At 64.3% G+C, this 103,721-nt stretch carries 101 protein-coding genes, 1 other RNA gene, 2 pseudogenes and 1 riboswitch; of the genes and pseudogenes, 34 read left to right on the top strand and 70 right to left on the bottom strand.

What is annotated here, in order from left to right; all coding sequences use genetic code 11:
• Positions 1-45: 45 nt before the first annotated feature.
• Positions 46-819: an amino acid ABC transporter substrate-binding protein gene (locus P9228_RS28195; protein ID WP_095778113.1), complete on the bottom strand. Its 774-nt coding sequence runs from the start codon at positions 817-819 to the stop codon at positions 46-48.
• Between the two features lie 306 nt (positions 820-1,125).
• Between P9228_RS28195 and P9228_RS28190 the strand changes: the two genes are divergently transcribed.
• Together P9228_RS28190 and P9228_RS28185 are read left to right on the top strand one after the other, a co-directional pair.
• Entirely contained in the window at positions 1,126-1,989 is an 864-nt protein-coding gene (locus P9228_RS28190) for an RNA polymerase factor sigma-32 (protein ID WP_067001865.1), read from the top strand.
• Between the two features lie 147 nt (positions 1,990-2,136).
• Positions 2,137-4,137 (top strand): caspase family protein, encoded by a 2,001-nt coding sequence (locus P9228_RS28185; RefSeq protein ID WP_278056721.1) that lies wholly within the window; start codon positions 2,137-2,139, stop codon positions 4,135-4,137.
• 83 nt (positions 4,138-4,220) lie between these two features.
• Here the strand turns inward: P9228_RS28185 and P9228_RS28180 are convergent, their stop codons facing one another.
• The 4 genes from P9228_RS28180 to thiB all read right to left on the bottom strand — a co-directional run bounded on the left by P9228_RS28180 (position 4,221) and on the right by thiB (position 9,476).
• Complete coding sequence (locus P9228_RS28180; RefSeq protein ID WP_095799779.1) at positions 4,221-5,663, bottom strand: M48 family metalloprotease; 1,443 nt, start codon at positions 5,661-5,663, stop codon at positions 4,221-4,223.
• Positions 5,664-5,871: 208 nt separating this feature from the next.
• Positions 5,872-6,633, bottom strand: coding sequence for a thiamine ABC transporter ATP-binding protein (gene thiQ, locus P9228_RS28175; protein ID WP_278056719.1), 762 nt, complete (start codon positions 6,631-6,633; stop codon positions 5,872-5,874).
• Entirely contained in the window at positions 6,630-8,252 is a 1,623-nt protein-coding gene (gene thiP / locus P9228_RS28170) for a thiamine/thiamine pyrophosphate ABC transporter permease (RefSeq protein WP_208720752.1), read from the bottom strand. Before thiP ends, thiQ begins: the two co-directional genes overlap by 4 nt.
• 216 nt (positions 8,253-8,468) lie before the next feature.
• Positions 8,469-9,476 carry a thiamine ABC transporter substrate binding subunit gene (gene thiB, locus P9228_RS28165; protein WP_067319427.1) on the bottom strand — a complete coding sequence of 336 codons (1,008 nt, stop codon included), beginning with the start codon at positions 9,474-9,476 and terminating at the stop codon, positions 8,469-8,471.
• Positions 9,477-9,518: 42 nt separating this feature from the next.
• A riboswitch (TPP riboswitch) is annotated at positions 9,519-9,632 on the bottom strand.
• A 141-nt stretch (positions 9,633-9,773) separates the two neighbouring features.
• Here thiB and P9228_RS28160 point away from each other — a divergent pair.
• Together P9228_RS28160 and P9228_RS28155 are read left to right on the top strand one after the other, a co-directional pair.
• Positions 9,774-10,418, top strand: a complete 645-nt coding sequence (locus tag P9228_RS28160) for a thiamine diphosphokinase (RefSeq protein ID WP_208720750.1) — start codon at positions 9,774-9,776, stop codon at positions 10,416-10,418.
• 1 nt (position 10,419) lies between these two features.
• A complete protein-coding gene (locus tag P9228_RS28155; RefSeq protein ID WP_278056715.1) occupies positions 10,420-12,234 on the top strand; it encodes an ABC-F family ATP-binding cassette domain-containing protein in 1,815 nt (604 codons plus the stop codon).
• Positions 12,235-12,250: 16 nt separating this feature from the next.
• On the opposite strand, the gene P9228_RS28150 is transcribed toward P9228_RS28155, so the two are convergent.
• Entirely contained in the window at positions 12,251-13,189 is a 939-nt protein-coding gene (locus tag P9228_RS28150) for a homocysteine S-methyltransferase family protein (protein ID WP_095824076.1), read from the bottom strand.
• 154 nt (positions 13,190-13,343) lie between these two features.
• On the opposite strand from P9228_RS28150, the gene P9228_RS28145 reads away from it, so the two are divergent.
• On the top strand, positions 13,344-13,586 hold the full coding sequence (locus tag P9228_RS28145; protein ID WP_278056712.1) for a type II toxin-antitoxin system CcdA family antitoxin: 243 nt from the start codon (positions 13,344-13,346) through the stop codon (positions 13,584-13,586).
• Entirely contained in the window at positions 13,586-13,888 is a 303-nt protein-coding gene (locus tag P9228_RS28140; RefSeq protein WP_278056711.1) for a CcdB family protein, read from the top strand. Before P9228_RS28145 ends, P9228_RS28140 begins: the two co-directional genes overlap by 1 nt.
• Before the next feature lie 11 nt (positions 13,889-13,899).
• Here the strand turns inward: P9228_RS28140 and P9228_RS28135 are convergent, their stop codons facing one another.
• Both P9228_RS28135 and P9228_RS28130 read right to left on the bottom strand, forming a co-directional pair.
• Entirely contained in the window at positions 13,900-15,744 is a 1,845-nt protein-coding gene (locus P9228_RS28135) for a hypothetical protein (RefSeq protein ID WP_095799773.1), read from the bottom strand.
• 71 nt (positions 15,745-15,815) lie between these two features.
• The gene (locus P9228_RS28130; protein ID WP_067001833.1) at positions 15,816-17,114 is read right to left on the bottom strand and encodes an adenylosuccinate synthase; all 1,299 of its coding nucleotides are present in this window, start codon (positions 17,112-17,114) and stop codon (positions 15,816-15,818) included.
• A 217-nt stretch (positions 17,115-17,331) separates the two neighbouring features.
• On the opposite strand from P9228_RS28130, the gene P9228_RS28125 reads away from it, so the two are divergent.
• Positions 17,332-18,222 carry a DMT family transporter gene (locus tag P9228_RS28125; RefSeq protein WP_067319440.1) on the top strand — a complete coding sequence of 297 codons (891 nt, stop codon included), beginning with the start codon at positions 17,332-17,334 and terminating at the stop codon, positions 18,220-18,222.
• A 41-nt stretch (positions 18,223-18,263) separates the two neighbouring features.
• Here the strand turns inward: P9228_RS28125 and serA are convergent, their stop codons facing one another.
• From serA to glmM, 5 genes are all read right to left on the bottom strand, one after another.
• A complete protein-coding gene (gene serA, locus P9228_RS28120) occupies positions 18,264-19,865 on the bottom strand; it encodes a phosphoglycerate dehydrogenase (RefSeq protein ID WP_067001828.1) in 1,602 nt (533 codons plus the stop codon).
• A 67-nt stretch (positions 19,866-19,932) separates the two neighbouring features.
• Positions 19,933-21,108: a phosphoserine transaminase gene (locus P9228_RS28115; protein ID WP_278056708.1), complete on the bottom strand. Its 1,176-nt coding sequence runs from the start codon at positions 21,106-21,108 to the stop codon at positions 19,933-19,935.
• 199 nt (positions 21,109-21,307) lie between these two features.
• Positions 21,308-22,168 carry an outer membrane protein gene (locus P9228_RS28110; RefSeq protein WP_278056706.1) on the bottom strand — a complete coding sequence of 287 codons (861 nt, stop codon included), beginning with the start codon at positions 22,166-22,168 and terminating at the stop codon, positions 21,308-21,310.
• 206 nt (positions 22,169-22,374) lie between these two features.
• Positions 22,375-23,190, bottom strand: coding sequence for an outer membrane protein (locus P9228_RS28105; RefSeq protein WP_278056705.1), 816 nt, complete (start codon positions 23,188-23,190; stop codon positions 22,375-22,377).
• 216 nt (positions 23,191-23,406) lie between these two features.
• On the bottom strand, positions 23,407-24,759 hold the full coding sequence (gene glmM, locus P9228_RS28100) for a phosphoglucosamine mutase (RefSeq protein WP_067001816.1): 1,353 nt from the start codon (positions 24,757-24,759) through the stop codon (positions 23,407-23,409).
• A gap of 365 nt (positions 24,760-25,124) precedes the next feature.
• On the opposite strand from glmM, the gene P9228_RS28095 reads away from it, so the two are divergent.
• A complete protein-coding gene (locus tag P9228_RS28095) occupies positions 25,125-25,988 on the top strand; it encodes a hypothetical protein (protein WP_127247211.1) in 864 nt (287 codons plus the stop codon).
• A 385-nt stretch (positions 25,989-26,373) separates the two neighbouring features.
• Here P9228_RS28095 and ftsH read toward each other — a convergent pair whose 3' ends face one another.
• From ftsH to P9228_RS28015, 16 genes are all read right to left on the bottom strand, one after another.
• Positions 26,374-28,308, bottom strand: a complete 1,935-nt coding sequence (gene ftsH / locus P9228_RS28090) for an ATP-dependent zinc metalloprotease FtsH (RefSeq protein WP_067001810.1) — start codon at positions 28,306-28,308, stop codon at positions 26,374-26,376.
• 106 nt (positions 28,309-28,414) lie between these two features.
• The gene (gene tilS, locus P9228_RS28085) at positions 28,415-29,806 is read right to left on the bottom strand and encodes a tRNA lysidine(34) synthetase TilS (protein WP_278056702.1); all 1,392 of its coding nucleotides are present in this window, start codon (positions 29,804-29,806) and stop codon (positions 28,415-28,417) included.
• A 51-nt stretch (positions 29,807-29,857) separates the two neighbouring features.
• Positions 29,858-31,003 (bottom strand): tol-pal system protein YbgF, encoded by a 1,146-nt coding sequence (ybgF, locus tag P9228_RS28080; RefSeq protein WP_278056700.1) that lies wholly within the window; start codon positions 31,001-31,003, stop codon positions 29,858-29,860.
• A gap of 269 nt (positions 31,004-31,272) precedes the next feature.
• The gene (gene pal / locus P9228_RS28075) at positions 31,273-31,779 is read right to left on the bottom strand and encodes a peptidoglycan-associated lipoprotein Pal (RefSeq protein WP_067001802.1); all 507 of its coding nucleotides are present in this window, start codon (positions 31,777-31,779) and stop codon (positions 31,273-31,275) included.
• Between the two features lie 317 nt (positions 31,780-32,096).
• Complete coding sequence (gene tolB / locus P9228_RS28070; RefSeq protein ID WP_245299761.1) at positions 32,097-33,377, bottom strand: Tol-Pal system beta propeller repeat protein TolB; 1,281 nt, start codon at positions 33,375-33,377, stop codon at positions 32,097-32,099.
• Between the two features lie 79 nt (positions 33,378-33,456).
• Positions 33,457-34,611, bottom strand: a complete 1,155-nt coding sequence (locus P9228_RS28065) for a TonB family protein (protein ID WP_278056698.1) — start codon at positions 34,609-34,611, stop codon at positions 33,457-33,459.
• Positions 34,612-34,618: 7 nt separating this feature from the next.
• A complete protein-coding gene (gene tolR / locus P9228_RS28060; protein ID WP_095782570.1) occupies positions 34,619-35,080 on the bottom strand; it encodes a protein TolR in 462 nt (153 codons plus the stop codon).
• A 9-nt stretch (positions 35,081-35,089) separates the two neighbouring features.
• Positions 35,090-35,800: a protein TolQ gene (tolQ, locus tag P9228_RS28055; protein ID WP_067001789.1), complete on the bottom strand. Its 711-nt coding sequence runs from the start codon at positions 35,798-35,800 to the stop codon at positions 35,090-35,092.
• Positions 35,801-36,193: 393 nt separating this feature from the next.
• Positions 36,194-36,667, bottom strand: a complete 474-nt coding sequence (ybgC, locus tag P9228_RS28050; RefSeq protein ID WP_278056695.1) for a tol-pal system-associated acyl-CoA thioesterase — start codon at positions 36,665-36,667, stop codon at positions 36,194-36,196.
• 137 nt (positions 36,668-36,804) lie between these two features.
• Positions 36,805-37,707 carry a metallophosphoesterase gene (locus tag P9228_RS28045; RefSeq protein WP_278056693.1) on the bottom strand — a complete coding sequence of 301 codons (903 nt, stop codon included), beginning with the start codon at positions 37,705-37,707 and terminating at the stop codon, positions 36,805-36,807.
• 128 nt (positions 37,708-37,835) lie between these two features.
• Positions 37,836-38,873: a Holliday junction branch migration DNA helicase RuvB gene (gene ruvB, locus P9228_RS28040; RefSeq protein WP_067002199.1), complete on the bottom strand. Its 1,038-nt coding sequence runs from the start codon at positions 38,871-38,873 to the stop codon at positions 37,836-37,838.
• A gap of 43 nt (positions 38,874-38,916) precedes the next feature.
• Positions 38,917-39,537 (bottom strand): Holliday junction branch migration protein RuvA, encoded by a 621-nt coding sequence (gene ruvA, locus P9228_RS28035; RefSeq protein WP_278056691.1) that lies wholly within the window; start codon positions 39,535-39,537, stop codon positions 38,917-38,919.
• Between the two features lie 10 nt (positions 39,538-39,547).
• On the bottom strand, positions 39,548-39,967 hold the full coding sequence (locus tag P9228_RS28030; RefSeq protein ID WP_082980671.1) for a type II toxin-antitoxin system VapC family toxin: 420 nt from the start codon (positions 39,965-39,967) through the stop codon (positions 39,548-39,550).
• Positions 39,945-40,214 carry an AbrB/MazE/SpoVT family DNA-binding domain-containing protein gene (locus P9228_RS28025; protein ID WP_067319466.1) on the bottom strand — a complete coding sequence of 90 codons (270 nt, stop codon included), beginning with the start codon at positions 40,212-40,214 and terminating at the stop codon, positions 39,945-39,947. The genes P9228_RS28030 and P9228_RS28025 overlap by 23 nt, the downstream gene beginning before the upstream one ends.
• 53 nt (positions 40,215-40,267) lie before the next feature.
• A complete protein-coding gene (ruvC, locus tag P9228_RS28020) occupies positions 40,268-40,780 on the bottom strand; it encodes a crossover junction endodeoxyribonuclease RuvC (RefSeq protein WP_067001770.1) in 513 nt (170 codons plus the stop codon).
• A gap of 213 nt (positions 40,781-40,993) precedes the next feature.
• Positions 40,994-41,524, bottom strand: a complete 531-nt coding sequence (locus P9228_RS28015; RefSeq protein ID WP_067001767.1) for a DUF1465 family protein — start codon at positions 41,522-41,524, stop codon at positions 40,994-40,996.
• Between the two features lie 524 nt (positions 41,525-42,048).
• On the opposite strand from P9228_RS28015, the gene P9228_RS28010 reads away from it, so the two are divergent.
• Positions 42,049-42,600, top strand: a complete 552-nt coding sequence (locus P9228_RS28010; RefSeq protein ID WP_095799969.1) for a DUF2269 family protein — start codon at positions 42,049-42,051, stop codon at positions 42,598-42,600.
• A gap of 38 nt (positions 42,601-42,638) precedes the next feature.
• Here P9228_RS28010 and P9228_RS28005 read toward each other — a convergent pair whose 3' ends face one another.
• The gene (locus P9228_RS28005; protein WP_278056684.1) at positions 42,639-43,409 is read right to left on the bottom strand and encodes a sulfite exporter TauE/SafE family protein; all 771 of its coding nucleotides are present in this window, start codon (positions 43,407-43,409) and stop codon (positions 42,639-42,641) included.
• 194 nt (positions 43,410-43,603) lie between these two features.
• Between P9228_RS28005 and P9228_RS28000 the strand changes: the two genes are divergently transcribed.
• Positions 43,604-44,062 carry a GNAT family N-acetyltransferase gene (locus P9228_RS28000; protein WP_278056682.1) on the top strand — a complete coding sequence of 153 codons (459 nt, stop codon included), beginning with the start codon at positions 43,604-43,606 and terminating at the stop codon, positions 44,060-44,062.
• 30 nt (positions 44,063-44,092) lie between these two features.
• On the opposite strand, the gene P9228_RS27995 is transcribed toward P9228_RS28000, so the two are convergent.
• Positions 44,093-44,821 (bottom strand): class I SAM-dependent methyltransferase, encoded by a 729-nt coding sequence (locus P9228_RS27995; RefSeq protein WP_278053503.1) that lies wholly within the window; start codon positions 44,819-44,821, stop codon positions 44,093-44,095.
• 226 nt (positions 44,822-45,047) lie between these two features.
• Here P9228_RS27995 and P9228_RS27990 point away from each other — a divergent pair, with 226 nt between their 5' ends.
• The 8 genes from P9228_RS27990 to P9228_RS27955 all read left to right on the top strand — a co-directional run bounded on the left by P9228_RS27990 (position 45,048) and on the right by P9228_RS27955 (position 52,096).
• A complete protein-coding gene (locus tag P9228_RS27990) occupies positions 45,048-45,695 on the top strand; it encodes a thiamine phosphate synthase (protein ID WP_067319470.1) in 648 nt (215 codons plus the stop codon).
• Between the two features lies 1 nt (position 45,696).
• Positions 45,697-46,857: a tetratricopeptide repeat protein gene (locus P9228_RS27985; protein WP_245307364.1), complete on the top strand. Its 1,161-nt coding sequence runs from the start codon at positions 45,697-45,699 to the stop codon at positions 46,855-46,857.
• Between the two features lie 132 nt (positions 46,858-46,989).
• Positions 46,990-47,556: an elongation factor P gene (gene efp, locus P9228_RS27980; RefSeq protein WP_067001754.1), complete on the top strand. Its 567-nt coding sequence runs from the start codon at positions 46,990-46,992 to the stop codon at positions 47,554-47,556.
• A 25-nt stretch (positions 47,557-47,581) separates the two neighbouring features.
• Positions 47,582-48,382, top strand: coding sequence for an inositol monophosphatase family protein (locus tag P9228_RS27975; protein ID WP_067319472.1), 801 nt, complete (start codon positions 47,582-47,584; stop codon positions 48,380-48,382).
• A gap of 192 nt (positions 48,383-48,574) precedes the next feature.
• Entirely contained in the window at positions 48,575-49,267 is a 693-nt protein-coding gene (locus tag P9228_RS27970; RefSeq protein WP_067319474.1) for a hemolysin III family protein, read from the top strand.
• A gap of 105 nt (positions 49,268-49,372) precedes the next feature.
• Positions 49,373-50,392: a MotA/TolQ/ExbB proton channel family protein gene (locus tag P9228_RS27965; RefSeq protein ID WP_067319476.1), complete on the top strand. Its 1,020-nt coding sequence runs from the start codon at positions 49,373-49,375 to the stop codon at positions 50,390-50,392.
• A gap of 1 nt (position 50,393) precedes the next feature.
• On the top strand, positions 50,394-51,422 hold the full coding sequence (locus P9228_RS27960) for a peptidoglycan -binding protein (RefSeq protein WP_067319478.1): 1,029 nt from the start codon (positions 50,394-50,396) through the stop codon (positions 51,420-51,422).
• Positions 51,423-51,670: 248 nt separating this feature from the next.
• On the top strand, positions 51,671-52,096 hold the full coding sequence (locus tag P9228_RS27955) for a hypothetical protein (RefSeq protein ID WP_067001742.1): 426 nt from the start codon (positions 51,671-51,673) through the stop codon (positions 52,094-52,096).
• Between the two features lie 88 nt (positions 52,097-52,184).
• Here P9228_RS27955 and P9228_RS27950 read toward each other — a convergent pair whose 3' ends face one another.
• Positions 52,185-52,538 (bottom strand): DUF1304 domain-containing protein, encoded by a 354-nt coding sequence (locus P9228_RS27950; RefSeq protein WP_278056677.1) that lies wholly within the window; start codon positions 52,536-52,538, stop codon positions 52,185-52,187.
• Positions 52,539-52,686: 148 nt separating this feature from the next.
• On the opposite strand from P9228_RS27950, the gene P9228_RS27945 reads away from it, so the two are divergent.
• Entirely contained in the window at positions 52,687-54,171 is a 1,485-nt protein-coding gene (locus P9228_RS27945) for a carboxypeptidase M32 (RefSeq protein ID WP_127240160.1), read from the top strand.
• 19 nt (positions 54,172-54,190) lie between these two features.
• On the opposite strand, the gene P9228_RS27940 is transcribed toward P9228_RS27945, so the two are convergent.
• Positions 54,191-55,993, bottom strand: a complete 1,803-nt coding sequence (locus tag P9228_RS27940; protein ID WP_278056674.1) for an ABC transporter transmembrane domain-containing protein — start codon at positions 55,991-55,993, stop codon at positions 54,191-54,193.
• 205 nt (positions 55,994-56,198) lie between these two features.
• Here P9228_RS27940 and rpmE point away from each other — a divergent pair, with 205 nt between their 5' ends.
• Positions 56,199-56,420 carry a 50S ribosomal protein L31 gene (gene rpmE / locus P9228_RS27935; protein WP_040974396.1) on the top strand — a complete coding sequence of 74 codons (222 nt, stop codon included), beginning with the start codon at positions 56,199-56,201 and terminating at the stop codon, positions 56,418-56,420.
• Between the two features lie 92 nt (positions 56,421-56,512).
• On the opposite strand, the gene P9228_RS27930 is transcribed toward rpmE, so the two are convergent.
• Positions 56,513-57,151: a TetR/AcrR family transcriptional regulator gene (locus tag P9228_RS27930; protein WP_067319486.1), complete on the bottom strand. Its 639-nt coding sequence runs from the start codon at positions 57,149-57,151 to the stop codon at positions 56,513-56,515.
• Between the two features lie 111 nt (positions 57,152-57,262).
• On the opposite strand from P9228_RS27930, the pseudogene P9228_RS27925 reads away from it, so the two are divergent.
• Both P9228_RS27925 and P9228_RS27920 read left to right on the top strand, forming a co-directional pair.
• A pseudogene (locus P9228_RS27925) lies at positions 57,263-58,095 on the top strand (NAD(P)H-binding protein).
• A 1-nt stretch (position 58,096) separates the two neighbouring features.
• On the top strand, positions 58,097-58,573 hold the full coding sequence (locus tag P9228_RS27920) for a DUF1772 domain-containing protein (protein WP_067319488.1): 477 nt from the start codon (positions 58,097-58,099) through the stop codon (positions 58,571-58,573).
• A 29-nt stretch (positions 58,574-58,602) separates the two neighbouring features.
• Here the strand turns inward: P9228_RS27920 and P9228_RS27915 are convergent, their stop codons facing one another.
• The 3 genes from P9228_RS27915 to P9228_RS27905 all read right to left on the bottom strand — a co-directional run bounded on the left by P9228_RS27915 (position 58,603) and on the right by P9228_RS27905 (position 60,243).
• Positions 58,603-58,914 (bottom strand): SelT/SelW/SelH family protein, encoded by a 312-nt coding sequence (locus tag P9228_RS27915; RefSeq protein WP_095799760.1) that lies wholly within the window; start codon positions 58,912-58,914, stop codon positions 58,603-58,605.
• A 32-nt stretch (positions 58,915-58,946) separates the two neighbouring features.
• Positions 58,947-59,696: a YebC/PmpR family DNA-binding transcriptional regulator gene (locus P9228_RS27910; RefSeq protein WP_278056673.1), complete on the bottom strand. Its 750-nt coding sequence runs from the start codon at positions 59,694-59,696 to the stop codon at positions 58,947-58,949.
• A 223-nt stretch (positions 59,697-59,919) separates the two neighbouring features.
• On the bottom strand, positions 59,920-60,243 hold the full coding sequence (locus P9228_RS27905) for a helix-turn-helix domain-containing protein (RefSeq protein WP_278056672.1): 324 nt from the start codon (positions 60,241-60,243) through the stop codon (positions 59,920-59,922).
• Positions 60,244-60,294: 51 nt separating this feature from the next.
• Here P9228_RS27905 and P9228_RS27900 point away from each other — a divergent pair, with 51 nt between their 5' ends.
• Both P9228_RS27900 and P9228_RS27895 read left to right on the top strand, forming a co-directional pair.
• Positions 60,295-60,777 (top strand): SRPBCC domain-containing protein, encoded by a 483-nt coding sequence (locus P9228_RS27900; RefSeq protein ID WP_278056671.1) that lies wholly within the window; start codon positions 60,295-60,297, stop codon positions 60,775-60,777.
• A gap of 26 nt (positions 60,778-60,803) precedes the next feature.
• Positions 60,804-61,196: a VOC family protein gene (locus tag P9228_RS27895; RefSeq protein ID WP_278056670.1), complete on the top strand. Its 393-nt coding sequence runs from the start codon at positions 60,804-60,806 to the stop codon at positions 61,194-61,196.
• Here the strand turns inward: P9228_RS27895 and P9228_RS27890 are convergent.
• The 5 genes from P9228_RS27890 to ssrS form a co-directional block, all read right to left on the bottom strand.
• A complete protein-coding gene (locus P9228_RS27890; RefSeq protein WP_067001713.1) occupies positions 61,193-61,960 on the bottom strand; it encodes a TerC family protein in 768 nt (255 codons plus the stop codon). The genes P9228_RS27895 and P9228_RS27890 overlap by 4 nt on opposite strands.
• Before the next feature lie 80 nt (positions 61,961-62,040).
• On the bottom strand, positions 62,041-62,865 hold the full coding sequence (locus tag P9228_RS27885) for a YmdB family metallophosphoesterase (protein ID WP_067319494.1): 825 nt from the start codon (positions 62,863-62,865) through the stop codon (positions 62,041-62,043).
• A gap of 189 nt (positions 62,866-63,054) precedes the next feature.
• Positions 63,055-63,480 (bottom strand): DUF3592 domain-containing protein, encoded by a 426-nt coding sequence (locus P9228_RS27880; protein ID WP_278056669.1) that lies wholly within the window; start codon positions 63,478-63,480, stop codon positions 63,055-63,057.
• Positions 63,481-63,573: 93 nt separating this feature from the next.
• The gene (locus P9228_RS27875) at positions 63,574-64,158 is read right to left on the bottom strand and encodes a 5-formyltetrahydrofolate cyclo-ligase (RefSeq protein ID WP_278056667.1); all 585 of its coding nucleotides are present in this window, start codon (positions 64,156-64,158) and stop codon (positions 63,574-63,576) included.
• Positions 64,159-64,240: 82 nt separating this feature from the next.
• A non-coding RNA gene (gene ssrS, locus P9228_RS27870) (6S RNA) lies at positions 64,241-64,396 on the bottom strand.
• A 150-nt stretch (positions 64,397-64,546) separates the two neighbouring features.
• Between ssrS and P9228_RS27865 the strand changes: the two genes are divergently transcribed.
• From P9228_RS27865 to msrB, 5 genes are all read left to right on the top strand, one after another.
• Positions 64,547-65,386 (top strand): MoxR family ATPase, encoded by an 840-nt coding sequence (locus P9228_RS27865; protein WP_127247229.1) that lies wholly within the window; start codon positions 64,547-64,549, stop codon positions 65,384-65,386.
• Between the two features lie 90 nt (positions 65,387-65,476).
• Entirely contained in the window at positions 65,477-65,923 is a 447-nt protein-coding gene (locus P9228_RS27860; RefSeq protein WP_067319706.1) for a GNAT family N-acetyltransferase, read from the top strand.
• Between the two features lie 52 nt (positions 65,924-65,975).
• A complete protein-coding gene (locus P9228_RS27855) occupies positions 65,976-66,581 on the top strand; it encodes a type II toxin-antitoxin system HicB family antitoxin (RefSeq protein ID WP_278056664.1) in 606 nt (201 codons plus the stop codon).
• A gap of 10 nt (positions 66,582-66,591) precedes the next feature.
• Positions 66,592-67,782, top strand: a complete 1,191-nt coding sequence (locus P9228_RS27850; protein WP_278056749.1) for a VWA domain-containing protein — start codon at positions 66,592-66,594, stop codon at positions 67,780-67,782.
• A 136-nt stretch (positions 67,783-67,918) separates the two neighbouring features.
• Entirely contained in the window at positions 67,919-68,323 is a 405-nt protein-coding gene (gene msrB, locus P9228_RS27845; protein ID WP_095809928.1) for a peptide-methionine (R)-S-oxide reductase MsrB, read from the top strand.
• 52 nt (positions 68,324-68,375) lie between these two features.
• On the opposite strand, the gene P9228_RS27840 is transcribed toward msrB, so the two are convergent.
• From P9228_RS27840 to P9228_RS27780, 13 genes and pseudogenes are all read right to left on the bottom strand, one after another.
• Positions 68,376-68,675 (bottom strand): hypothetical protein, encoded by a 300-nt coding sequence (locus tag P9228_RS27840; RefSeq protein WP_278056663.1) that lies wholly within the window; start codon positions 68,673-68,675, stop codon positions 68,376-68,378.
• Positions 68,676-68,682: 7 nt separating this feature from the next.
• On the bottom strand, positions 68,683-69,123 hold the full coding sequence (locus P9228_RS27835; protein ID WP_067001692.1) for a hypothetical protein: 441 nt from the start codon (positions 69,121-69,123) through the stop codon (positions 68,683-68,685).
• A 120-nt stretch (positions 69,124-69,243) separates the two neighbouring features.
• Complete coding sequence (locus tag P9228_RS27830) at positions 69,244-69,504, bottom strand: DUF2312 domain-containing protein (protein WP_067001689.1); 261 nt, start codon at positions 69,502-69,504, stop codon at positions 69,244-69,246.
• 355 nt (positions 69,505-69,859) lie between these two features.
• Entirely contained in the window at positions 69,860-73,318 is a 3,459-nt protein-coding gene (pyc, locus tag P9228_RS27825; RefSeq protein WP_278056661.1) for a pyruvate carboxylase, read from the bottom strand.
• A 264-nt stretch (positions 73,319-73,582) separates the two neighbouring features.
• Positions 73,583-74,701, bottom strand: a complete 1,119-nt coding sequence (locus P9228_RS27820) for a branched-chain amino acid ABC transporter substrate-binding protein (protein WP_067001684.1) — start codon at positions 74,699-74,701, stop codon at positions 73,583-73,585.
• 139 nt (positions 74,702-74,840) lie between these two features.
• Positions 74,841-75,188, bottom strand: a complete 348-nt coding sequence (locus P9228_RS27815) for a DUF6867 family protein (RefSeq protein ID WP_067001681.1) — start codon at positions 75,186-75,188, stop codon at positions 74,841-74,843.
• Between the two features lie 17 nt (positions 75,189-75,205).
• Positions 75,206-75,934, bottom strand: coding sequence for an ABC transporter ATP-binding protein (locus P9228_RS27810; RefSeq protein WP_278053530.1), 729 nt, complete (start codon positions 75,932-75,934; stop codon positions 75,206-75,208).
• A gap of 23 nt (positions 75,935-75,957) precedes the next feature.
• A pseudogene (locus P9228_RS27805) lies at positions 75,958-77,040 on the bottom strand (ABC transporter ATP-binding protein); the annotation flags it as partial.
• Positions 77,040-78,431: a high-affinity branched-chain amino acid ABC transporter permease LivM gene (livM, locus tag P9228_RS27800; protein ID WP_067001672.1), complete on the bottom strand. Its 1,392-nt coding sequence runs from the start codon at positions 78,429-78,431 to the stop codon at positions 77,040-77,042. The pseudogene P9228_RS27805 and the gene livM, both read right to left, overlap by 1 nt.
• Positions 78,432-78,436: 5 nt before the next feature.
• Positions 78,437-79,339, bottom strand: a complete 903-nt coding sequence (locus tag P9228_RS27795; protein WP_067001669.1) for a branched-chain amino acid ABC transporter permease LivH — start codon at positions 79,337-79,339, stop codon at positions 78,437-78,439.
• 451 nt (positions 79,340-79,790) lie between these two features.
• On the bottom strand, positions 79,791-80,792 hold the full coding sequence (locus P9228_RS27790; RefSeq protein ID WP_067319515.1) for a 4-hydroxyproline epimerase: 1,002 nt from the start codon (positions 80,790-80,792) through the stop codon (positions 79,791-79,793).
• A gap of 36 nt (positions 80,793-80,828) precedes the next feature.
• Positions 80,829-82,145, bottom strand: a complete 1,317-nt coding sequence (locus tag P9228_RS27785; protein ID WP_067319517.1) for an FAD-dependent oxidoreductase — start codon at positions 82,143-82,145, stop codon at positions 80,829-80,831.
• Between the two features lie 62 nt (positions 82,146-82,207).
• Positions 82,208-83,101: a dihydrodipicolinate synthase family protein gene (locus P9228_RS27780; RefSeq protein ID WP_127403732.1), complete on the bottom strand. Its 894-nt coding sequence runs from the start codon at positions 83,099-83,101 to the stop codon at positions 82,208-82,210.
• Between the two features lie 115 nt (positions 83,102-83,216).
• Between P9228_RS27780 and P9228_RS27775 the strand changes: the two genes are divergently transcribed.
• Positions 83,217-83,876, top strand: a complete 660-nt coding sequence (locus P9228_RS27775) for a GntR family transcriptional regulator (protein WP_127216854.1) — start codon at positions 83,217-83,219, stop codon at positions 83,874-83,876.
• A gap of 42 nt (positions 83,877-83,918) precedes the next feature.
• Here P9228_RS27775 and P9228_RS27770 read toward each other — a convergent pair whose 3' ends face one another.
• The 3 genes from P9228_RS27770 to P9228_RS27760 form a co-directional block, all read right to left on the bottom strand.
• Positions 83,919-84,236, bottom strand: a complete 318-nt coding sequence (locus P9228_RS27770) for a hypothetical protein (RefSeq protein ID WP_067319522.1) — start codon at positions 84,234-84,236, stop codon at positions 83,919-83,921.
• A 241-nt stretch (positions 84,237-84,477) separates the two neighbouring features.
• The gene (locus P9228_RS27765) at positions 84,478-84,777 is read right to left on the bottom strand and encodes a hypothetical protein (protein ID WP_067001648.1); all 300 of its coding nucleotides are present in this window, start codon (positions 84,775-84,777) and stop codon (positions 84,478-84,480) included.
• Between the two features lie 315 nt (positions 84,778-85,092).
• Positions 85,093-86,589, bottom strand: a complete 1,497-nt coding sequence (locus tag P9228_RS27760; RefSeq protein ID WP_067319526.1) for a CoA-acylating methylmalonate-semialdehyde dehydrogenase — start codon at positions 86,587-86,589, stop codon at positions 85,093-85,095.
• 374 nt (positions 86,590-86,963) lie between these two features.
• On the opposite strand from P9228_RS27760, the gene P9228_RS27755 reads away from it, so the two are divergent.
• From P9228_RS27755 to P9228_RS27745, 3 genes are all read left to right on the top strand, one after another.
• A complete protein-coding gene (locus P9228_RS27755) occupies positions 86,964-87,845 on the top strand; it encodes a LysR family transcriptional regulator (RefSeq protein ID WP_127239276.1) in 882 nt (293 codons plus the stop codon).
• Between the two features lie 415 nt (positions 87,846-88,260).
• Positions 88,261-88,701, top strand: coding sequence for a hypothetical protein (locus P9228_RS27750; RefSeq protein ID WP_278056655.1), 441 nt, complete (start codon positions 88,261-88,263; stop codon positions 88,699-88,701).
• A 68-nt stretch (positions 88,702-88,769) separates the two neighbouring features.
• Positions 88,770-90,860, top strand: a complete 2,091-nt coding sequence (locus P9228_RS27745) for a phosphatidylserine/phosphatidylglycerophosphate/cardiolipin synthase family protein (protein ID WP_278056747.1) — start codon at positions 88,770-88,772, stop codon at positions 90,858-90,860.
• A 1-nt stretch (position 90,861) separates the two neighbouring features.
• Here P9228_RS27745 and P9228_RS27740 read toward each other — a convergent pair whose 3' ends face one another.
• The 10 genes from P9228_RS27740 to rsfS all read right to left on the bottom strand — a co-directional run bounded on the left by P9228_RS27740 (position 90,862) and on the right by rsfS (position 100,418).
• On the bottom strand, positions 90,862-92,121 hold the full coding sequence (locus P9228_RS27740; RefSeq protein WP_127216283.1) for a D-amino acid dehydrogenase: 1,260 nt from the start codon (positions 92,119-92,121) through the stop codon (positions 90,862-90,864).
• A 20-nt stretch (positions 92,122-92,141) separates the two neighbouring features.
• Entirely contained in the window at positions 92,142-92,672 is a 531-nt protein-coding gene (locus P9228_RS27735) for a nucleoside-diphosphate kinase (protein WP_278056653.1), read from the bottom strand.
• A complete protein-coding gene (gene rnk / locus P9228_RS27730) occupies positions 92,669-93,088 on the bottom strand; it encodes a nucleoside diphosphate kinase regulator (protein ID WP_278056652.1) in 420 nt (139 codons plus the stop codon). The genes P9228_RS27735 and rnk overlap by 4 nt, the downstream gene beginning before the upstream one ends.
• A 271-nt stretch (positions 93,089-93,359) precedes the next feature.
• Positions 93,360-94,502 carry an alanine racemase gene (alr, locus tag P9228_RS27725; RefSeq protein ID WP_278056651.1) on the bottom strand — a complete coding sequence of 381 codons (1,143 nt, stop codon included), beginning with the start codon at positions 94,500-94,502 and terminating at the stop codon, positions 93,360-93,362.
• Between the two features lie 200 nt (positions 94,503-94,702).
• Positions 94,703-95,218 (bottom strand): RNA pyrophosphohydrolase, encoded by a 516-nt coding sequence (locus P9228_RS27720; protein WP_278056649.1) that lies wholly within the window; start codon positions 95,216-95,218, stop codon positions 94,703-94,705.
• A gap of 51 nt (positions 95,219-95,269) precedes the next feature.
• Complete coding sequence (locus P9228_RS27715; protein WP_278056647.1) at positions 95,270-96,469, bottom strand: divergent polysaccharide deacetylase family protein; 1,200 nt, start codon at positions 96,467-96,469, stop codon at positions 95,270-95,272.
• Positions 96,470-96,681: 212 nt separating this feature from the next.
• Positions 96,682-98,013, bottom strand: a complete 1,332-nt coding sequence (locus P9228_RS27710) for a S41 family peptidase (protein ID WP_067001610.1) — start codon at positions 98,011-98,013, stop codon at positions 96,682-96,684.
• Between the two features lies 1 nt (position 98,014).
• Positions 98,015-99,349 (bottom strand): murein hydrolase activator EnvC, encoded by a 1,335-nt coding sequence (locus P9228_RS27705; RefSeq protein WP_278056645.1) that lies wholly within the window; start codon positions 99,347-99,349, stop codon positions 98,015-98,017.
• 147 nt (positions 99,350-99,496) lie between these two features.
• The gene (gene rlmH, locus P9228_RS27700) at positions 99,497-99,979 is read right to left on the bottom strand and encodes a 23S rRNA (pseudouridine(1915)-N(3))-methyltransferase RlmH (protein WP_278056643.1); all 483 of its coding nucleotides are present in this window, start codon (positions 99,977-99,979) and stop codon (positions 99,497-99,499) included.
• A gap of 61 nt (positions 99,980-100,040) precedes the next feature.
• Positions 100,041-100,418: a ribosome silencing factor gene (gene rsfS / locus P9228_RS27695; protein ID WP_059189846.1), complete on the bottom strand. Its 378-nt coding sequence runs from the start codon at positions 100,416-100,418 to the stop codon at positions 100,041-100,043.
• Between the two features lie 241 nt (positions 100,419-100,659).
• Between rsfS and P9228_RS27690 the strand changes: the two genes are divergently transcribed.
• Positions 100,660-101,511, top strand: a complete 852-nt coding sequence (locus tag P9228_RS27690) for a mechanosensitive ion channel domain-containing protein (protein ID WP_278056642.1) — start codon at positions 100,660-100,662, stop codon at positions 101,509-101,511.
• A 5-nt stretch (positions 101,512-101,516) separates the two neighbouring features.
• On the opposite strand, the gene P9228_RS27685 is transcribed toward P9228_RS27690, so the two are convergent.
• Together P9228_RS27685 and P9228_RS27680 are read right to left on the bottom strand one after the other, a co-directional pair.
• Positions 101,517-102,794 carry an MFS transporter gene (locus P9228_RS27685; RefSeq protein WP_278056641.1) on the bottom strand — a complete coding sequence of 426 codons (1,278 nt, stop codon included), beginning with the start codon at positions 102,792-102,794 and terminating at the stop codon, positions 101,517-101,519.
• Positions 102,795-102,876: 82 nt separating this feature from the next.
• Complete coding sequence (locus P9228_RS27680) at positions 102,877-103,464, bottom strand: nicotinate-nucleotide adenylyltransferase (protein ID WP_095799734.1); 588 nt, start codon at positions 103,462-103,464, stop codon at positions 102,877-102,879.
• Positions 103,465-103,721 lie beyond the last annotated feature (257 nt).

Raw genomic sequence — 103,721 nt, 5'->3', positions numbered from 1 at the left:
CCCCCCCCCCCCCCCCCCCGAACTCAAGCAAAGGGATGATTGGGCTTACTGCGAGACGTCCTGGCCGAAATATGTGTCGGCAATCTTCTTGTAGGTGCCGTCGGCCTTGATGTCGGCCAGCGCCTTGTTGATCGCCGCCACCAGTTCCGGATCGCCCTTGCGCACGATGACACCGGAATAGTCGGCATTCTCTTCCTGCGCGGCGATCTTCACATTGGCGTCGGGCTTGTGCTTCTTGAAATCGAGGAAGGACAGGCTGTCGTTGATGGTGGCGTCGGCGCGACCGGTGAGCAGCAGCTGGATCGACTGGTCGAAGCCGTCGGTGCCGACCAATTCGGCGCCGTTCTTCTCGGCGAGCTTGCCGAAATTCGAGGTCAGCGACTGCGCCGCCTTCTTGCCCTTGAGATCCGCGAATGTCTTGATGTCGCTGTTGTCGCCGCGCACGATCAGCACCGCCTTGGAGGCGATGTAGGGATCTGAGAAATCATACTTGGCCTTGCGCGCGTCGGTGATGCCGACCTCGTTGATGACGGCGTCGTAGCGGTTGGCGTCGAGCCCCGCGATCAGGCCGTCCCACTTGCCCTCGAGAAACTGCACCTTGACGCCGAGCTTCTCGGCGATCGCCTTGGCGATCTCCACGTCGAAGCCGACCAGGGCGCCGGATTCGTCATGATAGGTGAAGGGCGCGTAGGTGCCCTCCGTGCCGACCTTGATCACGCCCGCCTGCTTGATCTGGTCGAGATTGGCGCCGGCATGACCGGCTGTGACTGCCAGAACCTGCAGCGTTCCGGCGACGAGAAGCGATTTGAGCCATTTCATTTTTCTGTGATCCCGTTTTGACCGGTGCCCCGGCGCATGGTGAGAGCCGCAAACTGGCAGATGGAACCTCAAGAAATAAGGAACCAGATTTCAAAAATCGACCGTTCCAGAAATCCAGTTCTCAAAACCAGCGAAAAATCCGCCAAGCCAAGCCTCACGGATCGATAACAGAAACGTTTTCGGCAGGCATATGCATCCGCCGGCACTACGGAACCATTCGCGCTTCTGGCACGTTGCTGGCTGTTGTAGGGCGCTGCGACGTCATTTCAACCGTCATCCAGTGCAACGACCCCCAAAGGAGCCGGCATGATCGAGGATGTGGCAGGACGGACACTGGTCCGGGCGGCAATGAAGGCTCCCTATCTCGAGCGCGACGAGGAGCATCTCCTGGCCATACGCTGGAGGGAAAAAAAGGATCAGGACGCGCTGCATCTGATCACCGTCGCCCATATGCGGCTGGTGATTTCGATGGCTTCCAAATTCCGCCACTACGGTTTGCCGCTCGGCGACCTCATTCAGGAAGGCCATGTCGGCCTGCTGGAAGCGGCTGCCCGCTTCGAGCCCGCCCGCGAAGTCCGTTTCTCGACCTATGCCACCTGGTGGATCCGCGCCTCGATGCAGGACTATATCCTGCGCAACTGGTCGATCGTGCGCGGCGGCACCAGCTCCGCGCAGAAGGCGCTGTTCTTCAATCTGAGGCGGCTGCGCGCGCGGCTTGCCAACGGCGCCGAGCCGCTCTCCAATGCCTCGCTGTACCGCGAGGTTTCGGCCGCGCTCGGCGTGCCGGAAGCCGACGTGGCAATGATGGATTCGCGTCTTTCGGCCCCCGACAGCTCCCTCAATACCCCGCTTGCCGACGAGAACGGCGCCGCCGAGCGGATGGATTTCCTGGTCTCGGAGGATCCGCTTCCCGACGAGGTCGTCGGCGAAACGATCGACGTCGAGCGCCGCGCGGTCTGGCTGAAAAGCGCGCTCGGCGCGCTCAATGCGCGCGAGCTGCGCATCATCGAGGAGCGCCGCCTTAGCGACGACGGCGCCACCCTGGAATCGCTCGGCGAGGCGCTCGGCATCTCCAAGGAACGCGTCCGCCAGATCGAAGCCCGCGCCATGGAAAAGCTGCGGGCGGCGCTAGTGAAGCAGAACCCCGAATTCCTGGCGGAAGCCGCCTGAAAGCCGAGGCAGCGGCTCGAAGACGTCAGGAGGCCATCTCTTGGCGGCTTTCTGCATCCGTAGCCATGGATTGTGAATTCTTTAACAGACCCTCGCGGCGTAAACTGTCTTCCTGACTGCACCAACTTTAGCGGATGGGGGTTTGCCATGCTGCGATGCTGCGCGTTCCTTGCAGCCCTGGTTCTCGTGTGCTTCACCGCGTTCGAGGCTCACGCCGATCGAAGGGTTGCCTTGGTCATCGGCAATGCCGAATACCGAAATATTCCGGCTCTCAAAAACCCGGACAAAGATGCTCAGGACGTCGCGAACACGTTCCGGCTGGCCGGCTTCGACGTCTTCGTCGCAAAGGACTTGACCAAGCTTCAGTTCGAGGAGCGGTTCCGCAACTATCTCGCCGCGGCGGACGGTGCGGATCTGGCCGTCGTCTACTATTCCGGCCATGGTTTTCAGATCGGGGGCGAGAATTTCCTGATCCCCGTCGATGCGTCGCTGAAGGATGCCGCCGACATCGAGGTCCAGGCGATCAAGCTCGACGACGTGCTGGAGCAATTGCGCTCGAAAGCGAAGATCCAGGTGATCATCCTCGACGCCTGCCGGAACAATCCTTTCCCCCGCCAGGATTACTGGCTGAGGGACCAGCTGATCGTCGCGGGCGACGCCGGCCTTGCGCAGGTGAAGAGCTCACTGAACACGCTGATTGCCTTCGCCACCGAGCCAGGCGCGGTCGCCTATGACGGGCGCGGTGCCCTCAGCCCGTTCTCATCTGCCTTTTCGCGCCACGCGTTGGCGCCCAACCAGGAAATCCGCACGGTGATGGCGGCGGTTCGCCGCGACGTGGTCAAAGCCACCAACGGCAAGCAGGTTCCGTGGGAGAATTCCTCGCTGGTCGACGAGGTGGTGCTGATGCGCCACGATGACGCCGAGGGTCAGGAGGTCACGGCCAAGCAGAAGCAGCCGGATCCGGAGAGCGGCAGCCAGATCACCGGCGCCGCCGAGGCGATCGAAAATCGCGATATCAGCATCCCGGTTGGCGTCGGTCCGGTTCCGCTGAAGCTCGATTTCCCCAGCAACGACCCCGCACTCAGCCTGAAGCTTGCAAGCTATCCGGCAACGGGAACTCTGTCGCTGCCGGACCGGACCCTGTCTCCGGATTCCAGCCTGATGGCCGGTGAAGTCGATAATTTGCGTTACGAGCCGCAGATCGGCTCGGCTGCTCCGGTCCAGATTGGCTTCCAAATCCGCGGCGGCAACGCGTCCAAGGCAGCGATGATGAAGCTGTCGCCAAGCGTCGACCCCTGCGACCAAGCGGCGGGCGCACCGCTCGACCTGCAGGGCGTCGCGCCCGGCCGTTTGCAGAACGAGATCGCCGGCGAGGCCGCTGAGGCCTGCCAGGCGGCGGTGAAGGCCTACCCCGACGTCGCTCGGTTTCGCTACGAGCTTGGGCGGGCGCTGCTGGCGTCCGGCAAGGTCGACGAGGCCAGGAAAGCTATCCAGGAAGCTGCCGACAGGGGGCACGTCCGCGCCATGTTCGAGCTCGGCCATATCGCTTCGTCCGGAATAGGACTGGCCGCGGACTCCGCGAAAGCGATCAGCTTCTATTCAGAAGCATCCGACAAGGGAGACCCCTATGCGATGGCCGCTTGGGGGCGAGCCTTGTTCAATGGTGTCGATGTCGAGCGGAATACCGGCAAGGGATTGGACCTGCTGCTCAAGGCGGCGGCCATGGGGCACGTCAACGCGATGAACGATCTCGCCGTGATCTTCAAGGATGGCCGCAACGGCGTGCCCGCCGACGAGGCCCGCGCCTTGGCTTTCCTCAAAGCCGGCATCGCGCGGCAAGAGGCATATTCCATGAGCATTCTCGGCCTTCCCGCGCGCAGCACCTTAACGGTCGCAGTGTGCAAGCCGAAGGTCGTGACGAAAATAGTCACCAAGGTAAAGGTTGTCCGCACACCCGCGCCGAAGACGCCGACGGTGACAGTCCCGACAGTGGTCAAACCACCTCAGACCGATACCGGACCGGCGCCCTGGCGCGGCAGTAGCGGCGATCATTCAGGGTCCGGCGGCGGCGGCCAAAGTGGTGAGGGCAGCGGAGGCAGCACCGGCGGCCAGACCAGCCCTGAAGGCGGCAGCAGTGGCGGGCTCTGATTGCTGCGGCAGCCGCGCGCCCGGCTTGACCGAATAGAAGCGCGCGGCTGATTCGTTGCGAAGCACTTGCGCGGATGCCGACCCTACTTGTCGGTGACGATCTTGACCTTGTCGCCGGCCGACACGCTCGCGCCCGGCGACATTGCGTTGAGCACCCGGAACAGGTCGAGCTTTCGGTCGACGCCGACCATTTGAGCGGCAAGCGTGCCCATGTTCTGGCCGGGCTGCACAGTGACCACCCGGATATGCAGCGGCTTCAGCGCCGCCTTCTCGGCCGCGCTCAACGTGCGGAAGGAGCTGCTGACGGAGCGCGCGACCGGCTCCAGCGCGGTGCTGGCCGAGGGTGCCGCAGTCAGCAGCCGGTAGACCTGTCCGCCGGCCCGGATGACCGCGATATCGAACTGCCACCCTTGCGCGCTGGCATGCGCCATCGCCGCCTCGTTGCCGTTGACCGTTTCCTGGCGCACGCTGGCATCGTCCAGTCCGGCGACCCAGCCGCTGCGGATATAGTCGGTGAGCGACACAGACTTGTCGATCGCCACGCCATCGAAGCGGATGGCGATGTCGCCCGGACCGGTCGCGGTCACCGCGGCCGCCGAATTGTCGATGACGAAACCCTCGGGCACCGAGAACGACACGCCAAGGCCGGGATGCAGGAAGGTCTGGCCGCGCACATAGCCCTCTTCCGGCGTGTCGCCGTAGAGCAGCCCGTCTATGCCGGCGAGGAAGGCATCGCGGTCGCGCGTGCCGACGCCGGGCGGTCCGAAGTTGCGGGCGAGCCGCTGCGCCAGCTCAATGCGCTGCGGCGTGTTGGGATGCGTGGCCAGGAAGTCGAGGCTGGCATCCGTGGCGCCGCTGACCGAACGGAAATCGGTATAGGCCGACATCGACTGCAGGAAGCGGCCGGCCGCATAGGGGTCATAGCCCGCCTCGCCGATCGACTTGATGCCGATCGCGTCGGCCTGCAGTTCCTGGTTGCGCGAAAACTGCGCAAGCCTCAGCTTGCCGCGGATGAGCGCGGCCTTGGCCGTCGGGCTGTCGCCGAGCACGTCGGAGACGACCTTGGTCGCCAAGCCTTCCTCGGCCTCGAGCTGCTGTCGCTGCAGGCCGTGATTGGCGGTGACGTGGCCCATCTCATGCGCGATGACGGCCGCAAGCTCGGAGGAATCATTTGCCAACGCCAGCAGACCGCGCGTGACATAGAGATAGCCGCCCGGCAGCGCGAAGGCGTTGACGTTGGGCGAGTTGAGGATGGTGATGCGATAGGTCTGGGTCGGATTGGCCGAGACCACCGTCAGATTGCCGACGACCTTGGCCACCATGCGCTCGAGCTTCGGATCGGAATATTCGCCGCCATAGGTGGCGAGAATCCGCGGATGCTGCGCTTTGGCCATTTCGGCCAGCCTGGCGTTGGCGACGACATTGTCGACGGTGATCGGCTTATCGGAGGGCTGGAAGCCGGACTCCTGCACGTCCGGCGGCGTGAACATCTGGCAGCTCGCCAGCGCCACGGCAAAGCCGGCCATCGCGAAAAATCGCGCCAGCGGCTTAGTCCATACTCTCTCGATGCTGGCCGTCAGATCGGCTTCCTTTCATAATCTTTTCGGCAAATCACGGCCCACCCGGACCAGCATGGCCGGACCTAGCCACACTCCCCCCGACAAGGCAAGCAAACGCCTGATCACCCGCGACCGGTTTGGCCGTAAATTATGTCCGCTTCCGGGCAATGTGTTGTCATCCGGCAACGCTGCCGCCTCGATCGCCGATATAGCGCCGGAAGGCCTCCGGTCCAGCACCGTCGAAGAAATCGGCGGCCGACCCTGTGGCCGCGACCCTGCCCTCGTCGACGAACGCGATCTGCTGGCCGATGCGGCGCGCGTCCTGCGGCTGGTGCGTGACGAAAAGCACGGTCATCTGTCGCTCGGCGTGGATGCCGGCCACGAGATCGAGCATGTCTTCGCGCAGCGCCGGGCCGAGCGAGGCGAAAGGCTCGTCGAGCAGAAGCACCGGACGGCCCCGTATGAGCACCCGCGCCAGCGCGACGCGCTGCCGCTCGCCGCCGGAAAGCTCGCGCGGCAGCCGCTTTTCCTTGCCGGCAAGGCCGACACGCCCCAGCGCTTCCGCGACCGCGCGGTGGTCGTCGGCCGTGAGCTTGAGCGATGGCGAGCGGCCAAGCCCGACGTTGCCCTCGACCGAAAGATGGGCGAACAGGTTGTTTTCCTGCAACACCATCGACACCGGCCGCGCCGAGGGCGGCGCATTGTCGACATCGATCCCGCCGATCAGCACCTTGCCAGCATTGGGTGATTCGAAGCCGGCCACCAGATTGAGCAGCGTCGACTTGCCTGAACCGCTCGGCCCCATGATGGCGGTGATCCTGCCGGCGGCGAATTCGACATCGAACCGGAAGGATGCCTCGCCATAGCTGAAGGATACGCCGTCCAACGTGACGGCCAGGCCCTTCGTGGCTGCGATGCCATTATTATCCCTCGTCATGCCTTTGCCTCCCGCCCCAGCCAGTCGGCGGCGACAACCAGCATCAGGCAGACGAGGCCGAGCAGCAAGGCCAGCCCCGCGGCGTCGGCGGTCCGGTAGCTGCCCATGCGCGCGAGTAGAAGATAGGGCAAGGTCTGGACGGAATCGCTGCCGAACAGCGCGATCACGCCGAGATCGCCGAGCGACAGCGCCATGGCGAACGCAAAGCCGGTGGCCAAGGGCCGCCGGAGCGACGGCCAGTCGACCAGCCGCAGCCGGTTCCAGCCGGAAATGCCGAGCGCCAGGCAGAGTCGCTCGTGGCGCTCGCTCGCCGCGTCATAGGCAGGGCGGACGGCGCGAATGGCAAATGGCATCGCCATCACCGCATTGACCGCGACGACCATGACAGGTGCGATGGCGAACACATCGGTGATGTTGCGCAGAGCCAGGAACCAGCCGGCGCCGATCACGATGGGCGGCACGACCAGCACGAAACCGGCGCCGGTGTCGGCGGCGTGTTCGAGCAGCGACATGGCGCCGCCCGCGCGGCGCCGCAGGGCCAGTGCGCGTCGGGCGGCAACCAGCGACAGCGACAGCATCACGCAAAGCAGCGCCGAGAGAAAGGAGAGCCCGGCGCTGGTGAGCGTCGCGCGGCGCACGGCGTCCTCGCCGGCCAGCCGGCCGAGATCCGCCTCCAGCCCGGCGAGCACGGTCGCCGCCATCGGTGCGGCGACGAACAGCAGCGCAAGCACGATGAGGCCGGCATTCAACACGGCCTCGGTGGTGCTGGTCGCAAGATAGCGGCGTGGCGCTACCGGCAGATTCGCATCGCCGACCGTGTTGGCGCCGAGTCGCGTCAGCATGGCGACCACGACGAAGGTCAGCACGATCTGCAGAAACGTTAGTGTCACGGCCCGCGCGGGATCGAAATCGAAGCGCAGCGCCTGGTAGATCGCGACCTCTAGCGTCGTCGCCGCCGGCCCGCCACCCAGCGTCAGTACGATTGTGAAGGAGGTGATGCACAGCATGAAGACCAGCCCGGCGACCCCCGGCAGCACCGTGCGCAGCGCCGGCCATTCGATCAGCCGGAAGGCCGACCGAGCGTCCATACCGAGCTGGCTCGCCAGCCGCCACTGGTCGGCCGGCACGGTGCCGAGCGCCTCGAGGAACAGCCGCGTGGCCAATGGCAGGTTGAAGAAGACATGCGCGACCAGGATGCCGGAAAGGCCGTAAATGCCCGGCCATTCCCCACCGCCGAACGTGCCGAGGATGCCGGCAAAATAACCGGCACGGCCGTAGAGCGCCAACACGCCGAGCGCGGCGACGATGGCCGGCAGCGCCAGCGGCACCGTGAACAACTGCAGGATCAGGCGACGTCCGGGAAAGTTCGTTTGCCTGGACAGGGCGCGGCCGACGAACACTGCCGGCAAGACCGAAAGCAATGTCGACAGCAGCGCCTGCCAAAGCGTGAAGCGGGCGACGCGGAGCAGATAGCTGTCGAAGGCCGCGGCAGCGCTGGACGGACCGCTCGCGCCTTCGAGGATCAGGCCGGCGAAGGCGCCGCCGATGAGCAAAGTGATGGCGACAAGGGCGATGATGCCGGCGGTGATGCGAGGGTCAGGGCGCGGCGTGGATTGCACGCTGCACCACGTTGGCTCGAGCTAGCGAACGCCACGTTCCGTCGCACCCCCCTCTGTCCTGCCGGACATCTCCCACTCTAGGAGGGAGATTGGCAGCTTTGCCGCTCTTCCTACACCGTCGGCGGCTAGCGAAATCACCGATGACCGCGAATTTCCCCCTTTGCGGGGGAGATGGCCGGCCGGACAGAGGGGGGTGCTCAAGCGCCATCCTGCGTCCTACTTGCTCATCGCCGCCAGCCATTCATCCACCCAGGCCTTGCGGTTGGCCGCCACCTCGTCCGGGCTGAACAGCAGGGTTTTGGTCGGCTTCACCAGCTTTTCGAAGGCCGGGTTGAGCGGCTTGTCGGTCTTGCCGGCCGGGAACATCCAGTTGGTCTCCGGGATGATGTCCTGGAACTTGGGCCCGGTCATGAAGGCTATGAATTTTTCCGCCAGCGGGTTCTTCGCGCCGGTTTTGGTGATGCCGGCGACCTCGATCTGCAGATATTCGCCCTCCTCGAAGGACGCCGCCTGATAGCGCTCGGTGTTCTCGGCCACCATGTGGTAGGCCGGCGAGGTGGTATAGGAGAGAACCATCGGCGCCTCGCCCTTGGTGAACAGACCATAGGCCTCGCTCCAGCCCGGCGTCACGGTCAGCACCTTCGGCTTCAGCTTGGCCCAGGCTTCCGGCGCCTTGTCGCCATAGACCGACTTGACCCACAGCAGCAGCCCGAGGCCCGGCGTCGAAGTGCGCGGATCCTGGATGATGATCTTGTCGGGGCCGGCGCCCTCGACCAGTTCCTTCAAGCTCTTCGGCGGCGTCTTCAGCTTTTCGGTGTCGTAGACGACGGCGAAATAGCCGTAGTCGAAAGGCACGAAAGTGTCGTCTTTCCAGCCGCCGGGCACATTCAAATCGGCCACCGCGCCATGCCGCGCGAATAGGCCGCTCGCCTTGGCATCCGCGGTCAGGTTGGTATCAAGGCCGAGCACGACATCAGCCTTGGTGCCGGCGCCCTCCAGCTTGACGCGGTTGAGCAGTGCCACGCCGTCGGCAACCGAGACGAATTCAAGATCGCAGCCGCATTCGGCCTCGAATTCCTTCCTCACCGCGGGCCCGGGACCCCAGTCGGCGGTGAAGCTTTCGTAGGTGTAGACGGTAAGCTTGTCTTTAGCCTCGGCAGGTCCGCCTGCCAAAAGCGAAACAAGGCCGACTGCAAGAACAAGGTTGGACAATAGCGAGCGCATCGGCGCCTCCTTCGTTCGCGTTAAAGGAATTGAGGCGTCGGATGGTCCGAAACGTCTAATCCCTCCGCCGGTACAAACCGGATCAGGTTCAGCGGGTTGGCTTTGTGCCTCTCAGCCGGTTCGCAAAATCAGCGTCCGGCACCCCGTTAGAGCATTTCGAGACATAGGCCCGGCCGATGCGGCGCGCAAGCGGAAGTTTCCTGGGCATCCATCAGGGTTCACCGCGGTAGCGAAGTGCGATTCCGTTTGGACGCGCCCGCTTCCGTTTCGTTGGCCGGGCTGGTAAGGGCGACGGCCATGGGCACATTCACCATCCTGCTTGGCGGCGATCTCGTCCGCACGCCTCGGCTCGATCGCCAGATCGAAGGCTCCCGCATCATCGCCGCCGATGCCGGTATCGGCCATGCCGATATGCTTGGCCTGCTGCCGGAGCTCTGGGTCGGAGATTTCGACTCGGTGCCGGCGAGCCTGCCGGAGAATCTGGCCGCCGTGCCGCGCAAGATTTTCCCGACCGAGAAGGATATGACCGACGGCGAGCTCGCCATTGCCGCGGCGCTGGCGCGCGGCGCCACCAGCCTGGTGCTGGCCGGCGCCTTCGGCGGCAAGCGCGCCGATCATGCCTTTCTGCATTTGGCTCTAAGCGTGCGGCTGGCCGAGGCGGGCACGACCGTGCTGCTGACCAGCGGCGCCCAGGAGGGCGTGCCCATCCTGCCGGGCAAAGCCGGCTTCGACTACGCCGAGGGCACGCTGTTCTCGGTGCTCGGCTTCTCCGACCTCGCCGGCCTGACGGTCTCAGGCGCCAAATGGCCGCTGGACGGTGTCGAGGTGGCGTTCGGCTCATCGCTTACCATATCAAATGAGATCAAGGATCGGCTCGAGATCGCGCTCGAGCGTGGCCGGGCGCTGCTGCTCGCCCACCCCTATCCTCTTCCCGAAAGCTGACATGGCCCCGCCTCTTCTCAATCTGGATGGCATAAAACTGACTTTTGGCGGCACGCCGCTGCTCGACGGCGCGGCACTGAGCGCCTCCGCCGGCGAGAAGATCGCGCTTGTAGGCCGCAACGGTTCGGGCAAGTCGACGCTGCTCAAGATCGTCGCGGGGCTGATCGAACCGCAGGACGGCGAAGTATTCCGCCAGCCCTCGGCAACGGTGCGCTACCTGCCGCAAATGCCCGATATGGATGGCTTCGCCAGCGTGCGCGCCTATGTCGAAGCCGGCCTCGGGCCGGCCGACGACCCGCATCGCGCCACTTATCTGATGGAGCATCTCGGCCTGACCGGCGAGGAGCGGCCGAACGACCTTTCCGGCGGCGAGGCGCGCCGCGCAGCACTCGCCCGCGTCATGGCGCCGGAGCCCGATATCCTGCTCCTCGACGAGCCGACCAATCATCTCGACCTGTCGGTCATCGAATGGCTGGAAGAAGAGCTTGCCCGCACCTCGTCGGCCGTGATCCTGATCTCGCACGACCGCCGCTTTCTCGAGCGCGTCTCGCGCGCCACCGTCTGGCTCGACCGCGGCCAGACGCGCCGGCTGGACAAGGGGTTCGCGCACTTTGAGGAATGGCGCGACCAGGTGCTTGAAGAGGAAGAGCGCGAACAGCACAAGCTCGGCCGCCAGATCGTGCGCGAGGAGCATTGGCTGCGCTATGGCGTGACCGCCAGGCGCAAGCGCAACATGCGCCGGCTCGGCGAGCTGCAGGCCATGCGCCAGCGTTTTCGCAGCCATCGCGGCGCCGAGGGTTCGGCGACGATGGTGGCAAGCGACGCCGCTGAATCCGGCAAGCTGGTGATCGAAGCCAAGGGCATCGAGAAGAGTTTTGGCGACCTCACCGTGGTCAAGGGCTTTTCGACCCGTATTCAGCGCGGCGACCGCGTCGGCCTTGTCGGGCCGAACGGCGTCGGCAAGACGACGCTTCTCAAGATGCTGACCGGCGAGCTGCCGCCGGATGCCGGCACCGTGCGGCTCGGCGTCAATCTGGAAATCGCAACACTCGACCAGAAGCGCGAGGCCGTCGACCCGCAGGAGACGCTGGCGAATTACCTGACCGACGGGCGCGGCGAGAACCTTGTGGTCAATGGCGAGCAGCGCCACGTCGTCTCCTATATGAAGGATTTTCTTTTCAAGCCGGAGCAGGCGCGCACGCCGGTGCGCGAGCTTTCGGGCGGCGAGCGGGCGCGACTGCTGCTGGCCCGGGTGCTGGCGCGGCCGGCGAACCTTTTGGTGCTCGACGAGCCGACCAACGACCTCGACATGGAGACGCTGGAGCTGCTGCAGGAACTGGTCGCCGGCTTTGCCGGAACGGTCGTCCTGGTCAGCCATGATCGCGATTTCCTTGACCGCACAGTCACCAGCGTGATCGCGCCCAACGGCGCCGGACGCTGGATCGAATATGCCGGCGGCTATTCCGACATGCTGGCGCAACGCGGCGGCTCGAAGCTGGAGGAGCGCAAGGCAAGGCCGAAGGCTGAAGCGAACGAAGCGACGGCCAGGGCCGAACAGACCAGCGCTAAAAGCCCGGCCAAGAAGCTCTCCTTCAAGCAGAAGTTCGCGCTGGAATCCCTGCCGAAGAAGATCGAGGCGGTGAGCGCGTCCATCTCAAGGCTGGAGAACAATATCGCCGACCCGTCCTTCTACGAGCGCGATCCCGCATCGTTCCAGAAGACCATCGCCGCGCTCGACAAGGAGCGCACCACGCTGGCCTCACTTGAGGAAGAGTGGCTGGAGTTGGAGATGCTGCGCGAGGAGATGGAAGGCTAGCCGCTATCGGCAAGGCTCAGAGGCAGGCCTCGCAGATCGCAGCGATATGGCGTCTGTCGGTGCCGCAGCAGCCGCCAAGCACGGCTATCTGGCCGAAGCGGTCGCGCATGGCGCGGTAGCGCCGGCCGAGGTCGACAGGATCGCCTGGATCGAGTTCGGTCGCCGCATCCAGCTCGGCATGGCTTTTGGCGGAGGCGTTGGCCCGCACGCCGCGAATGCGCCTGATCCAGCGTCCGTCGCCGGCAAGGACGGCGTCGAAATGGCTCGGATGCGCGCAGTTGATCATGAAATATGCGGGGGCGCCGTCCGTTTCGTCGTCAACGGTCTCGATGGCGTCTCTCAGGCTCTCCCCCGAAGGCAGGCGTCCGTCCGTCTCGACGGTAAACGAAATCACCGACGGGAGCCCCACCGCCATCGCGGCACAGGCTATTCCGGCAGCCTCCTGCGCATAGGTCATCGTGATGGCGCTGACCATATCGGCGCTGGCATCGCGGAACGCCTTGACCTGATCGCCGTGATAGGTCTCGGCCTCGGCGGGCGTCATGACTGTGTCAATGCGGTAGCCGTCGCCACGGGGCCCGACCACCCCATTGACCAGCACGGTCATGCCACGCGCAACATAGGGCGCAGCCAGCGCCCGCGCCCATGACACTGCCTGCATGTCTATGCCCGACAATGCGACTTTCGAATAGCCGAGCTTTTCGCCCCAGTCCGGATTGGCGCGCCACGTCGGAGTATCGAGCACGAAGCCGACCCCGTGTTTGTCGGCGATGTCGAGATACTGGCGGAAATAGCGGGCCAACGTCGTCCGCCCCTCCTCCTCGCCAAGAAGCGGAAAGGCGGCGAAGGAGGGCAGATCGAGGCCTTCCAGAAAAACAAGCGAGGTCTCGAGGCCGCCATCGGTCAGGAAAACGGCTTCACCCAGCTCACGAACGTCGATCTTCGCACTGGTCATCGCCGTCTCCGGTCAGACCTGCCGCTTGCGCGACTATAGCATTTGAGGGCGAATTTGCCATGCCGGTCCGGTCGCGAAGGTCGCGCTGGTCCAAGCTATCCATTGCAGCACTCGCGTGATGCGCATATTCTATACGCATGTTGCGGAGGCTATCATGCGCAAGATTGCCGCAAATGCGGTCCGCCAGCCGGCAAATCTATCGATCGATTCACAGCTCATGAAGGAAGCCAAGGGGCTCAACGTGAATGTATCTCGTGCCGCCGAAGCCGGGATCGCAGAAGCCGTGGCAGCCGAGAAAACGCGGCTGTGGAAGCTCGAAAACCGCGCCACCATGGATGCCTGGAACGAGTATGTCGACACGTACGGCGTTCCGCTCGAGGAGCATAGGCAGTTCTGATGGCGCGCTATGACGCCTTTGCCGCCAGCGGCATCGAAGGCGGCTACCTCTTCGAGGTTCAATCCGACCTGCTCGACAATTTCAAGACGCGCGTCGTCGTTCCGCTTTTGCCCCTCGCGTCGGCGCCGCCGCCAATGCGGAAGCTGCATCCGGTCTTCGAAATCAATGGACGCAAGCTGGTCATGGCCACCCATCTGATCGCTACGGTGGCTGCGACGGAACTCGGGGAAAACCGTTTCAACCTCGCGAAGCATCACGACGAGATCGTTGCAGCGCTCGACATGCTGTTTCAGGGCTTCTGAGCCGCTCGGCCTCAACCGGACGTCTTCGTCGCCCAGGCCTTCAGCGCCTCATCAAACACCTTCTCGCCCGGAATGCCCTTTTCCATGGTGAGCAGGGCACGGCGTCCGGTCTTGTAGACCACCGGCACGTCGATCCAGGCCTGCCCCCTGAGCAGCGTCAGGTTGGCGTCCTCGTCGGCCTTGGTGTCGTTGAGGGCGACGAGGAAGAAGCCGTCGGCGATCTTGGCCGGGATGCCGATCAGCGGGCTGCCGGCGTCCTGTTCCGAGCTCTTCATGGCGATGCGCAGGATGTTGTCGACGCCGCCGCCGTCAAACCCTTCCGGCGTCAGGAAGATCATCTCGATGATGTGGCTGGCCGGCAGCGTCTGGTCGGTATTGCGCCGGATGGTCATGCGCAGCTGGATGTCCTTGCCGGGTATCGTCGCCTCGGCGCGGATCGCCGGCTCCGGCGGCAAGTCGCCGCCCGGCGATTCCTGCACCAGCGACCAGACGATGCTGCCGGGCTCGGCGGTGCCCTGCTGCGTGCTGGTGCGCTCCTCATAGAAGATCGCTTTCTGGCCGACCGGCACGGTCGCTTGGGCCGTCGCAGGCGCAGTCCCGGACGCGGGTGGCGGAGTCGTGCCAGCGGCAGGCGGAGTGGCCGCCGCGGCCGGAGGCGTGGTTCCGGCGGCCGGCGCGGGCGGATTGGCGGCGGCACCGGCGGGCGCCGACGGCGTGGTCCCGGCAGGCGGGCTCGCGGGCGGGGTTTGCGCAGCCTGCGGAGTGTCGGCGGCGGGCGGGGTCGCGGCCGGAGTTGGCGCGGCGGGCGGCGTGCCGGCGGCGGGCGCCGGCGTCATCCCAGGCGCGGCTGGCGGCGGCGTGGTCAGTGCGGCGACGGATTCGCCCTCGCCGATGGTGCTCTGGCCGCCAGCCGGACCAGGATCTACTTCCTTGCCCTCGGGCGTCAGCCGCTGGGTGAATTTCGCTGTTTCGGCCGGCTCATTGGCTGCAGCCGCGTTATTGCCCGCAGCCGGCGGCGCGGCCGCCGTCTCGGCGGTCGGCTTTGTCGGGGCGGCAGGCTTGACCAGAGGCTCGGTCGAGACGGTCTGGCTGCTGCCGCCCTTCAAGCCGAGTATGGAGCTGAACGCATCCTTGTTCAGCCAAACGCCGTACCCGCCGCCGGCCAGCACCAGCAATGCGACAACGGCAGCAATCAACCCGCCATAGCTGCGCTTGCGCGGCGCAGGCCGCAGCCGCTGGAAAGTATCGGCCGGCTGCTCGTCATTGGCAAAGACATCGCTGTCCTCGTCCGGTTCGGCGGCGTTCATCCCGGGCAGGCCGACATCGTCCTCGCGCGGCGAGGGCATGGGCGGCGGTGCCGCGGGCACCTTGTGCCAGCCGCCGGGCTCAGTCTTCGTTGCCCCTTGCCAGCTTGGTTCCGTCTTTGCTGCGCCTTGCCAGCTCGGTTCCGCCTTCACCGGCGCCGGTGCGGGCGCCGTCTTGAAGGGCTCCGGCTTGAAGGGCTCCGGCTTGGCAGGTTCGGGCTTCGCCACCGACGGCTGCCGGACGTGGCTCGGCTGGTTCTTGTTGCGGTCGATCGAGGAAAAAATATGTTCCAGCTCCGCCAGGGGATCTTCCGCTGGAGCCGGCTTGGGCGCCGGAGCAGGCTTGGCATACTCGCGCTCGACGCTGGCGACGGCATCTTCGAGCGAACGTTTCTGCTTGCTGATGACCTCGGCCGACAACGGCGGAGAATAGTTCGCGAGTTTCTTCGCCAGCATCTCACGAGCATTCTCGTAAATCCGCTTGCGCAACTCGGGCGAGGGCTCGCTGTGCTTCGCAAGCTGTTTTTTCAGAACACCAACGAAATCTGCCATGCGTCAGTCGACCTGCAATTCTTTCCCGGGCCGGCCGCAAATCAGCCGTAGCGCCTGGAAGCGCTGTGAAACTAGTCTTGAAACGGATCGGTCACAAGTATCGTGTCGTCCCGCTCCGGGCTGGTGGAAAGCAGTGCAACCGGGGCGCCGATCAGCTCCTCGATGTGGCGGACATATTTGACGGCTTGCGCCGGCAGATCGTTCCAGCTCCTGGCGCCGGCCGTCGTTCCCTTCCAGCCTTCGAGCGTCTCATAGACCGGCTCGACGCGCGACTGGGCGCCCTGGCTGGCCGGCAGATAGTCGATCAACTCGCCATCGAGGCGATAGCCGGTGCAGACCTTGATCTCGTCCAGCCCGTCGAGCACGTCGAGCTTGGTGAGCGCGATGCCCTTGATGCCGTTGACGGCCACCGCCTGGCGCACCAGCACGGCGTCGAACCAGCCGCAGCGGCGCTTGCGGCCGGTGACGACGCCGAATTCGTGGCCGCGCGTGCCGAGGAACTCGCCGACCTCATTCTTCTGCTCGGTCGGGAACGGCCCTTCGCCGACGCGCGTCGTATAGGCCTTGGTGATGCCGAGCACATAGCCGATCGCGCCGGGGCCGGTGCCGGAGCCGGCGGCCGCTTGCCCTGCCACGGTGTTGGATGAGGTGACGAAGGGATAGGTGCCGTGGTCGATATCGAGCAGCGTGCCTTGCGCGCCCTCGAACAGGATGCGCGCACCCGCGCGGCGCTTGTCGTCGAGCACCTTCCAGACGCGGTCCATGTAAGGCAGGATCTCGCCGGCCACCGAGGTCAGCTCCTGCATGATCGCCTCCTGGGTCGCTTCCGGATGGCCGAGCCCGCGGCGCAGCGCATTATGATGCGTGAGCAGCCTGTCGACCTTCAGGGGAAGCGTTTCCAAATCCGCCAGATCCATCACCCGCACCGCACGCCGGCCCACCTTGTCCTCATATGCGGGGCCGATGCCGCGGCGAGTCGTGCCAATCTTGGTTCCGGAATTCGAGGCGGCGTCTTCGCGGAACCCGTCCAGCTCCCGGTGCAGCGACAGGATAAGCGCGGTGTTTTCGGCGATTTTCAGGCGTTCGGGCGTCACCTCCACGCCCTGCTCCTTGAGCTTCTTTGTTTCCGCGACGAAGGCGTGCGGATCGAAGACCACCCCGTTGCCGATGATCGACAGCTTGCCCTCTCTGACCACGCCGGACGGCAAGAGCGAAAGCTTGTAGACCTTGCCGTCGACGACCAGGGTATGACCTGCATTGTGGCCGCCCTGGAAGCGCACGACCACGTCGGCGCGCTCCGACAGCCAGTCGACGATCTTGCCCTTGCCTTCGTCGCCCCACTGCGAGCCGACGACCACCACATTGGCCATGTTCTTTTCCCTTGAGATGCCGCCTTGGCGGCTTGAAACGACAGGCCTCTATAGCCTCATGTGCAGGCCGATGCGACCCCTTCTTTGTCCCCGAAACCACCCAGGGCACAACAAACCAGGCACAACAAATTCCGGCTTTCGCATCATTTACTTGGCCTCGCCATCGCAATAGGCCGGCATCCTTCTTCCACCGCGCCTGCCGGTCCAGGATTAAGCGATGCATCGAGCCGCCTATCTGTTCCTGCTCTCCACCATGCTGCTGTGGGGCGGCAATTCCGTGGCCGGCAAGCTTGCCGTCGGCCATGTGTCGCCGATGACGTTGGTTTTCCTGCGCTGGGTGCTGGCGGTGCTGATCATGCTGCCCGTCGGCTGGCGGACGTTTCGCGAGGACTGGCCTGAACTGCGCCGGCATTGGCTGCTGGTCGCCGGCCTCGGCGCCTGCGGCTTCACGGTGTTCAACGTCATCTTCTACACGGCGCTGAACTACACGACCGCCATCAATGTCTCGATCGAGCAGGCCGCCATACCGATCGTCATCATCCTCGCCAACTTCGTGCTGTTTAGGCTGCACGTGCAGCGCCTGCAGATCGTCGGCGTCGCGCTCACCATCCTCGGCGTCGCCCTGACCGCGAGCCATGGCGACCTCGGTCAGCTGCTGAAGCTCGAGCTCAATTTCGGCGACGCCATCATGCTGGTCGCGGTCCTCTGCTACAGCCTCTATTCGGTGGGGCTGCGCCTGAAGCCGGCCGTTCGCTGGCAAAGCTTCATGCTGGCTCTGTCGCTCGCCGCGCTTTTGACCTCGGTGCCGTTCTTTGTCTGGGAAGTGGCGGCGGGCCGCGTCATCGTCCCGGACGCGCGAGGATGGGCGGTCGCGTTCTACACCGCGCTCGGCGCGTCCGTCGTCTCGCAGATCTTCTACATCAAGGGCAACGAGCTGATCGGCGCCAATCGCGCCGGACTGTTCATCAATCTGGTGCCAATCTTCGGCACCCTGCTTTCGGTGCTGATCGTCGGCGAGCAGTTCCAATTCTATCAGGGTCTTGCGCTTGCGCTCGTGCTCGGAGGCATCGCGCTGGCCGAATACAGTGGCAGCAGGGCCGTTCTGTAGGGGAAATGCCCCGCATGCCGAAGCATGCGGGGCATGATCTTTCAGGCGGCGCCGACATCGAAGTGCAGCGGTTTGGCCGAATCGATCGATTGGTGCGCCCGCAGTTGATCGAGCACCCTTTCCGGGAAGGGTGCGTCGAGATAGAGCAGCGCGATCGCATCGCCGCCCGGCCGGTTGCGGCCGAGCTGGAAGTTGGCGATGTTGACGCCGTTCTCACCGCAGACGGTGCCGAGCAGGCCGATGATGCCGGGTGCGTCGGCATTGGTCGTGTAGAGCATGTGCTGGCCGACCTCGGCATCGAGGTTGATGCCCTTGATCTGGATGAAGCGCGGCTTGCCGTCCGAGAAGCAGGTCCCGGCGATCGAGCGCGTCATATGCTCGGTCTTGACGGTGAGCTTGATGTAGCCGTCGAAGACGCCAGATTTGTCGCGCTTGACCTCGGCGACGATAATGCCGCGCTCCTTCACCATGATCGGCGCCGACACCATGTTGACGTCGGAGACCTGCGGCCGGATCAGGCCGGCAAGAGTGGCGCTCACCAGCGCGCGCGTGTTCATCGTCGCGGTCGAGCCGTCGAACAGTATCTCCACCTCCTTGATCGGATCTTCGGTGACCTGGCCGACAAAGGCGCCGAGCACCTCGGCCAGCTTGACGAAGGGTTTCAGTCGGGGCGCTTCCTCGGCGGTGATCGACGGCATGTTGATGGCGTTGGAAACGGCGCCCTTGATCAGGTAATCGGCCATCTGCTCGGCCACTTGCAGCGCAACGTTCTCCTGCGCCTCGGTGGTCGAGGCGCCGAGATGCGGGGTTGCCACGACATTCTGCATGCCGAACAGCGGATTGTTCTCCGCCGGCTCGGCCTCGAAAACATCGACGCCAGCGCCGGCCACCTTGCCGCTCTTCAGTGCCGCGACCAGGTCGGCCTCGACGACCAGCCCGCCGCGCGCGCAATTGATGATGCGCACGCCGTCCTTCATCTTGGCGATCGCGGCCGCATCGATGATGTTGCGCGTCTTGTCGGTCAGCGGCGTGTGCAAGGTTATGAAGTCGGCGCGCGCGAAAAGCTCGTCGAGCTCGACCTTCTCGACGCCGAGCTCTTCAGCGCGGCTGTCCGACAGGAACGGATCGAAAGCCACGACATGCATCTTCAGGCCGACGCCGCGCGTCGCGACGATCGAGCCGATATTGCCGCAGCCGATCACGCCCAGCGTCTTGCCGGTGATCTCGACGCCCATGAAGCGGTTCTTCTCCCATTTTCCCGCATGGGTCGAGGCGTTGGCCTCCGGGATTTGGCGCGCCAGCGCGAAGATCATCGCAACGGCGTGCTCGGCGGTGGTGATCGAGTTGCCGAAGGGCGTGTTCATCACGATGATGCCCTTGCGGCTCGCCGCCGGAATGTCGACATTGTCGACGCCGATGCCGGCGCGGCCGACGACCTTGAGCCTGGTGGCGGCATTGATCAGCTTCTCGGTGACCTTGGTCGCCGAGCGGATGGCGAGGCCGTCATACTGGCCGATTACTTCGAGAAGCTTTTCCTTGTCCTTGCCGAGATCGGGCAGGTAGTCGACCTCGATGCCGCGGTCCTTGAAGATCTGCACGGCGGTGGTTGAAAGTTTATCCGAGACGAGAACGCGGGGCGCCATGGCGGCCTCCTTGAAGAATGGGATTGATCCGTTTGGGATCGGCGGCCCGAAGGCCGCCGCGAATGACTCAGGCGGCCGCTTTCAGCGACGCCTTCTGCATGGCGAAGGCCCAGTCGAGCCAGGGCAGCAGTGCTTCGAGATCGGAGGTCTCGACGGTCGCGCCGCACCAGATGCGAAGGCCGGGCGGCGCATCGCGGTAGGAGCCGATGTCGTAGGCGACATCTTCCTTGTCGAGCGTCGAGACGATACCTTTGGCGTAAGCCGCCTGACCGTCGGCATCGAGCGCCGCCACGTCCGGATCGGTGAAGGACAGGCACACGGAAGTGTTTGAGCGCGTCGCCGGATCGACGGCCAGATGGCCGAGCCACGACGACCTGGCCACGAACCGGTCCAGCACCGCAGCGTTGGCGTCGGCGCGGGCGATCAGCGCTTCCAGGCCGCCGATCGACTTCGCCCATTGAAGCGCATCGAGATAGTCCTCGACGCACAGCATCGACGGCGTGTTGATGGTCTCGCCCTTAAAGATGCCCTCGATCAGCTTGCCGCCGGAAGTCAGGCGGAAGATCTTCGGCAGCGGCCAGGCCGGCTTGTAGGTTTCCAGCCGCTCGACGGCGCGCGGGCTGAGGATCAGCATACCGTGCGCGCCCTCGCCGCCCAGCACCTTCTGCCAGGAGAAGGTGACGACGTCGAGTTTATCGAAGTCGAGCCGCTGCGCGAACGCCGCCGAGGTGGCGTCGCAGATGGTGAGACCCTTGCGGTCGGTCGGAATGAAATCGCCGTCCGGCACGCGCACGCCGGAGGTCGTGCCGTTCCAGGTGAAGACCACGTCGCGATCGAAATCGATCTGCGTCAGATCCGGCAACACGCCGTAGCCGGCCTCGAACTTGCGCACATCGGCGAGCTTGAGCTGCTTGACGACATCGGTCACCCAGCCGGAACCGAAACTTTCCCAGGCGACCATGTCGACGCCGCGCTCGCCAAGCAGCGACCACAGTGCCATCTCGACCGCGCCGGTATCGGATGCCGGCACGATGCCGATCCGGTAGCCGGCCGGGACCTTGAGGATTTCGCGCGTCAGCTCGATCGCCTGTTCGAGCTTGCCCTTGCCGATTTTGGCGCGGTGGGAGCGTCCGAGCGCAGCAGCTTCCAGCGCCTCGACCGACCAGCCGGGGCGTTTTGCACAGGGACCTGAGGAGAAATTGGGGTTTGCCGGACGGAGTCCGGGCTTGGTAAGCGTCGTCATCGTGGTCTATCCTTCCAGATAGTGGCCCCTCGTTGGGGAGGGGTGGCCCACGGACGGCGATATGCTTTCAGGCTTTCGGCGTCAAGAGCAAAGTTTTTGTCGCTGTCGGGATATTTGCATCTCACGGCACCAAGCGCCGGAAAGGAAAAAGAACGGCGGACCGCTCGATCCGCCGGCGGCAATTTCCGAATTCCCTCGCTCACCAAAGATCGTAGCGCAGCCCGAGCTTGACCGTCTGATAGTCAATGCCCTGGCGGATATTGAAAGCGCCACCATCATAGGCGACGTATTTCGCCGCTGGGACGGAAAAGTATTCGTAGCCGAGATCGACCGAAACGTTCTTCGTGACCTGGTAAGAGAGCCCTGCGCCGATGGAATAGGCCAGATTGAACTTTGCCGCAGTATCGGTCTGCCCTTCATAGCCGGCCGGATCGTCGCAGAAAAATCCGCCGGTGCCGGCGCTGTTCGTAGGAACCTCCACGCAGTCGCGCGCGCCGATGCTTCTGTAGTATTTGTTGTAGGCGAGCCCGATGCCGCCGCCGATATAGGGCGTAAGCCCGACATAGGTGCCCAGGTCTACATAGCCATTGGCCATGATGCTGTAGCCCTTGTTGGAAGCGTTGTCGGAAAGGTCGCAGGCCTGGCTGGTCGCAACGGAATTGATCGTTCCGAAACCGTCGTCCACAAGCGTGTGCCCGTCGCAGGTGGCTCCCAGTCTGTCATGGGCGGCGAATTTGTCGGTCGGCAGGATTCCACCGTTCAACTCGACCCGCAGGTAGTCGTTGACGTGATAGCCCATGCCGATGCTGCCGCTGAACAAGCTGGACTCGTCGCTGAAGCTGTTGAGCGGTCCCGACGAGGTTTCCTCATGCTTGAACGGGTGGCTGAAAGCGTAGCCGACGTCGCCGCGGAGGTACCAGCCGGAGCCTACCTCGACCGGCTGATAGTCCGGCGCCTGGTCGACATAGATCGGCGGATCGTAGTCGGCCGACACCGCCTGTGTCGCCGGCATCAGCACGATTGCGGCGAGCGCCAGTGCGATACGCGATTTTGATGTCATGGTCCCCGGCTCCTGAGATTGGCACCAGTCGCGAACGCGAGCACAGCTGCCGTTTCAGGAGCATTGTTAACCATAGTGGTTAAGTGCCGGTTAAGGATAACAGGGAGTTACCGAATTGATTTCGATGCTGTTTTACCGGCCACCCACAAAAGAAAATCGCCCGGCTGGCGCCGGGCGATCGGCAGAATTTCAGGATCTCGAAGCGGCTACTTGGTGTAGATCGGCTCCGGCTCAGGCTGGTAGGCCACCGGTGTAGCGCACCCATTGTTGCCGCCAAACTGGTAGCGCAGACCGCCGCGCACCTCATGCGTGTTGATGCCGTGGTCGAACCCCGGCCCGGAACTCGTCGAATCGAACTCGAACATGCGCCCGCCCTGGATGTGAGTGAAGCGGTAGCCAGCGTCGAGCATCACCCTGTCGGTCAGGCAGTAGGAAGCGCCGGCCATGAGCGCATAGGCGAAGCGCCAGTTGGACGAACCCGGGTTGGTTTCTGTGGTGTTCGGGTCGTGGACCGTGTCCCACTTGACGTGCGCGCCGCCGATGCCGGCGCCGACGTAAGGCGTGATGCCGTGATAGGTGCCGATATCGACATAGGCATTGGCCAACAGCAGCAGCGCGCTCATCCTTGACACCTCGGTTGATGTCGTGACGAGGTCCGAGGTCTGGCCGTTGAAGTCCGACTTGAACCAATAGTCGGCCGTTAGATCGGTCCGGAAGTAATCGTTGATCTTGTAGCCGACGCCGCCGCCGAGCGAGAAGCCGCCCTTCAGCTTGCCGAAATCGAAATCGTTGGTGCCGGGCGGTGGCCCGTATGTAATGTAGTCGATGCCGCGCAAGGTCGACTTGTGGTAGTCGATGTCGCCGCGAATATACCAGCCGCCGACGTCGATCGGCTGCGCCTCGACCACCGGCGGCGGAGCTTCCTCCACCGGCGGTGGTTCCCCGAGGTCGGCGGCGAGGGCCGGTCCGGCCACTCCCGCCAACAGCGCGGCAAACAGTGCCATTCTTGCGGTATCGAACATGCTGTCACCCCTAAGAAGCCTCGGGACGACATCGCCCGAAGATGAACCTCGGCGTGGATAATGAATTGCAAAGGTTAAAAGCCGTTTAACCGTACCGATTAACCACGAATGCCTACAATTTTAGAGGGTATTCCGTTGTCCGGGGTGTTGTGAGCGCGCGAAAAAGCCCGCCTGGCGGCGGGCTTGCAGATGCGATCGTCCGCTTTGCGGCGGCGATCAGGCGGCGCTGCGGGTATCCGAGATGATGCCGACGATCTCGTTGACGACGGCCTCGACCAGCTGCGGATCGTCGCCTTCGGCCATGACGCGGATGAGCGGCTCGGTGCCGGACGGTCGGATAACGAGGCGGCCGGCCTTGCCCAGGCGGTTGCGCCCTTCCTCGATGGCTGCCTTGACCGGCGCCTCCTCCAGCGGCTTGCCGCCGGAGATGCGGACGTTCTTCAGAAGCTGAGGCACCGGCTCGAACTTTTTCGACAGCTCGCTGACCGGCCGGTTCTGCCGCTTGATGCAGGCCAGCACCTGCAGCGCCGAAACCAGGCCGTCTCCGGTGGTCGAGAAATCGGACAGCACAATATGGCCGGACTGCTCCCCGCCGACATTGAGGCCGTGCGCGCGCATGTGCTCGACGACATAGCGGTCGCCGACCTTGGTGCGGTGCAGCTGCAGCTTCATGTCGCCAAGGAAACGCTCGAGACCGAGATTGGACATCACCGTCGAGACGACGCCGCCGCCGGCCAGCCGTCCGCTCTGGTGCCAGGACTCGGCGATCAGCGCCATGATCTGGTCGCCGTCGACGATGGCGCCGTTCTCGTCGACGATGACCACACGGTCGGCGTCGCCGTCGAGCGCGATGCCGATATCGGCGCGCACCTCGTGCACCTTCTTCTGCAGGCCGGCCGGATGGGTCGAGCCGCACTCCTTGTTGATGTTGAAGCCGTTCGGCTCGACATTGATGGCGACCACCTCGGCGCCGAGCTCCCACAGCGCCTCCGGCGCCACCTTGTAGGAGGCGCCGTTCGCGCAATCGACGACGATCCGAAGCCCGGAAAGCGACATCGAGCGCGGCAGCGTGCGCTTGGCGAATTCGATATAGCGGTCGTGGACGCCGTCGACGCGCTTGGCACGCCCCAGCCCGTCGGAATCGGCAAGCGACAACTCGATGTCCTTGTCGAGCATGCCTTCGATTCGCTCCTCGATCTCGTCGGAGAGCTTATAGCCGTCGGGGCCGAACAGCTTGATGCCGTTGTCGTAATAGGGGTTATGCGAGGCCGAGATCATCACCCCGATGTCGGCGCGCAGCGAGCGCACCAGCATGGCGACCGCCGGTGTCGGAATCGGCCCGAGCAGGAACACGTCCATGCCGGCGGCGCACAGGCCTGACACCATCGCGTTCTCGATCATGTAGCCGGAAAGCCGCGTGTCCTTGCCGAGCACGACGCGGTGCCGATGGTTGCCCCGCTGGAAAGAAAGGCCGGCGGCCATACCCACCCGCATGGCCACCTCGGCCGTCATGGGAAACTTGTTGGCGCGTCCGCGAATGCCGTCGGTGCCGAAATACTGCCCTGCCATACCTGCCAAAGTCCCCGTCGTTTTCAGCCGCCCGTATTGCCACAATTGGGCCGCATCCGATCATCACGTTTCGTGATTATATATTACCATTGCTTAGAAAATCATTGTCGCGGACGGGTCAAGTGATTCGGCGGCCTGCCACGACCTCTCGTTGTAACGGGAATATAGAAGCCCAGACAGCTTTTCCGCCCGACACGGTTGTAAAAACCTTATTTGCTCGAACCGAGCGCCAGCAATTTAGCACCTTGTCGGCAGGAACACACTTTGTGAGGGCATCCGCGCGGGAAGCATCTGGCGCAGCCCGAAGTTGAGAGCTATTGATTTGGTATAGGCACCATTTGGCGGCAGCAAGGGAGAAAAACGCCATGCTTATTCATAGACTTGCAGCATTGACGGGCATCGCCGTCGCAACCCTGTTCCTGGCGGCGCCGGCCAACGCGCTGACCATGGCCGAGTGCAGCACCAAGTACAACGCGGCCAAGGACGCCGGAACGCTCAATGGCCAGACCTGGAACCAGTTCCGCAAGGCCCAGTGCGGCAGCGACGCTTCCGCCACGACCGACACCAAGGCGGCGACCGACACCAAGGCGGCGACTGAGACCAAGGCTGCGACCGAGACCAAGGCTTCTGACACCAAGAAGGCAAAGACGGCAGCTGCCTCGGACGACACGGCCAAGGGCCTGACCGCAAAGGAATGCAGCACCAAGTATCAGGCCGCTAAGGCGGCCGGCACGCTGAACGGCATGAAGTGGAACGATTTCCGCAAGGCTGAATGCGGCCCCGGCGCCACTGCTGCGGCAACCGCCAAACCTGCCACCAGCAAGACTTCCACCGCCGCTGACGGTGGTTCGGCCAAGGGCCTGACCATGGCCGAATGCAGCAGCAAGTACCAGGCTGCCAAGACCGCCAACAAGCTCAACGGCATGAAGTGGAACGACTTCCGCAAGACCGAATGCGGCGCCGGCGACGACGACGACACCGTGCCGGCTCCGACCGAGGCGACTTTCACCAAGGAACCGGCAAAGCCCAGCGTGGCTGCGCCGAAGGGCGTGACCTTCCCGACCGCCATCTCGCCGAAATTCGCCAACGAGACGCCGGCCAAGGCCCGCATGCACACCTGCCTCGAGCAGTACTATGCCAACAAGGACGCCAACACGCTGAACGGCCTGCGGTGGATCCAGAAGGGCGGCGGCTTCTACAGCCTCTGCAACGCCAAGCTGAAGAGCTGATCGCTCAGCGCTTACCTCCAAGACCAAGGCCCGCGCATCGCGAGATGCGCGGGCTTTTTCGTTGGACGCGCTTAAAGAGGCATATCGGCGCCGCAAAAGAACCCCCGCCAGCGAAGCTACCAATCTCCCCCTATATGGACTGAGGACATCGCGAACAGGTGTGCGAAGACATCGCGAACAGTTTCGTGCGTTTTGCGCGGGAGGTTCGGGGTGCCATGCGAGGCCAGAAGCGTGATGAGCCAGAAGGAAGATTGGCGCTTGCGCCGGACGCCGATCTTGCAGGTGCGGTCCGCGAGCGACTCGCCAATCGTCTGTGACCTCGCAAACAACAACGCCGCGGTCTGAGCCGCGGCGTCGTTTTTTATGTTTCGTTTTCGATCGAGCCTTAGCCCTGCGGCTGCGGCTCCATGCCGCCTTCGGGCTCGGGGCCCTTCTTGCGACGGCCGCCGGTGCCGGCTTTCGGCACAGCCGAGCCGCGGCTGGGCGGCGTGTCGTCGCCAAGGTCGCGGGCGGGCTTGTGGCCAGCGATCAGCTGCTTGATCTCCTCGCCGGTCAGGGTCTCGTATTCGAGCAGCCCTTCGGCCAGCGCGATCCAGTCCTTCTTCTTCTTGGTCAGCACGGTCTTGGCGGTGGAATAGGCATCGTCGATCAGCCGGCGCACCTCGGCGTCGATGATCTGCGCGGTCTCTTCCGAGATGTTCTGCTGGCGCGCCACCGAATGGCCGAGGAAGACCTCTTCCTGGTTGTCGCCATAGGCGACATGGCCGAGCTTGTCGGAGAAGCCCCAGCGCGTGACCATGGCGCGCGCCAGCTTGGTCGCCTGCTCGATGTCGGAGGAGGCGCCGGAAGTGATGTTCTCCTTGCCGAACTTGAACTCCTCGGCGACGCGGCCGCCCATCATGATCGCCAGCCTCGAGATCATGTATTTGTAGCTCATCGAATAGCGGTCGCCTTCCGGCAGCTGCATGACCATGCCGAGCGCGCGGCCGCGCGGGATGATGGTCGCCTTGTGCAGCGGATCGGCCGTCGGCACGTTGAGCGCCAGGATGGCGTGGCCTGCCTCGTGATAGGCGGTCAGCTCCTTCTCGGCCTGCGTCATCGCCGACGAGCGGCGCTCGGCGCCCATCATGATCTTGTCCTTGGCGTCCTCGAACTCGGCCATGGTGACGAGCCGCTTGTTGCGACGCGCCGCCATCAGCGCGGATTCGTTGACCAGGTTCATCAGGTCGGCGCCGGAGAAGCCGGGCGTGCCGCGCGCGATGACCTTGAGGTCGACATTGGGCGCCAGCGGCACGTTGCGCACATGCACCTTGAGGATCTTCTCGCGGCCGACGATGTCGGGGTTGGGCACGACCACCTGGCGGTCGAAGCGGCCCGGCCTGAGCAGCGCCGGGTCGAGCACGTCGGGCCGGTTGGTGGCGGCGATCAGGATGATGCTTTCGTTGGACTCGAAGCCGTCCATCTCGACCAGCAGCTGGTTCAGCGTCTGCTCGCGCTCGTCATTGCCGCCGCCGAGGCCGGCGCCGCGATGGCGGCCGACGGCGTCGATTTCGTCGATGAAGATGATGCAGGGGGCGTTCTTCTTGGCCTGGTCGAACATGTCGCGCACCCGGCTTGCGCCGACGCCGACGAACATCTCGACGAAATCCGAGCCGGAGATGGTGAAGAACGGCACGTTGGCCTCGCCTGCGACGGAGCGGGCGAGCAGCGTCTTGCCGGTTCCGGGAGGGCCGACCAGCAGCACGCCGCGCGGGATCTTGCCGCCGAGCCGCTGGAACTTCTGCGGATCGCGCAGGAACTCGACGATCTCCTCCAGGTCCTCCTTGGCCTCGTCGACGCCGGCGACGTCCTGGAAGGTGACGCGGCCATGCGCCTCGGTGAGCAACTTCGCCTTCGACTTGCCGAAGCCCATGGCGCGGCCGGAGCCGGACTGCATCTGGCGCATGAAGAATATCCACACGCCGAGGATCAGGATCATCGGCAGCCACGAGATCAGATAGCCGAACAGCGAGTTCGAACCGTCGCTTTCAGGCCGCGCATTGATGGTGACGTTCTTGTCCTGCAGCCTGGAGACCAGCGACGGATCGCCCGGCGAATAGGTCTGGAAGCCGTTGGCGTTGTCCGTATAGTTGCCCGAGATACGGGCGCCGGCGATCGTCACGCTCTTGACCCGGCCGGAAGACACATCCTGCAGGAACTGCGAATAGGCAATCTCGCTCGAAGCGCCGCGCGTCTGCGGCGTCTGGAAAAGATTGAACAGGGCGATGAGCAGGACCGCTATGATCGCCCAGAGCGCGAGGTTGCGATAATTCGGATTCATCTATTGTCCTGTTGGCGTCCGCGCGCGGACCCACGATGGTGATTGGAGGCTTGGGCCTAACATAGGGAGAGCGTCTCCCCTTGCCAAGCAGAACAGCATGCCTCGGTTAAGCTTTCGCCCATGCTCCGCCGGGATCATGGCCGCGAAAAGGCGAGGGCGGCAGCGGCGGCGCGCCGATCAGCGCGGCGACGGCGGCAGCGGGCCGGAGATCGAAGGACGGCAGGAAGCGGGTGAAGGGCGACACCGCAGGAACGATCGCCGTCGCCGCCGGCGCGGCATCACCGCCAGCCAAATCAAGGCGTTCGCCGCCGCGCCACAGCGCGGGCTCGGCGGCCAGCGCCTTGCGCAGCAAGCTCGCCGGAACGTCGCCTTCCGGGGTAAATCGCTTGGCGGCGCCGGGACCTGCTGGCGCGATCACCAACCCGCTCGGCCTGTCGCTCAATGTGATCCTCCGCCGACCGTCCCATAGGGCCTGCTCAGCAGCCGGAACTGCGGGCAGATTGCGGGCCTCGCGGTGGAGGAAAATGCCGGTGCGGCGCGCGTCGACCACCGTCCGCGACAATGTGGCGCAAAGCGTCCCCGACCGCAGATGCTCGAACAGCGCCCGGCAACGCGCCTCGTCGACAAGGAACGTGACGCCGCCGACCGTGGCGAGCAGGATGCGAAATGCATAGACGGCGGCTTCGCTATCCTCACCACTTGCGAAATCGCGATCGAGGCGGATGAGCCCCGGAGCCGGCTGGCGAGCGAAGGCGCCGATCAGCGCCGCCGCACGCTGGCCGAGGTTCTCGCGCTCGGCGGCTGCCTGTCCGGCCTTGGCGATTGCTTCCATGAGGCGCGCCTCGCCGGCCCCGCCCGTGAGCGAGATGCGCAGGCGCGGCCGCTCGAAGCGCCGGTCGACATTGGTCGGATCCTCGGTCCAGCCGATGCCGCGACGCTTCAGCATCTCCCGCAATGCCGCGCGGCGCGTGGCGAGCAGCGGGCGGGCGATCCAGACCCGCCAATCGTAGAGCGTCGCGGGCGCCATGCCGGCGAGGCCGCGGCCGTCGCGTGGATCCTCGTTGCGTGCATCCCTTTCACGAGCTTGCCGCATCAGCACGGTCTCGGCCTGGTCGTCGGCGGTATGTCCGGTCACCACCGCGCCGATGCCTTCCGCTTCGGCTGCCTCGGCCAGCAGCCGGTAGCGCGCCTCGCGCGCGGCGGCCGGCAAGCCGGTCGATGGCTTGCGGCCGGACCAGACGAGCGTGCGATGCGCGATGCCGTGCTCGGCGCAAAGCCGGGCGACAGCTTGCGCTTCGGCCGCCGAGCTTGGTCTGAGGTCATGATCGATCGTCACCGCAAGCAGCCTTGCCGCGGGCAGGGTACGGTCGAGGTGGTGCTTGAGCAGATGGAGAAGGGCGGTCGAGTCGCTGCCGCCGGACACGGCCGCAACGGCGCCGTGGGAGAAGTCGAAGTCTTGGAAAAGGCGATCCGAAAGGTCAGTCTCGGTACCGAACATCACTGCGCGTCGTCCACAAGCGGTCCCGATTCTGGGACAACGACACGCAAGCTAGCACGAGGCCAGCGCCTTTTCCTGCTTGATGCGTTCCTTCAGCGTGCCGGAAACATCCGGGTAGCGCTTGCCGATCTCGTTGAAAGTGGCGCAGGCCACGTCGTTCTGCTTGAGGCCGACCAGCGATACGCCGAGCTTGAGCAGCATGTCGGGCGCCTTCTTGGCCTTCGGATAATCCTTGCTGGCGGCCAGGAAAACCTCCGCCGCGTCGCGGTATTTCTGCTGGCCAAGCAGGGATTCGCCCAGCCAGTAATGCGCGTCCGCCGCCTTGGCGTCCTTGGGGAAGCGCGAGATATGGTCGCGGAACCCCTGCTCGGCGGTGGGATAGTCGCCCGACAGGATGAACTGGTAGGAGTTGCGGTAGAGTTCGTCCGGATTGTTGGTCGAGGGCAGCGAGGCCATGACCGTGCCGCCGGACTTGCCTTTGCCAGCCTTGCTGCCGGTCTCCGCGGCAGGCGCGTTTGCCGTAGCCGCGGGAGCTTCCGTCTGCGAGCCCGCCTGCGGGGCGGGGTCGGCATTGACGACATTGCCGTTCTTGTCGACGGTGATGGTGCCGAAGGTCTTCGGCGGCGCGCCGGTGATCAACTTGCCCGGGTCGCCGGTCTGAGACTCGACGATGACGTCGCCGACGCTCTTGCCGCCGCCGTCCTGCGGAGCCGTGCCGGCCGGAGCTTGCGTCGCCGGAGCCGTTGCGACGTTGGTGTCGGTGCCGCTGTCGCCGGCGCCAGCATCGCCCATATTCGTGTTGCCGCTGCTGCCGTCCTGCGGCGCGGCCTCCGACTTCTTTTGGCCCGTTGGCTTCGCGCCCTGCGAGCCGCCTTCGAGCTGCTGGAAGCGGAACTCGTTGTCCTCCTGCTGCTTGCGCATCTGCTCCTGCATTTGCAGGATCTGGAAATTGAGCTCCTCAAGCTTGCCGTTCATCTGGCGGATCTGATCCTCCAGACCGGTCATGCCGGCGCCGTCCTGCTGGGCGACTTGCGCCTGCTCGGTCTTCTTCTTGTCGCCGAAAATGCCGAGCGTCGGCAGATGGAAAGTGAACCCGCTGCCCGAAGATTGCCCGCTGTCCGCCGGGGCTGCGACGCCTGCGATGCTTGATACGAGCAGCAGCGCAAGCGTGCCGCTCAGGACCGTTCTGAAATGCATTATGTCTCTCGCCGTGAAATCTGTTGGCCCGATGCGCCTTTCCAAATCGGAGGGGGATAAAGCGCCTTCGCGCTCTTAGCAGGACGCGAGACTTCGGCCAAATTTTGTTTCAAGCTGTCGCATATGAAAAAGGCGGCTCGGAGGCCGCCTTTCGTTCCGCGATGTTGTATTTTTGCCGCCCACAGCGCCGCGCGTCGTCAGACGCGCCAAGGACGCTGTGGCGCTCATGATCGTTTCCGAAAATCGATATCGATTTCCGGCGCGGCGCGTCAGGACCCGGCGCCCGAGAGCGTGGTGACGGCGCGGCGGTTCTGCGACCAGCACGAGATGTCGTCGCAGACGGCGACCGGGCGTTCCTTGCCGTAGGAGATCGTCTTCAGGCGGTTGGCCGCGACGCCCTTCGAAACCAGGAAGTCGCGGGTGGCAGCGGCGCGGCGGGCGCCCAGCGCCAGATTGTACTCGCGCGTGCCGCGCTCGTCGGCATGGCCTTCGATGACGATGGCATACTGCCTGTACTGGTTGAGCCACTGCGCCTGGCGCGACAGCGTCGTCTGCGCGTCGGCGCGGATCGACGAGGAGTCGGTGTCGAAGAAGATGCGGTCGCCGATGTTGACGGTGAAGTCCTGCGCCGAGCCGGGCGTGGCAGAGCCGGCGCCGTTGAGGCCGAGATCGGCGGCGCTGTTCGGCGTCTTCTTCGAGGCGCAGCCGGTGATGGCCAGAGCCGCCACCAGCGCGATCATTGCCGGATTTCTGGTAAGTGCTGCGATACGGCCCATGCCGCCTCTCCTTCGCATTCGAGTGATTTCGTTGATCACCCAGTAACCACGTTTGGGTTAACCGGCATTCAAGAAACACGGTTAATTTTTCGTTTCGAGCCGCCGTCCTCGGCCGATTTAGCTAGGCTCACAATGCGCGGCGACCGTAGGCGGAAATGCGGCCAAAACATGAAAAAAGGGGGAATTGAGGAACTGAAGAACTGAGGAATTGAAGGAAGAAATTAAGCCAGCTTCTCTCTGAGATTTACAAGCGCCCCCGGTCCTCCATTTTCCTCAGTTCGTCAGTTCGCCGTTCTTAAATTCTTCCGTTCCTCTGCCTACTCCAGCAGCGGCGACCAGGCCGGATCCGAGGCGAAGTTCGAGGTCGGGATCTGCTGCTCGTTGCGGCCGGTAAGATCGACCGTGACCAGCTTCGGCCCGCCGGCGGAGTCGCGGAAGAACATCAGCACGCGACCGTTCGGCGCCCAGGTCGGCCCCTCCTGCTGGAAGCCGGAGGACAGGATGCGCTCGCCCGAACCGTCGGTCTTCATGACGCCGATCTGGAACTCGCCGCCCGACTGCTTGGTGAAGGCGATGAGGTCGCCGCGCGGCGACCACACCGGCGTGGAATAGACGCCGTCGCCGAACGAGATGCGGTGCGGGTTGGAGCCGTCCGCGCCCATAACGTAGATCTGCGAGCGGCCGCTGCCGCCGCCGCGGTCGGAGGTGAAGACGATCTGCGAGCCGTCGGGCGAATAGGAGGGCGAGGTGTCGATGGCTGTCGAGTCGGTGAGCCGCGTGGTCGAACGGCTTCTCAGATCCATGGCGAAGATGTTGGAGTTGCCGTCATCGCGCAGCAGGCTCATGATCACCTTCTGGCCATCGGGCGAAAAGCGCGGCGCGAACGTCATGCCGGGGAAATTGCCGACCAGCTCGCGCTGTCCGGTCTCGATCTGCAGCAGATACACCTTCGGCTGTCCGCTCTCATAGGACATGTAGGTGATTTCCTGCCGGTTCGGCGAGAAGCGCGGCGTCAGCACGATCGAACGGCCGTCCGACAGGTAGCGGACGTTGGCGCCGTCTTGGTCCATGATGGCGAGACGCTTCTTGCGCGCGTTCTTGGCGCCGGATTCGTCGACGAAGACGACGCGCGTGTCGAAATAACCCTTCTCGCCGGTCAGCCGCTCGTAGATCGCATCGGCGATGATATGGGCGACGCGCCTGGTGTTGGCGTCATTGGCGAAGAACTGCTCCCCGGCCATCTGCTGGCCGGCAAAGGTGTCCCATAGCCGGTACTGGGCGCGGATGCGGCCGTCGGCTTCCTTGCCGACGCTGCCGGTGACCAGCGCCTGCGCATTGATCACCTTCCAGTCGTCGAACCGCGGCGTGGCGTCCGGGCCGGAGATCTTCTCGATGAAAGCGCTCTTGTCGATCGGCGCGAACAGGCCGGAGCGCTTGAGGTCGGCCGTGACGATCTCCGTGATCTGGGCGCCAAGCTCACCATTGGACTGGAAGTCAGTGATGGCGATCGGCAGCGGCTCGACATTGCCCTTGTTGACGTTGAGCTCGACGAGCGCCCAGGCCGGCAAGGTGGCGGCGGTCGTCATGCCCAGCGCCATGGCAGCAATCGTCAGGAGCGGCTTGAGGAAAGATCTCATGTCTTCTCGCTTCTCTTCTTTGGTGGTTCGGACGCAAGGCCTATAGGCCAAGCATCTCCCTTGGGTCGAAGGTGACCCGGATGTCGTTCCAAATATCCTGCTTGCCGGCTGGAACCTGCAGGCCGGCCACGTCGCATTTTTGAACCGCGCGCACTGCGCTTTCGTCGAACTGCCGGTTGCCGCTCGACTGCTCGATCGAAGGGCGGCCGTCGAGCTTGCCGTTGGTATCGAGATTGAACCGGACCACGACGACGAAGTTCTCCGAACCTTCCAGTCCAACGGGCAAGGTCCAGCAGCCGCCGAGCTGAGCTTCGAGCGCGCCTTGCTCGGATTTGGACAGCTTCTGGCCCTGATCCTTCTCGCCGCCGAGCGACGACTGCTGGGTGGAGCGCTTGGCGCCGCCACCGGACGGCTTCTGCTTGTCCAGAAGTGCTGAAATCTCGTCGGCGTTGAACTGCTTTTCATCCGACTTCGGCTTCGAGGAAGCTTCCTTCACCGGCTTTTCCGCGTCCTTGCGTTCCGGCGCCTTGGCGCTCTGGGCGGGAGCGGGCTGCGGCTTTGGCCGCGCTGCAGGGGCGGGTGCCGAGTCCGGAAGCTTAGCCTCCTCGGTCGGCTGCTCCTTGGCGATCGCCTCGGCGACGGCGTCCGGCTTGACCTCTTCTTTCTGGATGGCGGCGGTCGTGTCCTTCGGCGGCGCTGGCGTCGGCTCCTTGGCGGGTGTCGGCTTCGGCTCCGCCTGCTTGACCGGCTCGGGCTTGACCTCTTCCTTAGGTGTCGGCGTCGGCGCGACTTCGGTCGCCGGGGTCGGCTTCGGCTTTTCCTGCGGCTTCGGCACGTCCTCGACCGCCGGCTTCTCGGTCGGCGTCGGCGCCGGGGGCGGCGCGGATGTCTTCTCGACCGGCTTCGGCTTGGCCTCGTCGGTTACCGGCTTGTCGGTGTCGACGCTGTTCTCGCCGACCTTCTGCGCGTCGGGGACGATATCCGGGCGCCTGGTCGGCAACGGCGCCGGCTTGTCATGCATGACCGCTTTCTTGTCGCCCTGCAGCGTCTGCGCGATCGCTTCCATCGGCACGATGTCGACCGCGACGGACTCCACGTCGGAAGCCGGCATGGCGGGCGGCGAGGACAGCGTGAACAGCCCGAAGGCCAGCGCCACCGCATGCAAGATGACCGATGAGGTGAGGCCGGTCCGCATTTGGCGTTTACTGATCCTGTTCCTGCAGCGAAACCAGGCCGATGTTCTTGTAGCCGGCCGCCGAAATGCGGGCCATGACCTTCATGGCGGTGCCATAATCCGTCGACTTGTCGCCGCGAATGAAGATGCGCTCGTCATAGCCGGTCTTCGAGATTGCCTGCAGCTTCGCTACCAGCTCATCGATCGGGATCTCGGTTTCCTGCAGATAGATTTGGCCGGCCGCGTTGATCGACACCGTGATCGGCTGCGTGTCGACATTCATCGCCTTGGCTTTCGTGTCGGGCAGGTCGATCGGCACGCCGACGGTGAGCAACGGCGCCGCGACCATGAAGATGATCAGCAGCACCAGCATCACGTCGACCATCGGCGTGACGTTGATTTCCGACATCAGGCCATGATGACGACCGCGCCGCCGGTGGCCGCGTCCGCCTCGCCCTATGCCACCTGCGCTAGCAGCAGACATACCCATGATCGTACCTCAGGCCTTCTGCGCGACTTTTTCATCGATTTGGCGCGAGAGTATGGCGGAGAACTCATCCGCAAACCCTTCCATGCGCACGGCGAGCTTGTTCGCATCCGACGACAGCTTGTTGTAGGCGATGACGGCCGGAATGGCCGCGAGCAGGCCGATGGCCGTCGCCAGCAGCGCTTCTGCGATGCCGGGCGCCACGACCGAGAGGCTGGTGTTCTTCGAGGCGGCGATCGCCTGGAAGGAGGTCATGATACCGATGACGGTGCCGAACAAGCCGATGAATGGCGCGGCCGAACCCGTGGTGGCGAGGAAGCCGAGCCGACCCTCCAGCCTTTCCATCTCGCGGGTCAGCGCGAGATCCATCGCCTTGTCGATGCGGGTCTGCAATGCCAGCGCCGATTTGGCGCCCTTCTCGAAGCTCTTCTTCCATTCGCGCATGGCGGCGACGAAGATCGCGCCCATGCCGGTGGTCTTGCGGTCGGCGAGCGTGCGGTAGAGCTCCTCGAGCGACTGTCCCGACCAAAACACCTGCTCGAAGCGGTTGAGCGCCATCCGCATGCGGCTATAGGCGACAAGCTTGTCGATGATGATTGCCCAGGTCCAGATCGAGGCGCAGAGCAAGCCGATCATGACCAATTTGACCACCCAGCCGGCCTGCATGAACAAGGCCCATATCGACAAATGCGCGCCCGGGTCGGCGAGTGCGATGTTTTCCATGACTACGTCCTTAAGATTTTTCCGGGCATCGCTGGCGGCTGGCCCATGGCATCCCTTTGGTCCGATCGCGCGAAGCCTGAAGCTCGCGGGACAAGCCCCGAATGCACCGTTTCGCGGCGTTTTCGGGGCAAATCTTGGTGAAAGGAAGGCACACGAATTGCGCCAATCTTCACCAATTCCTTCATGAACCGTTATGGTTAAGGATGGGTTAGGATATGAAGCGTGGCGCATTGCCGCGCCCACCGGGCCGGCGCCATGCTGGACGCGGCCGATCAGTGCACATCGCGCTGAAGCAGGTCCAGGGACGCGCTTTAGGTGTTTTGGTGCATGTCGTTGTCCCAGAACGGGCAACTCCTGCGTGACAGGGATTCGGCCGAAGCCGGTTCGCGGTGATCAGTCGCTCGCCCTCGGCATAAAGGCCGCGATCCATTCCTTCGGAAATCTGCGCGGCCGGCCGTTCTCGCCGATGATCGCCGCCTCGACCTTCGCTTCGACCAGCACCTCGCCGCCACGCTTCAACTGCTGCGCCATGAAGATGCGGGCGCCCGAAATGTCCTCGGTGCGCGTGTCGATGGTGAGGATGTCGTCCATGCGGGCCGGCGAACGGAAGTCGATCTCCATGCGCCGCACCACCCAGACGATGCGCTCGCCATGCTTGCCATCGGCAAGCTCGGTGTGATGGACGCCGGCGAGCCTGAGATAGTCCGAGCGCCCGCGTTCGAAGAATTCGAGATAGCGCGCATGGTAGACGACGCCGGAGAAATCGGTGTCGGCATAGTAGACGCGGGCCATCAGGCGATGCCCGGATTGCGTCAGCGCCCCCGAAAGCCCGGCGCTGAGCGCTGCGGATTCACCACGATCGTCCATCGCGCTTTCCTTTTCAGGCCTGAACTTTGGCGCGAGAACCGGATGGCACCGATGGGCGCGATGATCAAGACCTTGATGGCGGGGCTGCTGGCGCTTGGCGCCTGCGCGGTTTTCCGTCCGCGTGAAAAATACTGGAGCTACCCGAGATCGATCTGCAGGATCTCCGGCGGCATGCCGAAACGGACCGGCATGATGCTGAAGCCGAGCCCACCGGAGACGATCAGGTTGCGATCGTTCTCGACGACATGGCCATAGGCGTAGCGGTTGCCGAAGTCGGATGGCACGACCGGCGAATAGCCGAACAGCCGCACCTGCCCGCCATGGGTGTGGCCCGAAAGCGTCAGCGAAACTCGCCAAGGCACTTTCGGAAAGATGTCCGGCTCATGCGCGAGCAGGATGATCGGCTCGTCGCCTTGCACCTTGGCAAGCGTCCCGCCGAGGTCGTCGAGACCCTTGAAGCCGTGGCGGCCCAGGGCTTTGCTCGGCCGGATTGCCAGCTGGTCCGCAAGTCCGGCGATCCAGAAGCCATGCCCGTCCTTCTCCAGCCGCACCACGTCGTTTTCCAGCACCGGGATGCCGACGCCCTCCAGTGCCCTGCGCGCGGCCGTCGGCCCGGCCTTGGCCAGTTGCGCCGCATGATCGTGCCACCAGTCGTGATTTCCGAGGATCGAGAGCACGCCGAGCGGCGCCTTCAGCCCTGACAAAGCGGCGGCCCACTCCGGTGCAGACACTTCGGCCGTGACCAGCCGCATTCCATCGACATAGTCGCCGAGCAGCACGATCAGGTCTGGCTGCAGGGCATTCGTCCGTTCGACGAGCGAAGCGATCCGCTCCGACGTCATCCAGGGATGGCAGGCATGAATGTCGGCCAGTGCTGCGACGCGCAGCTTGAGGCCCGCGGGCCAGTGCGGCGGCGTCAGCGAGTAGCGTTTCACATGGGCGAGCAGCATCGGCTCAATGCCGACCGCATAGGCGCTCAACGACACCATGGACAGGAACGATCCGCCGATGAGGCGCAGAAAGCCACGTCTGGTGATCATCGGTCAGCCCCGACCCCCGGAAATGCGTCAAGCTGCCTTAGAGGCTGCAATTGTGCCTTCAGCTTGGCGGAGCTGGGGAGATTGCGCGCAGGAAGCCCTTCAAGGCGCGTCCGACGAACAAATGTCCGTTACTCTTCCTGGAACAGGCTGATCTGCTGCTGCGCGAGGTCTTTCGGTGCTTCAAGGCCGAGATGCCGCCAGGCATTGGCGGTCAGCACGCGGCCGCGCGGCGTGCGCTGGATGAAGCCCTGCTGGATCAGATAGGGCTCGATGATGTCCTCGATGGCGTCGCGCGGTTCCGACAGCCCAGCCGCGATCGTCTCGATGCCGACCGGTCCGCCGCCGAAGTTGCGGGCGATCATCGAGAGATACCGGCGGTCGAGCGCGTCGAGGCCGAGCCCGTCGACTTCCAGCCTGGTCAGCGCCTCGTCGGCAATGCGTTTATCGACATGGCCGTTTCCGGCGACGGAGGCGAAGTCTCGCACCCGGCGCAACAGACGTCCGGCAATGCGCGGCGTGCCGCGAGCGCGGCGCGCGATCTCCAGCGCGCCGTCGTCACCGAGCGGCATCGAGAGGATGCGGGCGCCGCGGCGCACGATCTGCTCCAGTTCCTCGACCGTGTAGAAATTGAGCCTGACTGGGATGCCGAAACGGTCGCGCAGAGGATTCGTCAAAAGTCCGAGCCGGGTTGTCGCCGCAACCAGCGTGAAGCGGGCAAGATCGATCTTGACCGAGCGCGCCGCCGGCCCCTCGCCGATGATGAGGTCAAGCTGGAAATCCTCCATCGCCGGGTAGAGGATTTCTTCCACCGCCGGATTGAGCCGGTGGATCTCGTCGATGAAGAGCACGTCGCGCTCCTCGAGATTGGTGAGCAGCGCCGCAAGGTCGCCGGCCTTGGCGATGACCGGCCCCGACGTCGAGCGGAAATTGACGCCGAGCTCACGCGCCATGATCTGCGCCAGCGTCGTCTTGCCGAGCCCCGGCGGGCCGACGAACAGCACATGGTCGAGCGCCTCGCCGCGGCTCTTGGCGGCATCGACGAAGACCTTGAGATTGGCACGCGCCGCAGCCTGGCCGACGAACTCGTCAAGCGACTGCGGCCGCAAGCTCTGGTCGGCATCCTCGCCGCGCTTGTCGGGGGCAATGAGACGGGGCGAAAGGCTCATGCGGTCTTCCTTGCATACGGCAAGGACCGGGACAAGCGCCGCCTCACCGCGCCAGTTCCTTCAGGCCGAAGCGGATCAGCTTCGAGGCATCCGCCCCTTCGCCGGCCGACTTTAGGGCCGCGGCCACCGCATTGGCGGCGATGTCGCGCGAATAGCCGAGATTGACCAGCGCCGAGACTGCGTCGGTGATGGGTGCTGCCGCCACGCCTTCGCCAAGCTCCTGCTTGAGGCTGATCGTGCCGGTGGCGGCACCCGCATAGGCCGGCGCCTTGGTGCGCAATTCGGTGACGATGCGCTCGGCCACCTTCTTGCCGACGCCCGGTGCGCGCGACACCATGGCGATGTCGCGCAACGCGATCGCATTGGCGAGGTCGGCGGGCGCCAGCGTCGACAGCACGGCCAGCGCCACCTTGGCGCCGACGCCCTGCACATTGTTCATCAAAAGGCGGAACCACTCGCGCTCGAGCGGGGTCTGAAAGCCGTATAGCCGGATCATGTCCTCGCGCACATAGGTCTCGATGAACAGCACCACCGCCTCGCCGGGGGACGGCAGCGCGGCAAGCGTGCGAGCCGAGCAATGGACGACATAGCCGACGCCGTGCACGTCCACGACGCAGGAATCCTCGTCGATCTCATCCAGCGTGCCCTTCAGCTTGCCGATCATGTCCTGGCCTTCATGGATGCGTTTCCGGAGAGACGATTTCGAGGTCGGGAAAATAGCTGCGATAGCGAGGAGCGTCGCGCGTCAATAGGCGGTGACCAGCAACGGCCGCATGAGCACCAATGAAAAAATCCGGCAAGGTCCGCTCTCGAACACCGCCGGCCCGCCGATAACGGGAATGTGCCACCCCAGCCAAGAATGCGGCTTCCCAGGGCAAAAACTCGCGATCCATTTCAAGCCTCTCGGCTGCTTTCCTCAGCATTGCTTCGGAAGCAACAAGGGGAGCAAGCTCGGACCAGACGATGCTGTTGATGACCAACGCGCCATCGCGTCGGCAGGAGATAATCGCGGACGAAGACCATTCCGTCAGCGGCCCAGCCGGACCCCAGACGTCAATGAGCACGTTTGTGTCAATCAACGTCGAGATTTTCACGTGGTCCCCTCAACCACTCCATGTACTCGTCCGTCGTCATGCCGCCCAAATCCAGCGTCCCCTCCATCTTGCCGAGGACCTCTTTGAATTTGCGGGCAGCTTCCTCCTCCGAAATGTTTTCGTTGACGGCGACAAGCCGGGCGCCCTCGTCCGTAGCCACGAACTGGACCTCCGAACCCGGGCCTATGCCCAAGTGGTCCCTTATTTGTTTGGGGATCGTGACTTGCCCTTTGGTGGTCACACGCATGGTAATACTCCGAAGGTATTACTTACTGCGCAAATGAGAACAAGTCAAGAACACTACCCGGCCAGCGCCGCCATTCGGTAGGCGACGCTTTGACGGTGATGCGCATGACATATGGCGATGGCCAGGGCATCGGCGGCATCGTCGGTCTCGAACACCGCTTTCGGCATCAGCACTTTCACCATCATATGGATCTGCTTCTTCTCGCCGTGACCGACGCCGATCACCGCCTTCTTGACCGCGTTGGGCGCGTATTCCGCTACCGCCAGCCCGGCGCGCGCCGGCACCAGCATGGCGATGCCGCGCGCCTGGCCGAGCTTCAGCGTTGCTGTGGCATCCTTGTTGACGAAGGTCTGCTCGATCGCCGCCTCGTGCGGCATGGCCTGGTGCAGCACTTCGGCGAGCCCATCATGCAATTGGCAGAGCCTCGTTGCGAGAGGCGCCTTGTCGTCGGAACGCACGGTGCCGGAGGCGACGAAGCGCAGCGAATTGCCGAGGCTCTCGACGATGCCCCAGCCGGTGCGCCTCAGGCCCGGATCGATGCCGATGATGCGAATCGCTTCCCCCATGCGCCAAGTCTAACCTCGGCGCATGGCGATGCCAGTGAATTGTGAACAAACCAGAAACAGCCTGTGCCGGGGATGGGCTGCTTCAGAATTCGATCCGATGAGTCGTAAGGCGGCGTTCTCGAAAACCGGTGCGGAGCGTGCTTTGGTATGCGAGCACCGGACGCGCAAGAAACGGCGCCAGATGGCCATCAGAGCGAATTTTGGAGCAGCCTGTTAGCCGCGGGCGAAGGCCGTGTTCAGCAGGCTGATCTGATCGGAGACCGGGTTGGCGCGGCGGCCGGCGGCCGGCGTGTCGTGCATGGCGCCGCCGTAGATCTCCTCGTCCATGCGCTTCACCAGCGCCTGCAGGCGCAGCGACCGGCTCACCAGGTCCAGGAAGTCCTTTGGCAATTCGCTCCAGCCCAGCGCCTCGTCATGCGCGGAGGCGGTATCGAGCCGCACCTTGGATTTTTCCGAGGCGACCTGGTCGCGGGTCATCTCGCCGGAATTGGCCGCGCGCTGCAAAAGCAGCCAGGAGGCGACCTGCATCAGCCTCGTGGTAAGACGCATCGATTCGGCCGCATAGAGCGTCGCCGCCGTGCGCGACAGCTTCTTGGCTTCGAGCCTGCCTTTGCCGTCAAGATATTCGGCCGCCTGTTCGACCAGGCCCATGCCCTCCTGGTAAAGCGGCTTGAAGGATTGGGAGAAAACCCGGCGCTCCGCGAGCTTTATGGTTTTCGCGCTGCCCTTCGAAGGCTCGTTCATCGATACGCCCCTGCACTGCCGCAAGCCGATTCGGCATCCTTGCCGATACGGCCTGCACCCTTAAACGACTGAGGCTTGAAAATGCGCTTCGATGCCCATGAAGGCAAGCGCATGTTTAACAAACGGTTAACGCCGAGGCGCGCTGCCCGCCGGCGGCCAACGCGCAAAAAAAGAGCCGCGGATAAGGCGGCTCTCAGGAGTTTAACAGGGAGGCGTCAAACAAAGTGGCTCCAACCACTCGGTAAGAATCCAGACAAACTGGATGGGTCCTAGTAAACGCCTGTAAAGCTTAATGAAGCCTTAACGCCGCGCGGAATTTTCAAGCGAACGGACTTTTCCTGTGCCGGAACGGGACGGCCCGGCTCCCTCCCGCGCCATCCAGCCCTGGATGCATATGGCGGCGCCGAAACATCGGTCCCGCCGCCGCGACATCGTTTCGAAACACGCTCCGCGCTAAACGCCCGCTCCTCTCAATGGCTGGCGCAGTCGACGCCGTCACCGATCAAGAAATGCAGGAGCACACCATGGACTGGTATTCGATCGTCAAATTCCTTCACGTCGTCTCGGCCATCCTGTGGGTCGGCGGCGGCTTCGTCCTGTTCCTGCTCGGCGTGCTCGCCGAGCGCGCCGGCAACATCCAGGACAAGCTGCAAGCGATGCGGGCGAGCGGCGAGCTCGGCGGCCGCTTCTTCGCGCCGATGTCGATGCTCACCCTGATTTTCGGCCTGATCATGTGCGGCTTCTGGGTCGGCTTTTCCGACCTGTGGATCATCATCGGCCTTGTCGGCTACGCCACGACCTTCTCGATCGGCATGCTCGTTTTCAAGCCGACCGGCGAGCGGATGGGCGCCATGGTCGCCAAGGAAGGCGTGACGCCGGCGGTTCTCGCCATCGGCCAGCGCATGATGCGCTGGGCGCGTTTCGACTACGCGGTGATGCTGGTGATCATCGCCGACATGGTGCTGAAGCCTACGCTTCACGACATCGGCATCCTCGCCGGCATGGTGCTGGTGATCGCGTCCGGCGCAGCGCTGGCGCTTGGCGGCGGCCGCCAGCTGGTGCCGAGCGCCGCTTGACCCTTCTGTGGCGGGCGGCCGGTGCGCCGCCCTGCCCGTCACATCAGGCCGGCAACACCGTCCCAGAGCAGCTTGAGCGCCACCACCGCCACCGTCGCGTATGTGAACGGGTAAAACACCTCCGGCCGCATGCGGCGCACCAGCCAGGCGCCGGCGATGGTGGAAAGCGGCGCCAGCGGCATCAGCGCAAACGATGCGGTGAGATTGGTGCTGTCGAACTGGCCAAGCGCGAAATAGGGAATGAGCTTCAGCGCGTTGGTAGCGGCGAAGAAGATCGCCGCCGTCCCTGACAGCACCTTCGGGTCGAGCCGGATCGGCAGCGCGTAGACCTGGAAGGGCGGGCCGCCGACATGGGCGACGAAGCTGGTGAAGCCCGCAACGATGCCCCAGAACGCCGCCGCGATGCGGTTCGGCTCCACCTCGTGGTCGGCGCCGTGGCGAAACTGCAGATAGATCCAGCGCAGGACGAAGACCAGCGCGACCGCGCCGACGATCAGCCGCACCATTTCCTCCGTCACCAGGGCCGCCGTCAGCCAGCCGAGGCCGATGCCGATGACGGCGCCGGGCATCATGTCGACCAGCATCTTGCGATCATAGACGCCCCACCATGTCCACACCGAAACGATGTCCATCAGGCAAAGGATCGGCAGCAGGATGGCCGCCGCCTGCACCGGCGGGATGGCCAGCGCCATCAGCGGCACGCCGACGAAGCCCACGGCGCCGCCGAAGCCCCCCTTCGACAGGCCGACGAGGATGACCGCCGGAATGGCGGCGGCATAGAACCAGGGATCGCTGAGCAGGCCTGACATGGGAAATACGGGGACAAGAAACGGCTGGAGGATGGCGGGAGACTTGCAATAGACCACAAAGCGAAAGACCGCGATAGCCGAAGCGCGCCCGTCAGCCGGTCGGCGCGCGATCAACTGTCCGTAATCCGGCCTGCCGAGTTTGCGGCTGGCGGCGGGCCATGCAAAAGGTCACCCGCCCAGCATGAGGTTTGACGATGAGCGAAGTCCTGATCCGCCGCGCGGACAAAGCCGATCTTGCGGCGATCGTCGCGATGCTTGCCGATGACGCGCTTGGCCGCGCCCGCGAGAATGCAAGCGTGCCTTTGGCGCAAGCCTATCAGGACGCCTTCGCGACCATAGACGGCAACCCGAACCATTTCCTGGCGGTGATGACGGACGGCGCCGAAGTCATCGGCACCTTGCAGATCAGTTTTATCCCGGGCCTGTCGTTGCAGGGCGCTTGGCGCGGCCAGATCGAGGCGGTGCGCGTCGCGGCGAGCCGGCGCGGAGACGGGCTCGGGCATCGCCTGCTGGAATGGGCGATCGAAAGATGCCGCGAGCGCGGCTGCAGGGTGGTGCAGCTGACGACCAACAAGAGCCGGCTCGACGCGCACCGCTTCTACGAACGGCTCGGCTTCAAGGCGAGCCACATCGGCTACAAGCTGGATATTTGACGCACCCGCGCCGGCGATGCCGCCGACCTCTCATCGTCGCGCCTGAACCAGAAGAAACATCGGCCGCTCGACCTCTTTGGCCAGTTCAGGCCTGGCGGCGATCTGCCCTTCAGTTGGACAGAATTCCTCCACGCGGCCGATGGTGAACCCGGCCTGGATCAGGTTGTTGAGCGTGGTGCCGAGTGTGCGGTGGTGCTTCACCACGCCCTCGGAGAACCAGTCGGTCGTGCGCGGCCCTTCCACCAGATACTGATCGACGGGCCAGACGTTCCTTCCTGCGGCGTCCACGGACCAGCCCGGATTGCTTGGAGCCATGAAGATCGGATGCTCCGTCGAGAAGACGAAGAACCCGCCAGGGACCAGGGCCTGGTAAACCGTCGCGAACAGCCGCGCGGCATCGCTGACATAATGCAGGGCAAGCGAGCTATAGGCGAGGTCGAAGCGCGCCTTCGGCAAACTGAGCTCGTCGAGGTCGACGCGCTCATAGGCTATGGCTTCGTCGGAGCCGGCGGCGCGTGCTCGGGCGAGCATCCTTTCCGACAGGTCGAGGCCCAGAACCTGCTTGGCTCCGTGCGCCCCCGCCCAGCGGCAGAACCAGCCGAAGCCGCAACCGAGATCGACGATGCTTAGACCACCCACCTTCGGCAGCATGGCGCGCAGAACCGGCCACTCGGGCGCGCCGTCCAACCCTTCCACCGAACGATGCAGACGGCTGTAGCCTTCGAAGAAATCGGCCTTGTCGTAGATATTTTGCGCCATGCTCTTCCCGTGCTTTCGCTTGCTAACCTAGCGGTCGTTTCGTTAGCGTCCATCAGGAGCTTCAACAGGCCGTCTGTCAGTCCTTGAAGATTGGCGCAAGCCGCTGCTGCCGCGACGCTTTTCAGCGGCGATCTTCGCCCGCCTCCTGTTCAAGCCGGACGCTTTGCTCTATGCCGCAATGCCACCATGTTCGCCCGGCATAGGCGAAAACCGGGATCGAAGACCGATGAATGAAGCAACCCCGCCCAATCGCTGCCGAATCGTGCTGATCGCGCCGCCGCTTGTAGCTCCCGAGCACATCTGCACCGCCTTCGACGGCGGCGACGTCGCCTCGCTGATCCTGCCCGAAAACGGCATGGATGACGCCGCCTTCCAGGCCTTCGCCGAGAAGATCGTGCCGATCGCGCAGGCAGCCGGCGTCGCCGTCATCATCGCCGGCGACAGCCGCATCGCCGGCCGCGTCCATGCCGACGGCATCCATGTCGAGGCAAACCGCCAGGAACTGGCCGAGACGATCGAGCGCTTGGCCGACAGGATGATGGTCGGGGCGGGCGGCGCCAAGACCCGCGACGAGGCGCTGGAGCTCGGCGAGGAGCGGCCCGACTACATGTTCTTCGGCCGCTTCGGCTATGACAACAAGCCCGAGCCGCACCACCGCAATCTCGCTCTCGGTGAATGGTGGGCCCAGATGATCCAGATTCCTTGCATCGTGATGGCCGGCTCCGAGCTTGCGTCGGTGGAAACGGTAGCGGCCACCGGCGCCGAGTTCGTGGCGCTCTCCAGCGCCGTCTTCGCCGACGGACTCGATCCGCGCGCGGCGGTCGCCGCGGCCAACGCGCTGCTCGACCAAATCGCGCCGCGCTTCGAGGACTGACGTGCGCTGGCCCAGGCTTTCCTTCGCGGCGTTGGCCGCTGCCTTGACGATCCAGGCGGCCGCTGCGCTGGCCGCCGAGACCCCGCCGGTGCCGCAGCCCAGACCGGACACGACCACACCCGACACGAGCGCGCCGGATACAAGCGCCCCTGCTAGCGGCGCCCCGAATACAAGCATTCCGAATATAAGCGCCCCAAATACCGGCGCCCCGAATGCTGCCGCCCCGAATACTGGCGCGGCCCATGCCGATAAGCCGATCGAAACACCGCTGCCACAGCCGGCAACGCTTCAACCGCCATCGGCCGATACCATCAATCCCGATCGCTTCGGCGCCAAGCTCCCGGACGCCGCCTACGGCGCCTTCCAGCGCGGCCTCTATAAGACCGCCTACAACCTTGCCTTGGTGCGGGCCAAGAACGGCGACCCCGCGGCGCAGACACTGGTCGCCGAGATCCTGTCGCGTGGGCTGGGCGTGCCGCTCAACGCGGCAGAGGCCGCGAAATGGTATGGGCTCGCCGCCGAGCAGGGCGTGCCGGAAGCACAGTTCCAATATGCGCTGATGCTGCTCGACGGACGCTATGTGAAGAAGGACGCCAAGGAAGCCTATGCGCTGATGCAGGCCGCCGCCGAGGCGGGCAACCGCCTGGCCCAGTTCAACTTCGCCCAATTGCTCGTCCAGCAGGATCCGGGCGATGCCGGCATCGCCAAGGCGGCTGTGTATTATGAGCGCGCCGCCAGTACCGGCCTTGCCGACGCCGAGTACGCGATGGCGCAAATCTACGCCAACGGCGCCGGCGGAAAACCGCGCGACGACGCCAAGGCACGCACCCTGCTGGCGCAGGCCGCCCGGCAGAACTACGACACCGCGCAACTTGACCTCGCCGCATGGATGATCGAGGGGCGCGGCGGCGATCGCGACCTGAAATCGGGCTTTGCCTGGATGAGGCGCGCGGCCGAAGGCGGCAATGTCGCCGCCCAGAACCGCCTCGCCAAACTCTATATGGGCGGCATCGGTACCGACCCCGATCTGATCCTGGCCGGAGCCTGGTATATCGTCGCCCGGCGCGCCGGGTTGATCGACCCGCAGATGGACGATTTCCTGCAAGGCCTCGACGACGGTCAGACCAAGCAGGCGCTGCAGAAGGCGAACCGGCTGCCCTGAAAAGACGGCTCACGGCATCGGCCATCTCCATGAGCGTTCGCGACGCCCTCCCTTGCCACTCAATGCGATTTGTGGTCTTGGAGGCGCCAAAGCGCGCTCCGCGCCAAAAATCTCATTCCGGATCAGTTCAACATGGCCAAGATCAGTGGCAGCGAAATCCGTCCCGGCTATGTCATCGAGCATGACGGCGGCCTCTGGGTCGCGGTCAAGACCAACACCGTGAAGCCCGGCAAGGGCGGCGCCTACAACCAGGTCGAGCTGAAGAACCTGATCAACGGCACCAAGCTCAACGAGCGCTTCCGCTCGGCCGAGACCGTCGAGCAGATCCGGCTGGAGATGAAGGATTTCTCCTTCCTCTACGAGCAGGGCGACGCGCTGGTTTTCATGGACACCGAAAGCTACGAGCAGCTCGAACTGAACAAGGATTTCGTCGGCGAGCGCGCCGCGTTCCTGCAGGACGGCATGATGGTCACGGTCCAGCTCTATGAGGAGCGGCCGATCGGCATCTCGCTGCCCGACCAGGTGACGCTGACCATCACCGAGGCCGACCCCGTGGTGAAGGGCCAGACGGCGGCGTCCTCTTACAAGCCTGCAGTGCTGGAAAACGGGGTCCGCGTCCTGGTGCCGCCCTTCATCTCGGCGGGCGAGCGCATCATCGTCGACACCAACGAGATCACTTACGTGCGTCGCGCAGAATAAAACGGCCAACACAGGAAGAAGAAGAATGGCGCGTTCCGCTCTCCTCAATGTCATGGTCCAGGCCGCGATGAAGGCCGGCCGGTCGCTGTCGCGCGATTTCGGCGAGGTGCAGAACCTGCAGGTCTCGATGAAGGGGCCTGGCGACTATGTCAGCCAGGCCGACCGCAAGGCCGAAGAGATCGTCTTTACCGAACTGTCGAAGGCGCGGCCGGGCTACGCCTTCCTGATGGAGGAGCGCGGCGCCGTCGACGGCGAGGACGGCCAGCATCGCTGGATCGTCGACCCGCTCGACGGCACGACCAACTTCCTCCACGGCATCCCGCTCTTCGCGGTCTCGATCGCGCTCGAGCGCCAGGGCCAGATCGTCGCCGGTGTCGTCTACAATCCGGCCATGGATGAGCTCTATACCACCGAGCGCGGCGGCGGCGCCTTCATGAACGACCGCCGGCTGCGCGTCGCCGGACGCGCCAAGCTCACCGATGCCGTGATCGGCTGCGGCGTGCCGCATCTTGGGCGCGGCCAGCACGGCAATTTCCTGATCGAGTTGCGCAATGTCATGGCCGAGGTCTCCGGCGTCCGCCGCCTTGGCTCAGCCTCGCTCGATCTCGCCTATGTCGCGGCCGGCCGCATGGACGGGTTTTGGGAAACCGGCCTTTCGGCCTGGGACATCGCCGCCGGCGCCCTGCTCATCCGTGAAGCGGGCGGCTTCGTTTCGGATATGGATGGCGGGCAGGACATGCTGGAGGCCGGCTCCATCGTCGCCGGCAACGAGCTTATCCAACGCGCCCTCTTGAAGACGGTAAAGAAGCCGCTGGCTGCGCGCTGAAGCGCCCCTATCGCATCACCCCGAAATCGGAATTGATTCGCTGACCTCCGGTTCGGAACGGATAAGCGCAAATCAAAGGGCTGCAGCCTCCTTTGCGCGTCGAAAGGACGCGCAGCGCGCTCGTCGCAAAACCGCAACCGAAGCTTGAAATACTGATCCGCGACTGCCCAGATTATGGTTGCAGGATCATTCATGAACGACGCTCGCGCAAATACAACGATCGAAATCCCCTTTGTCGGCCGCTGGCACTATTCACGCGCCGAGATGATCGCCGATGGCATCGTCCATGCTGTGGGCATCGTGCTGGCGATCGCCGCCGGCTCTGCCTTCCTGGCTTTAGCCGCCTTCCATTCCGGCCCGGGTGAGTATGTCGCCGCCGTCTTCTACGTTGTGTCGCTGCTCACCGTGCTGTCGGTATCGCTGGCCTATAATTTGTGGCCGATTTCGTGGCCGGCGAAGTGGATCCTGCGCCGCTTCGACCATGCCGCGATCTATCTGCTGATCGCCGCCACCTACACGCCTTTCCTGGCCCAGCTCCACACGTCCGCGCTTGCCATGCCGATGATCGTTATCGTGTGGAGCGCGGCGGCAATGGGCATCGCCATCAAGATGTTCCTGCCCGGGCGCTACGACCGGCTGGCGATCCTCTTCTATCTCGCCATCGGCTGGAGCGGCGTCGTGCTCGCCGGACCGCTGGCCGCGACGCTGCCGCCTGCCTCCGTCATGCTGCTGGTCGCGGGCGGCATCGTCTATTCATTGGGCGTCATCTTCTTTGCCTGGAAAGGCCTGCGCTTCCACAATGCCGTCTGGCATGGCTTCGTCGTCACCGGCGCCGGGCTGCACCTGGCCGCCATGGTCGACTGTCTGGTCATCAGCCGTTTTTGAAACGACCCGCGCGGGGCGATATTGTCAAGCACCATTCAATTTGGTCACAATTCCGTTTAGAGTCGCGGCAATTCTGCGGCGGGTGGCATCGGAAACGGGGCACGGATGGCTTTTCTCAGATCCTTCGGCAGGCGCTCGGATGTCCTGGTCTACGATCCGCACAAACTGTCGAGCCCGCAGGTCTTCCTGCTCACGATGGTGATCTTCCTGGTCATCGTCGCCTTCATCGCCGCCATCCTCACCCGCCAGATCTCCTCCGCCTTCTCCAGCAATCCCGGCCTCAACGGGCTGATCATCGGCGTGCTCGCCGTCGGCATCCTGCTCGCCTTCGCCCAGGTCGGCCGGCTGTTCAGAGAGGTGCGCTGGGTCAACTCCTTCCGCGCCGGCTCCGAGACCACCGAGCCGGTGCTCCTGGCGCCGATGAAGGCGATGATCGGCCGCTCGTCGACGATCGCCTTCTCGACCTCTTCGATGCGCACCATGCTCGATTCCATCGCCACGCGCCTCGATGAAAGCCGCGACACCTCGCGCTATCTTGTCGGACTGCTGGTGTTTCTCGGCCTGCTCGGCACCTTCTGGGGCCTGCTCAACACCATCGCCTCAATCCGCGAGACGATCGAGGCGCTCGACCCCGGCAGCGGCGATGCCGCCGCCGTACTCGACGCGCTCAAGCAGGGCCTCTCGGCGCCGCTCGCCGGCATGGGCACGGCCTTCTCGTCCTCGCTGTTCGGCCTGTCCGGCTCGCTGGTGCTCGGCTTTCTCGACCTGCAGGCCGGCCGCGCCCAGACCCGCTTCTACACCGAACTCGAGAACTGGCTGTCCTCGGTCACCGATCTCTCGTCCGATATCGTCGTGTCGGAATCGGCGCGCGCCGAGCCGTCGGAGGAGATCCGCCTGCTGTCGGAACGGCTGCGCAGCCTGCAGGAAAATGGCGGCGGCTCCAACCCGCGCGTCGCCACCGCTATGGCCAACCTGGCGGACGGCATTTCCGGACTGGTCAAGAACATGCGCTCCGAACAGCAGATCATGCGCGACTGGGTCGAGGCGCAGTCGGACGAACAGAAGGCGATGCGCAACACGCTGGAAAAGATCGCTGATGCCCTGAAGAAGACCGGAGTGCACTGACGTGGCGCTGGCAAGGCGGCGCGCCGATCGCCGCATCGACTACTGGCCCGGCTTCGTCGACGCGCTGTCGACGCTTCTGCTCGCCATCATGTTCCTGCTGACGGTCTTCGTGCTGGCGCAATTCCTGCTCAGCCGCGAAATCTCCGGCAAGGACACCGTGCTCAGCCGCCTCAACTCGCAGATCAACGAGCTGACGCAGTTGCTGGCGCTGGAGCGCTCGAACAGCCAGGACAAGGAAGATACGCTCGCCAATCTGCAGGCCTCGCTGTCGGCGGCGGAGGCGGAAAAGAGCCGCCTTCAGCAATTGCTGGAACAGGGTGCCGGCGCCGGCGACGCGGCCAACAAGCGGGCGGACGCGCTGTCCGGCGAACTCAGCAACCAGCGCCAGATCAGCCAGCAAGCGCTGAGCCAGGTCGAGATCCTCAACCAGCAGATCGCGGCACTGCGCAAGCAGATCGCGGCGCTCGAGGACGCGCTCAACGTGTCCGAGCAGCGCGACCGCGAGTCCAACACCAAGATTGCCGACCTCGGCCGCCGCCTGAACGTGGCGCTGGCGCAGCGCGTCCAGGAACTCAACCGCTACCGTTCCGATTTCTTCGGCCGGCTGCGCGAGATCCTCGCCGACCGCGAGAACATCCGCATCGTCGGCGACCGCTTCGTCTTCCAGTCGGAAGTGCTGTTCCCGACCGGCTCCGACGAGATCAACGATGCCGGCAAGGTCGAGATGAAGAAGCTCGCCGATGCCGTCATCGAGCTGCAGAGGGAAATCCCGCCCGAGATCAGCTGGGTGCTGCGCGTCGATGGCCACACCGACAACAAGCCCTTGTCCGGCACCGGCCGCTATCGCGACAATTGGGAGCTGTCGACCGCCCGTGCGACCTCGGTGGTGAAGTTCCTGATCGAGAACGGCGTGCCGGCGAACCGGCTGGTAGCCGCCGGCTTCGGCGAATTCCAGCCGCTTGATCCGGCCGACACGGATGAGGCGCGCAGCAAGAATCGCCGAATTGAACTGAAGCTCACCGAACGTTGATCCGGCATAACGCGAACTCACGCGAATTTGTTCGCAGGCTCAACTCTAGCGCGCAGAAGCTCGCCGGCAAGGCCTGAAAACATTATCTTTTATTAATTACACTCGGCGACTTGGCGGCCCTAATTTGCTGCGCAGGGCCGGGAACCGCCGGCGATGCCTCCCATCGCGACGCGACGGAACCGGACGGCCCACTAGCTCGGAAGCAGAGCGGGATGGCCGCTCCTTCCCCAGCAGGAGGACGCGCCGTCATGCGCGCTTTAACATCTCTCAAGACTGCAACTCTCGCCGCGGTTCTGATCGCCGCTCCGCTCGCCGGCGCCTACGCCGCCGGACATCACAAGGGCGCTCTCGACGCAACCGATCCAACCGACTTCACCGGACCGCGGGTGACCAGCCTGATCGAGCAGGTCCAGGGTGTGGATCAGGGCATCGCCGACGCGCGGCAAGCAAACGACATCTCGGCCTCGGAAGCGCAGCAACTGCATATGCGCGCCGCGCACATCAGCCAGGTGGCCGAGCACGTAGCCGCTTCGGATCACGGCAGGATTCCGGCTGCGCAATATCACGATCTGCTGCGCCGTCTCGACAATGTCGACCAGAAGCTGAGAACCGATACCGGCAGCGGCTTCCTGATGGGCGACGGCGCCGACGGCGGTCACTATCCGAACGGCTGAGCGGTTTCGGTCCGCGACTGCCGTTTCGAGACCAGGAAGGGACGATCTGGCGCCCGAGGGACCTGGCCCGAGGGCGTCCTTTTTTCAGTCACCGGCCGAGCCAAAGCGCGATAATGGCAAGCACCGCAGGCAGCGTCTGGACGAACAGGATCTTGCGGCCGACGGTCGCCCCGCCATAGAGGCCGCCGACGGCAACGCAAAGCAGGAAGAACATCTTGATCTGGAACCCGCCGGTGCCGAGATAGAGCCCCCAGATCAGGCCTGTAGCAAGAAAGCCGTTATAGAGCCCCTGGTTGGCGGCGAGCACTTTCGAGGCGCTGGCGAAGTCCGGCTTGAGGTTGAACGCCTTGTGGCCGCGCGGCGTGTCCCACAGCACCATCTCCAGATAGACGATGTAGCAGTGGATCAGCGCCACCAGCCCGGTCAGGATATTGCCGATCATTGTCCCCTCCGCTCGTTGGCCCCAACTTTTGATCACGCAGCGCTGTTGCAAGGCAAGATGGGCTGATCCGGAACGGGCGGATCAGGGTTGCCAAGCTGCGCGCCTTGGTATCTTTTCGCGCCAACCCCTTTGCAGCCGGAAACCATCCATGTCCTTCCAAAAACTCGATCTACTCGGCCATAGGCTCGAAGCGCTGGAACATGCGCTGGCCATCCTCGGCGCCGATGAGGCGACCCACATGGCGGTTGGCGGCGGCGAGAAGCGCGCCGAGGCGATGTCGGCCTTGGCCGGCATGCTGCACGCCCAGGCTACCGCGCCGGAGATCGGCGACTGGATCGCCGCCGCCGAAGCCGAACCGCTGAACGACGAGCAGCAGGCTGCGGTGAGGGAACTGCGCCGGCAATATACCAACCTCACCTGCCTGCCGGTCGAATTTGTCGAGCGCCAGACGACGGCGCGCATGCGCTCCGAGCAGCTCTGGCGCGACCTGCGCGCCAAGAATGATTGGGCGGGCTTCCTGCCGGCACTGGAAGGCGTCGTGGCGCTGGTCCGAGAAGAAGCGGCGCTGCGCGCCGAGGCGCTCGGCCTCGCCCCCTATGACGCGCTGATGGAGCAGTACGATCCCGGCAACCGCGCCGCCGACATCACGCCGGTGTTCGTCGAGCTGAAGGCTTTCCTCAAGGATTTCCTGCCGCATGCGCTGGCCGTGCAGGATGCGCGGCTGGCGAAGCATGCGCTCAAGCCGCTCTCCGGCAGCTACGCCGTCGAGAAGCAGCGCGAGCTTGGTCTTGCCATGATGGCGGCGGTCGGCTTCGACCTCACGCATGGCTCGCTGGCGGTGTCGCACCATCCCTTCTGCGGCGGCGTGCCGACCGATGTGCGCATCACCACCCGCTACAAGACTTCCGATTTCCTGTCGGCGCTGATGGGGGTGCTGCACGAGACCGGCCACGCGCTTTACGAACAGAATCTGCCGAAAGCCTGGTCGCACTGGCCGCTCGGCAAGGCGCGCGGCATGGCCATGCATGAGAGCCAGAGCCTGTTCGTCGAGAAGCAGATCGGCCGCAACCCCGCCTTCTGGCGCTGGGCGCTGCCGGTTGTCGAGAAGCATCTCGGCGAAGCCTGGTCGATCGACGACACCCTGCCGCATGTCCATCATGTGGAACGCGGCTTCATCCGAGTCGACGCCGACGAGGTCACCTATCCGCTGCATGTCATCCTGCGTTACGAGCTCGAGCAGGAGCTCGTCTCAGGACGGCTGGAGGCCGCCGACCTGCCGGAGGCCTGGGATGCCAAGATGCGCGACTATCTCGGCCTGTCGACCATCGACAACCCGGCCGACGGGCCGATGCAGGACGTGCACTGGCCGGGCGCCGCCTTCGGCTATTTCCCGTCCTACACCCTGGGCGCCATGATGGCGGCACAGCAGTGGGCCGCCTTGACCAGGGAGCATCCGTCAGCCGACGGAGATCTCGCCAAGGGCGACTTCAGCGCCATCAATGAGTGGCGACGCGACAAGATCTGGTCGCAGGGCTCGCGCTGGTCGACGCCGGACCTGCTCGAGCGCGCCACCGGCGAGAAGCTCAACGCCGTTTACTTCACCGAGCACCTGCGCAAGCGGTACGGCGACTGATAACGCCTGCCGGCGGGCGCTACTCCGCCGCGCCCTTGAAGGCGCTCGCTCCGGTCTCGAACTGCAGCTTGGCGAGCCGCGCATAGGTGCCGCCCTTGCCGACAAGGCTTTGGTGGGTGCCTTCCTCGACGATGCGCCCGCCTTCCATGACCAGGATGCGGTCGGCCTTGAGTACCGTCGCCAGCCGGTGGGCGATCACGATGGTGGTGCGGCCGCGCATCAGCCGCTCCAGCGCCGTCTGCACCAGCGTTTCGCTTTCGGCGTCGAGCGCCGAGGTCGCCTCGTCGAGCAGCAGGATCGGTGCGTCGCGCAGAATGGCGCGGGCGATCGCCACGCGCTGGCGCTGGCCGCCCGAAAGCGTCACACCGCGCTCGCCGACCTGGCTGTCATAGCCCTTTTCAAGCTTGCCGATGAATTCGTCGGCAAGCGCCGCCTTTGCCGCCGCCTCGATCTCGGCATCGCTGGCGCCCGGCCGGCCGAAGCCAATATTGTCGGCAGCACTGGCCGCGAAGATGGTGACGTCCTGCGCCACGATGGCGATGCGCTGGCGGATTGCGGCCGGATCGGCCTGGCGCAGATCGACGCCGTCGATGACGACACGGCCGCTCTCCGGATCGTAGAAGCGCAGGATAAGCGAGAAGACGGTGCTTTTTCCCGCGCCCGAAGGACCGACGATCGCCACCGTCTCGCCGGGCTTCACCTGGAAGCTCAGCCCATGCACGGCGGCCCGGTCCGGCCGCGCCGGATAGGAGAAGGAGACATCGTCAAAGCTGATCGCGCCCTTGGCCTTGGCCGGCAGCGGCTGCGGATCTGCGGGCGCCTGAATGGCGGGCTTCTCGGCCAGGATCTCGGTCAGACGCTCGGCGGCGCCCGCCGCCTGCGACAGCTCGCTCCACACTTCCGACAGCGCGCCGAGTGCGCCGGCGGCGAACACCGAATAGAGCAGGAACTGGCCGAGCGTGCCGGCCGACATCGTGCCGGCAAGCACGTCGCGCGAGCCGAACCAGAGCACCGCCACCACCGATGAAAAGATCATGAAGATGGCGAAGAAGGTGAGAAAGGAGCGGGCGAAGACCGACGTGCGCGCCGCCTCGAAGGCGGCCTCGACGGCGGCCGAGAAGCGCCCCGTCACCAGCTTCTCGTTGGTGAAGGCCTGCAGCGTGCGCACGGCGCCGATCTGCTCGCTGGCATAGGCAGTGGCTTCCGCCAGCGTATCCTGCGCCAGCCGCGACTTGCGCCGCACCGAACGGCCGAAGGCGACGAGCGGCAGCACGATCAGCGGGATGGCGGCCAGTACCAGGCCGGACAGTTTTGGGCTGGTGAAGACCATCATCGCCACGGCACCGACGCCGAGGATGAGATTGCGCAGCGCGACCGATGCCGTGGCGCCGACCGCCGACTTCACCTGCGTGGTATCCGCGGCAAGCCGCGACACGATCTCGCCCGACTGCGAGCGATCGAAAAAGGCCGGCGAGAGCGTCGTGACATGGGAGAAGACATCGCGGCGGATGTCGGCGACGACCCGCTCGCCGAGCGTGATGACGAAGTAGTAGCGGCTGGCGGACGCCGCCGCCAGCACGGCCGCCATCAGCACCAGCGCGGCGAAATACTCGGCAATGAAGGTAGTGCCCGCCGCCTGGAAGCCGTGATCGATCATGCGCCGCACGGCCATCGGCAGGGCCAGCGTCGTCCCTGCCGCGACGATCAGCGATATGATCGCGCCGACCGCCAGTTTGCGGTACCGCATGACGTACGGAAAAAGGTTCCTGAGCGGCCGGACCGAGCGCCTGCGCTCGTCACCACTGACACCGATATCCGCCATGAGCGTTTCCTCTGGCCGCGTGTTCGTCATGCGCTTCAATATGCGCCTGCCGCGGCCTTGTGATTCAATTCCGGCTGATGTATAGGCTCGCCGACCGTTTTAGAAGCCGTGGCTTTTCATTAGCTGCGGCTTCGAGTTTAAAAAAGGGGCGCATCGACGCAGGCCATCGGCCCGTCACCAGCGCCGGCAAGCCAGGAACACGACAATGAAGGCCGATATCCATCCCGACTACCACACCATCAAGGTCGTCATGACCGACGGCACCGAATACCTGACCCGCTCGACCTGGGGCAAGGAAGGCGACACGATGAACCTCGACATCGACCCGACTACGCACCCGGCCTGGACCGGCGGCCAGCAGACCCTGCTCGACCGCGGCGGCCGCCTGTCGAAGTTCAAGAAGCGTTTCGAAGGTTTCGGCCTCTAAGCCTTTCTAAACGTGTCGCAGATCAAAAACCCGCCTCCGAGGCGGGTTTTTTGTTGGCCACAGACGCTGCGGGAAACCCGACCAGTTTGTACCTACCCTTCCACCAGCTCCCGCAGCGCCATGCGCTTATAGGCCGCGACCAGCCTGTCGCCCTCCTCCCGGTCGACGGAGATCGCCAGCCGCATGACCGCCTCGCCCATCTGCCAGACTAGCAGCGCCGCCGTCTCCATCGCCACGGTATCTGCGCCGGGACGCAACCGCTTCAGCACCGCGACGAGGAATCGGGCATTGGCCCGGCTGTCGGCCAGTTCGAGTTCGCGCAAGGCCTTGTCGGCCTGCGTGCCCGACCAGATGTCGCGCATCACCGGTTCGGCCAGGAACATCCCGTAATAGATGTCGACCAGCTCCGAAAACGCCCGCTTCAGCCCCTCGGCGTCGCTGACGTCCTTCAGCGCCGCCGAGATGCAGGCCTGGCTTTCGGCGGTGTAGCGCTCGGCCAGCGCCCAGACGATCGCCCGCTTGTCGGGAAAGAACTGGTAGAGCGAGCCGATCGACACCCCTGCTCTTTCCGCCACCTCGCCCATGCGCATGGCATCGCTGCCTTGCTCGGCGATCAGCGCCGCGGCGGCGGCAAGCATCCGCTCGACCCGCTCGCGGCTGCGTTGCTGCGTCGGCGCTCGCCGGGGCATTGCGATTTCCTGGTCGAGCTTCGCGGCTACCCTGCCTTGCATGAGCTTCCTCCGAAAGATCCTCGAGAAACTGGCTTGACTCACAAAATACGAGGGTTTATCACGTTTTGCAAACATGAGGATTACTCATATTCAGAAAACGAGGAGATCGAGATGACCGACACATCACAGAAACCGATTTTGATCCTGGGCGGCACCGGCAAGACCGGCCGGCGGCTGGCCGAACAGTTGATCGCCCGCAGGATCCCGGTGCGGATCGGCTCCCGCGCAGGCACGCCTCCCTTCGACTGGTCGGACAAGAACACCTGGGGCGCGGCCCTCGACGGCGTCGGCGCCGTCTACATCAGCTACTATCCTGACATCGCGGTGCCGGGCGCCGCCGAAACTGTCGAGGCGTTGGCCAAACTTGCCGTCGAGCGCGGCAACAAGCGGCTGGTGCTGCTCTCCGGCCGCGGCGAGACGGAGGCTCAGCGCGCCGAGGAAATGATCAAGGTTTCCGGTGCCGATTGGACGATCCTGCGCTGCTCATGGTTCTCGCAGAATTTCAGCGAAGGCTTCCTCATCGAATCCATACTCGAAGGCGAAGTCACCCTGCCGGTCGGCGCTGTCGGCGAACCGTTCGTCGATGTCGACGATATCGCCGATGTCGCCGAAGCCGTGCTGACGGAGCCGGGCCATGCCGGCCAGCTTTACGAACTCACCGGCTCGCGTCTGCTGAGCTTTGCTCAGGCCGTCGCCGAAATCGGCAAAGCCACTGGCCGCGACATCCGCTATCGGCGGATCTCGCAGCCCAATTCACCGAAACGGTGGCTGCGCACAACCTGCCGCCGGAATTCGCCTGGCTGCTCAACGAGCTCTTCAGCGAGGTGCTCGACGGCCGCAACGAAACGTTGACCGACGGCGTGCAGCGCGCGCTCGGCCGCCGGCCGAAAGACTTCTTCGCCTATGCAACCGAAACCGCAGCCAGCGGCGTCTGGAGTAACTGAGATGATGAAAATTCTTCCCGCCCTCACCTTCATTGCCGCGATCGGCTCTGGCGTGGTCGGCGGCGTCTTCTTCGCCTTTTCCAATTTCGTCATGGCAGCACTTGCCAGGCTGCCCGTCCCAGCCGGCATCGCAGCGATGAATTCGATCAACATCACCGTAATTACGCCCGCCTTCATGACGGCGCTTTTCGGCACCGGCCTCATTTGTCTGGTGCTGATTGCCGCCGCCATCGCGGGTTGGAGCCAATCGGGCTCGTACTGGCTGCTTGCCGGCGCCGTAATCTATCTCGTCGGCAACCCGATCGTGACCATGATCTTCAACGTGCCGCTCAACGACGCGCTGGCCGCCGTCGACCCGGCCAGCAGCAACGGCGCCGCCGTGTGGGCGAACCATCTGCGCCAATGGGTAATGTGGAACCACGTCCGCACCATCACCGCGATCGTGGCGATGGCCTGCTTCATCCTGGCGCTGATTTGAAGAGAGCGGCCAGCGGATAAAACACCGCCTCAGGCGGGGTCCGTCTTCTTGTGCGTCTTGCGGTCGGCGTGTCCCAGATCGCGCTCCGGGTCGATGACATCGCGGACCAGCTGCTTGAGCTTCGCCGCCTCCGGAAAACCGCCGTCGCGCTTACGCTCCCAGATAAGCTGGTCGTTGCAGGAGATCGTGAAGATGCCGCCGGTGCCCGGCACCAGCGTCACCTCGCCGAGATCGGTACCGAAGGTCGAGAGCAGCTCCTGTGCCATCCAGCCGGCTCTGAGCAGCCACTGGCATTGCGTGCAGTAGGTGATGCGGATGGCGGGCCGCGGCTTCTCGCTCATGTCGGATCGAGTTCCGCTCATAGATCAGCCGATCAGGCCGCGCTGAGCTTGGCCATTGTTTCGTCGTCGACGTCGAAATTGGCGTAGACGCTCTGCACGTCGTCGTCGTCCTCGAGAGTGGCGACCAGCTTCATCAGCGACTGCGCCCGTTCTTCATCGACCGGCACATTGTTCTGCGGCTGCCAGATCGGCTTCACCGACTCCGCTTCGCCGAGCGCGGCTTCGAGCGACTTCGATACCTCGCCGAGATTTTCGAAGCTGCAATAGACGGTGTGGCCTTCCTCGTCCGACTCGACGTCGTCAGCACCGGCCTCGATCGCGGCTTCCATCACCGTGTCCGGGCTGCCGGCCGAAGCCGGGTAATAGATCTCGCCGACGCGGTTCCACATGAACGACACCGAGCCGGTTTCGCCGAGCGCCCCGCCGGCCTTGGTGAAGGCGGCGCGCACATTGGACGCCGAGCGGTTGCGGTTGTCGGTCAGCACCTCGACGATCAGCGCCACGCCGCCGGGGCCATAGCCCTCATAGCGCACGGCCTCGTAGTTCTCGGCATCTCCGGCGGAGGCCTTGTTGATGGCGCGCTGGATGTTGTCCTTCGGCATCGACACCGCCTTGGCGTTCTGCACCGCAAGGCGCAGCCGCGGGTTCATCGCCGGATCCGGCGTGCCGGTCTTGGCGGCGACGGTGATTTCGCGTGCCAGCTTGGAAAACATTTTCGACCGCACCGCATCCTGGCGGCCCTTGCGGTGCATGATGTTCTTGAACTGCGAATGGCCAGCCATGGCACCCCTGTCGTGTTCGGCTAGAGCATTTCTCGGCCGGGCGCGATCACCCGGCATCGGCAAATGCTCGAATTCAAAATTTCAGAACGCTGCAAGCGTGCCTGCGAAGGCCCGCGGGGCTCTCTGTCGGAATGGCCGGCTTATAGATAAATCGGCTCAATTCGTCCAGCCGGACCGTCGACCCTGACGGCGGACAGACCGAGATTGCCCTTGCAGCGCGGCATCATCCCTCCAGATCCGACTTCAGCCGGTCGAGGATGCTGATCGCATGGCCCGCATATTGGCCGATCCAGCGGTCGTGGATCTGCCTGATCGGCAGCGCGTTGAGATGGTTCCAGCGCTCGCGCCCCTCGCGCCTCGCCACGACCAGATCGGCCTCTTCCAGCACCTTCAGATGCATCATGACCGTGCAGCGATCCATGTCCGGGAAAGCCTCGCAGAGCGCCCCGGTGGTCTGCGGCTGTTCCTTGAGCCGGTCGAGCAACTCGCGCCGGCGCGAGTGCGCCAAGGCCTTGAAAACACGATCGTCCGAGGTTGGGCTTGACATGTTATGTTTTTATAACATATTGTTTCACGAGGCAAGGAAGGAGCTGTGGATATGTCTCTTGGATTCAGGATTTCCGGACGCATCGGCAAGCCGGTCGCCGAAGTCTTCGACGCCGTGGTCAACCCGACGAAGCTCAGCGGCTATTTCACCACCGTTGGCGGCGCCTCCGCTCCGCTGGTCGCCGGCACCACCGTCACCTGGTGGAAGACGGTGCCAGTCGAGGTCGACGAGGTGATCAAGGATAGGCGTATCGTGCTGCGCTGGGACGCGGCCGACACTGACGGCAAGCCGGCCTACAAGACACGCATCGAGATGAATTTCGAGCCGTTGGACGACGGCGGCACCCTCGTTACCATCGCCGAGGCCGGCTGGCACGAAGGCGAGGTCGGACTGAAGAAATCCTACCTCAATTGCGAGGGCTGGTCGCAGATGCTCGCCTGCATGAAGGCGTATCTCGAATACGGCATCAATTTGCGCGACGGCTATTATCGCGCCGAGATGAAAGGCGAGCCGGCCAACGAGACCAATATTTGACTCCCTTTGAGCGAGGAGGCCCGGCCGTGAAAGTAACGCCGTTCCTGATGTTCGAAGGTCAGGCCGAGGAGGCCATGACCCTCTATTGCGACACTGTTCCGGAAAGCCGCGTCGTCGACGTCACACGCTATGGCGCCGGTGAGGACGGACCCGAAGGCACGCTCAAGCTGGCCCGCGTCTTGATCGGCGGCACGGAGGTCATGATCTTCAACAGCCCGGCGCATCACGCCTTCTCCTTCACGCCGTCGTTCTCGCTCTTCGTCGACTGTTCCTCCGAGCACGAACTCGATCGCATTGTCGGGGTGCTGGCTGAGGACGGCGCGCTTCTGATGCCGACCGACGATTACGGCTTCAGCCGCCGTTTCGCTTGGCTCAACGACCGCTTCGGCGTTTCCTGGCAGATCAACCTGCCCGCTTAATGCCCGCCGCCGGACCGCTGCTTCTTTCGACGCCGCGCCAGCATGTTGAGGCCCTCGACCAGCGCGGAAAAACCCATGGCGGCGTAGATGTAGCCCTTGGGCACGTGATAGCCCATGCCGTCGGCAATCAGCGTCATGCCGATCATCAGCAGGAAGCCGAGCGCCAGCATCACGATTGTGGGGTTCTTGGCGATAAAGTTGGCGAGCGGCGTCGCCGCCAGCATCATCACGCTCACCGCCACGATGACAGCGATGTACATGATGGCGATCTCGTCGGTCATCCCGACGGCGGTGATGATGGAATCGATCGAGAAGACGAGGTCAAGCAGCAGGATCTGGAAGATCGCGCCGGCCAGGCTCATCTGCAGTGTGCCGCCCATCATCGAGTCCTGATGATCCTGCGGATCGACCGTGTGGTGGATTTCCTTGGTCGCCTTCCAGACAAGGAACAGGCCGCCGGCGATCAGGATCAGGTCGCGCCAGGAAAAGCCATGCCCGAACGCCGTGAACACCGGCGTCGTCAATTGCACGATGATCGAGATCGTGGCGAGCAGCACCAGCCGCATGCCCAGTGCCGCCGAGATGCCGAGTTTGCGGGCGCGGGCGCGCTGCGCTTCCGGCAGCTTGTTGGTCAGGATCGAGATGAAGATCAGGTTGTCGATGCCGAGCACCACCTCCAGCACCACCAGCGTCAGCAGCGCGATCCAGGCTGTGGGATCGGAGACAAAGGCAAAGTGCGGCGCCAGGAACTCGACAAGCTGCATGGAGGTCGTCCCCTCTACGATCTAGAGCAGTTTTCGCGGGTTTCGTCGCCAGTTAGGTACGACCGGTGCTCATATCAATATCATGACCAGAAGGACGGCGCGGTTTCCTCGAGTCTCGGCCCGCGGCGAAACGGCGCGATCTTCTCGGCGAGCCCGGTGCGGTCGGAGATTTCCACGCCGACGCCGCAGAGCGTCGCCGGTCCATTCGCGGCCTCGAAACGACCTTTCGGCACTTTCGACAGGAAGCGGTTGAGCGGCTCTTCCTTGTCCATGCCAAGCGAGGAATCATAGTCGCCGCACATGCCGGCGTCCGAAATATAGGCGGTGCCGCCGTTGAGTATCTGATGATCGGCGGTCGGCTGGTGCGTGTGGGTGCCGACCACAAGGCTGGCACGGCCGTCGACGAAATGCGCGAAGCACATCTTTTCCGAAGTCGCCTCGGCATGGAAATCAATCACTACTGCGTCGGCCTGTTCGCCAAGCGGACAGGCGGCAAGCTCGCGCTCGCCGGCCTGGAACGGATCGTCGAGCTCGGGATGCATGAAGACGCGCCCCATGATGTTGGCGACCAGCACCCGCGCGCCGTTCCTGGCGATATAGACGCCGGAACCACGCCCCGGCGTGCCCTTGGGAAAATTGGAGGGGCGCAGGAAGCGCTCCTCGCGCGGCGCGAAGACCAGCGCGTCGCGCTGGTCCCAGACATGGTTGCCGGTGGTGACGACATCCGCGCCCGCCGCGAGCGTCTCGCGAAATATCTCCTCGGTGATGCCGAAGCCGCCGGCGGCGTTCTCGCCATTGACGATGACGAAGTCGAGCTTGAAGTCGGATATCAAGCCCGGCAGCTGTTCCCACACCGCCGTGCGCCCAGTTTTTCCGACCATGTCGCCGAGGAAGAGAAGTCTCATACGATCCCGCGTCGAAAGTCCGCCAAGCAAAAGCTGCATGACTTTCCGCAAAGATCATGCGTTTCTCAACCGCTGTTCTACAATTGCGGCGTGAACCGGCGCAACCCGCTCCCGGTGAGTATTTCCGGGATGATCACATGATTGTCTTATACGGCACCACCGCCCCGTCCTAGCAGCCGAAGGCGACGACTAACGCGCGCTCCGTCCGCGCAGCCAGAAGAACCAAACGTAGAAGACGGTGAAGCCGCCGGTACCTGCAAGGATCAACAGCATGCCGCGCCAGCCCTTCATTCCGGCGGTATCGAGGGTCGCTGGATCGCCAGGGTCGTAGTAGAATTTCACCTTGTCGCCGATCGACGCCTCGTGGAGACCGACAAGGCTTCCCTTTCCGGACCAAGTCATCGGCACGTCGTCAACCACATAGGCGAGGGCGACATTGATGCGCTCTATGGCGAGGCCATTTTTGTGCATTTCAGTGAAAGGACTGACATCCGTCACGGTAGCGACCGTCTGCCCCCAGGCGGCTTGGTGGTACAGGGTGGTTCCGGTGATATGCAATCCCATCGCAAACAGTGCTGCCGCGATCAGAGCAAACGGCATCAGGATGAATCGCATGAAGACAAAATCCCTTGCTAACCTCAACTTGGATTGGATAGCAGGAATACTGTTGGATAGGGATTGGAATCGCGCGAAGCGGGTCGGAATATTCTAAGAGGCGGTAAACCGGCGTAACCCGCTCTCGGTGAGTATTTCCTGGATGATCACGTCATGGTTCTCATCCGGCACTTGCGACACCTCCTGGCAGTCGAACGCAATGCCGATCAGCCGCGGCGCCAGCCCTTTGTCGGCCAGCCTGGCGATCGCCCGGTCGTAATAGCCGGCGCCGTAGCCGATGCGGTGGCCGCGCGCGTCGAATGCTGCGAGCGGAACAAACATGAGCGAGGGGTCGAGCTCTTCGGCCTCCTCGTGCGGTCCGACCGTGCCGAAACCCATCTCGACCATTGGCGCGCCGCGCACCAGCTCGCGGAAGACGATGGTTGTCTTGTCGAGGATCGCCGGCAGGCAAAGCCTGGCGCCTTTCTCGCGCAGCGCGAACATCAGCGGCCGCACATCGACCTCGGAGCGCATCGGCCAGAAGCCGGAGACGATCTGGCCCGGTTCGACGGCGATCTGGTCACGCGCCGTCTCAGCCATTTCGAGCGCGATCTCGACCCGCCAGAATTCGTCCAGCGCATCCCGCCGCGCCAGAGCTTCCTTGCGAAGCTGTTTTTTCAGGTCTTTTGATGAGGTCATGCGCAGACGTTAGAAAAGGTCGTATCCGGACGAAGTTGCAGGAGCGACGCTTTCTACCGCATCAAATTCAAAAACGGGAGAGTGGCGATCCACACAACCGGTGGAGAGGTCGATCCCGGGTGCCTACAAAGTAGGTGGGCGCCGTGTGAGAAAACCCACGGGTCTTCCCAGGGACAGCTCCCTAAGGATCGATAAGGCCCCGGGGATAAGTTTCTCCTGCCGGGAAGCGCAGACCGCCAAAACCAATATAGGCCCATGGTTGACCGAGCGCCAGAAGGACACCGCTCCAAGCGGCCGCAAATCTGCGTCATGGGCCTTGCAGCGTTGTCATGCCTTGCACAGCCCGGCCAGCGTCCTTAGGGTCGCGGCCCAACGATCAGGAGAAGAAATGCGTTTCGAAGGCACCGCGGCTTACGTCGCCGACAAGGATTTGATGGTGGCGGTCAACGCCGCGATCGCTCTGGAGCGACCGTTGCTGGTCAAGGGCGAGCCGGGCACCGGCAAGACCGAACTCGCCCGTCAAGTGGCGGCGGCGCTCGACCTCGATTTCATCGAATGGAATGTCAAATCGACCACCAAGGCGCAGCAGGGCCTCTACGAGTATGACGCCGTCTCGCGGCTGCGCGACAGCCAGCTCGGTGACGACCGGTTCAGCGACATCAAGAACTACATCAAACGCGGCAAGCTGTGGGACGCCTTCGCGGCACCGAAAAAGGTCGTTCTCCTGATCGACGAGATCGACAAGGCCGACATCGAATTCCCCAACGATCTTCTGCAGGAACTCGACCGGATGGAGTTCTTCGTCTACGAGACCGGCGAGACCATCCGCGCCGAATTTCGGCCGATCGTCATCATCACCTCCAACAACGAGAAGGAGTTGCCGGACGCCTTTCTGCGCCGCTGCTTTTTCCACTACATCCGCTTCCCCGATATCGAGACGCTGCACCGGATCGTCGACGTCCATTATCCCGGCATCAAGCAGAATCTCGTGCGGGCCGCACTCACCCAGTTCTACGAGATCCGCGACGTGCCCGGGCTGAAGAAGAAACCATCCACCTCCGAAGCGCTCGACTGGATCCGACTGCTGGTCGCCGACGACATCGCGCCGGAGGATCTGCGCGCCGATCCGAAGAACATGTTGCCGAAGCTGCATGGCGCGCTGCTCAAGAACGAGCAGGACGTGCACCTCTTCGAACGCCTGGCCTTCATGGCCAGGCGCCAGCAATAGGCTTGGCAGCAATAGCGCTTTGTCCGTCTGTGGACCGTTGCCGACAGGCGGCGGTTGCCGCAGCTTCCGACCAAAACGTTGGAGGAAAACATGTCCGAGATCACCGTTCGCCCGCTTGCCCAGTCCGACCGCTCCGACTGGCGCCGGCTGTGGACCGCCTATCTCACCTTCTACGAGACCAAGCTGCCGGACGAGGTCTACGACGTCACCTGGAAACGCCTGTTCACGGCGGGCGAGTTCGAGCCGAAAGGCTTTATCGCCACGCTTGAGGGCAAGGCCGTCGGCCTGACCCACTATCTCTACCACCGCTCCTGTTGGTCCGAGGTCAACACCTGCTATCTGCAGGATCTGTTCGCCGACCCCGAAGTGCGCGGCAAGGGCATCGGCGCGGCGTTGATCAAAGCGGTGCAGGACGAGGCGGGCAAGATCGGCGTGAAGAACGTCTACTGGATGACGCACGAGACCAACGCCACCGCGCGCCGGCTGTACGACCATGTGGCCCGGCGCACGGGCTTCATCGAGTACGATCTGTTGTGAAACGGTTGAAACCGGTCCAGCTGCGCAATATATTGCGCATTGGAAAGTTGCCGTGCCGCTGATTGAGACTAACACGCGCAAGATCATAGCGCGGCTTTTGCGCGACGGCTGGTCGAGCGTCGGAGGCGGCAAGCACGACAAATACGAGCACCCGGGAAAATGTGACCATCATCGTGCCGCGGCACCGCGAGCAATCTCCGGGCGTTGCACGCTCGATCGCCAAGCTCGCCGGATGGATTTGAGGCATGATCGCATGACGCATTATATCGGAGTTCTGGACGGCGCGGATAATGTCTGGGGAATCCGGGTCCCCGACCTCCCGGGCTGCCATGGCGGCGGCGCCAGCCCCGAGGAGGCGATTGCCGATGCAGCATCGGCGATACGCGAATGGGCCGAAACTCGGTTGGCAAAGCACGTCTCGTTACCCGAAGCACGAACGGTGGCGGACTTGTTACGATCAGGTGAGATCGATAGCGCCGCAGGCGAGTCTGCCGTCATGATCCCGCTGCTGATCGACTCCGGTCGGTCAGTCCGGGCAAACCTGTCGTTGGACGCTGGTCTGCTTGCGGCGATCGATACTGAAGCCAGCCGCCGGGGCCTGACGCGCTCTGCCTTCATTGCGAGTGCCGCGCGTGAAAAGATCGAGGGGCAGAGATAGCCGTCTGGCGATGTTCATCCCCTTCTTCCTTGAACTGAAAGCCGCGCGGGTTCCCGTTTCGCTCCGGGAGTATCTGTCGCTGCTCGAAGGCCTTGAAGCTGGGCTGGTCGACTACGACGTCGACGGTTTTTACTACCTCGCGCGCTCGGCCCTGGTGAAGGACGAGCGCCATATCGACCGTTTCGATCAGGTGTTCGCGCATGTCTTCAAGGGCGTCGAAGCGCTCGCCGGTCCGGACGCTGTCGACGTCGCCAACATCCCCGAGGAATGGCTGCGCCGGCTCGCCGAAAAGCACCTGAGCGACGAGGAGAAGAAGCTGGTCGAGGCGCTGGGCGGCTTCGACAAGCTGATGGAGACGCTGAAGCAGCGCCTGGAGGAACAGAAGGGCCGGCACCAGGGCGGCTCGAAATGGATCGGCACCGGCGGCACCTCGCCCTTCGGCGCCTATGGCTACAATCCGGAAGGCGTGCGCATCGGCCAGCACGAAAGCCGCCACCGTCGCGCAGTGAAAGTCTGGGACAAGCGCGAGTTCAAGAACTTCGACGACGCGATCGAGCTCGGCACCCGCAACATCAAGGTGGCGCTGAAGCGGCTGCGGCGCTGGGTGCGCGAGGGCGCCGAGGAAGAGTTCGACCTGCCCGGCACCATCCACGCCACCGCCGAGCACGGCTATCTGGACGTGAGAACCCGGCCGGAGCGGCGCAACGCGGTGAAGCTCCTGATGTTCTTCGACGTCGGCGGCTCGATGGATGGTCACGTCAAAACCGTCGAGGAGCTGTTCTCCGCCGCGCGGGCCGAATTCCGCCAGCTCGAGTATTACTACTTCCACAACTGTCTTTACGAGCGCGTCTGGAAGGACAATCGCCGCCGCCTGGCCGAGACGATCCCCACCTTCGACCTCATCCACAAATATGGGCCGGACTATAAGGTGATCGTGGTCGGCGACGCCTCGATGAGCCCTTACGAAATTGCGCATCCCGGCGGCTCGGTCGAGCACTGGAACCCGGAGGCCGGCGGCGTCTGGCTCGGCCGACTGCTGCAGCAGTGGCCGAACGCGGTCTGGTTGAACCCTGAGGCTGAGAAGAACTGGCGCTACACCCATTCCATTGCGATGATCACCGACATCTTCGGTGGCCGCATGTTCCCGCTGACGCTTGCCGGGCTCGAAGCGGCAACGAAGCAGCTATCGAGGAAGCATTGAGCGTGACAGTAATTCGCGGAAACCAGCGGCGATTGCGTTGTCAGTCCCAGCGCTGGTCAGTGGTGTAACAAACACCTATCTTCGTGCGAACATGACATGCCAACCAACAACGAGCCGCCAAGGCCGAGGAGATTTCATGGACACCCACGCCTATCCCGTCACCCGCACCGATGCCGAGTGGCGCGCCCGGCTGACGCCGGAGCAGTATGCCGTCATGCGCAACCACGGCACCGAGCGTCCCGGCAGCTGCGCCCTGCTCTACGAGAAACGCGCCGGCACTTTCTTCTGCGTCGGCTGCGACCAGCCTTTGTTCGAATCCAAGCTGAAGTTCGAGAGCGGCACCGGCTGGCCGAGTTTCAACGATCCGGTCCCGGGCTCGATCGAGACCACCGTCGACCGCAGCTACGGCATGGTCCGTACCGAGTGCCACTGCTCGCGTTGCGGCAGCCATCTCGGCCATGTCTTCGAGGACGGTCCGCCGCCGACCGGCCTGCGCTATTGCATCAACGGCGTGGCGTTGCGCTTCGAGCCGGCGGCCTGACAGCCAGTTCGTAGTAGCTTTGTAAGGGCGGCTTCGGCCGCCCTTTTTCGATTCAGACGACGACCGTCGCGATCAGCCAGAGCGCCGAGCCCAGCATCATCAACTGCACCTTGAACCCGCCGGCCGTTTCCGCCGTTCGCCAGACGGCAAGGGCGAGAAAGATGTTGTAGGGGGCGGGAAGGAAATGCACCGTGAGCACCAGCCAGAGCGGCAGCTTCAGCCCAAGCAGGACAAGCGCCAGCCCGGACGAAGCGATGTTGATCGCCGTGCCGGCGAGCAGCATGTCGCGCCAGAACAGCCGGTCGAGCGGCACAATGCCTTGCCAGCGCGAGCGGAAGAAGCCGGCAACCATCTGTGCTCTACTCCTGCCTCAGCACTTGGGTGACGGCTTGCTCGAAGCGCGAGCATTCCGTCGCCAGCCAGTCGGCCATGGCCGGCCAATTGTCCTCGGCAAAGCAGTTGACCCGCCACTGCGAATTGATGCCGAGATTCTGCGCGCTCTGCTCCGGCCTGAGCTTCAGCCGCGCCTCGATCGCCGGTTGGAACGGCATCAGCCGCGTCCAGACCTCCGTCGCGCCGAGCTTCTCGTTGCGGCCGAAGAAGACGCCGACCACGTTCTCGCTGGGCGCGACATACATGGACAGCACCAGGGCGAACTCCGGCATTCCGCGCTGCCAGAACCATGGCCCGCGTCGCGCCAGCCGCGCCCTTTCTTCCGGGTGCCGTTCGGCGAACAGCGCCCAGAACCCGCGATGCCGGAACTCCGAAGCGCGATGGCCGCCGAAGTCGAACTCACTCATGGCCGTCCCTAGAGGCAATTCCAGGAAGTGTAACGGTTTCCGTCCGGAATTGCGCAAAAGCAAATGGTTGGAGCAGTTCAGCGATTCCATCAAGACGCTGAACTGCTCTAGCCGCGAGCCTTACACCATGCCGAGCGCGGCCTTGTACAGATCGAGGATCGACTCCTCCTCCTGGCGCTCGGCCTGATCCTTCTTGCGCAGCCGGACGATGGTGCGGATCGCCTTGGTGTCGAAGCCGGTGCCCTTGGCCTCGCCATAGACGTCCTTGATGTCGTCGGAAATCGTCTTCTTTTCTTCCTCGAGCCGCTCGATGCGCTCGATGATGGCGCGCAGCTGGCCGGCGGCTACAGTCTGGCTGGTCTCGGTGATCTCGTCGGCCATTTTTTCTCTCCGCGTTTTTTTGCGCCACGGCGATTCCCGCCCGGCAAAATTGGAGCGGGTTCGATGCCCGAGCAGACGCGGCGGGTCAAGACATTATCGATGCGGCATGAAGGGTTGGAGCACCCCAGGCTGTGCTGAGATTCTGGTCAGGCCGAGCCGGAGTCGAAGACGGGCGCGAAGCGGCGAGAACGGTTGTTCCGAGAACCGGAGCCGAGCATGCTTGGAGTACGTGGGCACGGGCCTAAGCTGGCCGTAGCCTTAACTGCGACGTGCCTGGTGAGTGCTTCGGCGGCGAAGGCCGGAACCCCAGGAAGCCGGCGTTTTGCAGGCCGGCCTCACCTGAAGATCAGCACATTCAGCCAAAGGCGATGAGCAAATCCTTCGCATCGATCTGGTCGCCGGCCTTGACCAGCACCTCAGCCACCACGCCGTCGCGCTCGGCGTGCAACGCGGTCTCCATCTTCATCGCCTCGATCGAGAGCAGCACGTCGCCCGCCTTGACCGCCTGGCCTGGCGCCACGGCAAGAGCCGACACCACGCCCGGCATCGGCGCCCCGACATGCGCCTCGTTGCCCGGCTCGGCCTTGCGCCGCGCCTTGGCGGCCGAAGCGCCATGCGCGCGGTCCGGCACCTTCACGCGACGCGGCTGGCCGTTGAGCTCGAAGAAGACGGTGACCATGCCTTTTTCGTCGACGTCACCGAACGCCTGGCAGCGTATCACCAGGGTCTTGCCCTTCTCGATGTCGACGAAGATCTCGTCTTCCGACTTCATGCCGTAGAAATAGGTCGGCGTCGGCAGCACGCTGACCGGGCCATAGGTCTCCTGAGCGGCGGCGAAGTCGGTGAAGACTTTCGGATACATCAGCCAGGAGGCGAATTCGAACTCGGTGAGCTTGCGCTCGAGCTTCTCCTCGATCTCCTTGCGGCTGGCCTTGAGGTTCGCCGGCTTGAGCAGCGAGCCGGGCCGGACGGTGATCGGCTTTTCGCCCTTCAGCGCCTTCTTCTGCAGCGCTTGCGGCCAACCGCCGGGCGACTGGCCGAGATCGCCGCGCAGCATCGAGACGACCGAATCCGGGAAGGCGATGTCCTTCGCCGGGTTCTCGACATCGGCGACTGTGAGGTCCTGGCTCACCATCATCAGCGCCATGTCGCCGACCACTTTCGACGACGGCGTCACCTTGACGATGTCGCCGAACATCAGGTTGACGTCGTGATAGGCCTGCGCCACCTCGTGCCAGCGCGTTTCAAGCCCAAGCGAGCGCGCCTGTTCCTTGAGATTGGTGAACTGGCCGCCCGGCATCTCGTGCAGATAGACTTCCGAGGCCGGTCCCTTGAGGTCGCTTTCAAAGGCGGCGTATTGGTTGCGAACCGCTTCCCAGTAGAACGAGATGTGGCGGATCCACTGGGGGTCGAGGCCGGGGTCGCGCTCGGTACCCTTGAGCGCCTCGACGATCGAGCCGAGACAAGGCTGCGAGGTGTTGCCGGAGAACGAATCCATCGCCGCGTCGATGGCGTCGACGCCGGTCTCGACCGCCGCCAGAACCGTCGCCGCCGACAGGCCGGAGGTGTCGTGCGTGTGGAAATGGATCGGCAGGTCGGTCTCTTCGCGCAGCGCCTTGAACAGCACGCGCGCCGCCGAGGGCTTCAACAGGCCCGCCATGTCCTTGACGGCGATGATATGCGCCCCGGCCGCTTCCAGTTCCTTCGCCAGCCCGACATAATATTTCAGGTCGTATTTGGCGCGCTCCGGATCGAGTATGTCGCCGGTGTAGCACATCGCCGCTTCGATCAGCTTGCCCTCGGCGCCCACCGCGTCCATGGCGACGCGCATGTTCTCGACCCAGTTCAAGCAGTCGAAGACGCGGAACAGGTCGACGCCGCCGGCGGCTGCCTGTCTAACGAAATGCTGCACGACATTGTCGGGATAGTTGGTGTAGCCGACGCCGTTAGCACCGCGCAGAAGCATCTGCAGCAGAAGATTGGGGGCTGCCTCGCGCACTCTGTTCAGACGCTCCCATGGATCCTCGGTGAGGAAGCGCATGGCGACGTCGAAGGTGGCGCCGCCCCAGCATTCCAGTGAGAGCAGTTGCGGCAGCGCTCGCGCATAGGTGCCGGCGATGCCGGCGATGTCGTAGGTGCGCATGCGGGTGGCGAGCAGCGACTGGTGTCCGTCGCGCATCGTCGTGTCGGTAACGAGCACCTGGGCTTGCTCGCGCATCCATGCCGCGAACTTCTGAGGCCCGAGCGCGTCGAGCCGCTGCTTGCTGCCGTCCGGCACCTTGCCGTTGAGATAGGGCACCACAGGCGCCGCCGCATCCGCCTTCGGCACCGGCCGTCCGCGCGTCTCGGGATGGCCGTTGACGCTGACGTCGGCGAGATAATTGAGCAGCTTGGTGGCGCGGTCCTGCCGCTTGACCTGCTCGAACAGCTCCGGCGTCGTGTCGATGAACTTGGTGGTGTAGGAATTGTCGGCGAAGCTCGGGTGGTTGATGATCGCTTCGAGGAAGGTGAGGTTGGTGGCGACCCCGCGGATGCGGAACTCGCGCAATGCCCGGTTCATGCGCGCGATCGTCTCGCCCGGCGTCGGCGCCCAGGCCGTCACCTTTTCGAGCAGCGGATCGTAGAACCGGGTGATGACCGCGCCCGAATAGGCGGTGCCGCCGTCGAGGCGGATGCCGAAGCCGGTGGCGCCGCGATATGCGGTGATGCGCCCGTAATCGGGGATGAAATTGTGTTCCGGGTCCTCGGTGGTGATGCGGCACTGCAGGGCGTGGCCGTTGAGCTTAATGTCCTTCTGCGCCGGCACGCCGGACTCCGGCGTGCCGATGGCGAAGCCGTCGAGGATGTGGATTTGCGCCTTCACGATATCGATGCCGGTCACCATCTCGGTGACGGTATGCTCGACCTGGATGCGCGGGTTGACCTCGATGAAATAGAACTTGCCGGTGTCGGCGTCCTGCAGGAACTCGACGGTGCCGGCTCCGATGTAGCTGGTCTCGCGCGCGATCTTCAGCGCGTAGGCGCAGAGTTCCTCGCGCAGTTTCTCGCTGAGGTAGGGAGCCGGGGCACGTTCGACGACCTTCTGGTTACGGCGCTGGATCGAGCAGTCGCGCTCGAACAGGTGCACGGCATTGCCCTGCGTGTCGCCCAGCACCTGCACCTCGACATGGCGGGCGCGCTCGATCAGCTTTTCGAGATAGACCTCGTCCTTGCCGAAGGCGGCCTTCGCCTCGCGTTTGCCTTCCATGACTTCGCGCGCGAGGTCGGCTTCAGCGCGGATGGCGCGCATGCCGCGGCCGCCGCCACCCCACGAGGCCTTGAGCATCACCGGATAGCCTATTTCCGCAGCGAGCTTTTTCACCTCGTCCATATCGTCGGGCAGCGGATCGGTGGCGGGCACGACCGGCACGCCGACCGCGATCGCCAGGTTGCGCGCCGCCACCTTGTTGCCGAGCCGGCGCATCGTCTCGGGCTTCGGCCCAATGAAGGTGATGCCGGCGGCAGCGCAGGCCTCGGCGAATTCGGGGCTTTCCGACAACAGGCCGTAGCCGGGGTGGATCGCATCCGCACCCGAGAGGCGCGCGACGCGGATCACCTCGTCGATCGACAGATAGCTTTCGATCGGACCCATGTCCTTGGTGAGATGCGGGCCGCGCCCGACCTGGTAGCTTTCGTCGGCCTTGAAGCGGTGCAGCGAATATTTGTCCTCTTCCGCCCAGATCGCCACGGTTTTGAGGCCTAGTTCGTTGGCCGCGCGAAAGACGCGGATGGCGATTTCGGACCGGTTGGCGACGAGGATCTTCGTGATTGCCAAGGACTGGGCTCCAGTAGCGGAAGGTGAGGTGAACCGGCGCAATGATTAGCTTGAAAATGCTGCAGCGCAAACAAAATAGCGCGACACTTCAATCGATTTAAATCGTTCGTTTGCGCCAAACCTTCGCCACGGCCTCCGAGCGCCTGGACGACAACGCCGACGAACCTGGCGGGGATACGATTGCCAGGCTGGATGCCCAGCCAAACAAAAAATGCCCGGCGCTCAGCGCCGGGCATCTCGGAAAGTCGGTTCTTCTTTGCCGGCTTATTGCTCGAAGTAGGAGTACTTGCCGTCTTCGCCCTTCTTCCAGGTGTACATGACATAGTCCGGGCGAGTGATGTCGCCCTTGGAGTCATAACCAATGTCGCCGATGGCGGTCTTCCAGGGGCCGCCCGACTTGATCGTCTCGGCGACTTTCTGCGCATCGTCGGCGGAGCCGGTCTTCGTGATGGCCGCAGCGATGATCTGGATCGCGGCGTAGGAGTAGAGCGTGTAGGCCTCCGGTTCGAAACCGGCAGCGCGGAACTTCTCCACGAGCTCCTTGGCGTTCGGGTTCTTGCGCGGATCCGGCGCGAACGTCATCAGCGTGCCTTGGACGGCGTCGCCGGCGATCGAGGCGAGCTCGTTCGACACGATGCCATCGCCCGACATGAACTGGGCCTTGAGGCCCTGGTCGGCGAGCTGGCGGATGATGAGGCCGGCTTCCGTATGCAGGCCGCCATAGTAGACGACGGAGATACCGGCTTCCTTCATCTTGGCGATGAGCGCCGAGAAGTCCTTGTCGCCGACATTGATGCCTTCATACATGGCTTCGTTGACGCCATTGGCATTGAGCGCCTTCTTGGTTTCGTCGGCAAGGCCCTGGCCATAAGGGGTCTTGTCATGGATGAGCGCGATCTTGGCGTCCTTGAAGTTCTTGGCGACATAGTCGCCGGCAACCTTGCCCTGCTGGTCGTCGCGTCCGCAGGTGCGGAACGTATTCCACATGCCGCGTTCGGTGAACTTGGGATTGGTCGCGGCCGGCGTGATTTCGAGGATGCCATTCTCGGCATAGACTTCCGACGCAGGAATTGAGACGCCCGAATTGAAGTGGCCATCGACGAACTTGATGCCGTCGGCGACAAACTTGTTGGCGACCGAGATGCCCTGCTTCGGATCCGACACGTCGTCACCCACACTCAGCTTAAGTTGCTGGCCGAGGACTCCGCCGGCCGCGTTGATGTCGGCGACCGCCTGTTCGGCGCCCTTCTGCAGCTGCGCGCCGAAGGCCGCGTTCGGACCGGTGATCGGACCGGCGACGCCGATCAGAATGTCGGCCCACGCGCTGCCGCTGAACGCGATGAACGCGGTCAGCGCCACGGCGGACAAGAGTGATTTTTTCATTGAAACGCTCCCATTTACGGAGTGGGCGTGGATGATACTTTCATGCGATGCCCACCCTTATCGCAGAAAGCATAGAATGCCGATTTTCAGGCACTTGTCACGCCAAATTCATTCCCCGGAACGGCGTTGATCATGAACGTCAACCCTTTGGTTTCCAGCTCAATAAGGAGGCTCTTTCGTAGAGCCAATTATACTGAGTGACCATCTGGTTAGTGCGCGTGTATTGATACCCAAGGAAGCCCAGTATCATCAGCACGATGGTGTCGACGATATAGTAGTGCAGCGAAAACATCGTGCCGTCGAACAGCGCGTGGTGGATGAACCTTATGCCGATGCCGAGTCCGAGCATATAGAGGAACAGCTGAAAGAAGCTGCGCCAGGTCTGCGCGCTCGCCTTGCCGGTCATCCACGCCGCCCATCCGCCGAGCAGGCAGGTGACGAACAGGAACTGCCAGATCGAGGCTTCCTCGTAGAGAATGCCCTGCATGATGAAGTCTCCTGAACTCAGTGGTGGCCGCCTTCGAGATAGGCGGCGCGCACTTCCGGATTGGCGAGCAGCTCCTTGCCGGTGCCGCTCATCGTCACATTGCCGTTGACCATGACGTAGCCGCGATTGGCGAGCTTCAGCGCGCCGAAGGCGTTCTGCTCGACCAGGAACACGGTCAGCCCTTGGGTCCGGTTCAATTCGCGGATGGCATCGAAGATCTGCTTGACGATCAGCGGCGCGAGGCCCAGCGACGGCTCGTCGAGCAGAAGCAGCTTCGGCCGGGCCATCAGCGCACGGCCGATCGACAGCATCTGCTGCTCGCCGCCCGAGAGCGTGCCGCCGCGCTGGCCGATGCGCTCCTTCAGCCGCGGGAACAGCGAAAACACCTTCTCGGCATCCTCGTCAAAATGTTTGAGGTTGTCGAGGCTGGCGCCCATCTGCAGGTTTTCCATCACCGTCATGCGCGGAAAGATGCGGCGTCCCTCCGGCGACTGGGCGATGCGCATCCGCGCGATCTCGTGCGTCGGCAACTGCGTGATGTCGTTGCCGGCAAAGGTGATGGAGCCGCTGCGCGCACGCGGCGCGCCGAAGATCGTCATCATCAACGTCGACTTGCCGGCGCCGTTGGCGCCGATCAGCGCCACGATCTCACCTTGGTTGACGGTGACGTCGACACCGTTCAGCGCGCGGATGTTGCCGTAATAGGTCTGCACGCCCTTGATATCGAGCAGCGTTGTGCCGGCCATTACTTACGCCCTCCGCGCGGCTTGGCTGTCGAGGATTTCGCGGCTGGCTTGCCCGTGGCCCGCTCGGACGACTTTCTTGGCGTTTTGGCCTTGGCATCGACCTGAGCCGCTTTCGAGGCGCCTCTCGATACCATGACCCGTTCGCCCTCGTCCGCGTGTTCGACAGTATCGGAAACCGGCCCCGCCATCATCGAGGCGGAACTGCCCGGCCCGTGCGCCGCATCAGGCCCGGTATCGAGCTGCTCGATGACATCCTCGTCGCCGACTTCGGTCAGCACCTCTTCCACTTCCTCGTCGTCGACACCGAGATAGGCGGCAATCACGCGCGGATCGGTCCGGACCGACTGCGGGCTGCCGTCGGAGATCTTGCGGCCGTACTCCAGCACCACGACGTGGTCGGAGATCTGCATGACCACCGACATGTCGTGCTCGATGAGCAGGATCGACGTGCCGGTGTTGTCCTTAATGTCCATCAACAGTTCATTGAGCGAGGCCGATTCCTTCGGATTGAGACCGGCGGCCGGCTCGTCGAGGCACAAAAGCTCAGGTCCGGTGCACATGGCGCGCGCGATCTCCAGCCGCCGTTGCGCGCCATAGGGCAGGTCGCCGGCCGGATCGTCGGCGCGGTCGACGAGATTGGCCTTTTCCAGCCAGTGCTTGGCGAGATCGATCGATTCAGCCGAGGCCTGCCGGTAGCTGGAGAAGCCGAACAGGCCGAGGAAGGTATAGCCCGAGGCCTTCATCAGCTTGTTGTGCTGGGCGACCAGGAGGTTCTCCAGCAGCGTCATGCCCGAGAACAGGCGGATGTTCTGGAAGGTGCGCGCCACCTTGGCGCGCGCGGGGATCTCGTGATTGGGCAAGCGCTCGAGCAGAAAGTTCGAGCCGTCGCGCCGGCTGAGCGTGATCATGCCCTCCGACGGTTTGTAGAAGCCGGTGATGCAATTGAACACGGTCGTCTTGCCGGCACCGTTCGGCCCGATCAGCGCGGTGATCTCGCCGCGCTTGGCCTGGAACGACAGGTCGCCGATGGCGATCAGGCCGCCGAACTTCATCGACAGATGCTCGACCTGCAGGATGAAGTCGTTCATGGAAACTTGCGCGTTCATCAGCCGTGGCCCTCCTTGGTGAAGGAGCCTGACACCGCTTTTCGCTCCTTGAGGAAGGCTGTTGGTTCTCGACTGCCGACGAAGCCGCGCGGCTTCCACAGCATGACGATCACCATCGCAACGCCGAACAATAGCATGCGGTAGAGCTCCGGCGTGAAGTCCGGACCGAACACCACCTTGAGGAAGCCCAGCTCGCGCAGGATCTCGGTGCCGCCGATCATCACCAGTGCCGCCACCGCGATGCCGCCCAACGAGCCCATGCCGCCGAGCACGACGATGGCCAGGATGATCGCCGATTCAAGGAAGACGAAGGATTCCGGGCTGACGAAGCCCTGGCGCGCGGCGAAGAACGAGCCGGCGAAGCCGCCGAACATGGCGCCGGTGGCGAACGCCGTCAGCTTGGTGGTGGTGGTATTGATGCCGAGCGAGCGGCAGGCGATCTCGTCCTCGCGCAGCGCTTCCCAGGCGCGGCCCACCGGCAGGCGGCGCAGCCTGATGGTGACGAAGGCGGTGAGGAAGCAGAGCGCCAGAATGAGATAATAGAGGAAGATCTTGTAGTAGGCGCCCGACTGAGCGATCCCCAGCACCTTGGCGATGTAGTTCGGGTCCGAGACGTTGAACGACATGAGCCCGAAGAAGGAGACCTTCGGGATGCCGGAAATGCCGGCCGAGCCATTGGTCACCTCACGCCAGTTGATCAGCACCAGACGGATGATCTCGCCGAAGGCGAGCGTGACGATAGCCAGATAGTCGCCGCGCAGCCGCAGCACCGGGAAGCCGAGCATGACGCCCCAGAAGGCGGCCATGGCGCCGGCGGCAGGCAGCAGGATCCAAAACGACAGGCCAAAATGCGTGCCGAGCAGCGCATAGGCATAGGCGCCAACGGCGTAAAAGGCGACATAGCCGAGGTCGAGCAGGCCGGCTAGCCCGATGACGATGTTGAGGCCCCAGGCCAGCATCACATAGATCAGGATCTGGATGCCGAAATTGTCGACCCATTTGAGCGAGCCCTGGAAGCCGAACAGGAGCACCATCGCCACTGGATAGAGGATCAGCACCGTGGCGCCGATCTTGTTGAAGTTTCGCCGCACGAAGCCGGGCTCCACGGCGATCGCAGGCGCCTTGGCCCTTTCAGCCCTTGATCGTTCGAGCGCCGGAACCGCATAGGCAACATAGAGGAAGCGCCCGACGACAACGGCGAGAACCACCAGGGCGAGCAGGCCCCAGCGCTGCACCAGGATCAGCTCGTTGTTGATGTTCTGATCGGTCCTGAGACCGATGAACAGCACGAACAGGCCGAGCGCGATGGCGCCGGCGTAGAGCGCTTCGCGGAACGCGCGCTGGATGGGAGTAGCGACGACGTCGCGCTCCGGAGAAACGGTAACGGCCATGAGGATCAGACCTTTTCGACTTCAGGCCGGCCCAGGATGCCGGAGGGCAGGAAGATGAGCACGATCGCCAGGATCGAGAAGGCCGCGACGTCCTTGTAGTCGATCGAGAAATAGGCCGACCACATGCTCTCGATGAAGCCGATCAAAAGCCCGCCGAGCACTGCGCCCGGCAGCGAGCCGATGCCGCCAAGCACCGCCGCCGTGAAGGCCTTCACGCCCGGCACGAAACCGTCTGAGAAGACCACCACGCCATAATACATCAAGAAAAGCGTCCCGGCGACCGCGGCAAGCGCTGCGCCCATGATGAAGGTGATGGAGATTGTGCGGTCGACGTCGACGCCAAGTAGCGCCGCCATCTTGCGGTCCTGCTCGCAGGCGCGCTGCGCCCGCCCCAATGCCGTCCTGTTGACGAGATACCAGAAGATCGCCAGCAGCACGGCAGTGACGAGCACGATGATGATCTGCTTCAGCGAGACGCTGATGCCGTCGATCGTATAGACCTGGCTGACCAGCGGCGGGATCGGCTTGTTGCGCGGCCCTTGCGTGACCTGCACGAAGTTGGACAGGGCGATCGACATGCCGATGGCGGTGATCAGCGGCGCGAGCCGGAACGATCCGCGCAGCGGCCTGTAGGCCACCTTCTCGATCGTCCAGTTGTAAAGACTGGTGAGCAGCATGCCCACGATCATCATGATCAGGAGCGCCACCACCACCGGCACCGAGTAGAACATCGCGCCGAGGATCAGGAAGACGATGAGGGCCGTGAAGGCGCCCACCATGAAGATATCGCCATGGGCGAAATTGATCATGCCGATGATGCCGTAGACCATCGTGTAGCCGATCGCGATCAGCCCGTAGATAGATCCCAGCGTCAGCCCGTTGATAAGCTGCTGGACGAAATACTGCATATTTAAGCGGCTCCCCTGGAATGTCGCCTTCGAGGACGCATTCCTTTTCGTATTGCCCCTAGTCGTAAAGTTTCAAGCCCGGATTGCAACGTGATTTTTCAATCGCCGCGCGTGGTTTGGAAGCACGCTGCCCGATTGCCCGCTTTCTCGCACCCGGCCCCTGGACTATCGCGGACCCTATCATTGGCACAACGCAATGTCTTTGACGATTAAGCCGTATCATGCGCGTCGTTTCGAAGAAATCGCCGTCAAAATAAATTGATGAGAAGATTCCTTGCGTCAGCGGCAGCGCTCGATTTTGCCGTCCCGCGCATTCCGCCAAGTCAGGATTCTGCTCGGTATGACGGTCATGTGACGGCGAGGCGAACGGCGGCCGAAATCACCTTTGCCGATTGGTTCGGTAGTCAGGTTTCGACGAACGACGAGGCGGCCTGACGCCGAACGGGAGCGATCAGGTGACGATGAACCCGTGCGCGAACGGATCGCGGTCGTCGATGAAGATGGTGTTCAGTCCGGTCATGCGCGCCCAGCCGCCGATCGAGGGGATGATGGCTGGTTTGCCGGCAACGCTGACCTCCTTTTCGACCCTGCCCTTGAACAGCGAGCCGATGATCGACTCATGGACAAAACTGTCGCCGACCTCGAGCCTGCCCTTGGCGTGGAGCTGCGCCATGCGCGCCGAGGTGCCGGTGCCGCAAGGCGAGCGGTCGATCGCCTTGTCGCCATAGAACACGGCATTGCGGGCATCGGCCTCGGCATCTCTCGGCTTGCCGGTCCACAGCATGTGCGACAGCCGGTTGATGCCCGGGTTCTCCGGATGCACGAACGAGTATTTCTCGTTCAGGCGCTGGCGCACAAGCGGGCTCCAGGCGATGAGGTCGGCGGCCGAATGGTCGGCCATGTCGCGGTAGTTCTCCTGCGGCTCGACGATGGCATAGAAATTGCCGCCATAAGCGACGTCGACGCTGATCTCGCCAAGCACCGGGCACTCCACCGACAGCCCTTCGGCGTAAAGGAAGGACGGCACGTTGGTGATGCGCACCTCCTCGACATATTCGCCGACCTGTTTGTATTCGGCGACGACTAGGCCGGCCGGCGTGTCGAGCCTGAGCACGCCCGGCGTCTTCGGCCTCACCAGCCCATGCTCGATCGCCATCGTCACGGTGCCGATGGTGCCGTGGCCGCACATCGGCAGGCAGCCCGAGGTTTCGATGAAGAGGATCGCGATATCGCAGTCCTCGCGCGTCGGCGGATAGAGGATCGAGCCGGACATCACGTCATGACCGCGCGGCTCGAACATCAGCCCGGTCCGGATCCAGTCATATTCGGCGAGGAAATGCGCCCGCCGTTCCATCATCGTCGCGCCTTCTAGCAGTGGGCCGCCGCCGGCAACCAGCCTCACCGGATTGCCGCAGGTGTGGCCGTCGATGCAGAAGAAGGATGTCTTGGCCATGATGGCTCCCTGAAATATCAGAATTCTGGCGAATTGTCAGAACCGTTGCGGGCGGAAAGGAGTGAGATCGATCGGCGGCTCCTGCCCGAGAAGGAGATCTCGGATCGAGCGGCCGGTCGCTGCCGCCTGGGTCAGGCCGAGATGGCCGTGGCCGAAAGCGTAGACGATGTTCGGCGCCCGCGCCCTGCCGATGACCGGCAGCGAATCCGGCAGCGATGGCCGGAAGCCCATCCACTCGCGGCCGCCCGACGGATCGAGCCCGGGCAGGAAACGCTTGGCTTTTTCCAGCATCGCCTTCGAGCGCGCGAAATTCGGCGCTCGTTCGATGCCTCCCAGCTCGACGGCGCCGCCGACGCGCAAGCCGGTTTCCAGCGGCGTGATGACGAAGCCGTGCCCGGAAAAGATCAGCTGCCGCTTCACGTCGAAGGCCGACACCGGCAGCGTGGTGTTGTAACCGCGCTCGGTCTCCAGCGGGATGCGGTCGCCGATATCTTTGGCCAGCAGATGCGACCAGGCGCCGGCGGCGATCACGAGCTGCTTCGCTTTTCGGGCCGTGCCGTCCGCAAGCATAAGCGTGACGCCGTTTGTTCCGGTCCCGATACGCTCGACGCGCGCGTGCTCGAAGCGCGCGCCGAGCCGCTCCGCATAGGCCCAGATCGCCTTGCCGAGCAGTTTCGGATCGGCGACTGTCTTCCACCCCGGCACGAAGGTGCCCTTGACGAAGCGCGGCGAAAGACCCGGCTGCAGCGCCGCCATCCCCTCACCCTCGACATGGCGGAAGCCTATGCCGAAACGTTCGCGCGCCCTCCAGCCGGACAGCGAGGCGCGGAACTCGGCCTCGCTTTCGTAGAGTTCGAGCGAGCCGTCCTCATGCAGCATCGGCCGCGTGCCAGAGCGGTCGAGCAAACCCATCCATTCGGCTTCGGCGAGCTTCATCATGCCGGCCTGCGCCGCAAGGCTCGCCTCGAAGTGCCTGGCGGCGCCCGCGCGCCAGAAGCGGAACAGCCAGGGAAGAAGTTTAGGCAGATAGGCCGGCGGGATGGCAAGAGGCCCCAGCGGATCGGCAAGCCATTTCGGCAACTGCCTGATCATCCCCTTATGCGCCAGCGGCAGCACGTCGGAGAAGGCGAAGGCGGCAGCGTTGCCGGAGCTCGTCTCCTCGCAAATGCCCGTCCGATCGAAAATGGTGACGCTGCGTCCCGCCTCCGCGAGCAAGGTGGCGGCGCAAATGCCGATGATGCCGCCGCCGATGATGGCGATATCTTCTCCTTCTCCCCGGTCACGGGGAGAAGGCGCCCGACGGGCGGATGAAGGGCGGCGCCCCTCTTCGGTCGGCTTGGCATTTCCTTGCACGCTGGCGCTGTCCCTCGTCTGTCTGCCGCCATCTGCTCCGCGTGAACGGGAGCAGAAGGCTATCAGAACGCCGGCAGTTCCGGCCGCGCGGCCAGCGCATCCCTGACGATCTTTTCCACCGCCTTCCGGCGCTCGCCCGACAGCGGCTGGCGCGGCATGCGAACGCGGTCATTGGTACCGATCGCCAGCACTTCGGCAAGCTTGATGTTTTGGACCAGGTAGGTCGAGACATCGAGGTCGAGCAGTGGCCTGAACCAGCGGTAAATCTTCAGCGCTTCTTCGCGGCGACCTTTTCTCATCAACTGGTAGATGGCGACGGTCTCACGCGGGAAGGCCGTGACAAGGCCCGCCACCCAGCCGATGGCGCCGACCGACAGCGCCTCGAAGGCGAGGTTGTCGACGCCGGTGAAGAGGTCGTAGCGGTCGCCGAGGCGATTGATGATCTCGGTCGAGCGGCGGATGTCGTCCGACGATTCCTTGATTGCGACGAAGCGCTTGTCGGACGCCAGCTCCTCCATCAGGTCGACAGTGACGTCGACGCGATAGGCGAGCCGGTTGGAGTAGATCATGACAGGCAGGTCGCCGGCCTCCGCGACGGCGCGAAGTGCGGCGACCGTCTCTTCGGCATTGGTGTGGTAGATCGGGCTCGGCACCACCATCAGGCCGTTGGCGCCTTCCTTGGCTGCGCGGCATGCGATGCTTGCCGCCTCGCGGGTGCCGGGTTCGTTGACGGTCAGAAGCACCGGCTTTGTCCCGGCGACCTTCTGCGCCGTCTTCAGCACTTCGATCTTCTCGTCATGCGACAGCATTGGCCCTTCGCCGAGCGAGCCGCAGACGATGATGCCGTCGCAGCCGGCCTCCATCTGCAAGGAGAAACAACGCTCCATTTCGGCATGATCGAGGCGGTCGTCGGGGGTGAATTTGGTCGTGACTGCAGGGAAAACTCCGGCCCACATGGCTATCTCTCCGTCTGATATATCAGCGGTATATTTATTAAGACGCGGCCTGTCAATGCTGAATCCGCTATGATATATGAAAAATATATCAGGAGCTGGCCCATTGATATCCGCATTGATATCCAACGACACGAGCGCAACCTTCGAGCCGGTTGCGACCAGGGCCTATCGTGTGCTGGAGCACATGATCGTCACTCTTGAACTGGCGCCTTCAAGCTTCGTCACCGAAGGTGCACTGATCGAGCGGCTCGGCTTCGGCCGTACCCCGGTGCGCGAAGCGATCCAAAGGCTGGCCTGGGAGGGCTTGCTCGACGTCAGACCACGCGCCGGCATCGCGGTCGCTCCGCTCCACCCCGGCGACTGGCTGCGCGTTATCGATGCCAGGCGCGGCATCGAGGTGGTGCTTGCCCGCTCGGCCGCCCGCTTCGTCACCCGCGAGGCGGCCGACCTGTTTCACGAAGCAGCCCTTGCCATGCAGAAGGCAGTGATCTCCGGCAACGTGCTTTCCTTCATTCAGGCCGACAAGCAACTTGACGAGGCGCTGGCGATCGCCGCCGACAATCCATTCGCGGCGCGCGTGGCGGCGCCCTTGCAGACGCACAGCCGGCGCTTCTGGTTCCGCTACAAGGCGGATACCGGGCTCGCCGAATCGGCCGAGCACCACGTCGCGCTGATCCGCTCGATCCTCGACGGCGACGAGGAAGCCGCCGCCAAGGACGCCAAGAAATTGATGGCGCTGCTGCGCCACCACGCCGAGGCGGCCGCGACGCGCTGACCGGAGCGGTTCCGGCTTAACTGAACTGTCCGGTTACGCAGTTCACCCGCCCGGGTGCCGGACCGCGGTGGCCAGCGTGTGCTCCCATCCCTCGCCGGCCGCCAGGATGCAACTCTGGCCCTTAACGTCGGTCATCAAGATGGTCCAGGTTCCGCTCGCCGACACAAACACCTCGAAGATGGCGACGTCTCCACCCAGGCCATAGCCCAGCCGCTTCTCTTCGAACGTCTCTGCCAGCCCCGCGACCAGATCGTCATGGCCCCCGCAGAGGACTTGCGCCTGCACCGGGACTGCCGGCAAAGCCATGACGGCGCCGGCGACTGCCGCCTTCACCACTCGGAACGAAAATCTGCGTGCCATGGGCACCTCCTTCGCCGTGGCATTCCGGCAAAAGAGGCACATTCGGCCGCCTCAGTGTGCCGGAACGCTCCAGGCCGGACTCGACGTCGCCATCACGTCACTCCTTCTGGTTTCCGGTCTGTCGCAGGGAGATTTATCACTCCCTGCATTCGATATGGTGAAGCTGCGCCCGGTAGACAAGCGGGCGTTGATGCGGGCGCCGGCGCGGCTTTCACTGAACGAGCCGTGGCGCCAGTGAGTGTTAGGCTCCCGGCACGGCTGCCGTGATCGTCGGGCTGTCCCAGCCTTCGCCAACGGACAGGATGCAGCTCTGCCCCTTGGTATCGGAGGCAAGAACGGTCCAACTGCCTTGGTCGGAGACAAAGATCTCGAGCACGACGTTCGGATTGATCAGCCCGCGCCCTGCCTCGCTTTCGTGGAACTTGTCGCCGAGCGCCTTGATGATGTCGGCGCGTGGTGCGCATTGTGCTGCCGCATTGGCCTGGCCGACCGACAGCGCTGCCGCCGCAAGGCACATCGTCGCCATAAGAAATCGTGTCATCCGACACCTCCTCGCGCCAGACGAGAACCCCGGCTGCCACCGGCGCTGTTTGATTGGCCTGCACGCATGGCAGGAATACAGCCTAAGGCGAATGGCGGCCTGTTGGTTCCATGGAATCATTAGGAGGTGCGGATGCAGCCTCGACGTGTCTCGTCGCAAATCATGCATCGAAGTTGCAAGCGACGACCGGGCGAGACGACAAGCTACGCCAAATATCGATGAGGTGAAGGACAACCAGCCTCCTCTGCAAGGCCCCAAACAGAAAGCGCGGGTGCAAACCGCGCTTTCTCACGAGGCTCTCGAAAAACCGTCCGGTCAGTTCATCGTCGGGATGACGAACTCGGCGCCGTCCTTGATGCCGGACGGCCAGCGCGAGGTGACCGTCTTGGTCTTGGTGTAGAAGCGGAACGCGTCCGGGCCGTGCTGGTTAAGGTCGCCGAAGGACGACGCCTTCCAGCCGCCGAAGGTGTAGTAGGCGATCGGCACCGGGATCGGCACGTTGACGCCGACCATGCCGACCTGGACCCTGGAAGCAAAGTCACGCGCGGCGTCGCCGTCGCGGGTGAAGATGGCGACGCCGTTGCCCATCTCGTGGTCGTTGGCGAGGTTGATGGCGTTCTCATAGGTCGGCGCGCGCACCACCGAAAGCACCGGCCCGAAGATCTCTTCCTTGTAGATGCGCATCTCCGGCGTCACGTTGTCGAACAGGCAGCCGCCCATGTAGTAGCCGTTCTCGTAGCCCTGCATCTTGAAGCCGCGGCCATCGACAACCAGCTTGGCGCCTTCCTTGACACCGATATCGACATAGCCCTTGACGCGTTCCAGGGCTTGGCGTGTCACCAGCGGGCCGAAATCGGCCGAGGAGTCGGTCGACGGACCGACCTTCAGGCTTTCGACGCGCGGTACCAGCTTTTCCATCAGCCGGTTCGCGGTGTCGTTGCCGACCGGCACGGCCACCGAGATCGCCATGCAGCGCTCGCCGGCCGAGCCGTAGCCGGCGCCGACCAGCGCGTCGACCGTCTGGTCCATGTCGGCGTCGGGCATGATGATCATGTGGTTCTTGGCGCCGCCGAAGCACTGCACGCGTTTTCCCGCCGCGCAGCCGCGCGCATAGATATACTGCGCAATCGGCGTCGACCCGACGAAGCCGACGGCTTTGATGTCCGGATCGTCGAGGATGGCGTCGACCACTTCCTTGTCGCCGTTGACCACGTTCAGCACGCCTTCCGGCAGGCCGGCCTCGATGAACAGCTCGGCGATGCGGATCGGCACGCCCGGGTCGCGCTCCGAAGGCTTCAGGATGAAGGCGTTGCCGCAGGCGATCGCCGGCGCGATCTTCCACAGCGGGATCATCGCCGGGAAGTTGAACGGCGTGATGCCGGCGACGACGCCGAGCGGCTGGCGCATCGAATAGGTGTCGATGCCCGGACCGGCGCCGTCGGTGAACTCGCCCTTCATCATATGCGGCGCGCCGATGCAGACCTCGACCACTTCGAGGCCACGCTGGATGTCGCCGCGCGCGTCGGCAATGGTCTTGCCATGCTCGCGCGCCAGGATGTCGGCCAGCTCGTCATAGTCGCGCTGGACCAGTTCGAGAAACTTCATCAGCACGCGCACGCGGCGCTGCGGGTTGGTGGCGCCCCACTTGATCTGCGCGGCCTTGGCGTTCTCGACCGCGGCGCGCAGCTCCTGCGCCGAGGCCAGCGCCACCGTAGCGCGCACCGAGCCGTCCATCGGCTGCATGACGTCCTGCTTGCGGCCGCTGGTGCCGGCGACACGCTTGCCGCCAATGAAATGACCGTACTCGATCATGGGTTCTCTCCCTGTTTTGGTGATGAGGCATTGTCCGCCTTTGCGTCCGCAATGGCAACGCGAGCTAGAACGCAACCGTTGTGCGCGAAATAGACAGCGGCAGTCGGACGTGCATTAATTGCCGCAAAAGGTGATGATGATCGGTCATTGAAAGGATCGAAGATTGAGTTCCTTCACACCCCCGTCTGTCCTGCCGGACATCTCCCCCGCGTGGGGGGAGATTGGCAGTTTCATCGCCGGGGCTCTTCCTGCACCGTTGGCGATTGGCGAAAGCGAACGCGACATCCGATCTCCCGCCTTGCGGGGGAGATGTCCGGCAGGACAGAGGGGGGTGGGCGGGAACGCAGCGCTGGCGACTAACCTGGACCATCCCCATGAACTGGGATGATGTCCGCATCTTCCTCGCCGTGGCGCGCGCCGGCCAGATCCTCGGCGCGGCAAAACGTCTGGAGCTCAACCACGCCACCGTCTCGCGACGGCTCGCGGCGCTCGAGGAAGCGCTGCGGACGAAACTCTTCCGCCGCCTGACCACCGGCAGCGAGCTGACGCCGGCCGGCGAGCGCTTCCTCGACATCGCCGAGCGCATGGAGAGCGACATGATCGCCGCGCGATCGACCATCGCCGGCGAGGGCGACGACGTCTCCGGCACGGTGCGCATCGGCGCTCCCGACGGTTTCGGTGTCGCCTTCCTCGCCAAGCGTTTGGGCGAGCTGACGGCGCTCCACCGCGAGCTGACCATCCAGCTGGTGCCGGTGCCGCGCTCCTTCTCCCTGTCGCGGCGCGAGGCCGACATCGCGATTACCGTCGAGCGGCCGACCGAGGGTCGATTGGTGGCGGGAAAGCTGGTCGACTATACGCTCGGCCTGTTCGCCTCCCGCACCTATGCGGAAGCCAACGGCCTGCCGAAGTCAGCAGCCGAGCTCGATCGGCACACGCTGATCGGCTATGTGCCCGACCTCATCGTCAGCCCTTCGCTCGACTATGCCGCGGAGTTCAGCCCGGACTGGCGCACCAGCTTCGCCATCTCGTCAGCGCTTGGCCAGGCGGAGGCGGTGCGCTCGGGCGCCGGCATCGGCATCCTGCATACCTTCGTCGCCCGCTCGATGCCGGAGCTGGTGCCGGTAGACATCGTCGCGCCCATCCGCCGCGCGTACTGGCTGGTCTATCACGAATCGGTGAGGCCGCTGCGCCGGGTCCAGCTCGTCGCCAATTTCATCACCAGGGCGGTGGAGCGGGAAAAAGGGTTGTTCGTGTGATGCCGTCCAAAAAGGCCGATCCGCTTTCGAACCGCCATTGAGCCGCATCGAGGACGAAAGAATTCACAACCTCGTCGGCCTCAGCCGCGAACGCCGCCCACTTCCCGGCCGGCTTCCTCGGCGCTGTTGCCCATCAGCCCGCAGGTGACGAAACCATAGTGGCCCTCGCGTATCGAAATCGCGATCCTGGCGTGGCCGTAGAAGCCCGACTTCGCCGTCGCCGAGGTGGAAATCCATGTCAGCCATCCGCACGGGATAGCCGTCCGAGAATCGCGCCAGCCGGTCGTTGCTGAAACTGCCCGAAGCGAAGGCGGAGCCGACCCGCCTTGCGCTTGCCACAAAATCGGCCAGTGTGGCACCAGTGCTTCGCCATGCCATGGCAGGCGAGGGGGAATCTGGGAAAGCCGGCGCAGACATGCGAGCCATTCTTGCCATCCTGCCGCTGCTTTACCTCTCCGGCTGCGCCAATCCGTGGGCCAGGGTTCCCGAAGCTGAACTGCCGAAGCCGATCCGCTATGCGATGGGCCGCCCCTCGCCTTTCGTCTTCGGCAATTATTGCGGTCCCGGAACCCGCACCGGCGATCTCTCGGCCACCCCGGTCGACCGGCTCGATGCCGCCTGCCGGATCCACGATGCCTGCTATCTCGCCCGCCACAATCATTGCGATTGCGACGGCGCGCTGATCGCTTCGGCAAGGACGGTCCGCGGCGACAAGACGGCGCCAAGGAAGATGCGCGGCGAGGCCGAGCTCTTGATAGCTACCTTCGCGCTTCCGGTCTGCAAGGTCTTTCCGCAGGGCTTCATGCCGCCGCGCGATCCCGCCCAGCTCAAGGTCATGAACGGGGCGACCGGGTGAGACCAGGAGCCGTCGTGACAAGGCTGCTGCTTGGCCTGGCAGTGACCGCGCTCGCCGGGTGCGCCGGCATGCCGGGCCGTTCCGCCTGCGCCTTCTTTCCGGGAGACGGGGCCTGCGCGCGTGCGCCCATCTCGGCGGATCGAAGCGGCGCCGAGATCGCCAGCGCCCGCTACTTCGCGGACAATGGCAATGCCGCCTATGAAAAGCGATTCGAGGCGTTGCTGGCCCAAGGCCGAATCGATGCGCTCGACCGCACCAACGGCACCGGCCGCTTCGGCCGTGACTGGCGCGACGTCCACAATGATCTTTTCCAGGCAACTTATCCGGCGCTGCGACGGCTGGCCAAGCCGCTCGACAGCACGGAGCAGCCGCTGGCACCAGGCAAACCGGGCGAAGGCCATTTCACCGGTCGCTGGCGCATGTCGCGCCAGACGCTCTATCTCGACGCTGCCGCCAGGCCGTCCGCACCCAAGAGCTTCAGCTTCTCCGGCCTGCAGGCGCGCTCGGTCGAGATCGTGCTCCGCCAAGCCGGCCGGCAAACGGTCGTGATCGGCGGCAGCTGCGACGGATCGCTGGCGATGCGCGTCTCGGGCCGGTCGCGCACAATTGCCAAAGGTGCCCCGTTCCATCTCAGCCTGCCGGCGGCCGAGACATCTGCCAGGCTGTTTCCAAGCGAAGCGCTCACCCGCTGCGACCTCACCGTCAGCTCCAGCCTCGCGCCGTCCGGCGCGAAGCTGACCATCCTGCGCGAGGAGGCCGCCGACCCTTGGATCACGGCACTCGACAGCCGCTATGATCGTTGTCCGGTGCCAGATCCGGCCGGGCTCGAAGCGCTCGACCGCGCCTTTTATGCCGGCCGCTGGCTGTCGCAGACCTGCGCGCTGCCGCTCGGGTCGCCGACCCTGCTGCGCAAATCGCGCGACGGCTTCAATTCCAAGGTCGAGGCGCTGCTCGGCAAAACGCTGCCCGACAGCGCCTTCGACAAGGCCGATCCCGAACTGCCGCTCGATTTCTCCAACGCGCCGAGACTCAAGCTGATCTATCTGTCGTCGCTGGAGTTCAAGGCGGACTTTTCCGGCCGCATCATGGAGCGGCTGATCCGCCACCACGCGGCGCTCGGCACCAAGGTACGCATCCTGGTCACCGACGTGCTGGAGCGCGACAAGGACGACGCCCTGCTGCATCGGCTGGCGGCGGAGTTTCCCAATGTCCAATTGCAGGAATATCGCTGGCAGGCCGATCACGGCGCGCCGATCGACGAGCAGCTCTCACAGCTGCACAAGACCCATCACATCAAGATGCTGGCGACCCTGGCCGAGGAACCCGGCCGCTCGCGCGTCATCATCGGCGGCCGCAACATCCATGACGGGTTCCTGTTTCATAAGCCGATCGACCTGTCGCGCTACCCTCAGCTGCAGCAATACGGCAAGACCGACGGCTTCTCGCTCAACTACTATTCCAACTGGAGCGACTTCGACATCGAGATCGCCGACCCGGCGACGGTCGAAACGCTGGCCGCGCATTTCTCGACCATCTGGCTGCGCGATGCCGACACCAATCTGTCACGGCCGTTTTCCATTCCGGTTCGTTCCGGTGGTCATCCGCAAGGCGTGGTGCGGCACTTCATTTCCGTGCCTTACGCGGACGGGCATGCACTGGAAAACTACTTCGTCGAACTGATCGACACCGCCGAGCATCGCATCGAGATCGTGAATCCCTATCTCAACCTCACGCCCAGTATCGCGAGAGCATTCGATCGGGCGCTGGCCCGCGGCGTCAAGATCGACGTCGTCGGGCGCATCGATCTCAAGGGCGACATAGGCGGCCGCTTCCTCACCGCGCTCAACAAGCTATTCGTGGAGAAATATGGCGACCGCATCAACATCCGCGAATTCAAGGCGCCCGACGTGGTGCTGCATTCCAAGATCATGATGATCGATCAGCGCCTGGTGACGATCTCCTCGGTCAACCTCAACAATCGCAGCTTCGTCCACGACTCGGAAAACGGCATGATGGTGCTCGATCCGGCCTTCTACCGCCGCATGAAGTCGGTCTATGACGACTATCTCGCCCATTCGCAGCCTGTCGCCACCAATGTCACGATCGGCTGGGCTTACCGGCTGCTGTTCAGCAATGGGTGGGTGAAACAGGCCTTTTAAATCAAGCCTTGATGTAGCGGTCCGGGCTGAGGTCGAGCGCGTTGATCTCCGGCACCCGGTTGGAAATGATATCGGCAAGCACTTTCGCCGAGCCGCAGGCCATGGTCCAGCCCAGCGTGCCGTGGCCGGTGTTGAGATAGAGGTTGGACAATTCGCTGCGCCCGACCAGCGGCGGCCCGTCCGGCGTCATCGGCCGCAAGCCGCACCAGAAACTCGCCGCCTTGAGATCGCCGCCGCCCGGAAACAGGTCGCCGACGGAGTGCTCGAGCGTGCGGCGGCGCGATTCATGCAGACGAAGGTCGAAGCCCGAAATCTCCGCGGTGCCGCCGACGCGGATGCGGTCGCCGAGCCTTGTGATCGCCACCTTGTAAGTCTCGTCCATGATGGTCGACACCGGCGCCGCCGCCGCGTCCGTTATCGGCACCGTGATGGAATAGCCTTTGACCGGATAGACGGGGATCGGCCGTTTCATCTTGCGCATGAAGGGAGCCGAATAGCTGCCAAGCGCCATCACATAAGCCTCCGCCGTTCGCCAGCCCTTGTCGGTGCCGACCTGGACGACGCGGTTTCGGTTCCTGACGACGCGCCGGATGCTCGTGCCGTATTCGAAGGCGACGCCGCGCGCCACGCAAAGCTCGGCCAGCTTGTCGGTGAACATCTTGCAGTCGCCGGTCTCGTCGCCGGGCAGCCTCAGCCCACCGACGAATTTTTCCCGCACACCGGCCAGCGCCGGCTCGGCCGCGATGCAGCCGTCCCGGTCGAGGAGCTCGTAGGGAACGCCATATTTTTTCAGCACCTCGACATCGCCGCCGGTGCCGTCGAGTTGCTTCTGCTTGCGGAAGAGCTGCAGCGTGCCCTTGGCTCGCTCGTCATAGCTGATGCCGATCGTAGCGCGTAGCGCCTTCAGCGTGTCGCGGCTGTACTCGGCCAAGGGGACCATGCGCGACTTGTTCAGCGCATAGCGCTCGGCCGTGCAGTTGCGCAGCATCTTCAAGAGCCATGTCCACATATGCGGATCGAAGGCCGGCCGCACCACCAGCGGTCCGTATTTCATCAACAGCCATTTGACGGCTTTCACGGGAATGCCGGGCCCGGCCCATGGCGAGGCATAGCCCGGCGACACTTCGCCGGCATTGGCGAAGCTGGTCTCCAGCGCCGGGCCCTGCTGCCGGTCGATCACCGTGACTTCGTGGCCGGCCTCGGCAAGGAAGTAGGCGGTGGTGATCCCGATCACACCGCCGCCCAGCACCAGGACTTTCATTCTATGCTCCCTCAAACCGATCATGCCTCCGAAGGGCCGGGATCGTCGCCTTCTGTCTGCCGGATTTTGCCGCCCCCGCCAAGGGGCCAACGATCGGCTGCGGCGCTGTACACCAGCCTCGGGCCGCGGGGTCGCCGTCCGGCAGTCCGAGCCGCCTGATGCTTGGCCTCCGGCTGGTAGGCCACATCCTCGAGGAGGATGCGCTCGCGGCTGCCGTCGGGGCGCTCGGCCACTACCGACTGGCCCGCCCTCATGCCGAGCAGGCAGAGGCCGCGCCAGGTGCCGAGCGGCAGGCCGAATCCGACAGGAGCGGAGGCGTCGCCCAGCATCAACGTCCTCGTCTCCGGGGCTCCGTCGTTGATCCGGAAGACTACCCGGCTGTTCAGCGTGGCGATGTCGGGCTCGACCATGCCGGCCGGGATGATGTTGCTCTCGGCGAGCTTGCGTTCGAGCATCGGCACGATCGCGTCGGCAAAGGCGCGCCGGCGCATCAGCATCGCTTCGAGAACCGCGAGATCCTTCGGCGTGAGGCGATAGATGGTCCTGGTCATGGCACTCTCCGCGACGCGGATTGCTCGACCGCGTGGATGGTCGCCGAAAGCACCCGGCCGTCGCGGCTTCGCCAGGAGACTGCCCGGCCGGCACGCGCGCCGATCAGCGCGGTTCCGAGCGGCGTCAGCACCGAGATGCGTTTTTCGGCGATGTCGGCCTCGGCGGGATAGACCAGCGTCACGCGCTGAACGCTTCCTTCCCCGTCGTGAAGCGTCACCGTCGTGCCCATCCGCACGACATCGGCTGGCATCGCCGCTTCGGCGGCGATCGGCGCGCGGTCCATCTCGGCGAGCAGGTCCTCGGCCATCTCGGGCGTCCGCTCGAGAAAGGCTCTGGCAAGGCCGCTGAGCCGGTCGTGGTCCGCGTCGCTGACGACGATCGTGTTTCGGGAACGCGATTGGGTTGTGGCATTCATGGCAAACCTCCTGGATTTGCACGTCGACGAACCGACGCGCGCTGCAGCCCGCTCAAAGGCGGCGACGAAGAGCCGACAGCCGCGAAAGGCTGGCTGGCTCGATGACGATGTCAGGAATTCAAATGCCCCGGCTCGGCGGTCGCCAACACGACCGCGCCGGGGCTACGCTCCCGCGATGGGGCAAACCCTGAAAAAGGTTCTGCTATGGGCGAGGTTGCTCATGCCTCGACCCTTGCCGAGATGCATCGGCTTGTCAAGCAAGCCGCCCCTTTCACCCGCCGATGTAGCGGCGGTGAAAGCGCGCACCCAAGCTGGCCAGCACCTCGTAGCCGATGGTTCCGGCATGCGCGGCCGCGTCGTCGAGGCTTTGCGACGGCCCGATGAGCTCGACGAGGTCGCCCTCGCCCAGTTGATCGACCGGAAGCGCTGAAATGTCGAGGACAATGGAATCCATCGATACCCGCCCGACGAAAGGCAGCCGCACGCCCTCGAACCAGGCGGCCGAGGCGGCGCGCCGGTGCCAGCCATCGGCATAGCCGAGCGAGATTGTCGCCAGCCTGAGCGGTCCGCGCGCCTGATGGGTATGTCCATAGCCGATGCCGGCGCCGTCATCGACGTTGCGCGTCTGAGCCACCTTCGCCTGCAGCCGCACCACCGGCAGCATCGGGTTCGCCTCGCCCGGCGTCGGGTTGATGCCGTAGAGCGCCGCGCCCGGCCGCGCGAGGTCGTGGTGGTAGGCCGATCCGAGAAAGATGCCGGACGAATTGGCAAGCGAGGCCGGCGCCTTGGGCAGCATCCCGCGCAGCCGCTCAAACGCGAGCCGCTGCGCTTCGTTGGCAGGATTGCGCGGCTCGTCGGCGCAGGCGAGATGGCTCATCACCAGGCGGATGTCGATGCCGCCGAAAGCATCCGCCGCGAGCGCCTCGACGTCAGCCGGCGGCATGCCGAGCCGTGACATGCCGCTGTCGACCTGAACAGCGGCCGGCAGCTTTCGGCCGGCGGCAAGCGCCGCTTCACGCCACGCCCTCAACTGAGCGGTGCTGTTGATGACAGGATGAAGCCCAGTCGCGATCGCTTCCGGCTCGGAGCCCGGCGGCAGGCCGTTGAGCACAAAGATCTCATGTCCGGGTCCAAGCGCCTTGCGCAGCGCGATGCCCTCGCCGAGCAGCGCGACGAAGAAGATCTCGCAGCCTTCCTTCATCACCGCCGATGCCACGCGCGCTGCGCCGAGGCCATAGCCGTCAGCCTTGAGCACGCCTGCGCAGCGCACGCCCGCCAGCCGCGCCTTCAGCCGCCGGTAGTTCTCGCGGATGGCGCCAAGATCGATGGTCAGGATCGCGCCGGCTGCGGTTTCGCTGGGCATGAAGCCGCTGGTGGCGGTCGTTTGCGGCAAAGACGTTTTGGTGCCGGTCATCGGGGCAATTGCGTCAGACAAAGACGGGTCACACTTGTTGCGGAGCTGCGTGATTCTCGACGCCGGCGAAGTGCGCTTGTCGCGCGTCGTTCATGTTTGCCTCTTTGCCTGCGGCGCATCTGCATCAACAAAGCATGATCTCGACTACGGTGCCAACCTCTTCGCTAACCGAACTTAGTTGGAAGCGCGCCTGCCAACGCCTAGCGACCAAGATGCTCGAACGCGGCCACCACCTGCTCGTAGACCTGACGCTTGAACGGCACGATCAGGTCGGGCAGCTCCCGCATCGGCCGCCATGCCCATTGGTCGAATTCGGCCTTGTGGCCGCCCGGCGGCGGATTGATCTCAATCTCGCTCTCGTCGCCCTCGAAGCGGTAGGCGAACCATTTCTGCGTTTGGCCGCGATAGCGGCCCTTGAAGGCGACGCCGACCAGATGCGGCGGCAGGTCGTAATTGATCCAGTGCGGCGCTTCGGCAAGCAGCGACACGCTGCGCATACCGGTCTCCTCGTAAAGCTCCCGCTCCGCCGCCGGGAGCGGCTCCTCGCCCTCGTCGATGCCGCCCTGCGGCATCTGCCAGAGTTTCGTGGTGCCGGAGAATTCGCTGTCCGGCTCGGCGATGCGATGCCCGACCCAGACCAGCCCGGCCGGGTTGAGGATCATCAGCCCGACGCAAGGGCGATAGGGCAGCGTTTCGGGATCGATCTTCTTGGCCATCGTTCAGATTTCCAGCCGTTTTGGAGATGTACTCAGGCGAAAGGGTCGGCGTCAGCCTTTTTGCGGATCGATCGCCACCGCCGAAATCGGCACGATCTCGATGCCGCGCTTCTTCGCTTCTGCCACCCAGGACGCAACCGTGTCGACGGTGATATCGAAGGCCGAGCCGATGCCGACGGCGCTGCCCTTGGCGCGTGCCGTCGCCTCGAGGCTGTCCAGCTTCTTGAGGATTTCGCCGCGGTCCTGCACAGCATCGATCGCCATGTCGCCGGCGACGAAAGGAACGCCATCCTTCAGCGCGAGGTTGGGCGCCAGGCTTCGCGCGGAGGAGCCGTCGTCGACATAGGCAAGGCCGCGCTTGCCGAGCTCGGCCATGAACGGTCCCATCGCGTTTGCATCAGCCGAGAAACGCGCGCCCATATAGTTCATGACGCCGGTATAGTTGGTAGTCCTCGACAGCGCCCAGTGCAGGCTCTTCAGGTTCTCGTCCGGACTCGCATCGACCGTCAGCGTGTTGCGTCCCGGATTGACGCCCGGATAATCGAACGGCTCGAGCGGTATCTGCATGACGATCTCATGTCCGCTCTGGCGCGCCGCCTTCATCCAGCGGTCGATGCTGTTGCCCTGCGGCGCGAAAGCCAGCGTCACCTCGGCGGGCAATTTGGCGATCGCGGCCTGCGTGCCGGTCTGGGAGACGGCGAGCCCGCCGATGACGATAGCCACGCGCGCGCCGCGCGCTCCGGACCAGGGCCGCGCATAGACGTCGAACGGTCGCCGGCCATCGGCGGAGCGCACCGGCAGCGGGCCGCTGTCGCTCGCCTCGATCAGCGCCCTGTCGGGAATATGCGCGACCTTGAGATTCTGGCTGAGTGTGGAAGGATCGCGGATGACGATACCGGCCTTCGGCGGACCATCGCCCTCTTCAGACTCGACATGGATGATTTGCGGGCCATCGCTCTTCATCGGCGTGCTCGCATTGGGCTTCGCCGCCGCCACCTCGGCCGGTGCCGGCGTCGGCGCCGGTGCCGGCGCGGGAGCCGGCGCCACGATTACCTTCGGCGTCGAAACGGCCGTCTCTTGCGGTTTGCGGAAAGGTTTTTCACGCAACGCGATCGCACCGGAAATACCCACTACAGTGAGGACGGCGACCGCCGCGCCAAGCGTGCCGGCGCCGAAGGTGCGCGAGGCAGGGCGCTCTGGCCGGAGCGTCTGTCCGAGCGGGCGTTCGATGTCCTTGCCGGTGTCAGCCAAGCCGCATCCCCAGGCTCGTGACGCGGCTGATCGGATCAGCGCAGCTGATCGAATCGTCAGCGCTCACGCGCAAATTCAAAACCTTAGGCGACGCAGCGCCCGTTGCCGAACCACCCTGTCCCCGAATCAAACTGCCGGAACCTCGCGGTCCCGGCAGCATTGCATCGCTTCGGTCGGCCGGCCAGAGTGATCTGCCCCGGCCCTCCCCGTCTTTACTGGTTCAGCACAGCCTTGTCCGGGTTCGGCGGGAAGGCCGGATCGGTCTTTTGGCCGCGCAGCAGCTGTTCGGCATAGATCAGCTGCAGGTCGTCCTTCGGCTCCGGCGGCACATAGGCGGCCGAGCCCGAGCCGGTCGAGCTCTCGTCGGCTCCCTTGATGTGGCCCTTGAGGTCCGATTCGCCGCGGGTCAGGTCCCTGCCCTGCAGGTCCGGCGGCAGCGGCTGCTCGACCTTGATGTCGGGCGTGATGCCCTTGCCCTGGATCGACTTGCCCGACGGCGTGTAATAGAGCGCCGTCGTGAGCCTGAGCGCGCCGTTCTCGCCGAGCGGGATGATGGTCTGCACCGAGCCCTTGCCGAACGACTGCGTGCCGACGACGGTGGCGCGGCGCAGATCCTGCAGCGCGCCGGCAACGATCTCGGACGCGCTTGCCGAGCCGCCGTTGACCAGCACGATCAGCGGCTTGCCGCCGATGTCGTCGTTCTGCTTCGGCTTGGCGTCGAAGCGGGTAACGTCCTTCGGATCGCGGCCGCGGGTCGAGACGATCTCGCCGCGCTTCAGGAAGGCGTCCGACACGCTCACCGCCTGGTCGAGCAGGCCGCCCGGATTGAGGCGCAGGTCGAGTACATAGCCCTTCAGCTTGTCGTTGGGCACCTGCTTCTTGATGTTCTCGATGGCGTTCTCGAGATCGTCATAGGTCTTCTCGGTGAAGGAGGTGATCTTCATGTAGCCGATGTCGTTCTCAACCCGGTATTTCACCGCTTTGACCTTGATGATGTCGCGCACGACCGTCAACTCGATCGGCTTGTCGGCGCCCTGGCGCAGGATGGTGAGCTTGATCGGCGTGTTGACCGGGCCGCGCATCTTCTCGACCGCGTCATTGAGGGTGAGGCCGCGCACCTCCTCGCCGTCGATCTTGGCGATATAGTCGCCGGCAAGCACGCCCGCCTTTGCGGCCGGCGTGTCGTCGATCGGCGTGATCACCTTGACCAGGTCGTTCTCCATCGTGACCTCGATGCCGAGGCCGCCGAACTCGCCCTTGGTCTGCACGCGCATATCCTGCGCCTGCTCGGCATTCATGTAGGACGAATGCGGGTCGAGCGAAGCGAGCATGCCGTTGATGGCGTTCTCAACCAGCGACTTGTCGTCCGGGGGCGTCACATATTGCGCGCGCACGCGCTCGAAGATGTCGCCGAAGATCGCCAGCTGCTTGTAGGTCTCGGAACCCGCAGCATTCGCCGCCGAGCCAGGTGCGCCGTAGACCAGGCTCATTGCCGATGCGCCCATCAGCGCGCCGGCAAACAGAAGCGACAATTTCCGCATCATTTCACGTCCTTCCAGAAAATCGGTCCGCCCACCAGGGGTTCGGATCGACGGGTTTTCCATCCTTGCGGAACTCAACATAGAGTTCCGGCGTCGCATTTCCATTCTGCGAGGCCGAGGTGCTTGCCACCCGGGCCTCTCCCATCGCGCCGATCGGCTCTCCTGCGAGCACCGACTGTCCGGTCGCGACGCTGATTCTGCTCATCCCCGCCAGGACGACATGATACCCATCGCCCGCATTGAGGATCAAGAGTTGACCATAGGAGCGAAACGGCCCCGCATAAAGAACGTTTCCATCCGCCGGCGCGGTGACGATGGCCCCCGATTGTGTCGCAACCATGTCTCCCTGCATCATTGCGCCATTGCCGTCGTCGGTGCCGAAGCGCCGTTTGATCTTGCCGATGACCGGCAGCGCGATCTGGCCCTGGAGCGCCGCGAACGGGGCGGAAGCGGTTAAACGATTGCCCTCCGGCACCGGCGGCGCGGCGGGTTCCGCCGTCGATGCGGTCGTGTCGGCGTGCGCCGATTTCCGATCGGCCGCCTTGGCCTGGTCGGCCGCCTTGCGCGCCTTGTCGGCCTCGAGCGAGGCGATGAGGTCCTTGAGGCTGCTGGCCTTGTCCGCCAGCTGCTGCGAGCGCTGCCGCTCTGCTGCCAGGGCCGCTTCGGTATCGGCCTGCAGCTTCTGCTTGGCCGCGAGCAGCATGGTCAGTCGTTTCTTTTCCGCCGTCTGCTCGGTGACGGCAGCGGTAAGCCGCCCGCGTTCGGCCTCGATGGAGGCCGTCACCCGGGTCTGTTCCTTGAGATCGGCGAGCAGCCTGTCGGTCTGCTGGCGCAATTCCGGCACCACGGCGCCGAGCAGGATCGCACTGCGCACCGACGACAACGCGTCCTCCGGCTTGACCAGGATCGCCGGTGGCGGATTGAGCCCCATGCGCTGCAGCGCGCCGAGCACCTCGGCAAGTACGTCGCGCCGCGCCACCAGCGAAGCGTGCAGCTTCTCTTGCTCGGCCTTCAGTCCTTCCAATTTGGCGCCGATGTCCTCGATGTCCTGGCCGAGCTTCTGCTCGGTCATCGCCGACTGGATCAGCGCCGCACTGATCGAGGCATGGTCCTTCTTCACCGTCGCGACGTCGGCGGCAAGCTTGGCCAGCCGCTCGGAGGACAAGGAGATTTCCTTGGAGACCTGCTCGTATTCGACCCGGCTCTTGTCGGGGTCCGGTGCGACATCGAGCGAATTTTCCGCGGCCATAGCCGGCCCGAGCGCGATCAGCGCGGCGACTAGTGTCAAGCCGCAGCGGCTGCGCCAGGCGCGCGTTCTCGAATTCCAGCCTTCAGACATCAGGCCTCGACTCTATCCGCCGCTTCGTTAACGAACCATCAACCATGTTGGAGCACCCGCAACAACCGTGATGTCGGTTCATTGAGGCGGAAATCGGTGCAAGCGGACGTGATCCCCAGCTTTCGGGGTCACAGCGCGAACGATGACTCACGAGCGGTGATAGGGATGCCCGGCAAGGATGGTGGCGATGCGATAGAGCTGTTCGCCGAGCATGACGCGCACCAGCTGATGCGGCCAGGTCAGCGCTCCGAACGACAACACCAGATCGGCCTCTTCGCGCAAGGATTTGTGATGGCCGTCCGCGCCGCCGATCGCGATGACCAGCGCCTTGCGGCCGCTGTCGCGCAACTGGCCGATGCGGGCCGCCAGGTCCTCCGAGGACAGCGCCTTGCCGCGTTCGTCGAGCAGGAACAGCACGTTGCCTTGCTGCAGCTGACCCTGCAGCTTCTGGCCCTCCTCGCGGCGACGTTCGTCGGCGCTCTGGCCGCGGCTCTCGGATGTCTCGACAACGCCGGCAAATTCCAGCCCGGCCGCGGGCCCACTCTTGGCGAAGCGCTCGAAATAGCGGTCGGCGAGCTCTCTCTCGGGGCCGGTCTTCATCCGGCCCACGGCATGAACGGTGATCTTCATCCTCGCCTCGGCGAGCTCTCGATCGGCGCCGGACCGGAACGGTCACGGCCCGCGATACGGCTCAGTGCAAGGTCTCTTCCTCGAGATCCGGCGCCTGCCACATCTTTTCGAGATTGTAGAATTCGCGGACTTCGGGACGGAAGACATGGACGATGATGTCGCCGGAATCGATCAGGACCCAGTCGGCGCTGGCCAGCCCTTCGACGCGCGCCATGCCGAGACCGGCATCCTTGAGCGCCTTGAGGAGATGGTCGGCGACCGCCGAGACATGGCGGTGCGATCGGCCCGATGCGACGACCATATAGTCGCCGAGGCTCGATTTACCCTGGATGTCGATTGAGACGATGTTTTCGGCCTTGGAGTCTTCCAGACTGGCAAGGACTGTCTTGATGGCGAGGGAGGCAGCATCGCTTCCGCTGATCCCGGCCGGCGAAGGCACGATATCGGCCTTCTTCCGCAGTGCTGTTCTCAGTGTGTTTCCTTTCCCAATAAGAACAACCAAATCACCCGGCAAATCAGGTGACCCTGCTTAGATAGGCAGAGTTCCATTGCAGTTTCAAGACGGGCGCGCTCTCAGGGCGGCCTCGGCAGGCCGGACAGGCCCTCGGAAGGCTGAAAAGAGCGGAACCCCTGCGCGCCGCATGGGTTATCGGCACACCGGACAAAGGGGATTCCCAACCATGCCAATCGACCCGCAGAGCGCCCTCATCACGATTCAGGCCGGGCTTGCGCAGCTCAGCTCGCTGATAGTCTCCTATTCCTTCTCGGCAATCGGTGCTGTGATCCTTCTGATTGTCGGCTACCTCGTTGCCGGCCTTGCCGAGCGATCGATCTATGCCGGGCTCGGTCATATTCACGGCTTTGACGAGACGCTGCGCCACTTCTTCTCCCAGGTCGTCCGCTACGGCATCCTGATCCTTGTCGTTATCATGGTGCTCGGCCAGTTTGGCGTGCAGACGGCTTCGATCATCGCCGCGATCGGCGCTGCCGGTCTGGCGATCGGCCTTGCACTGCAAGGTACGCTGCAGAACATCGCCGCCGGCATCATGCTGCTTGCGCTGAGGCCCTTCCGCATCGGCGAATATGTGGAGGTCGGTGCGATCGCCGGCTCGATCGAGGAGATCGGCCTGTTCGCGACCAAGCTGCGCACTGTCGAAGGCATCTACATTCTGGCGCCCAACCAGACGCTGTGGAACCAGCCGGTGCGGAATTTCACCCGCAACGGCGTCAGGCGCACCGATATCAGCTTGAGCATCGGTTCATGGAACGACATCGACCGCGGGCAGAAGACCCTGCTTGCCATCGCCAATGCCGAGAAGCGCGTGCGGCGCGAGCCGGCGCCGATCGCCTTCATCGCAGGGCTTGGCGAGAGCACGGTTTCACTGACCCTGCGCTACTGGACTTCCGCGGCCGACTATTTCGCCACCCAGATCGACATGACCAAACGCGCCAAGCTGGCCTTCGACAACGAGGGCATTTCGATCCCCCTGCCGCCGCCCGAGATACCGTCCCAGGAAGTCCGCAAACAATAATCTCGTCAGCCCTTGGCCGGCTTTGTCGGCTCCTCCGACGCGAAGGCGAGCTCCACCGGCAGGGGCGTCTGCGCCGACATCGGCGCGAAGCTGCCGGTTGCGGCAGCAGGCATCGGTCGCGCCGCAAACACCCGCCACAGCACGAACAGGCAGAACGCGGAAGCGATGGCGATGCCGACATAGATGAAGGTCTCGGTGCCGAAGACGGCGGAAAGCGCCGTCACGATGCCGGGTACGATGAAGCCGGACAGCGACCAGGCAAAGAGCAGCGAACTCGACAGCGCCAGCAGCTCTTCCTTCCTGGCGCGATCGGCGGCGTGGGCGCTGGACAGCGAATAGATCGATTCCGATGCACCGTCCCAGATGAGATAGATCGCCACCAGGGCCATCAGCGCGCCGCCGTCGAAAGCGATGGCGAGCAGGCTCGCCACCACCGCCAGCGCCGCCGTGCCCGCCAGCACATAGCGGCGATCGGTACGGTCGGAGAGCCAGCCGAGCGGTATCTGCAGGATCAGCGTGCCGACCGGCATCGCCGACAAGAGCAGCGCCACCTCTGCCTGGCTGTAACCCTTGGCGGTGGCGTGGATCGGCGCAAAACCTGAGATGATCATCGACAGGCCGCCCACCGCCAGCATGCCGACGACGCCGACTGGCGAGATCCTCCACGCTTGGCCGAGCGCCACCGAAGCGGCCTGCGGCGCGGGCGGCTGGGCAAGCCGCGTCATGCCCACCGGCAGGATGGACAGCGCGGTGAACGCGATGCCGATCAGCGGCGCCGCCGCCGTCTGGATGTCGATCGCGGCGAGCGTCGCATAACCGACGCCCAATCCGGCGATATAGGCGACGTAGAACACCGCCATCACCCGGCCGCGTATGGCGTTCGGCAAGGCGTCGTTGAGCCAGCTCTGCGCGACGATGAAGAGGCCGCATATGGCGAAGCCGTAGAGCGCCCGCGCCGCGATCCACAGCAGCGGCATCGGTCCGGCGCCGATCGCCACGTTGGAGAGCGCGATCAGCGCCGAAAGCACCATGAACGCGCGGGCATGACCGACCCGGCGCACCATGGGTCCGGTCAGGATGCAGCCGGCGAGCCCGCCGGCCGAAAGGCCGGTGACGATCAGTCCGGCCCAGGTCGGATCGAAACCATCGGCGCCGAGCCGCACCGGAATGAAGGCGAACATCAGCCCGTTGCCGATCGCGATCAGCGCCATCGACACGATGACGCTGGCAATGGCAATCAGCGGCGCCGATTGTCCGGGATCGGTTTGGGTCTGCGTCAGCATGCCCTCGCAGCTTGGCTGATCGGAACGCGAAAGGCCGCCGTAAAAGCGACATCGCTCGGCCCCTTGTGGAAGAAGGGTGGCCTCAGCCCTTCGCCGCCTTGCGGATCGCGGTGGAGGAAAGCGACGAGCGCGGGCCGTGGATGAAGGTCCAGGCCGGCGCCCGCATGCGGGCAAGCAGCGGCGCGTCGCCTTCGTCGACGCGGGCATAGTCGAAGGTCTTGGCGACGACCGAGGACAGGAAGGAGAGCGTGGCGCCCGGTCGGTCGATGACCGCGATCGGGAAGGTCAGCACGATCTCGCGCCAGCGCTGCCAGCGATGGAAGTCGCGTAAGGAATCCGCGCCCATGATCCAGACGAAGTCGACGCCTGGATTGCGCGCCTTGACCAGCGCCAGCGTGTCGGCGGTGTAACGGACATGCTGCGCCGCCTCGAAGGCAGTGACCTTGATCTTCGGATTCCTGGCGATCCTTTCGGACAGCGCGACGCGCTCGGCGAGAGGCGCCAGCTCGCGCGCGCTTTTCAGCGGATTGCCGGGCGTCACGATCCACCAGAGCTGGTCGAGGGCCAGCCTTCTCAGCGCAACCTCGGCGACCAGCGCGTGGCCCGCATGCGGCGGGTTGAACGAGCCGCCGAACAGGCCGACGGCCAGCCCTTTGCCGGCATGCGGCATGTGGAGATAGGGCGCGGGGACGGGCTGCTCGGGCTGGGAAAGCATGACGCTAGGCACCCCCCTCTGCCCTGCCGGCCATCTCCCCCGCAAGGGCGGATATTGGCAGCTCCTTCGCAGCCGCAAATCTTGCAGTGTTGGCGACTGGCGAAACCGGGAAAATCAGCTGATCTCCCCCCTTGCGGGCAGGGCTATCGCATATGAGTAAAGAGTTCATAGAAGAAGTCTTTGCTCCAATTGGCCCTGCGCATCTTGCTGGC

Source organism: Mesorhizobium sp. WSM4898, from assembly GCF_029625845.1.
GTDB lineage: Bacteria > Pseudomonadota > Alphaproteobacteria > Rhizobiales > Rhizobiaceae > Mesorhizobium.
Note: the sequence above shows the minus strand (reverse complement) of the source record. Positions and strands in the feature narration are given on the sequence as shown.

What these genes read in the sequence shown, in the direction of transcription:
- P9228_RS28195 (WP_095778113.1), bottom strand. Translation starts at nt 819, where the DNA reads ATGAAATGGCTCAAATCGCTTCTCGTCGCCGGAACGCTGCAGGTTCTG.
- P9228_RS27875 (WP_278056667.1), bottom strand. Translation starts at nt 64,158, where the DNA reads ATGACCTCATCAAAAGACCTGAAAAAACAGCTTCGCAAGGAAGCTCTG.
- P9228_RS28025 (WP_067319466.1), bottom strand. Translation starts at nt 40,214, where the DNA reads ATGCGTGTGACCACCAAAGGGCAAGTCACGATCCCCAAACAAATAAGG.
- P9228_RS27950 (WP_278056677.1), bottom strand. Translation starts at nt 52,538, where the DNA reads ATGATCGGCAATATCCTGACCGGGCTGGTGGCGCTGATCCACTGCTAC.
- rnk (WP_278056652.1), bottom strand. Translation starts at nt 93,088, where the DNA reads ATGAATGCCACAACCCAATCGCGTTCCCGAAACACGATCGTCGTCAGC.
- P9228_RS27795 (WP_067001669.1), bottom strand. Translation starts at nt 79,339, where the DNA reads ATGCAGTATTTCGTCCAGCAGCTTATCAACGGGCTGACGCTGGGATCT.
- P9228_RS27900 (WP_278056671.1), top strand. Translation starts at nt 60,295, where the DNA reads ATGTCTCTTGGATTCAGGATTTCCGGACGCATCGGCAAGCCGGTCGCC.
- P9228_RS27735 (WP_278056653.1), bottom strand. Translation starts at nt 92,672, where the DNA reads ATGACCAGGACCATCTATCGCCTCACGCCGAAGGATCTCGCGGTTCTC.
- ruvC (WP_067001770.1), bottom strand. Translation starts at nt 40,780, where the DNA reads ATGGGGGAAGCGATTCGCATCATCGGCATCGATCCGGGCCTGAGGCGC.
- P9228_RS27830 (WP_067001689.1), bottom strand. Translation starts at nt 69,504, where the DNA reads ATGGCCGACGAGATCACCGAGACCAGCCAGACTGTAGCCGCCGGCCAG.
- P9228_RS27865 (WP_127247229.1), top strand. Translation starts at nt 64,547, where the DNA reads ATGCGTTTCGAAGGCACCGCGGCTTACGTCGCCGACAAGGATTTGATG.
- ftsH (WP_067001810.1), bottom strand. Translation starts at nt 28,308, where the DNA reads ATGAATCCGAATTATCGCAACCTCGCGCTCTGGGCGATCATAGCGGTC.
- serA (WP_067001828.1), bottom strand. Translation starts at nt 19,865, where the DNA reads ATGGCGCCCCGCGTTCTCGTCTCGGATAAACTTTCAACCACCGCCGTG.
- P9228_RS28190 (WP_067001865.1), top strand. Translation starts at nt 1,126, where the DNA reads ATGATCGAGGATGTGGCAGGACGGACACTGGTCCGGGCGGCAATGAAG.
- P9228_RS27910 (WP_278056673.1), bottom strand. Translation starts at nt 59,696, where the DNA reads ATGGCTGGCCATTCGCAGTTCAAGAACATCATGCACCGCAAGGGCCGC.
- P9228_RS28140 (WP_278056711.1), top strand. Translation starts at nt 13,586, where the DNA reads ATGGCGCGCTATGACGCCTTTGCCGCCAGCGGCATCGAAGGCGGCTAC.
- P9228_RS27890 (WP_067001713.1), bottom strand. Translation starts at nt 61,960, where the DNA reads ATGCAGCTTGTCGAGTTCCTGGCGCCGCACTTTGCCTTTGTCTCCGAT.
- P9228_RS27915 (WP_095799760.1), bottom strand. Translation starts at nt 58,914, where the DNA reads ATGAGCGAGAAGCCGCGGCCCGCCATCCGCATCACCTACTGCACGCAA.
- P9228_RS27770 (WP_067319522.1), bottom strand. Translation starts at nt 84,236, where the DNA reads ATGGCACGCAGATTTTCGTTCCGAGTGGTGAAGGCGGCAGTCGCCGGC.
- P9228_RS27930 (WP_067319486.1), bottom strand. Translation starts at nt 57,151, where the DNA reads ATGCAAGGCAGGGTAGCCGCGAAGCTCGACCAGGAAATCGCAATGCCC.
- ruvB (WP_067002199.1), bottom strand. Translation starts at nt 38,873, where the DNA reads ATGAGCCTTTCGCCCCGTCTCATTGCCCCCGACAAGCGCGGCGAGGAT.
- P9228_RS27750 (WP_278056655.1), top strand. Translation starts at nt 88,261, where the DNA reads ATGCGAGCCATTCTTGCCATCCTGCCGCTGCTTTACCTCTCCGGCTGC.
- P9228_RS27975 (WP_067319472.1), top strand. Translation starts at nt 47,582, where the DNA reads ATGGCGCGTTCCGCTCTCCTCAATGTCATGGTCCAGGCCGCGATGAAG.
- P9228_RS27835 (WP_067001692.1), bottom strand. Translation starts at nt 69,123, where the DNA reads ATGAGTGAGTTCGACTTCGGCGGCCATCGCGCTTCGGAGTTCCGGCAT.
- P9228_RS27810 (WP_278053530.1), bottom strand. Translation starts at nt 75,934, where the DNA reads ATGGCCGGCACAACGCTGCTCGATATCAAGGGCGTGCAGACCTATTAC.
- ybgF (WP_278056700.1), bottom strand. Translation starts at nt 31,003, where the DNA reads ATGCATTTCAGAACGGTCCTGAGCGGCACGCTTGCGCTGCTGCTCGTA.
- msrB (WP_095809928.1), top strand. Translation starts at nt 67,919, where the DNA reads ATGGACACCCACGCCTATCCCGTCACCCGCACCGATGCCGAGTGGCGC.
- tolB (WP_245299761.1), bottom strand. Translation starts at nt 33,377, where the DNA reads ATGGCGCTGGGCATGACGACCGCCGCCACCTTGCCGGCCTGGGCGCTC.
- P9228_RS27705 (WP_278056645.1), bottom strand. Translation starts at nt 99,349, where the DNA reads ATGTCTGAAGGCTGGAATTCGAGAACGCGCGCCTGGCGCAGCCGCTGC.
- P9228_RS27955 (WP_067001742.1), top strand. Translation starts at nt 51,671, where the DNA reads ATGCGCGCTTTAACATCTCTCAAGACTGCAACTCTCGCCGCGGTTCTG.
- efp (WP_067001754.1), top strand. Translation starts at nt 46,990, where the DNA reads ATGGCCAAGATCAGTGGCAGCGAAATCCGTCCCGGCTATGTCATCGAG.
- P9228_RS27860 (WP_067319706.1), top strand. Translation starts at nt 65,477, where the DNA reads ATGTCCGAGATCACCGTTCGCCCGCTTGCCCAGTCCGACCGCTCCGAC.
- P9228_RS27685 (WP_278056641.1), bottom strand. Translation starts at nt 102,794, where the DNA reads ATGCTGACGCAGACCCAAACCGATCCCGGACAATCGGCGCCGCTGATT.
- P9228_RS27920 (WP_067319488.1), top strand. Translation starts at nt 58,097, where the DNA reads ATGATGAAAATTCTTCCCGCCCTCACCTTCATTGCCGCGATCGGCTCT.
- P9228_RS28045 (WP_278056693.1), bottom strand. Translation starts at nt 37,707, where the DNA reads ATGATCACCAGACGTGGCTTTCTGCGCCTCATCGGCGGATCGTTCCTG.
- P9228_RS27850 (WP_278056749.1), top strand. Translation starts at nt 66,592, where the DNA reads ATGTTCATCCCCTTCTTCCTTGAACTGAAAGCCGCGCGGGTTCCCGTT.
- P9228_RS28160 (WP_208720750.1), top strand. Translation starts at nt 9,774, where the DNA reads ATGGGCACATTCACCATCCTGCTTGGCGGCGATCTCGTCCGCACGCCT.
- P9228_RS27820 (WP_067001684.1), bottom strand. Translation starts at nt 74,701, where the DNA reads ATGAAAAAATCACTCTTGTCCGCCGTGGCGCTGACCGCGTTCATCGCG.
- P9228_RS28115 (WP_278056708.1), bottom strand. Translation starts at nt 21,108, where the DNA reads ATGACGACGCTTACCAAGCCCGGACTCCGTCCGGCAAACCCCAATTTC.
- P9228_RS28065 (WP_278056698.1), bottom strand. Translation starts at nt 34,611, where the DNA reads ATGCGGACCGGCCTCACCTCATCGGTCATCTTGCATGCGGTGGCGCTG.
- P9228_RS28155 (WP_278056715.1), top strand. Translation starts at nt 10,420, where the DNA reads ATGGCCCCGCCTCTTCTCAATCTGGATGGCATAAAACTGACTTTTGGC.
- P9228_RS27945 (WP_127240160.1), top strand. Translation starts at nt 52,687, where the DNA reads ATGTCCTTCCAAAAACTCGATCTACTCGGCCATAGGCTCGAAGCGCTG.
- glmM (WP_067001816.1), bottom strand. Translation starts at nt 24,759, where the DNA reads ATGGCAGGGCAGTATTTCGGCACCGACGGCATTCGCGGACGCGCCAAC.
- tilS (WP_278056702.1), bottom strand. Translation starts at nt 29,806, where the DNA reads ATGTTCGGTACCGAGACTGACCTTTCGGATCGCCTTTTCCAAGACTTC.
- P9228_RS27790 (WP_067319515.1), bottom strand. Translation starts at nt 80,792, where the DNA reads ATGGCCAAGACATCCTTCTTCTGCATCGACGGCCACACCTGCGGCAAT.
- ybgC (WP_278056695.1), bottom strand. Translation starts at nt 36,667, where the DNA reads ATGGACGATCGTGGTGAATCCGCAGCGCTCAGCGCCGGGCTTTCGGGG.
- rpmE (WP_040974396.1), top strand. Translation starts at nt 56,199, where the DNA reads ATGAAGGCCGATATCCATCCCGACTACCACACCATCAAGGTCGTCATG.
- P9228_RS27995 (WP_278053503.1), bottom strand. Translation starts at nt 44,821, where the DNA reads ATGGCGCAAAATATCTACGACAAGGCCGATTTCTTCGAAGGCTACAGC.
- P9228_RS28185 (WP_278056721.1), top strand. Translation starts at nt 2,137, where the DNA reads ATGCTGCGATGCTGCGCGTTCCTTGCAGCCCTGGTTCTCGTGTGCTTC.
- thiB (WP_067319427.1), bottom strand. Translation starts at nt 9,476, where the DNA reads ATGCGCTCGCTATTGTCCAACCTTGTTCTTGCAGTCGGCCTTGTTTCG.
- alr (WP_278056651.1), bottom strand. Translation starts at nt 94,502, where the DNA reads ATGACCGGCACCAAAACGTCTTTGCCGCAAACGACCGCCACCAGCGGC.
- P9228_RS27840 (WP_278056663.1), bottom strand. Translation starts at nt 68,675, where the DNA reads ATGGTTGCCGGCTTCTTCCGCTCGCGCTGGCAAGGCATTGTGCCGCTC.
- P9228_RS27760 (WP_067319526.1), bottom strand. Translation starts at nt 86,589, where the DNA reads ATGATCGAGTACGGTCATTTCATTGGCGGCAAGCGTGTCGCCGGCACC.
- P9228_RS27905 (WP_278056672.1), bottom strand. Translation starts at nt 60,243, where the DNA reads ATGTCAAGCCCAACCTCGGACGATCGTGTTTTCAAGGCCTTGGCGCAC.
- pal (WP_067001802.1), bottom strand. Translation starts at nt 31,779, where the DNA reads ATGGGCCGTATCGCAGCACTTACCAGAAATCCGGCAATGATCGCGCTG.
- P9228_RS28125 (WP_067319440.1), top strand. Translation starts at nt 17,332, where the DNA reads ATGCATCGAGCCGCCTATCTGTTCCTGCTCTCCACCATGCTGCTGTGG.
- P9228_RS28000 (WP_278056682.1), top strand. Translation starts at nt 43,604, where the DNA reads ATGAGCGAAGTCCTGATCCGCCGCGCGGACAAAGCCGATCTTGCGGCG.
- P9228_RS27745 (WP_278056747.1), top strand. Translation starts at nt 88,770, where the DNA reads ATGCCGGGCCGTTCCGCCTGCGCCTTCTTTCCGGGAGACGGGGCCTGC.
- P9228_RS28015 (WP_067001767.1), bottom strand. Translation starts at nt 41,524, where the DNA reads ATGAACGAGCCTTCGAAGGGCAGCGCGAAAACCATAAAGCTCGCGGAG.
- P9228_RS27815 (WP_067001681.1), bottom strand. Translation starts at nt 75,188, where the DNA reads ATGCAGGGCATTCTCTACGAGGAAGCCTCGATCTGGCAGTTCCTGTTC.
- thiQ (WP_278056719.1), bottom strand. Translation starts at nt 6,633, where the DNA reads ATGACGAGGGATAATAATGGCATCGCAGCCACGAAGGGCCTGGCCGTC.
- P9228_RS27990 (WP_067319470.1), top strand. Translation starts at nt 45,048, where the DNA reads ATGAATGAAGCAACCCCGCCCAATCGCTGCCGAATCGTGCTGATCGCG.
- P9228_RS27940 (WP_278056674.1), bottom strand. Translation starts at nt 55,993, where the DNA reads ATGGCGGATATCGGTGTCAGTGGTGACGAGCGCAGGCGCTCGGTCCGG.
- P9228_RS28145 (WP_278056712.1), top strand. Translation starts at nt 13,344, where the DNA reads ATGCGCAAGATTGCCGCAAATGCGGTCCGCCAGCCGGCAAATCTATCG.
- P9228_RS27970 (WP_067319474.1), top strand. Translation starts at nt 48,575, where the DNA reads ATGAACGACGCTCGCGCAAATACAACGATCGAAATCCCCTTTGTCGGC.
- P9228_RS27780 (WP_127403732.1), bottom strand. Translation starts at nt 83,101, where the DNA reads ATGTGGGCCGGAGTTTTCCCTGCAGTCACGACCAAATTCACCCCCGAC.
- P9228_RS28010 (WP_095799969.1), top strand. Translation starts at nt 42,049, where the DNA reads ATGGACTGGTATTCGATCGTCAAATTCCTTCACGTCGTCTCGGCCATC.
- P9228_RS27885 (WP_067319494.1), bottom strand. Translation starts at nt 62,865, where the DNA reads ATGAGACTTCTCTTCCTCGGCGACATGGTCGGAAAAACTGGGCGCACG.
- P9228_RS28135 (WP_095799773.1), bottom strand. Translation starts at nt 15,744, where the DNA reads ATGGCAGATTTCGTTGGTGTTCTGAAAAAACAGCTTGCGAAGCACAGC.
- livM (WP_067001672.1), bottom strand. Translation starts at nt 78,431, where the DNA reads ATGGCCGTTACCGTTTCTCCGGAGCGCGACGTCGTCGCTACTCCCATC.
- P9228_RS27720 (WP_278056649.1), bottom strand. Translation starts at nt 95,218, where the DNA reads ATGGCCAAGAAGATCGATCCCGAAACGCTGCCCTATCGCCCTTGCGTC.
- tolR (WP_095782570.1), bottom strand. Translation starts at nt 35,080, where the DNA reads ATGGGTATGTCTGCTGCTAGCGCAGGTGGCATAGGGCGAGGCGGACGC.
- P9228_RS28095 (WP_127247211.1), top strand. Translation starts at nt 25,125, where the DNA reads ATGCTTATTCATAGACTTGCAGCATTGACGGGCATCGCCGTCGCAACC.
- P9228_RS27965 (WP_067319476.1), top strand. Translation starts at nt 49,373, where the DNA reads ATGGCTTTTCTCAGATCCTTCGGCAGGCGCTCGGATGTCCTGGTCTAC.
- P9228_RS28180 (WP_095799779.1), bottom strand. Translation starts at nt 5,663, where the DNA reads ATGGCCGGCTTTGCCGTGGCGCTGGCGAGCTGCCAGATGTTCACGCCG.
- P9228_RS28130 (WP_067001833.1), bottom strand. Translation starts at nt 17,114, where the DNA reads ATGGCCAATGTGGTGGTCGTCGGCTCGCAGTGGGGCGACGAAGGCAAG.
- P9228_RS28005 (WP_278056684.1), bottom strand. Translation starts at nt 43,409, where the DNA reads ATGTCAGGCCTGCTCAGCGATCCCTGGTTCTATGCCGCCGCCATTCCG.
- P9228_RS28110 (WP_278056706.1), bottom strand. Translation starts at nt 22,168, where the DNA reads ATGACATCAAAATCGCGTATCGCACTGGCGCTCGCCGCAATCGTGCTG.
- ruvA (WP_278056691.1), bottom strand. Translation starts at nt 39,537, where the DNA reads ATGATCGGCAAGCTGAAGGGCACGCTGGATGAGATCGACGAGGATTCC.
- tolQ (WP_067001789.1), bottom strand. Translation starts at nt 35,800, where the DNA reads ATGGAAAACATCGCACTCGCCGACCCGGGCGCGCATTTGTCGATATGG.
- P9228_RS27880 (WP_278056669.1), bottom strand. Translation starts at nt 63,480, where the DNA reads ATGCGATTCATCCTGATGCCGTTTGCTCTGATCGCGGCAGCACTGTTT.
- P9228_RS27690 (WP_278056642.1), top strand. Translation starts at nt 100,660, where the DNA reads ATGCCAATCGACCCGCAGAGCGCCCTCATCACGATTCAGGCCGGGCTT.
- P9228_RS27740 (WP_127216283.1), bottom strand. Translation starts at nt 92,121, where the DNA reads ATGAAAGTCCTGGTGCTGGGCGGCGGTGTGATCGGGATCACCACCGCC.
- P9228_RS27765 (WP_067001648.1), bottom strand. Translation starts at nt 84,777, where the DNA reads ATGACACGATTTCTTATGGCGACGATGTGCCTTGCGGCGGCAGCGCTG.
- P9228_RS28150 (WP_095824076.1), bottom strand. Translation starts at nt 13,189, where the DNA reads ATGACCAGTGCGAAGATCGACGTTCGTGAGCTGGGTGAAGCCGTTTTC.
- P9228_RS27755 (WP_127239276.1), top strand. Translation starts at nt 86,964, where the DNA reads ATGAACTGGGATGATGTCCGCATCTTCCTCGCCGTGGCGCGCGCCGGC.
- P9228_RS27680 (WP_095799734.1), bottom strand. Translation starts at nt 103,464, where the DNA reads ATGCCGCATGCCGGCAAAGGGCTGGCCGTCGGCCTGTTCGGCGGCTCG.
- P9228_RS27710 (WP_067001610.1), bottom strand. Translation starts at nt 98,013, where the DNA reads ATGATGCGGAAATTGTCGCTTCTGTTTGCCGGCGCGCTGATGGGCGCA.
- rlmH (WP_278056643.1), bottom strand. Translation starts at nt 99,979, where the DNA reads ATGAAGATCACCGTTCATGCCGTGGGCCGGATGAAGACCGGCCCCGAG.
- P9228_RS28105 (WP_278056705.1), bottom strand. Translation starts at nt 23,190, where the DNA reads ATGTTCGATACCGCAAGAATGGCACTGTTTGCCGCGCTGTTGGCGGGA.